At 57.8% G+C, this 111,580-nt stretch carries 113 protein-coding genes and 3 pseudogenes (2 of these 116 running past the window's edge); 65 read left to right on the top strand and 51 right to left on the bottom strand.

Annotated features, from left to right (window positions below):
- The 8 genes in view from ACRAWE_RS09995 to ACRAWE_RS09960 are tightly spaced (at most 5 nt apart) and all read left to right on the top strand, a layout consistent with a single transcriptional unit that may run on beyond the window.
- On the top strand, positions 1-197 hold the 3' portion of the coding sequence (locus ACRAWE_RS09995; protein WP_047730622.1) for a phage baseplate plug family protein. It extends 106 nt beyond the left edge of the window; 197 of the gene's 303 nt are visible here — the last part of the coding sequence; the start codon falls outside the window, past its left edge; it ends in the stop codon at positions 195-197.
- Positions 194-1,039, top strand: a complete 846-nt coding sequence (locus ACRAWE_RS09990) for a baseplate hub protein (protein ID WP_060419438.1) — start codon at positions 194-196, stop codon at positions 1,037-1,039. The genes ACRAWE_RS09995 and ACRAWE_RS09990 overlap by 4 nt, the downstream gene beginning before the upstream one ends.
- A gap of 1 nt (position 1,040) precedes the next feature.
- A complete protein-coding gene (locus ACRAWE_RS09985; RefSeq protein WP_103682103.1) occupies positions 1,041-1,718 on the top strand; it encodes a Gp138 family membrane-puncturing spike protein in 678 nt (225 codons plus the stop codon).
- 5 nt (positions 1,719-1,723) lie between these two features.
- Positions 1,724-2,083 (top strand): hypothetical protein, encoded by a 360-nt coding sequence (locus ACRAWE_RS09980; protein ID WP_432525307.1) that lies wholly within the window; start codon positions 1,724-1,726, stop codon positions 2,081-2,083.
- Entirely contained in the window at positions 2,080-3,327 is a 1,248-nt protein-coding gene (locus ACRAWE_RS09975) for a baseplate J/gp47 family protein (protein WP_103682104.1), read from the top strand. Before ACRAWE_RS09980 ends, ACRAWE_RS09975 begins: the two co-directional genes overlap by 4 nt.
- 1 nt (position 3,328) lies before the next feature.
- Positions 3,329-3,916, top strand: a complete 588-nt coding sequence (locus ACRAWE_RS09970) for a DUF2612 domain-containing protein (protein ID WP_103682105.1) — start codon at positions 3,329-3,331, stop codon at positions 3,914-3,916.
- Position 3,917: 1 nt separating this feature from the next.
- Positions 3,918-5,429 carry a hypothetical protein gene (locus ACRAWE_RS09965; protein WP_103682106.1) on the top strand — a complete coding sequence of 504 codons (1,512 nt, stop codon included), beginning with the start codon at positions 3,918-3,920 and terminating at the stop codon, positions 5,427-5,429.
- A gap of 2 nt (positions 5,430-5,431) precedes the next feature.
- On the top strand, positions 5,432-5,986 hold the full coding sequence (locus ACRAWE_RS09960) for a tail fiber assembly protein (RefSeq protein ID WP_103682107.1): 555 nt from the start codon (positions 5,432-5,434) through the stop codon (positions 5,984-5,986).
- 16 nt (positions 5,987-6,002) lie between these two features.
- On the opposite strand, the gene ACRAWE_RS09955 is transcribed toward ACRAWE_RS09960, so the two are convergent.
- The 3 genes from ACRAWE_RS09955 to ACRAWE_RS09945 are packed head-to-tail and all read right to left on the bottom strand — an operon-like array spanning position 6,003 to position 8,723.
- Entirely contained in the window at positions 6,003-7,457 is a 1,455-nt protein-coding gene (locus tag ACRAWE_RS09955; protein WP_232095734.1) for a glucosyltransferase domain-containing protein, read from the bottom strand.
- 1 nt (position 7,458) lies between these two features.
- Positions 7,459-8,370, bottom strand: a complete 912-nt coding sequence (locus ACRAWE_RS09950) for a glycosyltransferase family 2 protein (RefSeq protein WP_060447306.1) — start codon at positions 8,368-8,370, stop codon at positions 7,459-7,461.
- Positions 8,367-8,723: a GtrA family protein gene (locus ACRAWE_RS09945; RefSeq protein ID WP_072271515.1), complete on the bottom strand. Its 357-nt coding sequence runs from the start codon at positions 8,721-8,723 to the stop codon at positions 8,367-8,369. Before ACRAWE_RS09945 ends, ACRAWE_RS09950 begins: the two co-directional genes overlap by 4 nt.
- Before the next feature lie 448 nt (positions 8,724-9,171).
- Here ACRAWE_RS09945 and umuD point away from each other — a divergent pair, with 448 nt between their 5' ends.
- Positions 9,172-9,594, top strand: coding sequence for a translesion error-prone DNA polymerase V autoproteolytic subunit (umuD, locus tag ACRAWE_RS09940; RefSeq protein ID WP_033637997.1), 423 nt, complete (start codon positions 9,172-9,174; stop codon positions 9,592-9,594).
- Positions 9,594-10,862: a translesion error-prone DNA polymerase V subunit UmuC gene (gene umuC, locus ACRAWE_RS09935; protein WP_432525306.1), complete on the top strand. Its 1,269-nt coding sequence runs from the start codon at positions 9,594-9,596 to the stop codon at positions 10,860-10,862. The genes umuD and umuC overlap by 1 nt, the downstream gene beginning before the upstream one ends.
- 272 nt (positions 10,863-11,134) lie before the next feature.
- Here the strand turns inward: umuC and ACRAWE_RS09930 are convergent.
- Positions 11,135-11,359, bottom strand: a pseudogene (locus tag ACRAWE_RS09930) (tyrosine-type recombinase/integrase); the annotation flags it as partial.
- On the opposite strand from ACRAWE_RS09930, the pseudogene ACRAWE_RS09925 reads away from it, so the two are divergent.
- The 6 genes and pseudogenes from ACRAWE_RS09925 to ACRAWE_RS09900 all read left to right on the top strand — a co-directional run.
- Positions 11,354-11,752 (top strand): annotated as a pseudogene (locus ACRAWE_RS09925) (DNA N-6-adenine-methyltransferase); the annotation flags it as partial. The pseudogenes ACRAWE_RS09930 and ACRAWE_RS09925 sit on opposite strands and share 6 nt — an antisense overlap.
- A gap of 127 nt (positions 11,753-11,879) precedes the next feature.
- Complete coding sequence (locus ACRAWE_RS09920; protein ID WP_432525305.1) at positions 11,880-12,419, top strand: DUF1367 family protein; 540 nt, start codon at positions 11,880-11,882, stop codon at positions 12,417-12,419.
- A 46-nt stretch (positions 12,420-12,465) separates the two neighbouring features.
- A complete protein-coding gene (locus ACRAWE_RS09915) occupies positions 12,466-13,389 on the top strand; it encodes a hypothetical protein (protein ID WP_432525304.1) in 924 nt (307 codons plus the stop codon).
- Positions 13,390-13,442: 53 nt separating this feature from the next.
- Complete coding sequence (locus tag ACRAWE_RS09910) at positions 13,443-14,603, top strand: hypothetical protein (RefSeq protein ID WP_432525303.1); 1,161 nt, start codon at positions 13,443-13,445, stop codon at positions 14,601-14,603.
- A 181-nt stretch (positions 14,604-14,784) separates the two neighbouring features.
- Complete coding sequence (locus ACRAWE_RS09905) at positions 14,785-14,973, top strand: nuclease domain-containing protein (RefSeq protein ID WP_432525302.1); 189 nt, start codon at positions 14,785-14,787, stop codon at positions 14,971-14,973.
- Positions 14,973-15,563, top strand: a complete 591-nt coding sequence (locus tag ACRAWE_RS09900) for a hypothetical protein (RefSeq protein ID WP_432525301.1) — start codon at positions 14,973-14,975, stop codon at positions 15,561-15,563. Before ACRAWE_RS09905 ends, ACRAWE_RS09900 begins: the two co-directional genes overlap by 1 nt.
- Before the next feature lie 559 nt (positions 15,564-16,122).
- On the opposite strand, the gene ACRAWE_RS09895 is transcribed toward ACRAWE_RS09900, so the two are convergent.
- Positions 16,123-16,731, bottom strand: a complete 609-nt coding sequence (locus tag ACRAWE_RS09895; RefSeq protein WP_049211765.1) for a DUF6338 family protein — start codon at positions 16,729-16,731, stop codon at positions 16,123-16,125.
- Positions 16,732-17,036: 305 nt separating this feature from the next.
- Here ACRAWE_RS09895 and ACRAWE_RS09890 point away from each other — a divergent pair, with 305 nt between their 5' ends.
- On the top strand, positions 17,037-17,201 hold the full coding sequence (locus ACRAWE_RS09890) for a hypothetical protein (protein WP_432525300.1): 165 nt from the start codon (positions 17,037-17,039) through the stop codon (positions 17,199-17,201).
- A 40-nt stretch (positions 17,202-17,241) separates the two neighbouring features.
- On the opposite strand, the gene ACRAWE_RS09885 is transcribed toward ACRAWE_RS09890, so the two are convergent.
- The gene (locus tag ACRAWE_RS09885; protein ID WP_432525299.1) at positions 17,242-18,228 is read right to left on the bottom strand and encodes a DUF4062 domain-containing protein; all 987 of its coding nucleotides are present in this window, start codon (positions 18,226-18,228) and stop codon (positions 17,242-17,244) included.
- 349 nt (positions 18,229-18,577) lie between these two features.
- On the opposite strand from ACRAWE_RS09885, the pseudogene ACRAWE_RS09880 reads away from it, so the two are divergent.
- A pseudogene (locus ACRAWE_RS09880) lies at positions 18,578-18,873 on the top strand (transposase); the annotation flags it as partial.
- Positions 18,874-19,164: 291 nt separating this feature from the next.
- On the opposite strand, the gene ACRAWE_RS09875 reads toward ACRAWE_RS09880, so the two are convergent.
- A complete protein-coding gene (locus ACRAWE_RS09875) occupies positions 19,165-19,818 on the bottom strand; it encodes a hypothetical protein (RefSeq protein ID WP_432525298.1) in 654 nt (217 codons plus the stop codon).
- Positions 19,819-20,101: 283 nt separating this feature from the next.
- Here ACRAWE_RS09875 and ACRAWE_RS09870 point away from each other — a divergent pair, with 283 nt between their 5' ends.
- Positions 20,102-20,506, top strand: a complete 405-nt coding sequence (locus ACRAWE_RS09870; RefSeq protein WP_049278662.1) for a hypothetical protein — start codon at positions 20,102-20,104, stop codon at positions 20,504-20,506.
- Here ACRAWE_RS09870 and ACRAWE_RS09865 read toward each other — a convergent pair.
- Both ACRAWE_RS09865 and ACRAWE_RS09860 read right to left on the bottom strand, forming a co-directional pair.
- The gene (locus tag ACRAWE_RS09865; RefSeq protein WP_004940942.1) at positions 20,503-20,721 is read right to left on the bottom strand and encodes a hypothetical protein; all 219 of its coding nucleotides are present in this window, start codon (positions 20,719-20,721) and stop codon (positions 20,503-20,505) included. The genes ACRAWE_RS09870 and ACRAWE_RS09865 overlap by 4 nt on opposite strands.
- A gap of 74 nt (positions 20,722-20,795) precedes the next feature.
- Entirely contained in the window at positions 20,796-21,140 is a 345-nt protein-coding gene (locus tag ACRAWE_RS09860) for a hypothetical protein (protein WP_171453797.1), read from the bottom strand.
- A 248-nt stretch (positions 21,141-21,388) separates the two neighbouring features.
- Here ACRAWE_RS09860 and ACRAWE_RS09855 point away from each other — a divergent pair, with 248 nt between their 5' ends.
- On the top strand, positions 21,389-21,739 hold the full coding sequence (locus ACRAWE_RS09855) for a DUF4377 domain-containing protein (protein ID WP_033638116.1): 351 nt from the start codon (positions 21,389-21,391) through the stop codon (positions 21,737-21,739).
- 39 nt (positions 21,740-21,778) lie between these two features.
- Here the strand turns inward: ACRAWE_RS09855 and ACRAWE_RS09850 are convergent, their stop codons facing one another.
- Positions 21,779-22,615 carry an aminoglycoside phosphotransferase family protein gene (locus ACRAWE_RS09850; protein ID WP_432525297.1) on the bottom strand — a complete coding sequence of 279 codons (837 nt, stop codon included), beginning with the start codon at positions 22,613-22,615 and terminating at the stop codon, positions 21,779-21,781.
- A gap of 201 nt (positions 22,616-22,816) precedes the next feature.
- Here ACRAWE_RS09850 and fabV point away from each other — a divergent pair, with 201 nt between their 5' ends.
- The 6 genes from fabV (at position 22,817) to ACRAWE_RS09820 (ending at position 26,709) form a co-directional block, all read left to right on the top strand.
- A complete protein-coding gene (gene fabV, locus ACRAWE_RS09845; RefSeq protein ID WP_063919222.1) occupies positions 22,817-24,016 on the top strand; it encodes an enoyl-ACP reductase FabV in 1,200 nt (399 codons plus the stop codon).
- Positions 24,017-24,171: 155 nt separating this feature from the next.
- Entirely contained in the window at positions 24,172-24,735 is a 564-nt protein-coding gene (locus ACRAWE_RS09840) for a DUF2975 domain-containing protein (protein ID WP_063919223.1), read from the top strand.
- A 7-nt stretch (positions 24,736-24,742) separates the two neighbouring features.
- Positions 24,743-24,958, top strand: a complete 216-nt coding sequence (locus tag ACRAWE_RS09835) for a helix-turn-helix domain-containing protein (RefSeq protein ID WP_025160282.1) — start codon at positions 24,743-24,745, stop codon at positions 24,956-24,958.
- A gap of 610 nt (positions 24,959-25,568) precedes the next feature.
- Complete coding sequence (locus tag ACRAWE_RS09830) at positions 25,569-25,868, top strand: hypothetical protein (RefSeq protein ID WP_211129506.1); 300 nt, start codon at positions 25,569-25,571, stop codon at positions 25,866-25,868.
- A gap of 47 nt (positions 25,869-25,915) precedes the next feature.
- On the top strand, positions 25,916-26,341 hold the full coding sequence (locus tag ACRAWE_RS09825) for a hypothetical protein (protein WP_154746979.1): 426 nt from the start codon (positions 25,916-25,918) through the stop codon (positions 26,339-26,341).
- 32 nt (positions 26,342-26,373) lie between these two features.
- On the top strand, positions 26,374-26,709 hold the full coding sequence (locus ACRAWE_RS09820) for a hypothetical protein (RefSeq protein ID WP_432525296.1): 336 nt from the start codon (positions 26,374-26,376) through the stop codon (positions 26,707-26,709).
- 37 nt (positions 26,710-26,746) lie between these two features.
- Here the strand turns inward: ACRAWE_RS09820 and dcuR are convergent, their stop codons facing one another.
- The 3 genes from dcuR to ACRAWE_RS09805 all read right to left on the bottom strand — a co-directional run bounded on the left by dcuR (position 26,747) and on the right by ACRAWE_RS09805 (position 30,040).
- A complete protein-coding gene (dcuR, locus tag ACRAWE_RS09815; protein ID WP_432525295.1) occupies positions 26,747-27,466 on the bottom strand; it encodes a two-component system response regulator DcuR in 720 nt (239 codons plus the stop codon).
- Positions 27,459-29,072: a sensor histidine kinase gene (locus ACRAWE_RS09810; RefSeq protein ID WP_198636540.1), complete on the bottom strand. Its 1,614-nt coding sequence runs from the start codon at positions 29,070-29,072 to the stop codon at positions 27,459-27,461. The genes dcuR and ACRAWE_RS09810 overlap by 8 nt, the downstream gene beginning before the upstream one ends.
- Before the next feature lie 125 nt (positions 29,073-29,197).
- Entirely contained in the window at positions 29,198-30,040 is an 843-nt protein-coding gene (locus tag ACRAWE_RS09805; protein WP_063919227.1) for a class I fructose-bisphosphate aldolase, read from the bottom strand.
- 496 nt (positions 30,041-30,536) lie between these two features.
- On the opposite strand from ACRAWE_RS09805, the gene ACRAWE_RS09800 reads away from it, so the two are divergent.
- The 5 genes from ACRAWE_RS09800 (at position 30,537) to ACRAWE_RS09780 (ending at position 35,972) form a co-directional block, all read left to right on the top strand.
- Positions 30,537-31,466: a sugar ABC transporter substrate-binding protein gene (locus ACRAWE_RS09800; protein WP_019454743.1), complete on the top strand. Its 930-nt coding sequence runs from the start codon at positions 30,537-30,539 to the stop codon at positions 31,464-31,466.
- 78 nt (positions 31,467-31,544) lie between these two features.
- On the top strand, positions 31,545-33,029 hold the full coding sequence (locus tag ACRAWE_RS09795; RefSeq protein WP_019454744.1) for a sugar ABC transporter ATP-binding protein: 1,485 nt from the start codon (positions 31,545-31,547) through the stop codon (positions 33,027-33,029).
- Positions 33,030-33,044: 15 nt separating this feature from the next.
- Entirely contained in the window at positions 33,045-34,085 is a 1,041-nt protein-coding gene (locus ACRAWE_RS09790) for an ABC transporter permease (RefSeq protein WP_197822258.1), read from the top strand.
- A 62-nt stretch (positions 34,086-34,147) separates the two neighbouring features.
- Positions 34,148-35,068: a sugar ABC transporter substrate-binding protein gene (locus tag ACRAWE_RS09785; protein WP_197667494.1), complete on the top strand. Its 921-nt coding sequence runs from the start codon at positions 34,148-34,150 to the stop codon at positions 35,066-35,068.
- Between the two features lie 139 nt (positions 35,069-35,207).
- Positions 35,208-35,972 (top strand): SDR family oxidoreductase, encoded by a 765-nt coding sequence (locus tag ACRAWE_RS09780; protein WP_432525294.1) that lies wholly within the window; start codon positions 35,208-35,210, stop codon positions 35,970-35,972.
- A 46-nt stretch (positions 35,973-36,018) separates the two neighbouring features.
- On the opposite strand, the gene metQ is transcribed toward ACRAWE_RS09780, so the two are convergent.
- Complete coding sequence (gene metQ / locus ACRAWE_RS09775; protein WP_019454748.1) at positions 36,019-36,834, bottom strand: methionine ABC transporter substrate-binding lipoprotein MetQ; 816 nt, start codon at positions 36,832-36,834, stop codon at positions 36,019-36,021.
- Between the two features lie 237 nt (positions 36,835-37,071).
- On the opposite strand from metQ, the gene ACRAWE_RS09770 reads away from it, so the two are divergent.
- The gene (locus ACRAWE_RS09770) at positions 37,072-37,590 is read left to right on the top strand and encodes a hypothetical protein (protein WP_154746984.1); all 519 of its coding nucleotides are present in this window, start codon (positions 37,072-37,074) and stop codon (positions 37,588-37,590) included.
- Between the two features lie 147 nt (positions 37,591-37,737).
- Entirely contained in the window at positions 37,738-38,163 is a 426-nt protein-coding gene (locus tag ACRAWE_RS09765) for a universal stress protein (protein WP_019454750.1), read from the top strand.
- A 43-nt stretch (positions 38,164-38,206) separates the two neighbouring features.
- On the opposite strand, the gene ygjK is transcribed toward ACRAWE_RS09765, so the two are convergent.
- Entirely contained in the window at positions 38,207-40,576 is a 2,370-nt protein-coding gene (gene ygjK / locus ACRAWE_RS09760; protein WP_432525293.1) for an alpha-glucosidase, read from the bottom strand.
- A gap of 17 nt (positions 40,577-40,593) precedes the next feature.
- Positions 40,594-41,664 (bottom strand): protein YgjJ, encoded by a 1,071-nt coding sequence (gene ygjJ / locus ACRAWE_RS09755; protein ID WP_432525292.1) that lies wholly within the window; start codon positions 41,662-41,664, stop codon positions 40,594-40,596.
- A 337-nt stretch (positions 41,665-42,001) separates the two neighbouring features.
- Here ygjJ and ebgR point away from each other — a divergent pair, with 337 nt between their 5' ends.
- From ebgR to ACRAWE_RS09720, 7 genes are all read left to right on the top strand, one after another.
- A complete protein-coding gene (ebgR, locus tag ACRAWE_RS09750) occupies positions 42,002-42,982 on the top strand; it encodes a transcriptional regulator EbgR (protein ID WP_074054476.1) in 981 nt (326 codons plus the stop codon).
- A gap of 167 nt (positions 42,983-43,149) precedes the next feature.
- Positions 43,150-46,239, top strand: coding sequence for a beta-galactosidase subunit alpha (gene ebgA, locus ACRAWE_RS09745; RefSeq protein ID WP_432525291.1), 3,090 nt, complete (start codon positions 43,150-43,152; stop codon positions 46,237-46,239).
- Positions 46,236-46,688 (top strand): beta-galactosidase subunit beta, encoded by a 453-nt coding sequence (locus ACRAWE_RS09740; RefSeq protein WP_019454755.1) that lies wholly within the window; start codon positions 46,236-46,238, stop codon positions 46,686-46,688. Before ebgA ends, ACRAWE_RS09740 begins: the two co-directional genes overlap by 4 nt.
- A gap of 58 nt (positions 46,689-46,746) precedes the next feature.
- Entirely contained in the window at positions 46,747-48,249 is a 1,503-nt protein-coding gene (locus tag ACRAWE_RS09735) for an amino acid permease (RefSeq protein WP_019454756.1), read from the top strand.
- A 103-nt stretch (positions 48,250-48,352) separates the two neighbouring features.
- Positions 48,353-48,667 carry an ArsR/SmtB family transcription factor gene (locus ACRAWE_RS09730; protein WP_063919232.1) on the top strand — a complete coding sequence of 105 codons (315 nt, stop codon included), beginning with the start codon at positions 48,353-48,355 and terminating at the stop codon, positions 48,665-48,667.
- Entirely contained in the window at positions 48,664-48,993 is a 330-nt protein-coding gene (locus ACRAWE_RS09725; protein WP_019454758.1) for an SRPBCC family protein, read from the top strand. Before ACRAWE_RS09730 ends, ACRAWE_RS09725 begins: the two co-directional genes overlap by 4 nt.
- Before the next feature lie 45 nt (positions 48,994-49,038).
- Positions 49,039-49,632, top strand: a complete 594-nt coding sequence (locus ACRAWE_RS09720; protein ID WP_019454759.1) for an ATP-dependent Clp protease proteolytic subunit — start codon at positions 49,039-49,041, stop codon at positions 49,630-49,632.
- Positions 49,633-49,638: 6 nt separating this feature from the next.
- On the opposite strand, the gene ACRAWE_RS09715 is transcribed toward ACRAWE_RS09720, so the two are convergent.
- From ACRAWE_RS09715 to ACRAWE_RS09690, 6 genes are all read right to left on the bottom strand, one after another.
- Positions 49,639-50,505 carry a hypothetical protein gene (locus tag ACRAWE_RS09715; protein WP_063919235.1) on the bottom strand — a complete coding sequence of 289 codons (867 nt, stop codon included), beginning with the start codon at positions 50,503-50,505 and terminating at the stop codon, positions 49,639-49,641.
- 44 nt (positions 50,506-50,549) lie between these two features.
- Positions 50,550-51,299, bottom strand: coding sequence for a fimbrial biogenesis chaperone (locus ACRAWE_RS09710; protein WP_211129514.1), 750 nt, complete (start codon positions 51,297-51,299; stop codon positions 50,550-50,552).
- Positions 51,299-52,639 carry a fimbrial protein gene (locus ACRAWE_RS09705; protein ID WP_211129515.1) on the bottom strand — a complete coding sequence of 447 codons (1,341 nt, stop codon included), beginning with the start codon at positions 52,637-52,639 and terminating at the stop codon, positions 51,299-51,301. Before ACRAWE_RS09705 ends, ACRAWE_RS09710 begins: the two co-directional genes overlap by 1 nt.
- A gap of 28 nt (positions 52,640-52,667) precedes the next feature.
- Positions 52,668-55,199 carry a fimbria/pilus outer membrane usher protein gene (locus tag ACRAWE_RS09700; RefSeq protein ID WP_432525290.1) on the bottom strand — a complete coding sequence of 844 codons (2,532 nt, stop codon included), beginning with the start codon at positions 55,197-55,199 and terminating at the stop codon, positions 52,668-52,670.
- Positions 55,200-55,219: 20 nt separating this feature from the next.
- Positions 55,220-55,942 carry a fimbrial biogenesis chaperone gene (locus tag ACRAWE_RS09695; protein WP_019454764.1) on the bottom strand — a complete coding sequence of 241 codons (723 nt, stop codon included), beginning with the start codon at positions 55,940-55,942 and terminating at the stop codon, positions 55,220-55,222.
- Between the two features lie 89 nt (positions 55,943-56,031).
- Positions 56,032-56,565, bottom strand: a complete 534-nt coding sequence (locus ACRAWE_RS09690; RefSeq protein ID WP_019454765.1) for a fimbrial protein — start codon at positions 56,563-56,565, stop codon at positions 56,032-56,034.
- A 657-nt stretch (positions 56,566-57,222) separates the two neighbouring features.
- Between ACRAWE_RS09690 and ACRAWE_RS09685 the strand changes: the two genes are divergently transcribed.
- Entirely contained in the window at positions 57,223-57,624 is a 402-nt protein-coding gene (locus ACRAWE_RS09685) for a helix-turn-helix transcriptional regulator (protein WP_244889067.1), read from the top strand.
- A 5-nt stretch (positions 57,625-57,629) separates the two neighbouring features.
- Here the strand turns inward: ACRAWE_RS09685 and ACRAWE_RS09680 are convergent, their stop codons facing one another.
- Positions 57,630-58,124 carry a winged helix-turn-helix transcriptional regulator gene (locus ACRAWE_RS09680; RefSeq protein ID WP_063919239.1) on the bottom strand — a complete coding sequence of 165 codons (495 nt, stop codon included), beginning with the start codon at positions 58,122-58,124 and terminating at the stop codon, positions 57,630-57,632.
- Positions 58,125-58,290: 166 nt separating this feature from the next.
- Between ACRAWE_RS09680 and ACRAWE_RS09675 the strand changes: the two genes are divergently transcribed.
- Entirely contained in the window at positions 58,291-58,743 is a 453-nt protein-coding gene (locus tag ACRAWE_RS09675) for a tautomerase family protein (RefSeq protein ID WP_432525289.1), read from the top strand.
- 85 nt (positions 58,744-58,828) lie between these two features.
- Here ACRAWE_RS09675 and ACRAWE_RS09670 read toward each other — a convergent pair whose 3' ends face one another.
- On the bottom strand, positions 58,829-59,710 hold the full coding sequence (locus tag ACRAWE_RS09670) for a LysR family transcriptional regulator (protein WP_432525288.1): 882 nt from the start codon (positions 59,708-59,710) through the stop codon (positions 58,829-58,831).
- Positions 59,711-59,890: 180 nt separating this feature from the next.
- On the opposite strand from ACRAWE_RS09670, the gene ACRAWE_RS09665 reads away from it, so the two are divergent.
- Entirely contained in the window at positions 59,891-60,835 is a 945-nt protein-coding gene (locus ACRAWE_RS09665; RefSeq protein WP_154746994.1) for an amidohydrolase family protein, read from the top strand.
- A 128-nt stretch (positions 60,836-60,963) separates the two neighbouring features.
- On the opposite strand, the gene ychF is transcribed toward ACRAWE_RS09665, so the two are convergent.
- Positions 60,964-62,055 carry a redox-regulated ATPase YchF gene (gene ychF / locus ACRAWE_RS09660; RefSeq protein WP_004941048.1) on the bottom strand — a complete coding sequence of 364 codons (1,092 nt, stop codon included), beginning with the start codon at positions 62,053-62,055 and terminating at the stop codon, positions 60,964-60,966.
- A 334-nt stretch (positions 62,056-62,389) separates the two neighbouring features.
- On the opposite strand from ychF, the gene ACRAWE_RS09655 reads away from it, so the two are divergent.
- Positions 62,390-63,919 carry a SulP family inorganic anion transporter gene (locus tag ACRAWE_RS09655; protein WP_019454771.1) on the top strand — a complete coding sequence of 510 codons (1,530 nt, stop codon included), beginning with the start codon at positions 62,390-62,392 and terminating at the stop codon, positions 63,917-63,919.
- A 37-nt stretch (positions 63,920-63,956) separates the two neighbouring features.
- Here ACRAWE_RS09655 and pth read toward each other — a convergent pair whose 3' ends face one another.
- Entirely contained in the window at positions 63,957-64,547 is a 591-nt protein-coding gene (gene pth / locus ACRAWE_RS09650; protein WP_004941053.1) for an aminoacyl-tRNA hydrolase, read from the bottom strand.
- Positions 64,548-64,848: 301 nt separating this feature from the next.
- Between pth and ychH the strand changes: the two genes are divergently transcribed.
- Positions 64,849-65,127, top strand: coding sequence for a stress-induced protein YchH (ychH, locus tag ACRAWE_RS09645; RefSeq protein WP_432525287.1), 279 nt, complete (start codon positions 64,849-64,851; stop codon positions 65,125-65,127).
- A gap of 185 nt (positions 65,128-65,312) precedes the next feature.
- On the opposite strand, the gene prs is transcribed toward ychH, so the two are convergent.
- The 4 genes from prs to ACRAWE_RS09625 all read right to left on the bottom strand — a co-directional run bounded on the left by prs (position 65,313) and on the right by ACRAWE_RS09625 (position 68,310).
- The gene (prs, locus tag ACRAWE_RS09640) at positions 65,313-66,260 is read right to left on the bottom strand and encodes a ribose-phosphate diphosphokinase (protein WP_004941061.1); all 948 of its coding nucleotides are present in this window, start codon (positions 66,258-66,260) and stop codon (positions 65,313-65,315) included.
- A 174-nt stretch (positions 66,261-66,434) separates the two neighbouring features.
- Entirely contained in the window at positions 66,435-67,301 is an 867-nt protein-coding gene (gene ispE, locus ACRAWE_RS09635; protein WP_432525286.1) for a 4-(cytidine 5'-diphospho)-2-C-methyl-D-erythritol kinase, read from the bottom strand.
- Positions 67,298-67,921: a lipoprotein insertase outer membrane protein LolB gene (lolB, locus tag ACRAWE_RS09630; protein WP_432525285.1), complete on the bottom strand. Its 624-nt coding sequence runs from the start codon at positions 67,919-67,921 to the stop codon at positions 67,298-67,300. Before lolB ends, ispE begins: the two co-directional genes overlap by 4 nt.
- Positions 67,922-68,043: 122 nt before the next feature.
- Positions 68,044-68,310 (bottom strand): hypothetical protein, encoded by a 267-nt coding sequence (locus ACRAWE_RS09625; protein ID WP_156785406.1) that lies wholly within the window; start codon positions 68,308-68,310, stop codon positions 68,044-68,046.
- Between the two features lie 308 nt (positions 68,311-68,618).
- Between ACRAWE_RS09625 and hemA the strand changes: the two genes are divergently transcribed.
- From hemA to kdsA, 6 genes are read left to right on the top strand one after another with little or no spacing between them, the layout of a single operon-like run.
- Complete coding sequence (hemA, locus tag ACRAWE_RS09620) at positions 68,619-69,881, top strand: glutamyl-tRNA reductase (protein ID WP_432525284.1); 1,263 nt, start codon at positions 68,619-68,621, stop codon at positions 69,879-69,881.
- Between the two features lie 31 nt (positions 69,882-69,912).
- On the top strand, positions 69,913-70,998 hold the full coding sequence (gene prfA, locus ACRAWE_RS09615) for a peptide chain release factor 1 (protein WP_019454779.1): 1,086 nt from the start codon (positions 69,913-69,915) through the stop codon (positions 70,996-70,998).
- Positions 70,998-71,831, top strand: a complete 834-nt coding sequence (gene prmC / locus ACRAWE_RS09610; RefSeq protein WP_432525283.1) for a peptide chain release factor N(5)-glutamine methyltransferase — start codon at positions 70,998-71,000, stop codon at positions 71,829-71,831. Before prfA ends, prmC begins: the two co-directional genes overlap by 1 nt.
- Before the next feature lie 41 nt (positions 71,832-71,872).
- The gene (locus tag ACRAWE_RS09605; RefSeq protein ID WP_171455054.1) at positions 71,873-72,274 is read left to right on the top strand and encodes a SirB2 family protein; all 402 of its coding nucleotides are present in this window, start codon (positions 71,873-71,875) and stop codon (positions 72,272-72,274) included.
- Positions 72,271-73,080 carry an invasion regulator SirB1 gene (gene sirB1 / locus ACRAWE_RS09600; protein WP_432525282.1) on the top strand — a complete coding sequence of 270 codons (810 nt, stop codon included), beginning with the start codon at positions 72,271-72,273 and terminating at the stop codon, positions 73,078-73,080. Before ACRAWE_RS09605 ends, sirB1 begins: the two co-directional genes overlap by 4 nt.
- Positions 73,081-73,138: 58 nt before the next feature.
- Positions 73,139-73,993: a 3-deoxy-8-phosphooctulonate synthase gene (gene kdsA, locus ACRAWE_RS09595; RefSeq protein WP_432525281.1), complete on the top strand. Its 855-nt coding sequence runs from the start codon at positions 73,139-73,141 to the stop codon at positions 73,991-73,993.
- 49 nt (positions 73,994-74,042) lie between these two features.
- On the opposite strand, the gene dauA is transcribed toward kdsA, so the two are convergent.
- Together dauA and ACRAWE_RS09585 are read right to left on the bottom strand one after the other, a co-directional pair.
- On the bottom strand, positions 74,043-75,731 hold the full coding sequence (dauA, locus tag ACRAWE_RS09590; RefSeq protein ID WP_432525280.1) for a C4-dicarboxylic acid transporter DauA: 1,689 nt from the start codon (positions 75,729-75,731) through the stop codon (positions 74,043-74,045).
- Positions 75,732-75,963: 232 nt separating this feature from the next.
- Positions 75,964-76,449, bottom strand: coding sequence for a heme-degrading domain-containing protein (locus ACRAWE_RS09585; RefSeq protein ID WP_432525279.1), 486 nt, complete (start codon positions 76,447-76,449; stop codon positions 75,964-75,966).
- A gap of 201 nt (positions 76,450-76,650) precedes the next feature.
- On the opposite strand from ACRAWE_RS09585, the gene ACRAWE_RS09580 reads away from it, so the two are divergent.
- Complete coding sequence (locus tag ACRAWE_RS09580) at positions 76,651-77,751, top strand: GGDEF domain-containing protein (protein ID WP_154746998.1); 1,101 nt, start codon at positions 76,651-76,653, stop codon at positions 77,749-77,751.
- A 32-nt stretch (positions 77,752-77,783) separates the two neighbouring features.
- On the opposite strand, the gene mfd is transcribed toward ACRAWE_RS09580, so the two are convergent.
- Together mfd and ACRAWE_RS09570 are read right to left on the bottom strand one after the other, a co-directional pair.
- The gene (gene mfd, locus ACRAWE_RS09575; RefSeq protein ID WP_019454784.1) at positions 77,784-81,257 is read right to left on the bottom strand and encodes a transcription-repair coupling factor; all 3,474 of its coding nucleotides are present in this window, start codon (positions 81,255-81,257) and stop codon (positions 77,784-77,786) included.
- A gap of 10 nt (positions 81,258-81,267) precedes the next feature.
- Complete coding sequence (locus ACRAWE_RS09570) at positions 81,268-81,528, bottom strand: hypothetical protein (protein ID WP_019454785.1); 261 nt, start codon at positions 81,526-81,528, stop codon at positions 81,268-81,270.
- A gap of 38 nt (positions 81,529-81,566) precedes the next feature.
- Here ACRAWE_RS09570 and lolC point away from each other — a divergent pair, with 38 nt between their 5' ends.
- The 5 genes from lolC (at position 81,567) to cobB (ending at position 86,612) form a co-directional block, all read left to right on the top strand.
- Positions 81,567-82,769, top strand: a complete 1,203-nt coding sequence (gene lolC / locus ACRAWE_RS09565; RefSeq protein WP_063919246.1) for a lipoprotein-releasing ABC transporter permease subunit LolC — start codon at positions 81,567-81,569, stop codon at positions 82,767-82,769.
- The gene (gene lolD / locus ACRAWE_RS09560) at positions 82,762-83,466 is read left to right on the top strand and encodes a lipoprotein-releasing ABC transporter ATP-binding protein LolD (protein ID WP_004941120.1); all 705 of its coding nucleotides are present in this window, start codon (positions 82,762-82,764) and stop codon (positions 83,464-83,466) included. The genes lolC and lolD overlap by 8 nt, the downstream gene beginning before the upstream one ends.
- A complete protein-coding gene (gene lolE / locus ACRAWE_RS09555; RefSeq protein ID WP_211129523.1) occupies positions 83,466-84,713 on the top strand; it encodes a lipoprotein-releasing ABC transporter permease subunit LolE in 1,248 nt (415 codons plus the stop codon). Before lolD ends, lolE begins: the two co-directional genes overlap by 1 nt.
- 53 nt (positions 84,714-84,766) lie before the next feature.
- A complete protein-coding gene (gene nagK / locus ACRAWE_RS09550; protein ID WP_063919248.1) occupies positions 84,767-85,684 on the top strand; it encodes an N-acetylglucosamine kinase in 918 nt (305 codons plus the stop codon).
- Positions 85,685-85,775: 91 nt separating this feature from the next.
- Complete coding sequence (gene cobB / locus ACRAWE_RS09545; RefSeq protein WP_019454789.1) at positions 85,776-86,612, top strand: Sir2 family NAD+-dependent deacetylase; 837 nt, start codon at positions 85,776-85,778, stop codon at positions 86,610-86,612.
- Positions 86,613-86,660: 48 nt separating this feature from the next.
- Here the strand turns inward: cobB and potD are convergent, their stop codons facing one another.
- From potD to ACRAWE_RS09520, 5 genes are all read right to left on the bottom strand, one after another.
- Positions 86,661-87,704 carry a spermidine/putrescine ABC transporter substrate-binding protein PotD gene (gene potD, locus ACRAWE_RS09540; RefSeq protein WP_019454790.1) on the bottom strand — a complete coding sequence of 348 codons (1,044 nt, stop codon included), beginning with the start codon at positions 87,702-87,704 and terminating at the stop codon, positions 86,661-86,663.
- A gap of 227 nt (positions 87,705-87,931) precedes the next feature.
- A complete protein-coding gene (potC, locus tag ACRAWE_RS09535) occupies positions 87,932-88,714 on the bottom strand; it encodes a spermidine/putrescine ABC transporter permease PotC (protein ID WP_019454791.1) in 783 nt (260 codons plus the stop codon).
- On the bottom strand, positions 88,711-89,571 hold the full coding sequence (gene potB / locus ACRAWE_RS09530) for a spermidine/putrescine ABC transporter permease PotB (RefSeq protein ID WP_432525278.1): 861 nt from the start codon (positions 89,569-89,571) through the stop codon (positions 88,711-88,713). Before potB ends, potC begins: the two co-directional genes overlap by 4 nt.
- A complete protein-coding gene (gene potA, locus ACRAWE_RS09525) occupies positions 89,555-90,670 on the bottom strand; it encodes a spermidine/putrescine ABC transporter ATP-binding protein PotA (protein ID WP_019454793.1) in 1,116 nt (371 codons plus the stop codon). Before potA ends, potB begins: the two co-directional genes overlap by 17 nt.
- Positions 90,671-90,678: 8 nt before the next feature.
- Complete coding sequence (locus tag ACRAWE_RS09520; protein ID WP_139285533.1) at positions 90,679-90,969, bottom strand: hypothetical protein; 291 nt, start codon at positions 90,967-90,969, stop codon at positions 90,679-90,681.
- A gap of 57 nt (positions 90,970-91,026) precedes the next feature.
- Between ACRAWE_RS09520 and pepT the strand changes: the two genes are divergently transcribed.
- Complete coding sequence (pepT, locus tag ACRAWE_RS09515; protein WP_019454794.1) at positions 91,027-92,256, top strand: peptidase T; 1,230 nt, start codon at positions 91,027-91,029, stop codon at positions 92,254-92,256.
- 87 nt (positions 92,257-92,343) lie between these two features.
- A complete protein-coding gene (locus tag ACRAWE_RS09510) occupies positions 92,344-93,432 on the top strand; it encodes a malate/lactate/ureidoglycolate dehydrogenase (protein WP_432525578.1) in 1,089 nt (362 codons plus the stop codon).
- Positions 93,433-93,472: 40 nt separating this feature from the next.
- Here the strand turns inward: ACRAWE_RS09510 and ACRAWE_RS09505 are convergent, their stop codons facing one another.
- The 3 genes from ACRAWE_RS09505 to phoP form a co-directional block, all read right to left on the bottom strand.
- Entirely contained in the window at positions 93,473-94,594 is a 1,122-nt protein-coding gene (locus ACRAWE_RS09505) for a JmjC domain-containing protein (RefSeq protein ID WP_432525277.1), read from the bottom strand.
- Between the two features lie 84 nt (positions 94,595-94,678).
- On the bottom strand, positions 94,679-96,136 hold the full coding sequence (gene phoQ / locus ACRAWE_RS09500) for a two-component system sensor histidine kinase PhoQ (RefSeq protein WP_025160271.1): 1,458 nt from the start codon (positions 96,134-96,136) through the stop codon (positions 94,679-94,681).
- Between the two features lie 5 nt (positions 96,137-96,141).
- Entirely contained in the window at positions 96,142-96,813 is a 672-nt protein-coding gene (phoP, locus tag ACRAWE_RS09495) for a two-component system response regulator PhoP (protein WP_004941169.1), read from the bottom strand.
- Between the two features lie 379 nt (positions 96,814-97,192).
- On the opposite strand from phoP, the gene ACRAWE_RS09490 reads away from it, so the two are divergent.
- Positions 97,193-98,221, top strand: coding sequence for an ADP-ribosylglycohydrolase family protein (locus ACRAWE_RS09490; protein WP_063919252.1), 1,029 nt, complete (start codon positions 97,193-97,195; stop codon positions 98,219-98,221).
- On the opposite strand, the gene ACRAWE_RS09485 is transcribed toward ACRAWE_RS09490, so the two are convergent.
- A complete protein-coding gene (locus ACRAWE_RS09485) occupies positions 98,218-98,982 on the bottom strand; it encodes a GntR family transcriptional regulator (RefSeq protein WP_063919253.1) in 765 nt (254 codons plus the stop codon). The genes ACRAWE_RS09490 and ACRAWE_RS09485 overlap by 4 nt on opposite strands.
- A 132-nt stretch (positions 98,983-99,114) precedes the next feature.
- Here ACRAWE_RS09485 and ACRAWE_RS09480 point away from each other — a divergent pair, with 132 nt between their 5' ends.
- The 3 genes from ACRAWE_RS09480 (at position 99,115) to ACRAWE_RS09470 (ending at position 101,918) form a co-directional block, all read left to right on the top strand.
- Positions 99,115-100,629, top strand: coding sequence for a PLP-dependent aminotransferase family protein (locus ACRAWE_RS09480; protein WP_432525276.1), 1,515 nt, complete (start codon positions 99,115-99,117; stop codon positions 100,627-100,629).
- 116 nt (positions 100,630-100,745) lie between these two features.
- Positions 100,746-101,198: a GNAT family N-acetyltransferase gene (locus tag ACRAWE_RS09475; protein WP_154747009.1), complete on the top strand. Its 453-nt coding sequence runs from the start codon at positions 100,746-100,748 to the stop codon at positions 101,196-101,198.
- Between the two features lie 15 nt (positions 101,199-101,213).
- The gene (locus ACRAWE_RS09470; protein WP_063919256.1) at positions 101,214-101,918 is read left to right on the top strand and encodes a GNAT family N-acetyltransferase; all 705 of its coding nucleotides are present in this window, start codon (positions 101,214-101,216) and stop codon (positions 101,916-101,918) included.
- Between the two features lie 48 nt (positions 101,919-101,966).
- Here ACRAWE_RS09470 and purB read toward each other — a convergent pair whose 3' ends face one another.
- Together purB and hflD are read right to left on the bottom strand one after the other, a co-directional pair.
- Complete coding sequence (gene purB, locus ACRAWE_RS09465; protein ID WP_019454805.1) at positions 101,967-103,337, bottom strand: adenylosuccinate lyase; 1,371 nt, start codon at positions 103,335-103,337, stop codon at positions 101,967-101,969.
- Positions 103,338-103,359: 22 nt separating this feature from the next.
- On the bottom strand, positions 103,360-103,986 hold the full coding sequence (hflD, locus tag ACRAWE_RS09460) for a high frequency lysogenization protein HflD (protein WP_198636509.1): 627 nt from the start codon (positions 103,984-103,986) through the stop codon (positions 103,360-103,362).
- A 331-nt stretch (positions 103,987-104,317) separates the two neighbouring features.
- Here hflD and kup point away from each other — a divergent pair, with 331 nt between their 5' ends.
- A complete protein-coding gene (gene kup / locus ACRAWE_RS09455; protein WP_432525275.1) occupies positions 104,318-106,186 on the top strand; it encodes a low affinity potassium transporter Kup in 1,869 nt (622 codons plus the stop codon).
- Between the two features lie 46 nt (positions 106,187-106,232).
- Here the strand turns inward: kup and mnmA are convergent, their stop codons facing one another.
- The 4 genes from mnmA to rluE form a co-directional block, all read right to left on the bottom strand.
- On the bottom strand, positions 106,233-107,333 hold the full coding sequence (gene mnmA / locus ACRAWE_RS09450) for a tRNA 2-thiouridine(34) synthase MnmA (protein WP_019454808.1): 1,101 nt from the start codon (positions 107,331-107,333) through the stop codon (positions 106,233-106,235).
- Between the two features lie 106 nt (positions 107,334-107,439).
- Positions 107,440-107,886: an NUDIX hydrolase gene (locus ACRAWE_RS09445; protein WP_019454809.1), complete on the bottom strand. Its 447-nt coding sequence runs from the start codon at positions 107,884-107,886 to the stop codon at positions 107,440-107,442.
- A gap of 9 nt (positions 107,887-107,895) precedes the next feature.
- On the bottom strand, positions 107,896-108,234 hold the full coding sequence (locus ACRAWE_RS09440) for a lysozyme inhibitor LprI family protein (RefSeq protein ID WP_019454810.1): 339 nt from the start codon (positions 108,232-108,234) through the stop codon (positions 107,896-107,898).
- Positions 108,235-108,256: 22 nt separating this feature from the next.
- Positions 108,257-108,883, bottom strand: coding sequence for a 23S rRNA pseudouridine(2457) synthase RluE (gene rluE / locus ACRAWE_RS09435; RefSeq protein ID WP_432525274.1), 627 nt, complete (start codon positions 108,881-108,883; stop codon positions 108,257-108,259).
- Positions 108,884-109,015: 132 nt separating this feature from the next.
- Between rluE and icd the strand changes: the two genes are divergently transcribed.
- Positions 109,016-110,269, top strand: a complete 1,254-nt coding sequence (gene icd / locus ACRAWE_RS09430) for an NADP-dependent isocitrate dehydrogenase (protein ID WP_015377612.1) — start codon at positions 109,016-109,018, stop codon at positions 110,267-110,269.
- An 84-nt stretch (positions 110,270-110,353) separates the two neighbouring features.
- Here icd and uspF read toward each other — a convergent pair whose 3' ends face one another.
- Positions 110,354-110,809 (bottom strand): universal stress protein UspF, encoded by a 456-nt coding sequence (gene uspF, locus ACRAWE_RS09425; protein WP_063919260.1) that lies wholly within the window; start codon positions 110,807-110,809, stop codon positions 110,354-110,356.
- A gap of 557 nt (positions 110,810-111,366) precedes the next feature.
- On the bottom strand, positions 111,367-111,580 hold the 3' end of the coding sequence (locus ACRAWE_RS09420; protein WP_432525273.1) for a DUF4062 domain-containing protein. The gene runs 797 nt beyond the window's last position; the window shows 214 of its 1,011 coding nt (coding positions 798-1,011); the start codon falls outside the window, past its right edge; it ends in the stop codon at positions 111,367-111,369.

The following is a 111,580-nucleotide window of genomic DNA, read 5'->3' as shown; positions in this document are numbered from 1 at the left end:
TCGATCTGACCGTTAACGGCACTCCCTGCCTGCAGGGGGTGTTGTGCCTGAACGGCAACAAGATCGTGCGTTACGGCTATCTGCCATTCGCCGGCGAATTATTTTTCGCTGACCTGGCGGGAAACGCGGATCCTGAATGGTCCGGCCTGGGTGAGCGTTTCAAACTTTACTACCTTGCGCCGGAGGAAATGCCGTGAGCTATCAACAACGGGATATCAGGGTGGAGTTTACCCTGGCAGAGGGGCGAACGTTTGACGATCGGGGTAACGTGCTTACCGTCAAAAATGCGCGCTGTTATATAAGCCTGGCGGCGTATGGCGGGATTGCCGGCACGCAAATTACGCTTTATCTGTGGGGGCTCGTGGCCCAGCAGATGGCGGCGCTGAGCTACAAAGGGATTTGGATCGATGGAGCCAAGCCTAATCGGATCCGCGTATGGGCTGCTGACCGCCTGATTTTCGAAGGGTTTATCAGTGATGCATATGCGGATTACAACCAGGCGCCGGATGTGCCGCTGATTATTACGGCGAACATGATGTTTTATCTGCGGGCGAAAAAGGTGTCGCCATTCAGCGCGAAAGGCCCCGTCTCGATCGATGACATTTTGATGCCAATGGCATCATCAGTGGGGCTGAAATATGAGAATCAGGGCGTTAAACGCACGCTGCCCGATCCGTATTTCCAGGGAGATATCACGCAGCAGATGATCGAGGCGGCACGGGCTGTTGATGCCGAGATCGATATCAACGTGGAGAAGGTGACGATCTGGCCAAAGGGAGTATCCCGAAAAGAGCCGGCATTGCTCGTTTCTCCCGACCACGGATTAATCGGATATCCCATTTTTACCAATGTTGGGCTGAGCATTTCGTGTCTGTTCTGTCCTGATATTTTTATTGGTCGCAAATTGTCGTTGGTGACCTCGCTTCCGAACGCCAGCGGCCGCTATGCAGTGCTCGGTGCAATGCACACGTTAACCTCATGGATTGAGGGCGGCCAATGTTCAACATCCTGCGAATTGTTGCGGCAACCCGGGGGCTGATATGGAAAATTTTCATGTAAACGGCTCCGATCTGAATGGTGATATCAACGCGCAGGACTTCGTTATGCGCCAGTTTCTGGGGCGTCATGCGTTTATCACGTTGGGTAGGGTGATCAATGCCAACGGGGAGCACGTGGACATTCGCCCTATGGTGATGGCCGTCGCTGGCGACGGCTCACCTATCCCGCATGAGGTAATTTACAACGTGCCGGTGTGGCGTCTACAGGGTGGTCAAAGTGCGGTGATCATGCCACCGAAAGCCGGTGATATTGGGTTCATAGCGATTTGCGATCGGGATATCAGCGGGGTTAAAGCCACGCGCCAGCCCGCGATGCCGGGATCAAGGCGCACGCACAGCCTGTCAGATGCGATCTATCTGGGTGGTGTGCTGAATGGCGCTCCGGTGCAATTTGTCGAGTTTGCCGATCAGCAGATCAATGTAACTTCACCCTGGAAAATCACGCTGAATGCGCCGGATGTTGAAACCAATGCATCGAAGCGCTTTGCCGTTAACTCGCCGGAAATCGCACTGAACGGCGCGACCGAGGTGAGCCAGAAGTTTACAGCCAAAGGCAAAGCGGAACTGTCCGCCGGCGCCACGATTAGTGGCATCGAGTTTGGTGACCACGTGCATGGTGGCGTGCAATCAGGCAGCGCGCAGACGAATAAACCGCAATAGGGGGCATGATGCAAACTCGCTCACTTCTTCTCGATACGAATACCTGGGATCTGATGCTGAACGACAAAGGCAACCTGGCGGTCACGGACAATCCTTATGCGGTGGCGCAGGATGTGGCGTGCGCCTGCAGCACTTTTCTTGGCGAGTGTTGGTATGACAACACGCTCGGAATTCCTTATTACCCGCGGATCCTCGGCCATTGGCCCGGCACGCAGCTAATTAACACCAAAATGCAGCAGGAGGCGATGAAACTGCCGACGGTCTCCAGCGCGCTGTGTACGGCAGTCTCTGATGGCGATCGCCGTATTGGTGGCGTAATGACGATCACTGATACCAATTTCAACGATTACACGGTGCTGTTATGACGGATGAAAACACCAATTACACAACTGCGGTACCGGCGGTTACGTTTTCAAAAACGGGGCTGCTGGTGCCGGATGAGGTGGACATACTAAACGGCCGGTTAACCGATTTCTCCACCGCGCTGGGGAGCTCGATGGGGACCAGCCTTACGAGCCCACAGGGACAGCTGGCGATGAGCGATTCGGCCATCATCGCCGATAAGAACGATCAGTTGCTGGCGATCGCGAACCAGGTGAACGCGGACTACAGCAGCGGCAGGTTTCAGGATGCGATTGGCCGGGTTTATTTCCTCGACCGCATCGGTGCCACCGGCACGACAGTAACCGGGACGTGCTCAGGGCTGGTGGATACGCTGATCCCTGCTGGAAGCCTGGCACAGGATGAAGCAGGGTATCTCTACGCCAGCCTGTCCGACGCCACGATCGGCGCCGCCGGTAGCGTTGATGTGGTTTTCCAGAACCTCACGACAGGCCCGATCGGTTGCCCCATTGGTGCGCTCAGCAAGGTCTACAAAGCGATCCCTGGCTGGTCTGGTGTGACGAACCGCGCCGCCGGGGTGCCGGGCAACAATGAGGAGAGCAGAGCCGACTTTGAGCACCGCCGACGCAATTCCGTTGCCAACAATGCCCGGAATACATTGAACGCGATCCGCGGCGAGATCCTCGCAAAAGTTCCCAACGTAGTGGATGTATACGTTACGCATAACCCGACCCAGGTAGACAGACAAGTCGGCTCATCCAAATATACATTGAAGAAAAATTCGTTCTACGTTGGCGTGTATGGTGGAAAGGCAGAGGATATCGCGGATGCTATCTGGCGCAAGGCGCCGCCCGGTGTCGACATGAATGGTGATTCTTCATACACGATTGCAGATACCGACGGCTATGAGCCGCCATATCCGGAGTATGTGATCACCTGGCAGGGGTTGAAGCCGGTGAGCGTGTCAGTGAGGGTTATCCTGAGAAAAAGCGAATATTTACCATCGGACATTACCGATCAGGTAAATAGTAAAGTGATTGCGGCATTCAATGGCGCTGATGGGGGCAATCGCGCGCGTGCAGCGGCTGCGCTGGCCGCCGGGCGATTCTATGCGGGCATTTACAGCATTGACCCTTCAAACATCGATATTCTCAGCCTGGCGCTGAGCAGGGATGGTAACGCCTTTTCCTCATCCCTCCAGTTTGGAATCGACGAAATTCCGACGCTGGATCCGAACAATATCAGCGTAGAGCTGCAGGAGGTCTAAATTGCAGAATGTGGCCGCCACTGTGCTCGCACAGTACGCCGCCAGCCCCCGCCTTAACGCCCTGATCGGCAGCTTCAACGAAGCCGTTTCCCCCGACAAGTTCGTCGATGATTTTTACGATCTGATCTGGAACATCGAAACCGCAGAGACCTATGGCCTCGATGTGTGGGGAAAAATTGTGGACGTAAGCCGGCGGCTAACGGTCGACGATGACTTTAATTACTTGGGGTTCAGTGAGGCGCGGCTGGATACGCCAACGCGGACAGATCCCCGCCCATTTGACCAGGCGCCGTTCTATAGCGGTGAGAGCACAACGCAGACCATTGAACTTGCGGACCCGATGTATCGCCGTCTGATCATGATGAAAGCCATGAGCAATATCACCGATTGCTCAATACCGAATATCAATCGGATGTTGCGTTACATGTTCGGTGATCGGGGGCGCGCCTATATCCAGAACGATGGCGGAATGAAGATGAGCTATGTGTTCGAGTTTGAACTGTCGACCGCAGAGCTTGCTATCGTCCAGTCCTCCGGCGCGCTGCCGGCGCCGCCAGGTATTAACGTTTCAATAATTCAGAAGGCATAAAATGAAACTGACAGATAAACCGCGTCAGATTGCAGTGCCGTTCGCCAGCGGTACAGCTGACAAAAACACGATCCCCAATAATGCCACGCAGGAAACCAAGGAGAAGGGCAATGCTGCCTATGATTCAGGTTTTCCGCCGCTCACCATGACGGCCATCGCCGCCGGCGGCATACCGCCACACGGTAAGGATTTTAACGGACTGCTGAACGATATCACCGTGGCGATCCGCTTTTCTCAGGCCGGCGGCCAGTACACCTTTGATTCGGCATTTACCTCGGCGATCGGCGGCTATCCCCGTGGCGCGATGGTGTTGAGTTCCGATGGTTCGAAAATCTGGTGGAATACGGTTGATTCAAACACCACTGATCCGGATGGCGCCAGTGCCGCAGGTTGGAAAAATCTGCTGGCGGATCCCAATGGGCTGTTTCTTCAAAAGTCGCAAAACCTGGCGGATTTGCAAAATAAAGCGGAAGGGCGAAAAAACCTTGAGCTAGGCACTGCTGCGACGAAAAACGTCGGTACTGGCAGTGGTAATGTGATGGAAATGGGCACGGCGGGTTTGGGTGTCGGGCCAATAGCCAAAAACGACGCTTACAGTAACATCGCGCAGTTTTACCGCGTAAATGCTTCGGCAGCTAATAAGCCCCCAGCGGTGTCCGGGAACGTATCAGCTGGCGTTGTATGCTTGCCTATGGATGCCGCACCGTCCTCAGGCTACGTTGCTGTTGTTGGCGGTAATATGGCTGCGTATGTTGGTGTTTCTCAAGCAGAGGCTGGTGGGATTACCTGGGCGAGAATTTATACCGATAAGTTTAAACCTACTGCTGCTGATATTAATGCTGTTGCTAAGACTGGCGACACTATGACGGGACAATTGTTTTCCCCCGCTATTTCCACAACGCCAGGAGCAATTCCGTGGGGAGCTGGGCCATTTTCCGAACAGTTGAACAATCAGGCGCCATTCTTTCAGCCTAATTGGCAATGGCCTGTAACATCAGGCGGTGTTTATGTGCCAATAGTTAAAGGGGTGTCAACTCGACAAGGACAAGGCTATCCAACTGCAGTGAGTTTTGGATATTTGCTCAGTGGTACGCCAAGCTTTGCACAAGCCTGCATCCATGCAAAGGGCGATAATACAGATGTAAATTGGCGATTTGACGCAAATGGCGGGAACTTTTATTGTCCAGGCGGAGTTTATGCAAATAATGCTATTTTTCATGTCGACGGGAATATTACCGGTAATATCTGGGGTGGGTATCTCAGTAACTGGCTGAATCAAAATATATCAAATGCGCAAAATAACGCTCAAAACTGGGCTTATCAAAATCTTGTCCAAAACGTCAGGCTTACTGGACGAATTAACCAGCCTGATACTGGCGGGCAAGTTAGAGCTCCTGACGGTTGCGTGTTTACTGGTATGTCTGGGGCCAACTATAACCCATCTATTTGGGCTTCTTATTCATATGTCCAAGTTTTAATTAATGGTTCTTGGCGAAATATAGGGACTTCTTAATCATGGTTAAATTTGAAAACTTTGCTATTTACAAGCCTGATTTTAAATCCACCGAAGAGAATGAGCCAGCATATAGACCTGATATTCTTTACGCCAGAGATAAAAATGGGCGAGACTGGTACGCCTGTCAGGCGGATTTTAGTCCAGACACGCTGAAGGTCATGTATGACGAGAATGGTATTATCGTCTGTATATCAAAAGACGTCACAGCAATTTTCCCTCCTGGTTTCTCAGTAGCAGAGGTGGCGATTAGCGAAACCCCACCTGAAGCGTGCAACGATATGACGTGGGTATATCGTGACGGAAGGGTGATTAAGCGCACCTACAGCTCTGCTGAAAAGCGCAAGATGTTACAGGGGGAGAAAGAGCGTCGTATCGCACGTGTTAACCAGGTTACGCAAACCCTCAATAGCAAGTTGCTATTGGGTATGGCTACCGATGAAGAGAAAGCCAAATTGCGGGTATGGATGGACTACGTTAACGAGATCGAGAAGATCAGCGATGACGCAGATCCTGAAAAAATCGTGTGGCCGGAACCGAAAATAAAGCCCTCATGATAGAGGGCTGAATAGGTCAATTATTATCCGTTCCCAATGATACAATGGCTGTATTACCTGAAATGAACAGAGAATATTCCTTATTAGTTGAGATTGGCTTAATCCCACTGCTAATCATACGAGAAAGCACATTTTTATTGTTTTGTTCATCTCCATAACCATGCAGAGTCTGCGGAAACCCTTTGTTAATTAGTTGAAAAGAGGCTAAAAACTCAGATGCAGGGCTAAGGAAATAGCCTATTAATGGTTTGTTGTCCACTAACAATTTAGCTCTTTCATTTATATTGACCTGGCCAACTGTTCCGATGGTGGTAATTTCATTATGAGTGAGCAAGTCACGACTGATCATGTTAAAAATAAAATCTTCATACTCGCGCTGTGATTTAATGGCACTGCCTAATTGTGCGCTGAATGCAATTGCTGTAATAACAGGAATTAGTGATAAATATTTCATTTTTGGTAAAAAATAAACAATGGGAATCGAAATTAAAACAAGACACGCTGAGAAGGAAACCAAAGTCCTGGGGAATACCGGAGCATCTTTAAGAAATATGGTTGGCCCCATCAGTGAAACTAAAAATATAAATAGAGAAATAACCCAATAAAGACTGAATGATAATATAGATTTTTTCTTATGGCGATTTGCAAACAACATGAAAATCAAGCCAGCAACAACTGGAATCAAAAAATAAATATAAACTGGGCCATGGAAATAAGATAGAGCCATGTTTTTTAATGAACTAAGCGTAGAGGCTAAATGCTCTAGCCCTTCAGTATTAGCAGATATGATCTCTGCGCGTGAATTACTTTTTGCAGCAAAGAATAACATGTAAACCATGTAAAAAGAGACGAATAAAGCCGTTTTGTTAAGTATTCTTTTTATAATGTCAGTGGCTTTACAGTCATTTTTTACTGCTGCGATCATTACGTCTACAGCAAGTAAACCAATAAATACATTTGCACATGGTTGGTATATGGTTAAAGATAGTACGCCAGCGAACAGTTTTACTAAAGTTTGTCTGGTAGGATTACTGGCTGTATAGGTATAAGCCATAACCGCTAGGAAAAAAGCGATGGACATGCCTAAAGAGTCATATCTGTAAGCGATATTTTGCAGCATGAATGGATTAAAAATTAGAAGAGCCGAAACTAATTTGTGTGAAGGAACTTCTAACCTCGATAAATGATCGCTAAGTAAAAGCGATGCCCCACCGATAAACAAGCAGGAAGCAATCATAGTATAGGGGTATAGATCAAGGTTATAGTGGCCACTGGCGGATAAAACTTTCATGAGAATATCTGCAACAGGCCGACCTAATCCTCTCCATCCATACTGACCAGTTATGGCTCTATCTAGATCATCCCTATAAAAAATACCAGATTGGATTAATGGATAAATAAAAAGAAGAGCAATCCCTGAGTAAAGGAGCAGTGCTTTTTTGTCGATTTTACAAAACATTTTAATTCTCATCTCACTTCTTTATTATATAGCGTGGGCGACGTTTGGTTTCAATGTATATTCTACCAATATATTCCCCAAGCACTCCGATTCCTATAAGCTGTACACCGCCAAGGAAAAGAATGGAAACAATAATTGAAGGGTAGCCAGCTACCGGGTTGCCCCAAATAACCTTATCTATGATCATCCATGCGCCATACATGAAGGAAATTGCAGCAACAAAAAATCCAATGTAAGCCCAAACACGAAGAGGGAAGGTGGAAAAACTTGTAATTCCCTCTATTGCCAAATTCCAAAGCTTCCAGCCATTAAATTTGCTGGTTCCTGCGACTCGCTCGGCTCTAGAGTATTCAACAATTTCAACATTTCCGCCAACCCAGCTAAGGATACCTTTCATAAATAGGTTTCTCTCTGGAAGTAATTTAATGCTTTCTACCACTTCCCTGGTCATCAGCCTAAAATCACCTACATTCTCTTCTATGGCCGGTTTACTTATTTTATTGTGTACTCGATAAAACCATTCTGCTGTTTTTCTCTTCATTCGGCCATCGCATTGCCTATCCATACGTTTAGCCAACACCACGTCTGCACCATCTTGCCACTTATTCAATAATAGTGGGATAACATCAATTGGATCTTGAAGGTCAACGTCAATTGGGATAATAGCATCGCCGGTAGCGGCTTCCAAACCAGCAAATAATGCAGGTTCTTTCCCGAAATTCCTGGAAAAATTTATTGATTTAACATTTTGATCATCATTAGATAAGGAAGACAGTATTTCTTCCGTTCTATCTGAGCTACCATCGTTGACGAAAACGATCTCTACATCTATATGCTGAAAAGGTTTAAACTGACGCACAGATTGGTAGAATAGAGGAATTGCTTCTTCCTCGTTGAATACGGGAACTACAAGTGAAATTTTCATTTATCTTCCCTGAAGACAACTAACTTAGAATAAATGAAGCCACAGATTAGGCTGATCACTGAAAAAGTAACGAGAGTTACAATTGGGTTTGCATGTAGCGTATCTGCTGCCCAACCGACAGAGAATGCCATACCTCCCATAAACAACACATACACCATATAGCGGTAAGTTGTAGCTTGTGCCTTGAACGTCCACTTGGCGTTAGCAAAGAACGAAACGGTTACAGCGATGCCAAAAGCGACAACATTTGAAACTGATTGTGAGAAACCGCTAAAGAGCATGAGCCCAAAAACAGCCCAGTGCGCCAGGGTATTCATTACCCCTACAGATGCATAACGTATAAAAGTATTCAATGCGTAAAATTCTTAAATGTTGGTTTGCCATATTCTGCCATCGCATGATATTGATGGCAAAATTTTCTAGCCCATCAAGATGATAAGTAAGCACAATCACTATCGTTGGGGCATGGTGACGTACTGTAGTAACAACGTATGACTCCCAGCACGCCGTCCGTCAGCGTTGCCTCACGCCACCTGATAGTTGGGTTCTGGCGCTCCTCTCAGACTGATATCTCAAGGATAATGTCGCGATAAACATCAGCACAGTGTTCTACTTGTGGACGCGAAAACGCGCTGGAGGTCGAACTTCGATCGTGAGTTGTAGCCTGGAGGGAACTCGGCCATTCATCGAAACTATCTTTCTTTACCGATCAATATCCTACCTTTCTAACAAAAATCCGAACTTTCCCCCGTCAAAATCTTGCGCATATACTGTATAAAAACACAGTAACAAGGCAACATTATGACTTTCTTTTATCCAACACCAAACCCAACCAAGCTCAAAATCCCGCTTTTCGCCGACAAGGTGCCGGCGGGGTTTCCCAGTCCTGCAGCAGATTACGTCAGTTCGCGCATCGATCTGAACGAGTACTGCATCAGCCATCCCAATGCGACCTATTTTCTCTATGCGACAGGTGATTCCATGCTTGAGGCCGGGATCACTGAGGGCTCTATGCTTGTTGTTGACCGCAGCATCAGCCCAGCCCATGGAGATATTGTTATTGCCAGCATAGCCGGCGAGTTCACCGTGAAGCGTCTCTGTTTGCATCCTCGCGCGCAATTGGAACCCATGAACCCGAAGTATGAGCCGATCCTGCTTCATGATGGCGGTGACGATCTGGAGGTGATGGGCGTTGTTGTGTCTTCGATAACGAGGCTCAAGTGATGTACGCGCTTGCTGATGTGAACAGCTTCTACGCGAGCTGCGAAACGTTGTGGCGCCCAGATCTGCGAGGGCGTCCTGTCGTCGTTCTGTCGAATAATGACGGATGCGTCGTAGCCAGGAGCAAGGAAGCGAAGGCGTTAGGGTTAAAGATGGGAGAACCCTATTTCAAAATTAAGCGGGAATTTGAGCGCGCAGGGGGCATCGCGTTCAGCAGCAACTATGAGCTATACGCCGACATGTCTCAGCGTGTGATGGCTGTTTTAGAAGAGATGGCGCCACGCGTAGAAGTGTATTCAATTGACGAAAGTTTTCTTGATCTGACTGGAGTTCGTAACTGCATTGATCTGGATACTTTCGGCCGCCAGGTGAGGGCCAAGGTACTGCGCAACACTGGGCTAACTGTAGGCGTTGGCATTGCCCAAACCAAGACGTTAGCCAAGCTGGCAAACTTCGCGGCGAAGAAGTGGGACAAGACTGGCGGAGTAGTGGATCTGTCCAATGAAGGGCGCCAGCGCAAATTGATGGGCCTCGTGCCTGTCGATGAGGTCTGGGGTATCGGACGCCGGATATCGAAAAAGCTCAACATGATGGGGATAGAAACGGCACTACAACTGGCCGATGCAAGCACTGTGATGATCCGCAAGCATTTCAGCGTTGTGATAGAGCGAACCGTCCGCGAGCTACGTGGTCAGCCTTGTCTCGAGCTGGAGGAGTTTGCGCCGACAAAACAACAGATCATCTGCAGCCGCAGCTTCGGAGATCGGATCACCGATTATGACCAGATGCATCAGGCTATTTGCATGTACGCGACGCGTGCAGCGGAGAAGTTGAGGGAGGAGCATCAGTATTGCCGGCATGTCAGCGCGTGGCTCAAAACCAGCCCATTTGCCATCAATGAGGAATACTATGGCAACACCGCAAGCATAAAACTGAGCACGCCAACGCAGGATACTCGGGACATTATCGCTGCGGCTATGTGTTGCTTGGATGCGGTTTGGCAACCTGGCCATCGATATCAGAAAGGCGGGGTGATGCTGCAGGATTTTTGCAGTCAAGGCGTGGCTCAGTTGGGGTTGTTCGATGAGTACAAGCCACGGCATAACAGCGAGCAACTGATGGGGGTGCTTGATCGGATCAATAACTCGGGGAGGGCAAAACTGTGGTTTGCAGGACAAGGGGCGCATCAGGTATGGTCAATGAAGCGTGAGCTACTGTCGCCGGCATACACGACACGGCTGAGTGATCTGCCGCGTGCGCGAGTATATTAGCGTTTGTGATTGAGAGTTTTAGTACCTAAATTATTCCGAATTGCTCCGAGGGTTCTGGTAACTATCTGAAATTAAAAGCATGGAATGCAAGGTATAGCAAGGGATTGCAAAGACTGAAAGGTTGATAAGGCGTTGTTAAAAAAGGATATTTCCATTCTTTTTCGTATAAAGGAATCGTATTCGGTCTTTTTTTGTGTGATTGATTTATAAGGAAAAAATTCGTAATCCACGAAAATACACGAAATTTCCACGAAATCCTATATCCGGTCTTTTTAGACAAGTACGTATTCTTTGCCTCTGAGATCGAGATATTTCTTCGTCATGAGAGCTGATTTGTGGCCCAGTAGGCGCTGTGCAAACTCTTCCCCTTTTTCCATGCTGTATAGCCGCGACGCGAGACTGCGGATCTCGTGAAATGTTGGTGGATTGTCACCAAGATCCAGCGTTGAGGCATTCCTGGCTTTCACAAATGCTTTGGTTAAAGCGTCAGGGTAAACGGTGCCGCTTTTGCCAACTCTCCGTACAGCACGGCGAAGCAGCATGAAGGTGAATATATCACCGGCATGCGCCACATCATGCGCCATACCCATGAGATGCGTGAGCTCGGCGGACGCTATGTTTTCCTCATCAAGTCGGCGACCTCAGAAGTGTGGTGGCCGGAGGATGCGGATCATATTGCGTTCATTCGTGGCCGCATTGGATTTGATGTGCCGTCCTGGTACCGGCCGGCAGATGCAAGGCAAGAAGCGACCAGCGCGGGCTTCGGCGCTGCAATCGCCATATTTGATAAGGCTTGGCGTGGTCCAGTACATAGCTATGTTAGCCGGGACCAGTTGATGGCGCATGGTGAAATGTTCTTGGCGCAGATCCGTAGGGAAGCTGAGCGCCTGGCTGAAAGGAGTGTCGCATGACAGCCGCGCTGCGAACTAAGTCCTCGAGAAAGCATAAGACGGAGGCGTTGGGTGTTCGCTACCTGGTGGCGGCATCAAATACGCGACCGATCACGACAGGGACACGATGAAAGGGGTGCCAACGGGCACTCCTATCGCCATGCGACCGATCGGCGACCGCCGGAACCTGAAGCATCACCGCAAATTCTGGAAGCTGCTGGAGTTGGGCTTCTCGTACTGGGAGCCGGATTGGACGTTCGTTAGCGATCCGGAGAAGTGGATCGCGCATGAGGTAGCGAAGACGCTGGCGGCACAGGCTGGCGATCCGCTGCTTTATGACAATATCACCAAGCTGATTGCCGACAGTGTTCTACAGCGCGTAGCGGCTCAGCGCCAGCGCCGCTTTGACGCCGAAGCTGTGAAAACGACGGAGGCTTATCTCAATCACGTCATGGTTAAAGCCGGCTTCTACGATCTGGCCGCCAATCCGGACGGCGGAACGTTAAAACAGCGCTGGAGCATAGCCTTCGTCAACATGAGCCAGGAGACGTTCGACAAGGTTTATAGCGGGGTCGCCGGAGTAATCTGGAACGAAACACTGCAACAACACTTTGCTGATGAGTATGAGATGGAGCATACAGTAGAGGAATTGATGAAATTTTATTGATAGAATATTAAGGAAATAAATTCTCTAATAAAGATTGGGTGTCATTATGGTTGATAACTTTTTAGTGTTTTTCAATGAGTTTAAGGCATTGTTTTTGTCTTTCATAATAGCAATTATTTCATTTTCAATAATTAGCAGGTACAACTTAATTTTCAAGCAAAGTGAAAGTAAATCTGCATCAAGAATAAGAGAGCTGGAATCTCAACTCCAAGATTTAATTGTGACAGTTAAAGGTAATGATGAAATTGTGGGAGTGGTTGACTCATTAAGTAGCATGCGTGGAAAAATGTCATCATTAAACTCTTTGGAACTAAGTGATGAGGCTAAAGAAAATATTGAAAAAGAAGTTAATGATATTGTAATGAAAACCATTAAGGAAAAAGTACATTCTGCTGAAATTAAAAAACCTGAAAATACCGAGAAATTAACTGAATCTCACAAAGGTTTTCGCAATGTGAACTTTGAACCTTTAAGTGAATATAGTTACTTATTAGATGATGAATATAGAAACTCAATAGGGTTTAAAGCTATACTAATTAATCTTTTTGTGGTTCTTAATGTAGTTCTACTAGTTACCATATCACTTTTGGCATTCTTTTATCCTGAAAGATTTCAAGGGGGAAGTTCTCCATTCCCATATCAAATATCTCTGACTATTTCTGGTGTTTATATAAGTTTCTCGGCATTTATCATATATGTAGTAAGATTTTCGAATGCAAGATCACTTACAATATTAGCACTGAGGGAGGATTTCTCAAGGAGAGATATTTTGGATAGCGCAGCAATGCAATTAGTGAAAAAAGAGGATCTTAATGAAAGTGATGTGGCATTAATGAAAGCGCTTATGTTGAATCGGGCGCATAGAGAGCAGAATTCATCACACCCTTATGAGATATTGTTACAGGGAATATCAGGGTCAAATATACAATTTCAGGGAGGCAAGCTTAATGTTGGTAAAAGCAAAGATTAAATAATGACTAGATGTCGATGAAGTCTTTTAATTTTATAGCCATGGATAAGTGAATGGAATACTCTATATTAGATGCGGAATACGCAAATACAATTAAAGAATGTAATAGTTATTTGGAAGGTCATTTTAAAAATGTTCTCAAGTCTGAATATGATGAGTCAGATATTTCAGAGAAAATAGGCACTGAGTATATGTCTACCGATATGGTGAATTTCCATCGCTATTCACTATACTGCTGGCGTATGTTTTATTATCTTTTTGAACGGTATCCAACAAATTTAAATGATACGATTAAATACAAACTTCATGAAATGGCAGGCGAAAATGTTTTCATAAACAAGCAGCTTGCCGAAAACGAGTTGCCAAGATTTACTTTTTTCATTGCTAGGTTTCTAATAATACATCGATCTTTAGGTGGGGTGATAGCCTATTCCACTAACGCTAACTGTGCCAGGTATATCGAAAACTTCTATAAAGTCAAAGATTGCGCTGCGTATATAGGTAATATCTTAAAAGAGAATGGAAGTAAAGTTGATTTTCATGCGCTTTCGTATGTGGATGTATGGTCAATAAAAGATCTTATTCGTGAGGTTAAATTTAAGGAGGCAGTAGAAAATTTAAACAAAATAAATACAAATGAAGTTAATTTGTCTGAATTAATAGGGAAGCAGGAAACATTAAAAAATGAAGTCAATGAGATTGAGAAAAGGCTTGATGGTTATAAGGGGGAATATAATTTTGTTCTGTTAAGTAAAGCCTTCAAAAGAATGAAAGATGACAAAATAAATGAGTTAAAAACCTCTCGCTGGTGGATGAATTTATATACATTGGTGCTAGTTTCCATACCTATGTTGACGTTAATAGCTTTATTTAAAGAGTGGGTGACTTTTGACTCAAACATTAAACATTTGATGTATGCGGTACCAGTGTTGACTTTGGAGATTTTGATTTTTTATTTTATGCGACTATATTATAGTGAAGTTAGATCAATTCGGGCGCAACTATTACAAATAGACCTCAGGTTGAGTTTGTGTGAATTCATTCATGATTTTATAGAAAAGAAAAATGAATCAAGAGATCACAGTGACTCATGGGGTAATTTTGAAAGTCTAATATTCAGTCCAATTCAGATGTCTGCAGATAACATACCTTCTGTTTTAGATGGGGCGAATGCTGTAGCGGATGTTTTAGGTAAGGTCATGCCGAAAAAATAGAGTTTAATAATAAATATGGTGACGTAAAAAGAGGTCGTCATGAGAAAATCACCTGCATTTAGAAGTAAAACCCTGCGCGATTCAGCGCGGGGCCGCTGCTGCACATTGCAGATCCCAGGAATCTGTGAATGGGAACCCAGAAACGACGGTTCTTTGCCACCTCCCTAGCAGCACTCACGGTATGGGTTACAAGAGCGATGATTATTGGGCTGTGTTTGGTTGTTCCAGTTGTCACGATGTTATTGACAGACGAGTGCCTTACGACTGGCGGCCTGGTGAAAAAGAGGAAAACATTTTGTTGGCATTTCATGAAACTCTAAAAATATGGTTTGATGCTTGTTTGATTCTCATTCATGGAAAGGATAAATAGTGAGTATTTTAACTACTGTCGCTATAAGTTTCTTTACTGCTTGGTTAACAATGCGACTTGCCTTACATCGTTTTTATCGCGAAAAGTGGTGGGATAAAAGAGCAACTGCTTATCTTGATTTAATCGATGTACTGTATGATTTTAAAGAAGACTATGGTGTTATGGAAATTCATGAGCAAGCTAAGTATGGTTATGATCAAAACGGAAAGCATCAATTTCCTGAGGATATTCTCAGCAAAGATGATGAGTCTAAACTTTGGGTCAGGATGTCAATTACGCATGATAAACTAAAGAAAATAAAAGGACTTGGACCACTAGTATTCACTGATGTAGCGTTGGAAAAAGTTTCAAAATTTATAAAAAGAGATGATGAAGTGAGGCGAATGGCTTTAGGTGATGAGATTGACAATATAGATGCATATGGCGAGATGAAGACAAGTGCCGATGAGTTATACAATGAATTTAAAGGAATTGCTATTGTAGAACTAAAATTAAAGTCCACGTTTAAGGAAAAATTATATAGAATCCCACAATGGATATTTACTCAATATATCCGAGCTGAGCATGAATACCGCAAGAATCTTCAATAGCATTGATGTCATTTCAGCTGTAGGGACAAAGTCAAAACAGGAAGTGCTTAGCGGGAAGGTTAAGAAAGACAGATTAAGGCTAAAGATAGTATTTCTAAACTTATGGACAAATGAAAGCCCAGCACCTGCTGGGCTCAATTCTATTTGTTTTTAGATGTTGGCGGCGGTGATGGCGTGGGTGACGGTTTTGTATAGTTAGCAGGTGGTGGAGGATTGCGGCTATCTTGCGCTAATCCATTGTATTGATTGCCATTTTTATTGTTTTCCGACATAAATAACCTCTCAATTACTTCTGTTTAGGTGGCGGTGGGGTCGGCGATGGTTTTACATAAGTCGGTGGCGGAGGTGGATTCCGGCTATTGTTTTGTCCTGTGCGACCGTTAGTTGTTGTGCTAGGTGGATTTTTGTTGGTCATTTTTGCCTCTAATTAAAGTTAAATTATTTGTCATTTTTAGTCGGGGGCGGCGGTGGCGTAGGGGCCGGTTTTGTATAATTTGCAGGTGGTGGTGGGTTTCTCCCTCCCTTTTCAATTGGAACTTGTTTGGCATTACTTGGTTTATCACTCATCTTTTATCTCCGGCTCTTTTTTGAGAAATTCCACATACTCAATGTCGGTCGCGCTAATTACAAGATACTCAGTATTTGCAAGGCGAATGTATTGCTTACCTTCAATCCATTCGGGATCTTGTAGGACAAGATGCCCCTTGGAAGGGTCTTCCGGCCACACCAGCGGCCATCCATAGACCCTTCTTCCATTTTTCAAGTCAACAATTACGAACCACGTAACATTATTGAAAATATCTGACCATTCACAAAAATAAGAAGTTTGCTTTGTTATGTTTTTCTCTGATAAGAAGTTATGAAATTTGTTGCTATTGGTGTAGTAAACAAGGATAAAACCAAATGATATAGCAAAAATCGATGACCAAAATAACTGGGCTGTGTCATCCCAATGACCAATTGAATGCCATTTTCCTATTAAAATAAGAATGTACTTAGTCATACTGGTTGCACATTGAATAAATAGCGTGAAAATTAATGCCTGGATGATTCTCTCAAATTGATTCTGCTTTGGGTGAGCAGTTAAAGCATGGAAGATCCAAGCAGTAACAAACCCAGGAAGCAAGTACTTTAGTATGTCGAATATTTCTTTGCTAACTGATTCCATTTAGCAATCCTTGAGTAATGTAGTTCGTAGGAAGTCTTTTGTCTCAGTTATGTCAACACAGCCAGCAGTGTTGCGTTTGATGCAACGAACTATACAATCGGCAGTGCATTATAATATCAGGACTGACCAATGACCAACGCAAAAGAACAACTCATAAAAATGCATGATCCGCGCTGTGTAAGTGCGGAATCAATGAATGTAGGCCGTGGGCGCGCGTAAGCATCTCGGTAAAATGTACAGTACGTACATACAGTAAAAATTAGAAAATTGAATTAATTCAATGCGTTTCACATGCAGGAGGTGCTATGACACTGGGCGATGAGGATATTTTAGCCAGCGTGGTGGCGCTGCTGGAGTTGCTGACACACTGCGATGAGGATACGAAGATCGAGACGGTGCAAACGACTGCTCTGCTGGGTTGGAGTTTGCTCAAGGAGATTAAAATGAATACTCAGCACAGAGTTCAATGAACAATAGGTAAGCAGGATAGGGGATATCCTGCTTTTATTTTCATGCTTTTACTGCCATTGATTCTATCATTTTTTTTTGACCTGTTGCTGTAAGTGTCCAAAAATCAGCAGTTCCACCTTTTATGGTATTAAACTCTCGTATGTCAACAAGATTATAAGCCATCATTTGAACTTTGATAACATCAAATATATCGTCATTAAGAACGCAGTTATATTTAGACTCCCCCTTCTCTTTTTTTACTGAGTAATTGGCAATTAATTTATTAACCTCATAATTATTTTTTGGAGATAATAAGGAAGGGGCAAACATGGAAAATATTTCAGACCACGAGCATGAGTATTCCCATTCTGCGGTGCGTGATTTGCCATTGGAATACCAAACATATGTACCATTTAAGGTGAAAATACTTGTGAAATCAACCAGGTTCTCAATCACTGGAGCTTGAGAGGATAGTTTTTCTTTAAGCTCATTATTTTCTTTTCGTAATTTATTGATATCGATAAGCATTTCTTCCGAGGTGGCATTCCTCGCTCTCACCCACCCTTCAGCCGGGAACATAGTCATAGTTTGGCTAAGACTAATTGCGACATAACCCGGTAGTTCAGAGAGACTTGACCAAAAGTTAACAAGCCGTCCAGTAGATATTTTCTGACGGAACGCTTCCAGTTTTGCAGCAACTTCGGGATCTGTCTCTGTTTTGTCTCGTGTTAATTGATTAATGTCTCGGTAAATGAGGGCTATTATTTTAAGCCCTCTTTCAACTGCATAGTCATACTCCATCTCGGTGTAGCTTAAACCTGTATCAGGGGAAATAGTCCCATATTTACCTGCTACCATGATGAAGTAGTAATCGCTATCGTCGATGACCTTCTTTATGAAATCGAACTGTTCAAGGTCTATGGCTGGGAATAACTCCATGCCTGCCGGTATACAGTCCATTTTCATAAGTGCGGTTGTGACTTGCTGGCGCTCTTCAATCAGATCTCTGTACGTCGAGCTCAAAAAAACCTGATATCTTTTCTTCATTATATTTTCCATTAGAAATTATTGTTTGTGTTTATATATTTCATTTGACTATCCAGTATATCAGAGTTTTTCACGATGCTTGTTCTCGATCATGATGCGCGCATCATTGCCCAATGATGCCAAGCCTCGTTCTAACCAGCGGGGCTTTTTTATGCCTAAATTCTGGAGCCCCAAATGGCCTACGATCCGCAACAACAGCGACCTGAAGAACAGACTATGAACGGCAATCGCGAGATGTGAACATCTGGCAGCCAGGTAAAGCAGTGTCTCTGTAAGTATCCCGGTAAAACGAACCATTCACTTTTAGAGCTCTTCCGACATACTGATTATGTCCCCTGAGGAGATCTCCATGTGCAAAGCCCGATTTACCGAACACCAGACCATTGCCGTTCTGAAGTCTGTCGAAGCCGGACGTACCGTCAGGGGGTCTGCCGCGAAGCGGGAATATCTGAAACTTCCTATTACAACTGGAAAGCAAAGTACGGTGAGATGGAAGCTTCAGATATCAAAAAGATGAAGGATCTTGAGGACAAAAACCGGCGACTCAAACAGATGTTTGCCGATCTCACCTTGAATGTCGGGCTCTGAAAGACATTATCGAAAAAAGCTTTAAAGCCAGCGATGAAGCGGGAGTTCATCAGTTATGCATTTGGCGATCCGCTGGTGTTCTCTACATGGAAGGCTTATTGATGAATCATGGCCGGCACTCGTCGGCCTGATAGCATCAATAACCTCGTAGCTTTTTGATGAGTCTGTCGCCGAGCCAACAAATGATACAAAATATGGCTATTGTCGATAAAATGGAAACGACGCGCTGAGTTATCGTGTCGAAGCTAAAGAAAAAATAGATACACAATAAAAATCCAATCCCCCCGATTAACTGATAGAAAAATTCAAAGAAAAAAGAGAGTATGCGGATATGGATGCTATCTTTTCTCATTTCATTTTTTCCTCAATTTTCTGCAGCAATCTATTAAACTCAGCATCACCTTGGTTTTTACGTACAGCCAAAGCTTCTATGAATGGATCAACATAGGGTTGAACTAAAAAATATATAAAGTCCAAATTTCCGGCATTTCTAAGCTTGTAGTAAACCGCACTATGCATACGTTCGAGACTGATTGATTTGTATATGCTTCGTTCTATCATTCCGCCTGCCATCAGCGTGAAGCTTGTAGCTACGCCTGCACCTCGAGTAATCATGGCTGCACCGCCTGTTGATATGATGCTATTCACTATTCTGGATGAAATCAGAGAGGTGGTAAGCATTCTGCCGGAGGATGCGGAGCCTACGGCTCTAAATATTTTGTCTTGCGTCTCTTGTGGGATGTGCGCGGTGAATGCATCGATGATGATTTTAGTCGTCCTGATAACTTGATGATAGTTCAATAAACCGGACTTTATTGCCCGCATCATGCGAATGCGTTCGTCTTCCATCTTGCGACGATTGCTTGTGTCAAAAATGCCCAGAGCTAGATAGCCAAAATCGACAGGCACAGACATTGCGCCGTCAAGCAGCCCCACAACTGTTTCTGGGGAGACAATGACTTTTACTATCCGTTCCACTATCTCTGTGTTGTTCACTTCCATCCCTCGAAATTTTTATGGTTGTAACATAACGGACGTGGGGAGATGTTTCAATGCTTGGCCAGTGTGGCCGCCAGAGCGAAAATCACACTTTTGATCTGGCGATTACATCCCAACCCGATCTCCATTCCCCCCCAACCGCACCTATCGCTAATTTAGCCGCACCAAAAGTCATTACGTCATCTATGGCGCTGATAAGCTTCGGCCATTGCTTCAATCAACGGTTTAACGAGAGTGTCATTATGGGAAATATCCCGGCATCAGGCGCTATAAAAGGTAACCCGCAGTGAACGAGCAACTGAGTCAATTAAAGATGATGTTGCCCGGCTATCTCAATGCGTGGCGTGAGGGGGCCTTACCCTCTGACTGGGGGCTGGTGGCTAACCCTGAAGTGGTTGCCGCCCTGTTGGCGGAGTGGGAGGCGCTAAGCGAGTTGGCGTCTCGGTTCGAAACCGCCACTGAAGCCCCCTCCGAACCGGCCGCGTTTTGGCAGGCGCGCGCCGAGCTGATGGCGCAGCGCAATCGTGAACTTATGGCCCAACTGGCGACGCCAGTCCGTTTGCCCGGCGCACGGGTGGCCTTTTTTGGCTATGTGAAAACGGCCGTGATGGACGCCAGGCAGGTTAAGGCGGCGATTCGCGATGCCGGTTTTATCGTTGCGGGCGGCGCCCCCAACGAGAACACGGCTTAACGCGGTTTCTTCTCAAATTTCTCGGCAAAAAAGAACCGCAGCAATTTATGGGTCCACAGCAGGATGGCGCCAACCACCACCAGCGAGACGACGAAATGCGACAGATTTTTAGGCGCGGCGTAGCCGTGGGTAAAGGAGACCCCCGCGCCGCTGAGCAGCAGGGTGGCGATCCAGAAGCCGAGCAGCAGGCATAAGGTACGAAACAGTTTAAACATGGTTATCACCAAAAATACGGAAAGCGCCGACCGAACGGAGAGGCTCAGCCGGAGCTTTGATTAATTAAAACCGCTTAGCGCGAACAGGTATTGCCGCCTTTATTGCTATTGCAGTTGCTGCCGCTGTTTTTGTTGCCGCCTTTCCCCATGCCGACGTTGCCGCCACCTTTGCTGCCCTCCTTGAAACAGCCGCCGTTGAGCGCGCCCACCGCCAGGCCGCCAAGGCCGCCCAGAGAACCGGTGATCACGCCGTTAACGCAATCCGGCGAGGTGTGCTTGCCGTAGAATCCCTGATTGGATGACCCGCCCCCGTTCTTGTTGCCGCCGTTGTTGTTGACGCGGCCATTGCTGCCGCGGTTGTCGCCAAAGTTACCGGCGCCGGCGATCAGGTGAAAGTGTTTGGCATCGATCTCTTGCATAAAATTCCCTCTTTATCGATTCAGTTAGATTCAGTAAAGCTTGCGCAAGCCAGCTGTTTTTAACAGAAAAAATAGCGGGGGTAATTACCGGTTCGAATAAGAACAGGGGGTTTATTTTGCGATATTTTCCAGACTGATAGAGCACAGAGGAATGATATTTGGGGCGTGTGGAACCGTAGCGCTATCTGTTCTCTTGGGCCGGTTAATTTGTTAGCATGGCGCCCCTGGATGACTATTGGTGCAGTACATTGAAAATTAAAGCGTTGTTATTTGTTGCGTTGGCCGCGCTGGCCGGCTGCAGCCAGGAGGGAACCTCGATGAATCAGCCCGCAAACGAGAAAGGCGGCCAAACGGAAGTGTTGCTGGTGAACAGCGCGCTGGTGGACTGCGTGGGCGTTGCCCCGATGAAGTGCATGCAGGTGCGCCGCTCCGCGCAGCAGCCGTGGGAGTTGTTCTATACCGGCATCGAGGGCTTCACCTTCGAACCTGGCTATCAGTATCGATTGAAAGTGCGCGTCACCCCGGTTGAGAACGTACCGGCCGATGCCTCATCGCTGCGTTACACGCTGATTGAGCAGCTGGAAAAGAACAAGGCGTAATGATTATCAGGCCGGGCGAAGTGAGCCCGTCCTGCTGTTTTATAGCGTCAACCCCATCTCCGCCGCGACCTGCTCCAGCTGGTAGCGTGATGTGCGCGTGAGTAAAGGCTCCTTATCGACATAGTAGGCGTAAGCGATAACGCCAATCGACAGCGCCCAGGCGCGGCCGCGCCGCCAGGTCTCATCGTCCACTTTCACCGCCTGGCGGAAATGTTCGCGGGCTTCCGCTCCCATCAGGTTCCAGGCAACTATCATATCGACCGCAGGATCGCCGATGGCGATACCGCCCCAGTCGATCACCGCCGCCAGCTCACCGTTGTCGATCAGCAGATTGCCGGGTTGAATGTCCGTGTGCAGCCAGCATGCGCCGCCGGTGTTTTCACTCACCTGGCTCACGCTGTCCCATGCTTGCAGTAGGGCGGCAGCGTCGAGGTGAGGGGCGCACTGGGCAATAGATTCGCGAGTGAGGGCGTCTCTGGCGCTGACCGGGCCGCCGCGATAAGCGCTGATCGCGTGGCCTGCGGTTGGGATGGCGTGGAGTGCGCGCACGAACTCACCCAATTGCGTCGCCAGCAGCGGGCTGCACTCGCCGCAGGCGGGCGTGCGGCCGGTGATCCAGCGGCCGATGCTCCAGGCGAAAGGATAGTGGACGTTCGGCTTACCCTGGGCCAAGGGCGCGGAAATCGTCACTGGCAGATGAGGTGCCAGCAACGCGGGGTAGCGATTCTCGCGCGCCAGCGTTTCGGCCGCCGAGGCGGTACGCGGCAGGCGAATGAACAGCTCGTCGCCGAGCCGCAGCATCACGTTGTCGGTACCGCCGGTGGTGACGAGTTCGATGGGCAACGCCGCCCAGGCCGGGAACTGTTCGGTGAGCATAGCTCGGACATGGGGGAGGGAAATCTCGGCCTCATCGGCATGTATTTTGGGAATGGCATTCACCCGGTACGGCTCTTTCACTGGCGCAGGGTGGCGGCCCCGACTGGTCTGGTCACTGTGCTTGTTTGCGCACTTTCTTAAGTATATCGAGAAAATCAGGTATATTGTCCTTCGGTTTTTAGCTACCAAGAAAAAATTACTATGATTATCAAACCTAAAATTCGTGGTTTTATCTGCACCACCGCTCACCCGGCAGGCTGTGAAGCCAACGTCCGTGAGCAAATCGCCTACGTTAAGTCGCGCGGCGAACTGAAAAACGGGCCTAAAAAGGTGCTGGTCATTGGTGCATCCACCGGTTACGGGCTGGCCTCGCGCATCAATGCCGCTTTCGGCAGCGGTGCGGCCACCATCGGCGTATTTTTCGAGAAGCCTGGCAGCGAAGGCAAAACCGGTTCCGCCGGTTGGTATAACTCCGCCGGTTTCGACAAGGCAGCTAAAGAAGAAGGCCTGTACGCGAAAAGCATCAACGGCGACGCATTCTCCAACGAGTGCCGTCAGACCGTGATCGATCTGATCAAAAAAGACCTGGGCCAGGTTGACCTGGTGGTTTACTCGCTGGCTTCGCCGGTGCGTAAAATGCCGGAAACCGGCGAAGTGGTGCGTTCCGCGCTGAAGCCAATCGGCGAGCCGTACAAGTCCGTCGCGCTGGACACCAACAAAGACGTGCTGGTTGAAGCCGTGGTCGAGCCGGCCAACGAGCAAGAAATTGCCGACACCGTGAAGGTGATGGGCGGCCAGGACTGGCAGCTGTGGATGGACGCGCTGGACGAAGCGGGCGTGCTGGCGGATAACGCGCAGTCTGTCGCTTACTCCTACATCGGTACCGATCTGACCTGGCCAATCTACTGGCACGGTACGCTGGGCAAGGCGAAAGAAGATCTGGATCGCGCGGCGCACGCCATCAACCAGAAGCTGCAGGCCAAAGGCGGCGCGGCTTACGTTGCGGTGCTCAAGTCGGTGGTGACCCAGGCTTCCTCCGCCATTCCTGTCATGCCGCTGTATATCTCCATCGTGTTCAAAATCATGAAGGAGCAGGGCATTCACGAAGGCTGCATCGAGCAGATCCAGCGTCTGTTCGCCACCAAGCTGTACAGCGGTGCGGCGCCGGATACCGACGAGAAACACCGTCTGCGTCTGGATGACTGGGAACTGCGCGACGCCGTGCAGGAAACCTGCCGTGAAATCTGGCAGCAGCTGAACGACAGCAACATCAACGAGCTGACCGATTACCAGGGCTACAAGGCGGAGTTCCTGCGCCTGTTCGGTTTCGGTCTGCAGGGCGTTGACTACGACGCCGATCTGAGCGGCGAAGCCAACTTCGAAGTGATCGAACTGGTCTAAGCACGTCGAGCGGTCAAACAAGGTCGGGCTTGCCCGGCCTTTTTTTTTCCGTAACCAGACGATGTTGACCTAACTCATCAGTCCACTTGATCATTGACAGTAATAAGTTATCGTTTTACGATAATTTATTGCTGTTGATTAAGGGATAGAAAACTATGAGCACTGCGCCAAGGATCCATCTGCCGCTGTATGTGCGTTGTCTGTGCTTATTGATTATGGCGATGCTGATTATCAGCACCTGCGTCGAAATGTTCATGATCGTGCGTGGCTGGCTGCACGGTGAGGCTTATGCCGAGATCATCGCCTCTTACCGGGAGTATTACCCCGAGCTGGTTGGCTACGCCATTCCTCAACAACGCTGGGCGCTGGGTGCCACGCTGGCGATCGATATGCTCGGTTATTTGCCTTATTACAGCGCGCTGCTGTGCGGCGCCGGGCTGTTTTATCAATTCTTCCGCGGCAACGTATGGCACCGCAACAACATGGTGTTGCTGCAGGTCATCGGGATTTTGCTGATTGTCGATGTGCTGTTCCCTTCGTTAGCCGACCTGTTGCAGGTTATGGTTCTGACCGCCGATGAAAAAATGCTGTTTATCCTTTATTATGGCGTCAATAGCGAGTCGGTGCGCTCGCTGATCGTCGGCTGCGCAATCCTGGTGTTTAGCCGGGTATTTCTGGAAGCGCTGCGGCTGAATGAAGAACAGCTTTCTTTCGTGTGAGAATAGAGTGGCAATAATCGTAAGTCTTGACGTCATGTTGGCCAAAAGGAAGATGCGTTCAAAAGAGCTGGCGGAGCAGGTGGGGATCACCGAACAAAACCTGTCCCTGTTGAAGAACGGCAAGGTCAAGGGCGTCAGGCTGGAAACGCTGGACAAGATTTGCCGTATCCTTGAGTGCCAGCCCGGCGACTTGCTGGCCTGGCAGCCGGACGGCGAAGAGTAGGAGCCCGGCGCACTCGGATGTGCGCTGAGTCCACTGGCAAATTTCTTCGCGATTAGCATTGCCTTATTGAGTCTATTTGTTTTTCTTTCGTTAATTAAAATAACGCCTAATTAACACCAGGCCGTGTTGTTTTTATTGCTATTGCATATGGCAGGGTTATTAAACTAAATAAAGCCGTTTTTATTTTTTACAATCACCAGAATCAGTTATTTTAAGGAACATCACATGAGATTTCGTCATTGCCTCCCTGCACTATGCTTTGTATTAAGCGGATGCGGTGCCATTTATTCAACGTCTTCGTCTCCCGATTGGGTTATGCCTCAGCCGGCTACGCGGGAACAGAAGCAGCGCATTATCGCCGGAGAGTCAGCCACGTCAGTGTTGAGTGGGGATCGCGTTGGCGTAAGCGGCACGTTGGACTGGTCAAAATTATGGGACCGCTAGCCGTTTAAATATTTCGGTGGGTATTTGTCATTATCTTAAGGGTATTGTTGTTCGGTTTACTATTATTTCGCTACTCTGCTTTGATGCGTTATTTCATTGCCGAGTGGCGCCTTTCTGCTTGCCGAAGATATATCGGTATGCCCGAATATCATTACAGGAGTTCTCAATGGCAAAGATTATTTTCGCCATGTTGGTACTGCTAATGCCTTTATTGAGCCAGCCGGCAAATGCCGTCCGCTATGATCGGCAGTGCGACGGAATGTCGCCCGTGTTGTTTCAAAAGAAACTGAAAGACCTGGCGCACGATCTGCGGCAAGAGATGGCGACGGAGTCCCCGCCGGTGAATGACGAGGCGCTGGCGCGGCGGGCGGAATGCGATGTCGAAACCGGGAAAGCGCCGGCGACGGGAGGACAGCCAGCGCCGGCTCCCGAAGAGCAGAACGCAACGTCAATCAGCGGTTGTTGACCCATTACGTTGCGTGGTCGAGCCCGTTTATTCATGGAGTCTGTGTATTGAAACTACCCTCGTTAATCGCAGTGGCTCTGGCGATGCTGGCCTCGTTTTATAGCCAGGCGTTCGTCGATCGCCACTCGCCAGTTACCGTTCCGGTGGAAAACGCCCCCCAGGCAGGATGCCCGGCCAGCATGGCCGGATTATTGCAGCATCTTTGGTTGGTTGAGCAGATCCAGGCGGAACGAGTCGAGCTGGCGCGCCTGCGTGCGGAGCGTAACGCAGTGAAAACCTGGCTGAAAACGCAGAAAAACGCCAAACGTACTGCGGTGGCGCATTTACCCAGCCCGTCGACATGCGCACAGCACACCGGCATCGTCCGCTGCCTGTCTTTACGGCTGCGGCGTGCGTCCGCACTGGGGCCACACCGGCCTTTTGTCGGTGCCTATTGTCACGCCTGGCTTAATGGGCGGCCGCAGAATTGCTGAAAATGAGAAACAGGTTTGTTAGGAGTTTATCGATGAAAAGGACAGTGTTGGCCGGCGTGGCCTTGTGTTGCGCCTGCTTCGCGCAGGCGCGGGTAGATTTGGAATACCATGCGGCGGCGCCGAAGGACAGTAAGATCACCGAGGAGTACCGGAAAAAGCGCGACGCCTTGCGCCACAAGGTGTGGAACGTCGATAACCTGACGCAGGCCAACGAACAGGCGATCGCCCGCGAGCAACAGCGCGAGGCCGCAGAGAGCGCCAAGCGGCAGCAGCGTCACCTGGATCAGCAGCAGAAAAAGCAGCGCTGCCTGCGGAAATACTCGAAAGATCCTCACCCCGAGGCGAAGTGTTACATGTACAACTTCTAACTTTTAACCGCCGGGCGCTTTCTGCGCCCGGCGTCGTTTAGGCCGGGCGGCAATGCTCTTTCAGCATGGCGATCGCATCCGGTTTCAGCTGATACAGATAGACCGGCCGGCCGGTGGCGCCGTACAGAATACGGGTGCCGAGAATGCCGCTCTCCGCCAGGTAGATGAGGTACTTGCGGCAGGAGACCCGCGAAATGCCGATGGCGTTGGCCAGGTTGTCGGTGGAGAATTCGCTGTCGTGCTGCTGTTCGATCCACTCGCACACCGTGCTCAGGGTGATGCTGGTCAGGCCTTTCGGCAGCTTCTTGCTCTCCTGGCCGCCGGGCTGGCGGCGCAGCAGGCTGTCGACGTCGGCCTGCGAAAACTCGCGCTGCGCCAACAGATGCGACTGTTGCCGGTAGTGGCTCAGCGCCTCCTTGAAGCGGCTGAACTGGAACGGCTTGATCAGGTAATCCACCACGCCGTAGTGCAGCGCCTTTTGCACCGTATTCACGTCGCTGGCGGAGGAGATGATGATCACATCGGTCTTCTCGCCGAGCTCGCGCAGGCCGGGCAGCAGATCCAGCCCATTCTCCTGCTGCATGTAGATATCCAGCAGCACTAGATCGATGCTGACGCTGGCGTCGGCCAGCAGGGCGCGCGCCTGGCTCAGGGTGGCGACCGTCGCCTGGCAGTGAAAACCGCCGATCTGGCTCAGGTAGTATTTGTTCAGCTCCGCCACCATCGGGTCGTCGTCGACAATCAGTACATTAATCATGGGTTCTGCTCTTGGCCTGATAGGGAAGGTGCACGAAAAATTGGGTCAGCTCGCCCGGCTCGGATTCGAAATCGATGCTGCCGCCCAGTTTCTCCAGATGGCTGCGGATCAGCGCCAGGCCGATGCCGCGTCCCGTCCCCTTGGTGGAAAATCCGTGTTCGAAGATGCGCGCGCCGATCGCCGGATCGATGCCGGGGCCGTCGTCGCTGACGATACAGTGTAATTGATCGTCGTGGTGATGGAAGCTCAGGCCGATCTCGTGGCCCTCAACGCCGTCGATGGCGTCGATGGCGTTTTCGATCAGGTTGCCGAGCACGCTGATCAGCACGTGGGTGGTTTCCGCGTCGTCGGTTTCCGGCAGCAGGCTGGTTTCCTCGATGGTCAGCTCGATGCCGGCCTCGTGGGCGCGGCTGATCTTGCCGATGAAGAAGCCCGCCACTTCCGGCGAGTGGATCTTGCGCAGCAGCGCGCCGATCTCTTCCTGATAGTTGCTGGCGGTATTGATGATGTAGTTTTCCAACTGCTGATAAGCCTTCATGTGCAGCATGCCGAGTATCACGTGCAGCTTGTTCATAAATTCGTGCGACTGCACCCGCAGCGCATCGGCGTAGTGCGCCATGCCGCTCAGGCGTTGCAGCAGGCGGCTGACCTCGGTCTTGTCGCGGAAGGTGGCGATGGCGCCTGTCACCCGGCCGTTGACGATCACCGGCACGGTATTGGTCAGCAGTTCGCTGCCGTTGAAGCTGATCTGCCGATCGCGCAGCGGCTTGCCGCTGGCCAGCACCTCCGCCAGATGCAATTGCGCCGGCCAATGCTTGCTGGCGGCTTCCAACAGCAGGTTCTCCAGCGGGCCGCTCTGGCGCAGCAGGCGCTTGGCCTCGTCGTTGACGATGGTGATGCGGGAATCATTATCGACCGCGATCACGCCTTCTTTAATCGATTGCAGCATGGCGTTGCGCTGCTCGAACAGGTTGGAGATTTCGTAAGGCTCAAAACCCAGCATGATGCGTTTGAGCGCAGAGACCAGGAAGAAGGTGCCCAGGCTGCCGACCAGCGCGGCGAAGGCGATGGTCCAATAGATGATCCAGCGGCTTTCCGCCACCACCCGCTGCACGGTGTCCAGCGCGATGCCGAGCGCCACCACGCCGATTTGCCGCCGTTGTTCGTCATACACCGGCACGAACACCCGCAGCGCCGGGGCCAGCGTGCCGCGGTTGATGGCGCTGTTGACGTTGCCTTGCAGCGCCGGCGCCAGATCGTCGCCGATAAAATGTTTGCCGATCAGCCAGGGTTTGGGGTGCGAGTAGCGGATGCCCTGCATATCCACCACCACCACGAACAGCAGCTCGTTCTGATGGCGCACCTGCTCGGCGAAGCGCTGAATGGCGCCGCTTTGATCGCGCCGCTGCAGGCCGTCGACCACGGTGCTGGAGAGTGCCAGCGTGTTGGCGACGGCGATGGCTTTTTGCTGCAGCTGCTCTTGCCCTTCGCGGCTCATTTGCACGAAAAACAGCGCGAACACCACCAGCAGCACCGAAGCGATGATGGCGGACACCATCAGCGTGATGGAGGTGCTCAGCTTGAGCGGCACCCGTTGTTTTGGCATGGAGGTTCTCCGAATGGCGATATCACGGCGTATTCTAGCGAGGAATGCGGCAGGCTGCAGTTACCGGCAGCAGGTTATAGCATGCTGCCGGGGTGCGGAGGGGTTATTTTAGTTACAAAAGCGGGTCACTGCTGGTGGTAGATCTCCAGCGCCTGTTGGCCGCTGGCGCCCTGGTGGATGATCGCCATCAGGGCGCGCACCACCTGCGACGGATTGCTGTGTTGATAGACGTTGCGGCCGTAGACCATGCCGGAGGCGCCCTGGGCCATCAGCGCGGCGGATTTCTCCAGCACCGGCCCCAGCTCTCCCTTGCCGCCGCCGCGCACCAGCGTCGGGCAGCGCGCCGCTTCCACCACGCGGTGGAAATCTTCCACCCGGTCGGTCGGGTCGGCCTTGATGATGTCGGCGCCCAGTTCGCGCGCCAGCCGCACCAGCGGCACGATCTTCTCCACGTCGCCCAGCGAACCGTAGGCGGCGCCCTGGCCGGCCGGCGCCATTACCAGCGGCTCGATCATCAGCGGCATGGCGTACTGGTCGCAGGCGTGGCGCAGGCGGCCGATGTTCTCCACGCACTGGCGGAAAATGCCGGGCTCATCCGGGATCATATACAGATTGACCACCACCGCGGCGGCGTCCATTTGCAGCGCCGCGAGGATCGGCGCCTCCGGGTTGTGCAGCACCGCCCACATTTCGCGGTGGCGCGCGGCGTTATAGGCGTTGCCGACGTCGGTGCGCATCACCAGTGCCGGTTTTTCGCGCTGCGGCGCGCGCTGCAGCAGATCCGCCTGGCCGTAGTTGACCTGAATCGCGTCAGGGCGCGCGGCGATCAGGTTGCCCATCACCCGTTCGATATCTTCCAGGCCGATCAAGAAATCCGGTTCGTTGGCGATGCCGTGATCGATCGCCACATCCAGGCACTTGCCGTTGTTGAACAGGCGGTTCATCCGCACCTTACTGCTGAGCTGCATGTCAGGTCCTCCTGAGATAGGGATATGTCCATTATTGCCGAGTAAGGATGGTCGGGAAACGCGGAAACCGCAAACTGCGCGCCCGCTCGCAGTTTTTGCCGGCGCTCGGTGCGGCGCACGAAAGGGGGGCGTTCGCCGACGGCTTTCACTTCATTTGTTAGATCCGTGTCATGTTTTTGTTAATAAGCCATTCCAAAACGCATGTTTCGCTTGTTTGGGTTAAAAAGTTTCAATAATCTCAATTATGAAATAAACATTTAAAAATGCGATGCCAGCGTCGCTTGCTGTGCCAGGGGTTTATTTCAATTAATTGTTTTTAATGTATTTTGAGATATCGATCACCATTTTGTTCACGGCCTTTATGCGGCGATGACGCGGTAAATTCGCCGTATCAAAGGGATAATACCGACCGTATTGTTGTTTGAATGTAAAAAATATTTTTCATTAGCTGTCAACCAACAGACCTCTTCATTCTAACGATTAAAGGGTAACGAACATGAAGCTGAAGAAACTGATCGCCGCCTCGGTACTGATGTGCATGCTGCCGGCCAGCGTGTTGGCGAAAGACATCAAGATCGGCGTTTCCATGGCTTACTTCGATGACAACTTCCTCACCATTCTGCGCCAGTCGATGCAAAACAAAATGAAAGCCGACGGCAACGTCAGCGGTCAGTTCGAAGACGCCAAGGGCGACATCGCGCAGCAAATTCAACAAATCGAGAACTTCGTCAGCCAGGGCGTCGACGCCATCATCCTCAACCCGGTGGATACTCAGGGCGTCAAGCCGATGATCAAGCTGGCCGAGAAGGCCAAGATCCCGTTGGTATTCGTCAACCGCAAGCCGGAAGTGGCGCTGCCGGCCGGCATGGCCTACGTCGGCTCCGACTCCAAGCTGGCCGGCAAGCTGCAGATGGAAGCGTTGGCCAAGCTGATGAACGGCAAGGGCAACGTGATGATCCTGATGGGCGAGCTGTCGAGTGAAGCCACGCGCGACCGCACCCGCGGCGTGGAAGAGGTGGCGGCCAATTACCCCGGCATCAAGATAATCGATAAGCAAACCGCCAAGTTCTTCCGCAAAGAGGCGGTGGACGTCACCACCGATTGGATTTTGTCCGGCCAGCAGATTGACGCCATCGCTGCCAACAACGACGAAATGGCCATCGGCGCTATTTTGGCGCTGAAGCAAGCCAAGAAATCCGGTGTGCTGGTGGCCGGCGTTGACGGCACGCCGGACGCGCTGGAGTTCATCAAGAAGGGCGATCTGGCGCTGAGCGTGTTCCAGGACGCCAAAGGCCAGGGCGAAGGCGCGGTGCAGACCGCCATGCAACTGGTGAAAGGTGAGAAAGTGGAGAGCAACGTGCTGATCCCTTACCAGCTGATCACCCAGGCCAATTACCAGCAATTCGCCGATAAAAACAAGAAATAAGCCTTGAAGCCTGTCGCAGGCGCCGCCGGTGTGGGGCGCCTGCGGCGGAAAACGTGGGTCAGTGCGGAGGTAAGCGGTATGTACCCTTATGTTCTTGAGGCCGAAGGCATCAGCAAGCAGTTCCCCGGCGTCAAAGCGCTGGATAAGGTCTCGATTAAAATCAAACCCGGCAGCGTGCACGCGCTGATGGGGGAAAACGGCGCGGGCAAATCGACGCTGATGAAATGCCTGATCGGCATCTACCACCCGGACGAAGGCTCGATCAAAATCAAAGGCCGGCCGGTCACCTTCAGCGACACGCTGCAGGCGCTGCATTCGGGCATTTCCATGATCCACCAGGAGCTGAACCTGGTGCCCTACATGACGGTGGCGGAAAACATCTGGCTGGGGCGCGAGCCGGCGCGGCTGGGGTTCGTCAACCACGAGCAGCTGAACGAGCAGACCCGCGAGCTGCTGGCGCGGCTGAACATCAAGCTGCAGCCGGAAACGCTGGTGGGCGAGCTGAGCATCGCCAACCAGCAGATGGTGGAGATCGCCAAGGCGGTGTCCTACAACGCCGACGTGCTGATCATGGACGAACCGACCTCGGCGCTGACCGAAGGCGAAGTGGTGCATCTGTTCGCCATCATTCGCGAACTGCGCGAGCAGGGGAAAGGCATCATCTATATCAGCCACAAGATGGACGAGATCTTCGCCATAACCGATGAAGTGAGCATCTTCCGCGACGGCACCTTCATCGCCTGCGACAAGACCGAGAACCTGACCAAACAGTCGCTGATCGCCATGATGGTGGGGCGCGAACTGACGCAGATGTTCCCCAAATTCAACAACAACATCGGCGAGGAAGTGCTGCGGGTGGCGGGGCTGCGCCGCAGCGGCTGGTTTCATGACGTGTCGTTCAGCGTCAAACGCGGCGAGATCCTCGGCGTCGCCGGGCTGGTGGGCGCCGGGCGCAGCGAAGTGATGGAAAGCCTGTTTGGCATGCACCCGGCGGACGGCGGCGAGATCTTTATCGAAGGCCAGGCGGTAAAGGTGGACTCCCCGGCCAAAGCGATCGAGAGCGGGCTGGCGTTCCTCACCGAAGACCGCAAAAAATCCGGCCTGTTTCTGGTGCTGTCGGTGGTCGAGAACATGAGCATCGTCAACCTGTCGGAATACATCGGCAAGAACGGTTTCGTCAGCCACGTGCAGATGGCCAAAGACTGCATGGCGCAGATCAAGAAGCTCAACATCAAAACGCCGACCATGGATCAGATCATCAATAACCTCAGCGGCGGCAACCAGCAAAAGGTGCTGATTGCGCGCTGGCTGCTGGCGCAGCCGAAAATCCTGATCCTCGACGAACCGACGCGCGGCATCGACGTGGGGGCGAAAGCGGAGATCTACCGCCTGATCAGCGAGCTGGCCAACCGCGGCGTCGCCATCATTCTGGTTTCCTCCGAACTGCCGGAGATCCTCGGCATGAGCGACCGGGTGATGGTGATGCACGGCGGCCGCATCACCGGCATTTTGGATAAAGACGACGCGGATCAGGAGAAGATCCTGGCGCTGGCCTCAGAATAACGAAGGGTGAACATCATGAGTAACGTAAAGATTGAGAAGCCGCTCTCCGCCGATTCAACGAGCAAGGGAGGGCTGTTCTCCGGGCTGAGCGGCAAAATGCCGAAGGATACCGGCATCTTCATCGTGATGATCGGCATCGCGCTGATCTTCGAAATCCTCGGCTGGTACATGCGCGATCAGTCGTTCCTGCTGAACCCGAACCGCCTGCTGCTGATCGTGCTGCAGGTAGCGATCATCGGCATCATCGCGGTGGGCGTCACCCAGGTGATCATCACCACCGGCATCGATCTCTCCTCCGGCTCGCTGATTGCGTTGACCGCCGTGGTGGCGGCCAGCCTGGCGCAGACCTCGGACAGCATCTCGCCGATGTACCCGGGGCTGCTCGATCTGCCGGCGGCAATTCCGATCGGCGCGGGGATTGGGGTGGGCATTGTCTGCGGCTTTATCAACGGCTTCCTGATCACCCGCACCGGCATTCCTCCGTTCATCGCCACGCTGGGGATGATGGTGTCGGCGCGCGGCCTGGCGCAGTACTACACCAAGGGCAACCCGGTCAGCTTCCTGTCGGACGGCTTCACGTCAATCGGCCAGGGCGCGATGCCGGTGATCATCTTCCTGGTGATTGCGGTGATCTTCCATATCGCACTCAAGCACACCCGCTACGGCAAATACATCTACGCCATCGGCGGCAACATGACCTCGGCGCGGGTCTCCGGCATCAACGTCAATAAGTATCTGGTGACGGTTTACACCATCGCCGGTGGCCTGGCGGGGTTGGCGGGGGTGGTGCTGGCGGCGCGCGTCAGCAGCGGCCAGTCGAGCATGGGGATGTCTTATGAACTGGACGCCATCGCTGCGGCGGTGATCGGCGGCAGCAGCCTGATGGGCGGCGTCGGGCGCATCACCGGCACGCTGATCGGCGCGGTGATCCTCGGCCTTATCAAAAGCGGCTTCACCTTTATCGGCGTCGACTCTTACATTCAGGACATCATCAAAGGCGTGATTATCGTCGCCGCCGTGTCGATCGACATGCGGCGCAACCGCAAAAAACACTGATTGCCGTGAATTGCCGCCGGCGCCAGGTTGGCCGGCGGTCTTTTTTTACCGGGGGACGCATCATGAACTACCTGAAAGGGCTGTGGCTGGCGGTGGCGCTGTGTGCGTCCACCCCGGCATGGGCGCAAACCATCGGCGTATCGATGGCCTATTTCGACCAGAACTTCCTCACCATCATCCGCCAGGCGATCGACAAGGAGGCCAAGGCGCGTGGCATCACCGCGCAGTTCGAGGATGCGCGCGGCGACGTCGGCCGCCAGACCGATCAGGTGCAGAGCTTTATCAGCGCCGGGGTGGACGCGATTATCGTCGATCCGGTCAACTCGGCCAGCACGCCGGTGATGACCAAAATGGCACAGGCCGCCGGCGTGCCGCTGGTGTACGTGAACCGCACGCCGGGCGACGCCAAACTGCCGCCGGGCGTGGTGTTCGTCGGCTCCGACGAGCGGGAATCCGGCACGCTGCAGATGGAAGAACTGGCGCGGCTGGCCAACTATCAGGGCAACGTGGCGGTGATGATCGGTAACCTGACCGACGCCGGCGCCTTGCAGCGCACCAAAGACGTGGAGCAGGTGGTGGCCAAATACCCGAAGATGAAGGTGGTGCAGAAGCAGAGCGCCAACTATTCACGCAGTGAGGGGATGGATCTGATGATGAACTGGCTGACCAATGGCGAAGCGATCGACATCGTCGCCGCCAACAACGATGAGATGGCGATCGGCGCGATCATGGCGCTGCGGCAGGCGGGCAAGGCGGACAAAAAGGTGCTGATCGGCGGCATCGACGCCACGCCGGACGGCCTCAAGGCGCTGGCTTCCGGCAAGATGCAGGTCACGGTGTTCCAGGACGCGATCGGTCAGGGCAAAGCGTCGGTCGAGGTGGCGCAGCGCATGATCAACGGCGAAAATCTCGAGCCGTATTACTGGATCCCGTTCGAGCTGGTGACGCCGGCCAATCAGGAGCAATACGCGGCCAAACCCTGAGTTCGCCGTGAGATTCGCTTTGTCGGGGCGCTGCTTGCAGCGCCTTTCTTATTGGCGTCAGTTACATGTCCGCTTGTGGCCAGCGCGGCGCCGAATCTTGCCTCACACTGGAGGTCTTTAAACCGCGTGAGGATGAGCGATGAACGCATTGAACGGTAAGGTGGCGGTGATCGGCGGCGCCAGTTCGGGGATCGGCAAAGCGGCGGCGTTGTTGTTCGCCCGGCAGGGGGCGGCGCTGGTGTTGGGCGCCCGACGCGAGCCGCTGTTGGCCGAGCTGGTGGAGGAGATTCGGCGCGAGGGGGGCCGGGCGCTCGCGGTGGCGGGCGACGTGCGCGACGAAGCCTTCGCCGAACGGCTGGCGGCGACAGCGGTCGGCGAGTTCGGCGGGCTGGATATCGCTTTTAACAACGCCGGCACCTTGGGGCCGCTGGGGCCTTCGTTGGCGCTCACCGCCTCAGAGTGGCGCGAGGTGCTGGAAACCAATCTCTCTAGCGCCTACTACGGCGCCAAATATCAAATCCCCGCCATGCTGGCGCGCGGCGCGGGCTCGCTGATCTTCACCTCTACCTTCGTCGGCCACACTGCGGCGTTTCCCGGCACGGCGGCCTATGCGGCCAGCAAATCGGGGCTGATTGGCCTGACGCAGGCGCTGGCGGTGGAGTTCGGCGGGCGCGGCATTCGGGTGAACGCGCTGCTGCCGGGGGGCACCGATACCGCGATGGGGCGGCAGATGAGCGCTACCCCGGAGGCCTTGGCGCAGGTGGCCGATCTGCACGCGCTCAAGCGGCTGGCGATGCCGGAGGAGGTCGCGCAGGCGGCGCTGTATCTGGCGTCTGACGCTTCTTCATTCGTCACCGGCACCGCGATGCTGGTGGACGGCGGGGTGTCCATCCAGCGCGGCTGAGGTTGCCATCGCCCGTGGCCTGGCGCCACGGGCATGCGGGAGAGCGTTACCAGCCTTTGACGGCGTCGCCTTTGTAGATTTCGGCGGCGCTGGCCGCCACTTCGTCGGTCTGATAGGCCTTGACCAGATCTTTCACTTTCTCACTGTCTTTGTTGTCGATGCGGCTGGCGAAAATGTTGACGTACGGGGAGTTTTTGTCTTCGACAAACAGCCCGTCCTTGGCCGGCGACAGGCCAATCTGGCTGGAGTAGTTGGTGTTGATGATCGCCAGCGTTACCTTCTGGTCGTCCAGCGCGCGCGGCAGCTGCGGCGCTTCAATCTCGACGATCTTCAGCTTTTTCGGGTTGCTGACGATATCCAGCGCGGTAGGCAGCAGGCCGACGCCGTCTTTCAGGGTAATCAGCCCCTGTTTTTGCAACAGCAACAGCGAGCGGCCCAGGTTGGTCGGATCGTTCGGTACCGCCACCTGCGCGCCGTCCGGCAGCTGACTGAGCGCGGTGATCTTCTTCGAGTAGCCGGCGATCGGGTAGACGAAGGTGTTGCCCACCGCCGCCAGCTTGTAGCCGCGCTCCTGCATCTGCTTGTCCAGATACGGCTTGTGCTGGAAGGCGTTAACGTCCAGATCGCCGTTGTTCAGCGCTTCGTTCGGCAGCACGTAGTCGTTGAAGGTCACCACCTCCACGTCCAGATCGTATTTCTGCTTGGCAACCTTTTGTACCACCGCCCACAGCGACTGATCGATGCCGGCGCTGATGCCGACCTTGATGTGGTGATCGTCCTGCGCGGTGGGGCCGCAGGCGGTCAGCAGCAGCGTGCCGGCGGCGGCGAGCGCCAGGGTGAGGTTTTTCAGCGTAAATGTCATTTTCCCAGGGTCCTTGTCAACATTGCCTGCTAATTTTGGCGGGCAGAATAGTGGCAGTGACTGTAGGTAATCGCTGGGCTAAAACAAAATACTGATTCACTATGACTCATAGCGATTAGCTATGAGCGCCCGCCGCCTGGTGCGGTGCGGATTGTTTTGACGGCGAATCGGCGGGCTTATTATGATAGCCGTTGGCCCACAAGGGGCAGACTGGGTACTGAAACGAAGGAATAGACAATGCGATTGAACACTTGGAGCAAGGCGCTGCTGCCGCTGGTGGTGTTGGCCTGCGTCTCGGCGACTCAGGTTCGGGCGGCGGAGAGCGATACCGGGCCGATCCCCAAACAGCTGCTGGGCAACTGGCGCGTCAGCAAGATCGTGCCGACCCAAACCACCGGCTGCTGGGATCAGCAGCAGGCGCAGAGCCTGATCGGCGGCAAAATCAGTTATAAAGCGGACGCCTTCAGCTGGAACGGCACGGCGCTGAAAAGCGAAGGGGCCACGGTCAGCACCGTAGAAGCGCAGGAGTTCGTCGAGGACAACGCCGGCAGCAGCTCCTACATCGATTTCCCGATGCTGGGCATCAGCACGCCGTCGGTCGAGCGCGTGGCCATTCAGCACGCGGATACCCCCATTAAAGGCATCACCGATCAGGGTAGCGACGGGGTGCCCGGCGATAACGTGCTGGTGAAAGACGCCAACACGCTGATCCTGTCGCTGTGCAACGTCTGGTTTGAGGCGCAGCGCGAGAAGTAATTTCTGCTTTCAGCCCCGGCGACGGGGCTTTCCCACCGCATCGCCATCCGCCCGGCGCGCCATTTCTGAACTAAAATTAACCATAACGATATGACCCCGACGTGATATCGGAGCCTCGTCTCTACCGAGTCCATGACAGGAGGCGCTATGTGTTACAGACATATTGTCATCGCCACCGATCTGAGCGATGACGGCAAACGGCTGGTCGAAAAGGGAGCGCTGCTGGCGGAGGCGCTGCAGGCCAAACTCTCGCTGATCTATGTGGACGTCCACTACGACACCTACCACGCGGCGATCGGCTTTTCGGAGCGCAGCTATGACGGTGTACCGTTCGAAGAGAAGATCCGCAAAGAGCTGGAGCCTACCACGCAAAACGTCAATTACCCGATCGCGGAAGTGATTATCGGGCGTGGCGGCTTCGTTGACGAACTGCGCACGGCGGTCGTGGACAAGAACATCGATCTGCTGGTGTTCGGCCATCACCACGATCTGTGGAGCAATCTGTTTTCCTCCACCCGCAACGCCATCAACCAGCTGAATATCGACGTGCTGGTGATCCCGATCCGATCATAAACGCGGGCCACCGCCGGGCAACAATGACGGTGGCCGCCGCGGCTTATTGCGTGAAGAAGTCGTTATACAACATGTACAGATGCGCCGCGCTCCAGGAGAAGTTCGGCGCGCCTTGCTGTTTGCCGGTGAGCGGGTTGTAGTTCTCGCGGATCGGCCCGTCGGCGACCAGGCCGTCGGCGTGGCGGAAGAAGGCCTGCGCCATCGCCACCGCGTCGTCGCGATAGCCGTAGCGTTCCATGCCCTTGAGGCCGAAATACAACTGATCGACCCACACGCGGCCACGCCAGTAGATGTCCGCGCCGAATGCCGGGTTGGTCAGCGCCGCGGTGCCGAGCGGCACATAGGTATTGAACTCGCGCGGATCCTTCATCACCCTGACCACCGCATCGGCGTGCGGCTGGCTGGCGGCGCCGTTGAACAGCGGTGACCAGCCTTCCGGCCCTTTGCCGCGTTCGACGATCGGTTTGCCGGCGCAGCCGTTGGCCAACGGCCGGCTTTCGATGCGAATGTCGTAGAAGAAACCGCTCTGCTTATCGAACATGCAGGTGTTGATATAGGCCGCCAGCTTATCGGCTTTGGCGCGGAAGGCCTCGGCCTCGGCGCCATGGCCCAGAATATCGGCCATCTCCGCCAGGTAGCGGTTGTCGCTGTACATATAGCTGGCCTGATCCACCGATTCCTGCAGCAGCGAGTAGCCGAGCAGCGTGCCGTCGGGCGCGCGGTTTTCGGCGAATTTCACCTGCCAGTCTTGGCGTTTGCCGCCCTGTGCCACGTAGCGCGCCAATTGATCCGGATCGATAAAGCCGAATACTGCCGCATCGTCGCGGCCCGACTCCCAGGAGGCGGCGGTTTGCGCCGGGATCGCGATGCTGTCGTAATGCCCCTCGCGCACGATGCGATCGTAGTTGTCGAGGCCGGCCAGCGTTTGCTCACGTTGCCCGCGTTTGACGGTAAACAGCATGCGCCCGTCGGGAGTATTGTGCGCTTTGTCGCGGGTGGCGCCGTACTCCGGCACGCCGTTGCCGTTGTGATCGCGGTTGCGCAGCCACCAGTCATGGTAAGCCACCAGCTTCGGGTACATCTCCGCCAGCCAGCCCTTATCGCCGGTGACGCGATACACCTCCATCACCGCCCAGGCCGCCAGGCTCGGCTTGGTGTTGCGTTCGTTCCAGTTGCCACCGTCCCCGCCGCGCTCCGGGCTGGGGTTGTAGGCGATAAGGTCGGGCAGGAAACCGGCGTCCCACGGCCGCAAAGCGTCGCCCGGCCGAATCTGGAAGGCGAACACCGCGCGAATGTTGTCCTTGGCCACGTCCGGGTTGAAGTGCGCCAGGGCGTAGGCCTGTTTCCAGGTGTCCCACGGCCAGGTTTGGTTGCCGGAGAACCAGCGCCCGGTGACCGACGGGGTGACCGAGTCGAACTTCATCGCCCCGGCGGCGCCGCGCCAGTTGCCGTTCAGCGTTTCTATCGCTTTGACCGCCACGCGGGTTTGTTCCGCCGTGGCGTGCGGGTTGCGGAGCCCGGCGGCGAGATAGCGTTCCCAACGCTGGGCCGACGCGGCCATATAGCGCTGCGGGTGAGCGAGGATGTCGGCGATAGCGCGCTGTTCGCGCTGCGCCTCGTCGGCGGTGAGCAGATGCGAATAGGTGGTGTACAGCGTGGTGGTGCCGGCGATGAGCGCCGTGGCGCGGAAGCGGTGGCCGTCGACCGTGGTGCGCTGCGGCAGCGATTTATGGATCTGATACTCGGACTGGCCGGAAGTCATCAGCTGCGACGGCGCACGCACCTTGCCGAAGGTGACGCGCAGGCCGTCCGCCGTCGGCACAATGCGGCGCTTGTAGTCCGGAAACGCCTGTTCGATGGTCGCCGGCGGCTGCGGTTTTTGCTCTTTGGCCGCGTAGCGCTCCAGCAATTCGCCGTCCCACACCAGCTCCAGCGGCGTATCGGTGATAATTTGCGTCTCCAGCAGCGAGGTGCGCGCACTGGCGAAGCGCAGCGTCAGGTTGACGGTCACCCCCGGCGCGTTGAGCCGTTGCACCAGGGCGCCGGGCAGGCTGTAGGCCGTCATGGTGAAAGACACCGGCTTGCCGTTGCGATATACGCTGAGCCGATCGAAATTGTTGGCCATAAAGTTGATGTATTCTTCGGTCAGCAGTGCCGGGCCGGGGAAGCCGCCCATGCCTTCCGGGCCGCTCGGCAACAGGTGGCCGTGCCAGGCGCCGAGATCGAAGAACGGGTTGAAGCGTTGATGATCGTCGAAGTCATAGTCGAGCATAAAATGCGGCGCGCCGTGGCGATCGATAACGTTTGGGTAGCGTTCGGCCAGCGGGGCGTCGGGCGTTTTCGGCGCGCAGCCCGCCAGCGTCAGCGCGAGGGTGAGGGCGGTGGTCAGCGGCGTCAGGGGAGTCATGTTCATCGTAGGGGCCTCAACGGTTACCAATAGAAATATTGCATCAGAAACACCGAGTTGCTGGCGCCGGTGCTGTCGTTGCGCATAAAGAATTTGCTGTCCAGCGCGGTGGCCAGCTTACCGCCGGCATATTCGTACCAGACGCCGAACTGGGCGTAGGAGGTGGCGGTATCTGCCGCGTGATCAAACCGGTGGCGGGCGTAGCTGTAGGCGGTGGAGAGGTACAGCCCTTTGGCGGTTTCCGTCATCGCGCTGAGCATCAGGCCCGACTCGCTGCCGGTGTGGCCGCCGCTGTCGCCTTTGCCGGTGTGGTGCCAGACGCGGCCGGCCAGGTGTTTGCCGCGCAGCCCCAGCAGAAACAGCTGCCCCAGGCCGTCGGTCACTTCCAGGCCGTTCAGCAGCGTCAGATTGTCCTGCAGATCGTACTGGGTGTAGCCGTTGATCATCGCCCGGTAGGTGTATTTGTCGGAGTAGCGGTCGTATTTGCCGAAGTGCAGCAGCGCCTTGCTCTCGTCGATGCGGCTTTCCGGCGCCGCCGTCACGCTGTAGCGAAAGCGCCCGGTCAGGTTTTGCAGCTTGGCGGCGTAGCTGAGATCGCGGGTGTTGGGGATCACGTAGCCGTACTCCGGCGTGAAGTCGCCCCACCATTGCAGATCGTCGAGCGACGAGTCGTTGCGTACGCTAAGCATCATCTCGGTGCCGTCATCGGTACGGTAACCGCCGTAGAAACGGTTCAGGCCACCCTCGAAGCCGCCCCAGCTGTGGCCGGGCGTCCAGGCGTGGCCCTGGCTGTCGGCCTGGACGGTCCAGCCCTCGCCGTAAATCAGGCCGAACCAGTGGCCCTGTTTGATCTCGAGGCCGCCTTCGATGTAGGTGCCGTCGCTGTATTTATGCTGATGTTCGCCGTTCAAATAGACGCTGCCGCCGATGCCGAGCTCGCCGTAAAAGCGCAGGGCGGTCGCGGCGCTATCGGACAACGGCGGCGGCGGCAGCTGATTGCGCTCCGCCGGGGTAACGGGGTCCTGCGCCGCCCAGACCGGCGCGCTGAGTATCAGTAATAAGGGCAACAGGGCGTGATGATTTATTGATGTCATGGGGCATGTGCCTGGTGTTGGATGGATCGGCGCGTCAGTCGAACGGCGGCTCACGCAAGGTCGCTCCCGGCTCCCTGGGAGAAGAGATAAAGTCCGCCCGATCGCGAGCGGTAAACGGCAGGTATATTAGTAAAGTATTTAGTAAAAAATACGCTTTAATCAGTAAATCGTTAACTTGATCACAACGGGTGAAATGGGTATCTTTCGATGCAGGCGCCTGGCAACGATTTGCATGAGCGAGTGCCGGCCCGGTCTGGGAAGAGAGGGGGCGGGCGGCGCTGTACGTCGCGCCGCTATCCGATTAAGCTACCGTTTTTCGTCTGTGCATTGGGACTCTATGGCCACACTGAAGGAAATTGCTGAAGCCGCTAATGTGTCCGTCGCCACCGTTTCGCGCGTGTTGAATGACGACCCCACCCTGAGCGTGAAGGCGCAAACGCGCCAGAAGATCCTGGAAGCGGCGGAGCGCCTCGAATACAAGGTGGCACCCTCCAAACGGCAAAGCGGGCATCGCCTGCATTTTGCTGCGCTGTTCACCTATACGCAGGGCGTGGAGATCAACGATCCCTATTACCTGGCGATGCGCTACGGTATCGAAACGCAGTGTGAAAAACTGGGCGTGACGCTGAGCGCCGGTTACGACTTTACCGGTGACAAGGCGCTGCCGGCGGCCGACGGCCTGCTGGTGATCGGCCGGCCACAGCCCGCGCTGTATGAGCAGCTTAAGCTGCAGGACGCGCCGGTGGTGTTTATCGACGGCGTGGTGGACGACGAGCGTTTCGACTGCGTCAATGTCGACCTGTACAAGATCAGCCGCAAGGTGATCGATTACTTTATCGGCCGCGGCTATCAGCGCATCGGCTTTATCGGCGGGCGCGACCATCCGGCGGGCATCGACCAGCGCGAGCAGGCGTTCGTCGAGTATGGTCGGCAGCAAAACGTGGTGCGCCCGCAGGATATTTACCACGGCGATTTCAGCAGCCAGTCGGGCTACCAGTGCGCCAAAGCGATGTTGCAAAGCCAGAATGGCTATCCGCCGGCGTTGCTGGTGGCGACCGATTCGATCGCCATCGGCGTGCTGCGCGCGCTGCACGAACACGGCGTCCAGGTGCCGGGGCAGATTGCGCTGATCAGCGTCAACGACATTCCCACCGCCCGCTTTATTTTCCCCGCCTTGTCCACGGTGCGCATCCCTTCGGAAACCATGGGCGCACAGGCCGTCAACCTGCTGGTGGAGCGGCTGCGCGATGAACGCGCCGTCCCGCTGTCGATCTTCGTTCCCAGCTCGCTGCAGCTGCGCGACACCACCGTCGCCTGACCGGCCCCCGCCTCGGCGGGGGGCGTTGGCGCTCAAAATTAACGTCATGATAAAAAAAGGCATTTGAGATTTATTGTGATCCTGTCGTCATTTGGTAAATATCGGCTGTAGTTTTTACTAAATATTTACTATCGTTTCCGCATTGCACAGGTGTCGGGAGACGTGACGTGAATAATTGGGAAAACATTGAAAAACAGTCGGAGCACCGGTTGGCGCCGCGCGCGAGCTTCTTCAGCTACGCGGACGCCGAGCAGGCGCTGAGCTTCGATCGCAACGCCAGCCGGTGTTTCCAGCTGCTGAGCGGCCGTTGGCGCTTTCGGTTCTTCGATCACCCGGCGCAGGTGCCGGCGGCGTTTTACCGTGAGCCGATGAGCGACTGGGGCGATATGGCGGTGCCGGGCATGTGGCAGTTGGAAGGGCACGGCCACCTGCAGTACACCGACGAGGGCTTCCCGTTCCCGATCGACGTGCCTTACGTGCCGACCAACAACCCGACCGGCGCCTATCAGCGCCACTTTACGCTCGACGCCGGCTGGCGGGATCAGCAAGTGCTGATCAAATTCGACGGCGTGGAAACCTACTTCGAGGTGTACGTCAACGGCCATTATGTCGGCTTTAGCAAGGGCAGCCGACTGTGCGCCGAGTTCGACATCAGCCCCTATGTGCGGCAGGGCGAGAACCTGCTGTCGGTGCGGGTGATGCAGTGGGCCGATTCCACCTACATCGAAGATCAGGACATGTGGTGGATGGCCGGCATCTTCCGCGACGTCTATCTGATCGGCCAGAGCGCCACTCACCTTCACGACCTGACGCTGGTTACCACCTTCGATGAGCGCTACTGCGACGCGCAGTTGGCGATCGACGCCGAGCTGCGTCATCTCGGATCGCCGGCCGCCGAGGGCTGCCGCCTGCAGGCGCAGCTGTTCGACGGCGATCGCTGCGTGGCGGAGCAGTGGCGCGACGATCTGCGCATTGAGCGGGCGCTGAGCTGCCGTTTCGAGCTGCCGGTCAGCCGTCCGCAGCAGTGGAACGCGGAAAATCCCTATCTGTATCAGCTGTTGCTCAGCCTGTATGACGGCACCGGCAACCTGCTGAGCGTGGTGCCGCAGCGGGTGGGCTTCCGCGAGATCGCGGTGCGCGACGGGCTGATGTACGTCAACGGGCGCTACCTCAAGCTGCACGGCGTCAACCGCCACGATCACGATCACCGTAAAGGGCGCGCCGTAGATATGGCGCGGGTGGAACGCGACATCGTGCTGATGAAACAGCACAACATCAACTCGGTACGCACCGCCCACTACCCCAACGATCCGCGTTTTTACGAGCTGTGCGATCTCTATGGCCTGTTTGTGATGGCGGAGACCGATCTGGAGAGTCATGGCTTCGCCAACGTTGGCGATCTGAGCCGCATCACCGACGATCCGCGTTGGGAGCAAGCCTACGTCGAGCGCATCGAGCGCCACGTGGCGGCGCAGAAAAACCACCCGTCGATCATCATCTGGTCGCTCGGCAACGAATCCGGTTACGGCTGCAACATTCGCGCCATGGCCCGGCGCTGCAAGGCGCTCGATCCGACCCGCCTTATCCACTACGAGGAAGACCGCGACGCCGAAGTGACCGACGTGATCAGCACCATGTATTCCCGCGTGGCGATGATGAACGCCTTCGGTGAATACCCGCACCCCAAACCGCGCATTCTGTGCGAATACGCCCACGCCATGGGCAACGGCCCCGGCGGGCTGTTCGAATACCAGTCGGTGTTCAACCGCCACGCCAGCTTGCAGGGGCACTACATCTGGGAATGGTGCGATCACGGTCTGCTGAGCCACGACGAGCAGGGGCGCGAGTGCTACCAGTACGGCGGCGATTACGGCGACTACCCGAACAACTACAACTTCTGCATGGACGGCCTGATCTACCCGGATCAGCGCCCTGGCCCCGGCCTGCGTGAATATCAGCAGGTGCTGTGCCCGGTGGAAGTGACGGCGGAAGAAGGCGCAGGCGACGTGCTGCGGGTGAAAAACCGCTACTGGTTCAGCTCGCTGGCGGACATCACGCTGAAGGTCAGCGTCAAGACCGACGGCCGCCAGGTGGCGAGTTACGAATTCAAGCTGCCGCATCTGCAGCCGGGCGAGAGCGAAGACATGCACCTGCCGGTGCTGGCGCTGGGGCCGGGGGAAACGCTGATCGACGTGGCGGTGCATAAGGACAGCGCCACCCGCTACAGCGAGAGCGGCCAGCGGCTGGGGCATTACCAGCATCTGCGCCAGGCGGCGAAGCGGCTACCGGCTCCACCGGTGGTCGATGCGCCGGCGCTGCAATGCCGCGAGGAAAATCATCAGCTGCTCGTCAGCGGCGGCCGGTTCCAGCTGGTGTTCTCGCTGCTGAGCGGCGAACTGCTGTCGTGGCGGGTAGACGATGAAGAAATAGTGGGACGCGCGCCGCGCATCACCTTCTTCAAACCGGTGATCGATAACCATAAACAGGAATATGAGGGGATTTGGTTGCCGTATCACTTCCCCATCATGCAACAGCATTTCCGCCGCCTTAGCCGACAATGGCAGGGAGACGATTTGCTGATCGAGGTGTACAGCCTGATCGCGCCGCCGGTGTTCGACTTCGGCATGCGCTGCACCTATCGCTGGCGCATCTCTCCGCAGGGCTGCGTCAGCCTGGATCTGGCCGGGGAGCCTTACGGCGATTTCCGGCAGGTGATCCCGAAAATCGGTCTCGATTTCGGCATCAGCCGCCGCTTCGAGCAGGTGGAATACTACGGCCGCGGGCCGGGTGAGAACTACCGCGACAGCTGCCGGGCCAACCTTATCGGCCGCTACCGGCAGCACGCCGATGCGCTGTTCGAACACTATCCGTTCCCGCAGGACAACGGCAATCGGCAGGACGTGCGCTGGCTGAGCCTGCAGGACGCAGCGGGCAAGGAGATCTTCATCCAACCGCGGCGGCCGATCAACTTCAGCCTGTGGCCGTACAGCGCCGAGATGCTGCATCAGGCCCAGCACATCAACGAGCTGGAGCCTGACGATTGCCTAACGCTGAACCTGGACGATCAGGTGCTCGGCCTCGGCTCCAACTCCTGGGGTTCCGAGGTGCTGGACACCCACCGGGTCTATCTGGCGCCGTTCAGCTACGGCTTCACGCTGGTGCCGTTCGACGGCCGGCAAACGGACGGCGCCGCGCTCGCCGGTTATGACTTCGCGCCGGCCCCTCATCACCCGCAGTCTGCGGAGGAAAACGCATGATCATTCTCGAATCCCTGACGGAGTTTCAGCGCATTTATCACAGCGGCAAGAAATGGCTGCGCTGCATGGAGGCGATCGCCAATGTCGATCGCATCAGCCCGAACGTGTGCCATTCGATCGGCGACTCGCTGACGTATCGGCTGAGCGTCGGCGCCGGCCGGCAGCACGGCTGGCTGGAGGGCAACCGCCGCTACTTCGACGTGCACTACTACCTCGAGGGAGAAGAGATCGTCGAAGTCGCCGACAAACGGACGCTGGCGACGGTGGCGCCCTATCAGGACGAAACCGACCGCGAGTTTTTCAGCGGCGAAGGCGAGAGGCGCCGGGTTGGTAAAGGCAACGTGGTGATCTTCGAAAACCACCAGGCTCACCGCTTCAAAGAAAGCGGCAAGGTAAAAAAAGTCATTTTAAAAGTGACGGTGGAAGACAGCTATTTCATCAACAAATAGCGCGACCGCCGATCGATAACAACAAACCGAAGTCCCCTACACCATTCGGAGAATCTCTATGGCTGCGTCGAACAGAAACACCATCGGCAAGTTTGGTCTGCTGTCGATGACGTTTGCGGCAGTGTTCAGTTTCAACAACGTGATCAACAACAATATTCAGCTCGGCATCGCCTCGTCGCCGGTATTCCTGGTGGCGACGATCATTTACTTCATTCCCTTTTGCCTGATCATCGCCGAGTTCGTCTCGCTCAACCGCAACTCCGAGGCTGGCGTCTATGCCTGGGTCAAAAGCGCGCTCGGCGGGCGCTGGGCGTTTATCACCGCCTACACCTACTGGTTCGTGAATCTGTTTTTCTTCACCGCGCTGCTGCCGCGCGTCATCGCCTACGCCTCGTACGCGTTCTTGGGCTATGACTATGTGTTTACCCCGCTGACCACGGCGATCATCAGTATCTTCCTGTTCGCCTTCTCGACCTACATCTCCAACAGCGGCGCGAAACTGCTGGGGCCGATGACCTCCGTCACCTCGTCGCTGATGCTGTTGCTGACGTTTTCCTACATCATCCTGGCGGGCGCGGCGGTGCTGGGCGGCATCGAACCGGCCGATCCGATCAACGTGCAGGCGATGACGCCGAACTTCAACTGGGCGTTCCTCGGCATTACCGCCTGGATCTTCCAGGCGGCGGGCGGGGCGGAATCCGTGGCGGTGTACGTGAACGATGTGAAAGGCGGCAGCCGCGCCTTCGTGAAGGTGATCATCGTTTCCGGGCTGTTCATCGGCGTGCTGTATTCGGTGTCTTCGCTGCTGATCAACGTGTTCGTGCATCGCACCGACCTGCACTTTACCGGCGGCACGGTGCAGGTGTTCGAAGGCCTGTCGGCGCATTTCGGCCTGCCGACGGTGTTGATGAACCGCTTTGTCGGCATCGTCTCCTTCACCGCCATGTTCGGCTCGCTGCTGATGTGGACGGCGGCGCCGGTGAAGATTTTCTTCACCGAGATCCCGAAGGGCATTTTCGGCGAGAAAACCATCCGCCTGAACCGGCACGGCGTGCCGACGCGCGCCGCCTGGATCCAGTTCTTCATCGTCATCCCGCTGATGCTGATCCCGACGTTGGGTTCCAGCAGCGTGCAGGATTTGATGAATACGCTGATCAACATGACCGCCGCTGCTTCGATGCTGCCGCCGTTGTTCATCATGCTGGCCTACCTGAATCTGCGGCTGAAGTACGACCGGGTGGCGCGCGATTTCAAAATGGGCTCGCGCCTGCAGGGCATCGCCATCGTCAGCGTGCTGATCGCCATCTTCACCGTCGGCTTCTTCGCCTCGACGTTCCCGACCGGCGCCAGCATCATGACCATCGTGTTCTATAACGTCGGCGGGCTGGTGGTGTTCCTCGGCTACGCCTGGTGGAAGTACAACCGCTACTCGAAGAGCCTGAACGCCGAAGCGCGCTACCACGAAGACATGCCGCTGGCGCGTCTCGCGCTGGAAGCGCAGGAGGGGGCGCCTGCCGGTCAACCCGCGCTGACCACGCCCGCATGCAATAAACCGCTGTAATTGCTCACCTATCGACTCCGCGCCCCGGCGCGGAGTCTCGCCTTGCGTAAATAATCCTGCCTCTGCGTTTGCATAATACATAAGTGAGTACTAATGTGTTTGTATGAACGAAAATGACATCTTCAAGGCGCTGGCCGATCCGACCCGCCGCAGCATCTTCGACAAACTCGCCGCCGGTAGCATGAACGCCAGCGCGCTGCGCGAAGGGCTGCCCATCAGCCAATCGGCGATGTCGCAACACCTGGCGGTGCTGCGCAACGCCGGGCTGGTGTGCGAGGCGAAGCAGGGGCGCTGCGTCAATTACCAGGTCGACCCGGACGGGCTGGCGCAGATCGCGCAGTGGCTGGCGAAGTACCGCGCTTATTGGCCGGCGCGCATCGAGGCGCTGCAAACCTTGCTGAAGGACATGGATCAATGAACAAACGGGCTGAGCCGCCGCCGCACGACCGGCTGGTGTTGGAATATTCGCTTGATGCGCCGCCGGAAAAAGTGTGGCGGGCGCTCAGCATTCCCGAGCTGCGCGAGCAATGGCTGCCGACCGGCGACCTGGCGCAGGCTGAACCGTTGGCCGCCACGCCGGGCGAGGCGGTGAGCTACCGTCTGCGCGACGACCAACCGCCGTTTCTCGAAAGCGTCGTGACCCTGCAGATTGTGCCGAACGCCGACGGCGGCAGTGTGCTGCGGATTATCCACCAGCCAGACGCCGCCAACGACGGCCCGACAACGGTGATGCGCGCCGCCTGACGCGTTAAACACACTTCCCTTTGTTGCCAACCCAGGAGTTCACCGATGCGTGAGAAGATGATGCTCGTCCCAATGGTGGTGGAACAGACCAGCCGGGGAGAACGTTCCTTTGACATATACTCGCGCCTGCTGCGCGACCGAATCGTGTTTCTCAATGGCGAAGTCAACGACGACGTGGCCGAAATGCTGTGCGCCCAGCTGCTGTTTCTGGAGGCGGAAAATCCGGAAAAACCGATCCACCTGTACATCAACTCGCCGGGCGGGGCGATCACCAGCGGGCTGGCGATTTACGACACCATGCAGTACATCCGCGCGCCGGTGCATACGCTGTGCATGGGCACCGCACGCTCGATGGGCTCGTTCCTGCTGATGGCCGGCGAGCCGGGGCACCGCATGGCGCTGCCTAACGCCAGCCTGCATGTGCACCAGCCGTTGGGCGGCTTTCAGGGGCAGGCGTCCGATATCCTGATCCACGCCGAAGAGATGAAGCGCACCAAAGCTCGGGTGATCCGGCTGTACGCCCAACATTGCGGCCTGAGCGATGAAGCGGTGGAGCAGGCGTTGGATCGCGATCGCTTTATGACCGCCGACGAAGCGGCGGCCTGGGGGCTGATCGATAAGGTGCTGCATGAACGGTGAAGCGACTCAGGGGCTTTCGGCGGGCTGCGGCGTGTGCCAAACCCGTTCAAGCCCGCATTCGACCATCGCGAAATAGAGGCTGAAATAGCGCTCCGCCATGATAAAGAACGAGCTGTTGAGTTCGATCACCACGTTATTGGTGGTGGTCAGCAGGCCGGATTTTTCCGCCGCCTGCAGGATGCGATTCACGTGCGCGCGGGAGACGGAACACGACTTGGCGATTTTCGCCGAGGAGAGCAGCAGAAAGGGGGAGTTCTGCCGGATGCTTTCGATATGCAGCATCAGCAGCACCATGTGGCCGGCGTCTTTGCTGATAAACAGCGCGGATTGCGGCACCAGATCGATCAGGTAGATCTCCTTGAGCATCAGCTGCCCGTAGGCGGCGAAAAAGGCGGGCAGAAAGTCGGGCTCCGCCAGCAGCGCCGCGATGGGCATCTGCGGTGCCAGCGCCTGATAGGGCCGCGCCATCGAGGCGATCAGCGCCTGGGTTTCCGCCAGTGCGTTCGGCGTCGGCCTATAGCGCAGCTGGCGTTTGTCATATTCGCAGGGTTTGACCTCCAGCCGACGGCCGACCCGCAAGAAGAACAGAAAGGAATCCAGAGAATTCTCGCTGATCATATTCTTCCCTTTAAAAAAGGCCTTGATGTCTTTCAACCCGGCGGCGGGCTGGTGGTAATAAATGGACAGGATGGTGGAACAAATAATGAACCGGCTGTTCCTGAAGATGATTTTGTAAAACAGCGGATGTTTTTTGTAGGTCTCTTTCAATAACTCCCCGTGCTTGACGATGGCGGCGTGGAACGCCGGTGACTGTCTGATGATGTTGGCCTGTTTCTCCAGATGAAACTGTAGCTGGAATCTGCTTAGACTCATTTTCCCTATTTCCTGTACTTAAAAAAATGTGCTGCTTTTTATCGTTATGGGTTTGCTGTGTATGGCTTGACGATCTGTTGGCCCTGGTCGTTGATGAGAGTGGCCTGAACGGTGACCTGAGAAGGGAGTGTCGGCGCTGCAACGCCGTCGAGGTGATAATCCCGTATGCTGAACGGCGCGGTCATCATGTCGCTTTCTTGCCGCACCGGGTAATCACGTTTTCCTATGTGTGCGCTTATGCGGGCGAAGGAGAGATAGAACGCAGACCGGTTTTTGCAGCGCAGCAGATAGCCGCCCGGTGATTTTTGCAGCGTGAACGAAACTGCCTCGGCTGCGTTCTCGGCTTTCCCCTGCAGCGCTCTGGGCCGGTAGAAGATCTTCATCTGCGTGTTCATCGCCAGCGTCACGCGCGACGCCAGCGGCGGCGTGGTCGGCGGGTTAGGCGGGATCTCATACAGGTTGAGCCAGAATACCGACTCCCGGTCGGCGGGCAGGTTAGCGCCGGCAAACAGGATGCGCAGCCCTTTCAGCGCCGAAGGCGGCAGGGCGAAAACGCTGGGCAGGGTGACAAACGGCGCGCGGGACAGTTCGGGGGCGGCGTTGACGTCGCCGTTATCGACCCAGGTTTGCGCCACGATCGGATAGCCGTTGGTGTTGAGCAACATCAGGGTTTTTTCCGTGTCGCCTTCGCGGAAAATCACCCGCGTGGCGGAGGCGATGATGCCCGCCTGCGCACCCATGGCCGCCAGCGCCAGCAGCAGGGCGCATCCCATCGTCAGATATTTCTTTCTCATCATTGCACCTTAACCCAAACGTAGGCCCTGGCGTCCACTTTGCCGGCGGTGACGGTTTGTCCGGGCAGCCGGGCGAGCGTGGCGGTGAGCTGGGTGGTGTAGTGGGTAAAGCCCGCCGCGGTGCTGCCGCCGCCGCTGGCGCCGTTGAGCACCGGGTACCAGCCGGCGTCGTTGCCCTGCGGGCATTGCCCGGCGCTGCAGCGCGCCCAGCCGACGAAATTCATCGGCGCGCCGTTGCCGGCGTTGGCGAGCGCGATGCCCACGCCGGTGGCGACGCTGCTGTCGGTGCCGTAGCCGCTGGAGAGCAGGTAGCTCACGCCGCCGTTGGCGCTGACCAGCCCGAGCTGCTGCGCCGCGACATAGCTTTCATACGGCACCTGTAGGCCGAGGGCGGTATTGTTGCTGCTGACGCCGGACACGGCGGCGTTGTCGCATTCGATATTGATAGTGAGCTGCGCCTGTGAGGTTTGCCCGGCGGTCAACTGGCTGACGGAGATGGTCGGCAGGATCACCAGCGGCGTGACGTTGCGCGCCACGCAGGTGGCGGTATAGGTCAATGAGGAGATCGGTGCGGTGCCCATGCCCATCGCGTTCCAGCGCCCGGTGCCCCAGGTGGCGTAGTTGGTGGCGGAATCGCTGCCGATAGGATCCGAAGCGATACCTGGCCCCTGAAAGGTGACATAGCCGTTCGGCTGCGTGCAGGTATAGTTCGAATTGCCGGTGGTCGAGGCCATGCCCACCAGCGGGTTGCCGGCGCTGTAGCCGCAATAGTTGCTGGCGCCCGCGCCCGGCAGCGAGCTGATGCGGATCAGATCGGCGCGGATGGCGCTGAAGTCTTTCACCCGGATCTGAATTTTGCTGCCGACGGTGGCGTAGCGGGTAATCGGCGCCGACTGCCAGTAGCGGGTAAAAACCTTGCCGGAATCCAGATGGGTCAGGCGGATGCCGACGTAAGGGAAGTAGGTGGCGTAGTAGTTGGGGTTGCCGTCCTGGGCGCCCAGATCGTAATAGCCGCCGACGCGATCGTCGCCGTTGGTGGCGAAGACTTCATAGATCTGCCCCGCATCGCTGGCGTCGCATTCATACAGCACTTTGTTGGGATCGGGGTAGCGTGTGCCGGACGTAAGATCGAACACGCTGGTGCCGAGCGGCGTGCCGATGGGCTGCAGGTAAGTGCTGGTCAGGTTGACCCGGCCCAGCGCCGTGCCCACCCCGCAGGGATCGCAACCGGAATCGATCGCGGGAGAAACCCGGGTGCATTGGGCCAGCGCGGCGGGCGCGCCGAACAGCGACAGGGCGAGCAACGCCAGGGCGGCGAGCGGGTAAGCAATGCGTTTCATCGTCTCTCCTGAGAATAAGTTTTACGGGCTAGCGGCACGGGGCGCTGAGCCGCTGAATCGGGCTGTCTTCCCCGGCGGGCAGGCGGTAATGCAGCGTGCATTGCTGGCCGGGCGCGTCGCCCCAGTTCAGCGTCAGTTCGCCGGCGCTCCGATCGCTGCGCAGATACACCTGATTGGCCTGGCCGACCATGCCCACGCTGTTGCCCGCTGGGTCCAACACGTTGGCGCCCATCGGGATCGGCGCGTTATCGGGCCGCTGCGCGGTGATCAGCAGCGCCTGGCCGCGCACGGTGTTGAAGCGCAGGCGCACCGTGGCGCCGGCGTACGGTGCCACGCGCCGCTGGCCGTCTTCCAGCTCCGCTTTGTCGTTCATGCCCTCGGGGTTCAGCGCGACGGTGTTGTAGTGATAGGGCACCAGTGACGGCGCCAGGGCGTAGCCGAAGCGATCGACGCGCGCGCCCTGGCCGTCCATCACCCGTGCGCCGCTGGCGCCGGGCGCTTCGATCAGGGCGAAGGTGTCGCCGACATACGGCCCTAATGTCACGCCGCCGCGGTGCGCCACCACGGCGCCCTGCAGCGACAGGGAACCTTGTCGATACTGGCGCGCGGTGGAGAACGAGCCGGTGACGTTGGCGTAAGGCAGACGGGTTTGCAGGTTGCCGCCCCAGATGCTTTGCTGGCGATCGTCGTCGGTGGTGAAGTTCAGGCCGTAGCTGACCGGCTGTTCGTCGCCGACGCTGCCCGAGAGCGCAGCCTGATAATTGCCGCCCTGACCCTGGCTATGATTGGCCAGCAGCGAGACGCTGGGGGCGGATGATGAGCGCCCGAGCGGGAAGCTCAGCGACAGGGCGGTGACGGTCTGCGCGTTCTGCGCCAGCGGCGCGCTGTAGACGTTATCCAGCGGCCCGTAGCCGCGGTAGTCGCCGTTGCTGTAGCCCAGGCTGCGAGTGCGGGTGACGGAGAGGTTAAGCGCCACGCCGTTGCCGAAGGTTTTTCCCCAGCCCAGTTGGAGCTGATTGTCGCGGCCGCGCTGGTCGCGGTAGTCCTGAGTCGAACCGGACATCGTCAGGCTGCCGAACGCGCCCATGCCCTGATTGACGGCGACCTCGAAACGCGAACGCTGGCGGTAGGAGTCGGACTGCCAGTTTTGACCGGTAACGGCGGCGCGCCGCACGCCGAGCACGTCGCTGAGATCGCGAAAGCCTTCGGTAGAGTAGCGGTAGCCGGCGATGGATAGCGTGGTGTCCGTCGGGCTGAAGGTTCGGCTGTAAGAGAGGTGCAGCATCCAGCCGGAGGCGCCGCCGTCCGGCAGGCTGGCGTGGGAATAGGTGGTATCCATGCCGAAGGCGCCCAGCCAGCTGCTGTACACGCCACCCAGCATTACCGCCTGATAGCCGTCCGCCAGCTGGTTGCCGAGGTTGAAGGTCAGAGCGTTGGTCAGGCCGTGCTGCCAGGTCACTTCGCTGAACAGATCGTTGTCGCCGACGTAGCGGGAACGGCCGACGATCGCGGAGTAGCGCGACTGGCCGGGGCGAATGGATTCCGGCACCGCGGCGAACGGCACGGTGAAGGTGCTGACGCTGCCGTCGGCTTCGGTCACCACCACGGTGAGATCGCCGGCGTAGTTGGTGGCGTACAGATCGTTGATGGCGAACGGCCCCGGCGCCACCGTGGTTTCATACAGCGTGCTTTTGCCCTGCAGCACCGTCACGCGCGCGTTGCTTTTCGCCACGCCGCGCACCACCGGCGCATAGCCGCGCTGGGAATCCGGCAGCATGCGATCGTCCGAGCTGAGCTGAATGCCGCGAAAGCCCAGGCCGGAGAAGAAGTGCCCGTCGGTAAAGCCTTCGCCCAACAGCATTTCGCTGCGCCAGGGCAGGATTGCGCGCTGCACGTAGCGGCGGCTGGTGTCCAGGTGACCGCCGAACTCCCGATCGTAGCGGTAGCTGGACTGCTGGCGGTAGCGCCATAGCCCGAGGTTGAACCCGCCGTTCAGGTTGGCGTAGGTCGAGTCGAGATCGCGGGTTTGCCCCTGCCGGTAGCTGACGTGGTACTGGTTGAGGTTGTAATTGACGAAGGCCATCGATTCGCCGCTGTCCAGGCTGGCGGGGTTGACGCTGCCGCGCGGCCGGCCGTTCAACAGCGCCTGCGGAACGCTGAGATCCAGCCGTAGCCGCGAGATATCGGCGTTCACCGTGATGTCTTTGAGATCCCGGCCGGGCAGCAGGCATTCCGCCTCGGCCGCCGGCGGGTTCTTCAGCCCGAAGCGCGTCAGCTGCGGCCGATCGAAACAGGGCAGCACCTGCTGGCCTGCGCGCACGAAGCGAATTTGGTCGCGCTCGAGAAACTGGCCGTTGAGGTACAGATCGATCTGATAGCTGCCGGGGGCGACGGCGTCCTGCTGGTTGAACTGGCTCAGGGCGCTGTTGCTCAGCACGCTGCCGCGCAGCAGCGCGGGATCGAAGGTATAGCCGTCGGCGGCGGCGCAGCCCAGCGGCAGCGCCAGCAGCGCGCAGCACCAGCGTGCGGGCAGCGGCGTCGCCTTGCGGACATCGAACATGGGAACCTCCCTGTCTGGTTTCAGCGCGCGACGTTCAGGGTGCGCGTGATTTCCACCCCATAGTCATTGATGACGCGCAGTGCGACCTGCCGTACCTCCCCGTTCACCGGCCAATTGGCCTGTGAAAACGGCGGTATCAGATCCGCCTGCGGAATGGCGCTGCGCTTCGCGCCGCTCAGGATGACCGCTTGGCTGACGTTGGCGTAGTAGCCGGTTGGGTTGTCGACGCGCAGCGCGTTGCCGACCTGGCGCAGGCTAAGGCGATCGATGACGTGGTTGGCGTCGCCGGCCAGCCCGGCGGGGCGATAAAACACCTTCAGCCGATTGGTGACCACCAGCAGCAGTTTGTTCTTGTCGTTGTCCGTCTGCCGTACGGCGGGCACCTGCAGGAAGTTAAGGTAGAACAGCGATTCGCGATCGCGCGCCAGCGGCTGACCGACGAACGACAACCGCACCATTTGCCCGCTGTGCGGATTCATGCGGAAGATTTGCGGCGAGGCGACAAAGGGCGCATCGGCGTTTTCCGGCGTGGACTGCGGGTTGTTGATGTCGAGCCAGATCTGCATCAGCGCCGGGACGCCGTCATCGTTGGTGAACTGCAGCGTTTTCTCCCGCGCCTCGGCGGGGTAGATCACGCGGTTGCCGAGCAGCGTTACGCTGGCCAAGGCGTGGGTGGCGGCAAAACTCATCAGGCAAAGCGACAGGGCGGCCCATCGGCGGGCGGAACGGGATATCTGCGGCATAAACGTGAACCGATAAAGGGAGCGAGTCATTCAGCGCCGTCCACTAAGGAACGGCGCTGGCATCAACAGGTATGGCGCCTGACGCCGGCTTATTTGTAGCTAATGGCGAACTGGGCGGTGGCGATCACCGAACCGGCCGCTACGCCGGTGTCTTCCGCGTAGTAGCGGGCCACCAGGTTCTGCGAGGTGGAGGTGGCGTCTTTCGCCAGCGTCATCGCCGACGTGGTGACGGTCGAACCGCTGGCGAACGACAGCGGCGTGGTGGCGTCGCTGTCCAGCAGTTGAATGGACACCTTGGCGGCATCGCCCGCGTTGCCCAGGTTGCCGTTGGTGGTCGGGTTGTTGCCCGCCAGCACGGTTTTGATCGCCGTATCGCTGGTCGCCGCCGCGCAGCCCGTCACGTTAACGGTAAAGGTGGTGTCGCCGGCGGTGGCGCCTTTGGTGGCGAGTTTGCTGGCGGCGACGGTCGGCAGCAGCACTACCGGGTTGGATTGGTTGCCGTTAATATTCACCGAACAGGTTTGCGTGCTGACTTCGCCTTTGAATTGCACCGTATTGGACGAGGCGGCCGCACAGGCGCCGGAGAGAGCCAGCAGGGATAATGCGACTAATTTAACATTCATGTGAAATGCCCTTTAATTAACTTTAGATAAAAGCTTTCCTGACAGTAATAAATTACTGACGTGCGGTTGTGGGTTAATCATGTTGCGCAATTGTTTTTTAAACGCGTCGGCAAACATGGATTTTCATCCTAACAAACTAAGAATTTTCCCTATAGGTGTTTTCCGCATGGTAATAAGGCGGTGGTGTGGGTTGTTACATTTATTTTCATTTTTGCTTATATCATACAAAATGGAAAATAGATCTATATCATTGCGTTGCGTTTTTATTGGATCGCCGGATTTTGTGATGGAAATAATTTGAAACATTCATGCCTTTTTTGCGGATTAATCAACGTACTGGCGGTTGCGTGATTATTTGAAAAACATGTTATCAAGATGTTTTTTATTGGTGTGCTTTGCCGGCGAATTACCCCAAAAAAGAACGGCGACAAGTCGCCTGAGGTGTGGAAGCATGCTGCCATGCTGATAAGGAGAATTAAAGTGAGAGTGATTTATATCGACGGCTCGCCGCTGTGCCGGCTGGGAATGAAGGCATTATTGGGCGGCGGGGTGATAACCTTATCCTCGCCAGATATTAACATCGTTAAAAATATAAGCCCGGCGCCTGATTTAATTATCATGGACTTTCCCCATGAGATTTACCGGTTCGAAGCCTATTTGAAATTCATTAATTATACCCGCCGTGAATATAACGGCGTGAGATTACTGTTCTTCGTCGATAAGACTTCGCCGCTGATTCTGGCGTTTATCGCTGCGGCGCAGCCGGATGCGATTTTGCACAAACGGGAAGCGTTGCAGATGGTGCGAGAGACTTGCACGGCGCTGGTCCGCCGTGAGGAGGAAGGTGAGCGGCGCGTGATGAACCGGCATCGGGCGGCGGCGATCACGCCTGGCGAGGCGGCGGTGCTGTGTGAAACCGCCCGTACGGAAGATATCCGCCTGACCGCGCGGCGGCTAAACCTGCATCCGAAAACCGTTTATTCGCACCTCAATAACGCCGGCAAAAAGTTCGGCATTCGCAATCGGGTGGAACTGTTGAAGATGATTGCGCTGCTGTAGCGCCGTTATCGGGCCTGGCCGACGGCCAGCCGCCATCGCGTGATCTCATCGGCGCCGGGCCCGGCCGCCAGCGCCAGGCTTTGCGGCGGCAGCGATTCGCCGGTCACGGCATCCACTACGCGCAGGGTGGCGGGGTGGCCGGTCATGCGGTCGACCACGCGCAGCGGCGGCCCGGCCAGCTCGGACAGATTCCACTTGTCGCCAATCTGAATCATCGCCATCACCAGCAGCCCGAGATCTTTTCCCTTCTCCGTCGGCAGATACTCATAGCGATCGGGGCGGGTCTGGTATTGCCGCTTTTCGATAAGGCCTTCGCTTTCCAGCGCTTTGAGCCGATTGGCCAGCGTACTGTTGGTGATGCCGGTCGACTGGCGCAGATCGTCATAACGCGAGAGCCCCAGCAGCAGATCGCGCATGAGGATAGCGCCCCAGCGATCGCCCAACGCCGACAGCACGTGGGCCACCGAACACGTCATGCCTTCAAAATCTTTTGCCTTCATCCTGTTGTGCCTCTGCTTGCCACCGGAATGCCGATAATTTTATCGCCTTCGCTTGATAACTTCAATAATTGGAGTTATTACTCTAATTATTGGAGTTAATGTTTTAAACCGGCTACCGATCAAAGCGGTTGCTGATAGCCCACGCCCACACCGAGGAGATAACGCGATGCCACTGTGGCAGATCTACCACCCCGAACCGGCCTTCAGCGCTGCCGATAAACGCGCGATTGCGCAGCAGGTCACCGCCCTGTACCAGGACTTTTTGCCGCGTTTCTACGTCAACGTCTTCTTCCATGCGTTGCCGACAGGTTCGGCCTATCTCGGCGGCGAACCGGCCGATGACTTCGTGCGGGTGACCATCGACCATATCGCGCGCGCCATGGACAACGACGCGGAGCAGCAGCAATTTCTGGCGGCCTGCACCCGCATCCTGCAACCCTACATCGCCGCACGCGGGCTGCGCTGGGAGCTGCATGTGGACGAAACGCCGTTCTCGCTGTGGACTATCGAAGGTTTAAAACCGCCGGTACCGGGGACGGCGGCGGGAGAGCGGTGGCGCAAGGAGAACCGGCCTTCGGTGTGGGAGGGTAGCGGCGCTGGCGGAATATCCGATGCTTAAAGGCGACAATGAGTGCCGGGTTATTATCTCGCTTAAACAGAAGCGGCATCACCGCGTGGGGGCTGTGAGAGTAACCCGGCAGGCCTCATAGGTTATGTTGTACATCGGCTATGAATGCATTAACGATGGCGGATTTTTCATTCTTGCGATAGATGAAAAAAACCTCAGTTGCGTTATCGACGGCGGGGATCGGCCTGTAGGTGATGTTAGGCAGTTTGATTGAGGATAGCGTTGAGGGAACGATGGCGATGCCCAGGCCGGAGGCCACCATGGCGAGCACGCTTAAGGTGCTGTCCAACCGATAGGCCACCTTGATGTCTTCTTCAATAATGGCGTTCAGGATACGAAGCTGGCCATCGTCTCCGCTGTTTTCCGAGTAGATGATAAAGTCTCGTCCAGAGAGGTCTTCCTTGTTCAAGGCCTCTTTTTTCGCCAGATCGGAGTCTTCCTGAATCACGACAACCCAGTCAAATTTTTTTATGGCTATAAAGCCGAGCTCCGGTGGGATGTTGAGATCCAGATTGGGGCAGTAGCTGACGTCGATATTTCCGTTGACGATCTCATCGATTTGTTTCCAGTAAGACATCTCTTTGGCGCGGAAGTTTACGCCGGGATGCTCTGCTTTAAATCGATGAATATCGGCGGTGACTAATCCTGCCGCCACGGCATTGCCGACAAATCCGATGCGCACATTGCCATTCTCACCTTTCGCCGCCGCTTTGGTTTCGTCAAGCGTGCTTTTTATTTTTTCATAAATATCCGGCGCATTCTTTAAAAATATCTCTCCCACTTCGGTGAGTTCTACATTGCGGTTGTTACGAATAAAAAGTGGTGCGCCAATCTCTTCTTCCAGCGCTTTTATCTGCATGCTGAAAGCCGACTGCGTAATATGAATGCGTTTGGCCGCTTTGCCAAAGTGTTTTTCTTCAACGAGGGCCAGGAATGCCTGGATATGGCGAAAATTCATGGATTAGATTCCTGTATCAGTCGTTCAAAAAAATGAATTGGATATATAGTGCCCATGAAAATACCCTCTAATAGAACTCGCGTTAAAGTGTAGGTTATTTCTGAAATGCGGGCTAGTCAACAACACTCAGCGTGTTGCTATATGTTTCCAACGAACAAATATATATAGTGGAGGCGCTAAATGAATTCATTAGCCAGAATCGATGTTCATACTCACCTGGTTCCGCCCTTTTGGGGCAGTGCGCTGCCGAGCCACGGCGGCGATCCGTCCGGATGGACCTTGCCCAAATGGACGGCGGACGACCATCTGCGCTATATGGACAGACAGCAAATAGCGACCAGCGTCTTGTCGTTAACCGCGCCAAGCGTGGTTGGCTGGGAAGGCCAGGCGCGCCGCGATATGGCCAGGAAAGTCAATGAATATACGGCGGATCTGGTGGCGAAATACCCCACGAGGTTTGGCAACTTCGCGACTGTGCCGTTGCCGGACGTTGAGGGGGCGGTGCGTGAAGTTGAGTATGCACTGGATGTGCTGAAAGCCGATGGCGTGGTGTTATTAACCAACTATGAAGGGGTTTATTTAGGGGATAAAAAGTGGGCTCCGCTTTGGGCGGCGCTTAACCAACGCTCTGCCGTTGTTTTCATTCACCCTGGTCATCCCATCATGGATTTGCTGGATGGCGTTCCTGGCCCCTTGGTTGATTATCCGTTTGATACTACCCGCAATGCCGTCCATATGGTGCTGAACGGCGTTATGGACAATTATCCTGACGTGAAAATTATTCTTTCGCATGCCGGCGGCTTCCTGCCTTATGCCGCTTTGCGTTTTACATTGCTGGCGGAGTCGCTTAATCCAAATGGGCCGTCAGCTCAGGAATTGAACGATAAGTTTAAGCGTTTTTATTTTGATACCGCATTGTCTTCCGGCCCGAATGCATTCTCCAGCCTGCTGACCTTTGCGAATCATAATAATATTCTGTTCGGCAGCGATTATCCTTATGCACCGGAGTCCGTCGCCGCTAAGTTTAATCATATTCTCGACGCCGAAACAAACCTGACTGATGCGCAAAAAGCAAGCTTCAACCGAAATAACGGTCTGGCGCTTTTCGCGCGGTTAAATAAATAAGGGTTTCTGCTGGGACGATGCCGCACTGCTTTAAGCGCTGGCGGGTTCCTTGCCGAGAATAAAAAATCCACGCCGAAGCGTGGATTTTTCCGTTTCCGGCAGCGGAGAGAAACGCTGCGGGGAAGGGCTTAGACGTTGAACAGGAAGTTCATCACGTCGCCGTCTTTGACGATGTAGTCTTTACCTTCGGAGCGCATTTTGCCGGCTTCTTTGGCGCCTTGCTCACCCTTGTAGGTGATGAAGTCGTCAAAAGCGATGGTTTGCGCGCGGATAAAGCCTTTCTCGAAGTCGGTGTGGATCTTGCCGGCCGCCTGCGGGGCGGTGGCGCCGACCGGGATGGTCCAGGCGCGCACTTCTTTCACGCCGGCGGTGAAGTAGGTCTGCAGGTTCAGCAGCTCGTAACCGGCGCGGATCACGCGGTTCAGGCCCGGCTCTTCCAGGCCCAGCTCGGCCATGAACTCGTCGCGCTCTTCGTCTTCCAGCTCGGCGATGTCGGATTCCACGGCGGCGCACACGGCAACTACCACGGAGCCTTCGGCGTCGGCGATTTTACGCACGGTGTCCAGGTACGGGTTGTTCTCGAAGCCGTCTTCGTTGACGTTGGCGATGTACATGGTCGGCTTCAGCGTCAGGAAGCTCAGGTATTTGATCGCCGCCTTGTCTTCTGCGGTCAGGTCCAGCGCGCGCAGCATGCCGGCGTTTTCCAGGTGCGGCAGGCATTTCTCCAGCGCCGCCAGCTCGGCCTTGGCGTCTTTGTCGCCGCCTTTGGCTTTCTTCTGCACGCGGTGGATGGCGCGCTCGCAGGTGTCCAGGTCAGACAGTGCCAGCTCGGTGTTGATCACGTCGATATCTTCGGCCGGATCGACCTTGTTGTTGACGTGGATGATGTTGTCGTTCTCGAAGCAGCGCACCACGTGGCCGATGGCTTCGGTTTCGCGGATGTTGGTCAGGAACTGGTTGCCCAGGCCTTCACCTTTAGACGCGCCTTTCACCAGGCCGGCGATGTCGACGAATTCCATGGTAGTTGGCAGAATGCGCTGCGGCTTGACGATCTCGGCCAGCTTATCCAGACGCGGATCGGGCATCGGCACCACACCGGTGTTCGGTTCAATGGTGCAGAACGGGAAGTTGGCTGCTTCAATGCCCGCTTTGGTCAACGCGTTGAACAGGGTGGATTTGCCTACGTTAGGCAGGCCGACGATACCGCATTTGAATCCCATGTTGTAATCACCTTAAATATCTTAACTATTAGTCGGTTAGGTTTAATCGACTGCATAAAGGGCAAAATAATGCCGCCATTATACACGTAATGGGCGTTTATCTCGATCAGACTTGCTTGGCCGGGGCGAACGCAGCGCGGGCGGCCGGTTTTTATTTGAGATTTGGATCACATTTACCCATACTGGCCATTCCGATTAACCGACAGGAAACGCGCCGGATGTATTTCTTGCCTACGCCACCCTGAGTTGTGCCCGCCTGCAGTCTGCCGCCCCTTGCGGCTCCCCATACCCGCTACGCGGGGAGATGATGTCATCTGTCATAAGTGAATAATGCATGTTTAATCTGAGTAACGTCAGGATCGCGGACGTTAAAAATGAAGTCCTGGCGGGCTTTGTGGTGGCGGTTTCGATGATCCCCGAGGCGGTCGGCTTTTCGCTGGTCGCCGGTCTTTCGCCGATCGTCGGTTTGCACACCGCGTTTATTATCGGCCTGGTCACGGCGCTGTTCGGCGGCAAGCCGGGCATGGTCTCCGGTGCCGCCGGCTCCATTGTGGTGGTGCTGATGAGTCTGGCGGCGCAGTACGGCATGGGTTACGTGCTGTGGGCCACGCTGTTCGCCGGGGCGATTCAAATCCTGATCGGCGCCTTCCGGCTGGGCAAGTTCATTCGTCTGGTGCCGCTGCCGGCGATCCACGGCTTCGTCAACGGTCTGGCGATCGTCATCATGTTGGCGCAGCTGAAGATGATCGCCGGGCAGGGGCCGCTGATGTACGGCCTGGTGGCGCTGGCAATTGCGGTGGTGGTGCTGTTCCCGCGCCTGACCAAAGCCATTCCGTCTTCGCTGGCGGCGCTGCTGGTGGTCTCGGCGTTGGCAATCGGTCTCAATCTGCACACGCTGCGGGTGGGCGATCTGGCGGACATTTCCGGCGCGCTGCCGCACTTCAGCCTGCCGACGGCGCCGTTCACCCTGGAGATGGTGCGGGTAGTGCTGCCCTACGCGGTGGTGATCGCCCTGGTCGGTTTGATTGAATCGCTGCTGACCATGACGGTGCTGGATGAAATGGGCGGCAAGAAGGGGAACGGCAACCGCGAGAGCATCGCACAGGGTGCCGGTAACGCGGTATGCGGCCTGTTCGGCTGCTTCGCCGGCTGCGCGATGATCGGCCAGTCGATCATCAACTTCACCTCGGGCGGGCGCGGGCGCATTTCCGGCACGGTGGGCGCCATTCTGTTGATTCTGTTCGTGGTCAGCCTGTCGCGCTATATCGGCCTGTTGCCGGTGGCGGCGCTGGCGGGGGTGATGCTGGTGGTGTGTTACAACACCTTCGAGTGGAGCTCGCTGCGCCGTTTGCGCCGCATGCCGAAAGCCGATGCGCTGGTAATGATCATCGTCACGCTGATCACCATCTTTACCGATCTGGCGGTGGCGGTGATCAGCGGGGTGATTATCTCGGCGCTGGTGTTCGCCTGGCAGCAAGCGCGCATCCGCGTGCGCCAGCGGCAGGTGGCGGGCGACGTGGCGGTGTATCAACTGGATGGCCCGCTGTTCTTCGGCTCCGCCGCCGCTTTCGCCGAGCTGTTCGATCCGCAGAGCGATGCGCAGAATGTGGTGCTGGATTTTGCCGGCACCCGGGTGATGGATTCCAGCGGCGTAGAGGCTATCGATAAGCTGACGGCGCGTTATCTGGCGGCGGGAAAAAGCATCCGCCTGCGCCACCTGAGCGGTGACTGCGTGCGCTTGCTTAAGCGCGCCGGGCCGTTCTGCAGCCATGAGCTGGACGATCCGCAGTATTACGTGGCGGAAGAGGGTTTCACCGCCGACGATCGCCGGGTGGGAGAGGAAACCTTCAACCCGCGCGGCTAAAAGCAGGCAGCGGGCAGGGCGCCCGCTGCGGCAAGGTTCAGGCCTGCGCCTTGAAGCTGTGCAGGCGCTGAACGGTTTTTTCCAGCCCGTCCTTCATCAGCATTTCGGTGCAGCGCAGCGACTCGTCGATCGCTTCGTCAATCATCTTCTGCTCGCTGGCCGGCGGCTTGCCGAGCACGAAGCCCACCACCTTGTTCTTGTCACCCGGATGGCCGATACCGATGCGCAGGCGATAGAAGTTCGGGTTGTTGCCGAACTTGTTCTGGATGTCCTTCAGACCGTTGTGGCCGCCGTTGCCACCGCCGAGCTTGATTTTGGCCACGCCGGGCGGCAGATCCAGTTCGTCGTGCGCCACCAGGATCTCGTTCGGTTCGATGCGATAGAAGTTGGCCATCGCCAGCACCGCTTTGCCGCTCAGGTTCATGAAGGTGGTCGGCACCAGCAGGCGCACGTCGTTGCCTGCCAGGTTCAAGCGGGCGGTGTAGCCGAAGAACTTGCTCTCTTCTTTCAACTGCTGATTGTGGCGCTGGGCCAGCAGATCGACGTACCAGGCGCCGGCGTTGTGGCGCGTCTGGGCGTATTCCGCGCCCGGGTTGGCCAGGCCGACTATCAATTTAATACTGCTCACTGGGAGATTCGCTATGATCAGGGTAATGGAAAGGGCCTTAGTCTACCTGTCGGGGCGGCGAATGACAAAATCCGATCTCCGCCATCGTCTTAGGTAAGAAAGACGAATGATTCATTAGCTGAATAATTCAATTTGTCCGCTAATTTTCAGCGCCGTGTTAAGAAGTGTCAATAATTCTTTACCATTTGTGATCGCCTCCGCAATCCCCTTGCCGCAACAAGGACTATACTTAACTTATCAAAGTGGGTTAACAAGTTGCAGCGTTATCCCGGTTGGCACATGGCAATCATGGAGGTGGCATATGAAACGTAGACACGCGGACAGAATGGGCAACTTTTTTATGGGACTGGGGCTGGTCGTGATGATCGGCGGCGTCGGATACTCCATTATTGCTGAAGTATCCCAGTTCGATTTACCGCAATTTTTCGCCCACGGTGCCATCATGAGCATCTTCGTCGGCGCGCTGTTGTGGCTGGTGGGCGCGCGTATCGGCGGCCGCGAGCAGGTGGCGGATCGCTACTGGTGGGTAAAACACTTTGATAAACGGTGCCGCAACGACCAACATCGTTCGTCGCATTGATTAAAAAATCAGAAGGGAAGCGAGAGCAGGGCAAGGGAATATCTGCCGTGCATTAAGGTCTGAGGTCATGTTGGACTACGAGTAGAAAACCCGTTGTTGCGCACGCACCAACGGGTTTTTCTTTTTCTGCTGTCGGGCACGTTATCTTTCCGGCACGGTGGGTGCCGCACCGGAAAGACGACGCATCAATGCTCGAACATCGCAGAGATCGACTCTTCGTTGCTGATGCGGCGGATGGCTTCAGCCAGCATGCCGGACAGGGTCAGAGTGCGAACGTTTTTCAGTGCCTTGATTTCCGGCGACAGCGGAATGGTGTCGCAGACGATCACTTCATCAATCACCGAGTTCTTGATGTTGTCCACGGCGTTGCCGGAGAAGATCGGGTGCGTCGCGTAGGCGAATACGCGCTTGGCACCGCGTTCTTTCAACGCTTCAGCCGCTTTACACAAGGTGCCGCCGGTGTCGATCATGTCGTCGACCAGCACGCAGTCGCGGCCTGCCACGTCACCGATGATGTGCATCACCTGAGAAACGTTCGCGCGCGGGCGGCGTTTGTCGATGATGGCCATGTCGGTGTCGTTCAGCAGTTTGGCGATGGCGCGGGCGCGCACGACGCCGCCGATGTCCGGAGAAACCACGATCGGGTTTTCCAGGTTCTGCTGCAGCATGTCTTCCAACAGGATCGGGCTGCCGAACACGTTGTCTACCGGTACGTCGAAGAAGCCTTGAATCTGCTCAGCATGCAGATCCACCGTCAGAACGCGGTCAACCCCTACGCTGGAGAGGAAATCGGCGACAACCTTGGCGGTGATTGGCACACGCGCGGAACGCACGCGGCGATCCTGGCGGGCATAGCCGAAGTAAGGGATAACGGCGGTAATACGACCTGCGGAGGCGCGACGCAGGGCGTCGACCATCACAACCAGTTCCATCAGGTTGTCGTTGGTCGGGGCACAGGTGGACTGGATGATGAAAATATCACCGCCGCGTACATTTTCGTTGATTTGCACGCTCACTTCGCCGTCGCTAAAACGACCTACAGCGGCGTCACCAAGACTGGTGTACAAACGGTTGGCAATACGTTGTGCTAGTTCCGGGGTGGCGTTACCAGCAAAAAGCTTCATATCAGGCACGAGAAGAACCTCAGGCTTGCGTCCAGAGAAGATATTGTCATACGACATCGCCAAGGGGCAGTCGGCGACGCCGGCGCAATATACATACGGGTATGTAAAACTAAAATTGAGACCGCAGGCAGCGCAGGGATAACAGGGCCAGGTGTGCATGACCCTGCGCAGCGAAACGTTGAGCTACGACTCAAACCGCCCGGAACGAATGCGATGTAGTGGGGAGACGTTAACGCCGCGCGCTACAAAACCACGCAACCACTCCGGGGCTTGATTTAACACCTGACGGGCGGCGATTTCTGTGTCGAATTCAGCAAACACACAAGCACCTGTGCCAGTCAGGCGTGACGGGGCGTATTCTAACAGCCATGAAAGAAGCTGTTCAACCTCGCGAAAACGTTTTCTTGCGATCGGTTCGCAATCATTTGCGTACGGCGCCTGCAACAGCTCATTTAAGGAGCGAACCGGGGTATCCCTTTTCAATTCGGCGTCGCCGAAGATAACCGGCGTCGGGATGCCGACGCCGGGATGGGCCACCAGATACCATTTTTCCTGCGGTTCGGCCGGCTGCAGGCGCTCGCCGATGCCTTCGGCGAAAGCGGCGTGGCCGCGCACGAACACCGGCACGTCGGCGCCGAGGCTGAGCCCCAGCTCTGCCAGTTGGTCGTCGCCAAGGCCGCAGCGCCACAGTTCGTTGAGCGCCACCAGCACGGTGGCGGCGTTGGAGGAGCCGCCGCCCAAACCGCCGCCCATCGGCAGATGCTTGTCGATGCTGATGTCGGCGCCGCGCGCAGCGGTCTGCAGGCCGCGCTCATCGCAATAGCGCTGCAGCAGGCGGGCGGCGCGCACGATCAGGTTCTGCTCGTCCGGCACGCCGTCGACCGGCGTCAGCAGGTTAATGCGATCGTCCTGGCGCGGGTCAATGGTCAGGGTGTCGCCGTAATCCAAAAACTGGAACAGCGTCTGCAGCAGGTGATAGCCGTCTTCACGACGGCCGGTGATGTACAGAAACAGGTTGAGCTTCGCGGGGGAGGGCCACTGGCGGATCATTTGAGCGTCCAGTTATCCATTTTCAGCTTGATGCGCTGGTCGCCCTGCTGCAGCTCCAGGCGGTTCGGCAGCGTCGGCTGCACCTCGGTGCTGTAGCCCTGGTAATCCACTTTCCACGTCTGGCCGCCCTGCTGGTAGGTCAGCTTGCTCAGACGATATTGGTCATCCAGCGCAAAATCGTTGGCTTCGCCCGGCAGACCGAGCATCCATTGGCGCAGGTTGTTCAGCGGGATCGCCATGCCGGTCAGCTTGCGGATCATCTCTTCCGGGTTATCGCTGACGTAGCGTTTACCCTGGTTATCGGTCAGCTGCACCACGTTTTTCTGCACGTTGAGATCCATTTCCGTGCTGCCCAGCGGGTTGGTCAGCAACAGGCGGTAGCGCTCCGGCGAGAACTGCTGCCAGAAGAAGCGGGCGTAGACTTTTTTCTGATCAGACAAGTAGGCGAAGGAGCCGCGGGTCTGATAGGTGCTGAGCTGCTGCACCGCCTGCTCATGGGCGCGCCACTGCGGTGAGGTCGGGCTGGTGGCCGGGCCGCTCGGCTTGGTGGTGGTACAGGCGGCCAACACCAGGCTGGCCAGCGGGATCAGACGGAGCAAACTAACTTTGCGTATTGGCATAACTTTCTCTTGTCCTTTTGTCCTTGCGGGCATGCGCGACGAAACCCGGATTCAGCGCTCACGCTAACGGGGCGGCGGCGACGCGTCAATTTTTTGCTGCATCGCGTTGAATCTTGCCGCTTTTACCGGCGCAATGCCAACCCGGCGCGCGCGTCGGGGTCGCCATTAAGATTAACACAATCGTTTCGTAGCGCTGCCCGGGCGCAACAATTTTCGTTACGGCAGGGGGCCGCCGTTAGCGTTTGGTTGATGTTTGTCTCGGTATGCTGCCGGGGGTTTTTGTTGCGGGAAATAATCGAATGAAGATAGCGGTGCGAATAATCATTTCGCTTCTGTGCTTTGCCGGTGCGGTATTTTTTTATTTTCAGGCCAAGCAGGTTTTTTGCCAACAGGTCTCTTTTATCTTGGATCCATCCTATCGTTGCGGCACGCTGGGGTGGTAAACGCGCGGATTATAAGCGGATAGCCTGCAGGTTTTACCGAATCCTGCGCGGGATACCGCATCTTGCGCTAAAATTCAGTATGTTATGCCGTCAAATTATAAATCATCTCACTGTATTTATTACTTATTCATTAATTGATGTCGTCTATGACAGCGATTGAACGGAAGATGCGGTTGTTACTTTTATTGATCCCGCGCATCAAGTAGAATGCCGTTCAACGAGAACCCGTACCAACAGAAGTATTACTCGAAGCAATGACCCTGCTGGCGTTAGGTATAAATCACAAAACTGCTCCGGTTTCTCTGCGTGAAAGGGTGACCTTCTCGCCAGAGTCCATCGATGAGGCGCTGACCAGCTTGCTCCAACAACCGTTGGTGCAGGGCGGCGTCGTGTTGTCCACCTGCAACCGCACCGAGCTGTATCTCAGCGTTGAGCAACAGGAGCACATGCTCGAGCAGCTGGTCGCCTGGCTGTGCGCCTACCACAACCTGCGCCCGGAAGAGGTGAAGAAAAGCCTGTACTGGCATCAGGGCAACGACGCGGTCAGCCATCTGATGCGGGTGGCCAGCGGGTTGGACTCGCTGGTGCTGGGCGAACCGCAGATCCTCGGCCAGGTGAAAAAGGCCTTCGCCGAGTCGCAACGCGGCCAGTCGCTGTCCGGCGAGCTGGAGCGCCTGTTCCAGAAATCCTTCTCCGTCGCCAAGCGCGTGCGCACCGAAACCGAAATCGGCGCCAGCGCAGTTTCCGTTGCTTTCGCCGCCTGTACGCTGGCGCGGCAGATTTTCGAATCGCTGGCCGATCTCAACGTCTTGCTGGTGGGCGCCGGTGAAACCATCGAGCTGGTGGCGCGCCACCTGCGCGAACACAAAGTGCGGCACATGATCATCGCCAACCGCACCCGCGAGCGCGCGCAGCTGCTGGCGGACGAAGTTGGCGCGGAAGTGATCACCTTGCCGGAGATCGACGAACGCCTGGCGGACGCCGACATCATTATCAGTTCCACCGCCAGCCCGCTGCCGATCATCGGCAAGGGGATGGTGGAGCGGGCGCTGAAAGCGCGCCGCAACCAGCCGATGCTGCTGGTGGATATCGCCGTACCGCGCGATATCGAACCGGAAGTCGGCAAGCTGGCCAACGCTTATCTGTACAGCGTGGACGATCTGCACGCCATCATTCAAAGCAACCTGGCGCAGCGCAAAGCGGCGGCGGTGCAGGCGGAGTCGATCGTGCAGCAGGAAAGCACCAACTTTATGGCTTGGCTGCGTTCGCAGGGTGCGGTGGAAACCATTCGCGACTACCGCTCGCAGGCCGACCAGATCCGCGCAGAAATGGAGGCCAAAGCGCTGGCCGCCATCGCGCAGGGTGCCAACGTGGAGCAGGTTATTCACGAGCTGGCCCATAAACTGACCAACCGCCTTATTCATGCCCCCACCAAATCCCTCCAGCAGGCCGCCGGCGACGGCGACGTGGAGCGGTTGCAGTTATTACGCGACAGCCTCGGGCTGGATCAGCATTAGTTTTCTCTATTAACAGGGTTTATTACCACGCATGAAGCCTTCTATTGTTGCCAAACTGGAAGCGTTACAAGAGCGCCATGAAGAAGTGCAGGCGCTGCTCGGCGATGCCGGCGTTATCGCCGACCAAGACCGGTTCCGCGCGCTGTCGCGAGAATACGCGCAGCTGACCGACGTCAGCCGCTGCTTCCTGGAATGGCGTCAGGTGCAGGAGGATCTGGAGACGGCGGAAATGATGCTGGACGATCCGGAAATGCGCGAGATGGCGCAGGAAGAGCTGAAACAGGCGCGGGCGACCAGCGAAGAGCTGGAACAACAGCTGCAGGTGTTGCTGCTGCCGAAAGATCCGGACGATGAGCGCAGCTGCTTCCTCGAAGTGCGTGCCGGCACCGGCGGCGATGAGGCGGCGATCTTCGCCGGCGATCTGTTCCGCATGTACAGCCGCTACGCCGAAAGCCGCCGCTGGCGCGTCGAGGTGATGAGCGCCAACGAAGGCGAGCACGGCGGCTTCAAGGAAGTGATCGCCAAAGTTTCCGGCGACGGCGTGTACGGCCAGCTGAAGTTTGAATCCGGCGGCCACCGCGTGCAGCGCGTGCCGGAAACCGAATCCCAGGGGCGCATCCACACCTCCGCCTGCACCGTGGCGGTGATGCCGGAAGTGCCGGAGGCCGAATTGCCGGACATCAACCCGGGCGATCTGAAAATCGACACCTTCCGCTCCTCCGGCGCCGGCGGCCAGCACGTTAACACCACCGATTCGGCGATCCGCATCACCCACCTGCCGACCGGCATCGTGGTGGAGTGCCAGGACGAACGTTCTCAGCACAAAAACAAAGCCAAGGCGATGTCGGTGCTGGGCGCGCGCATTCGCGCCGCCGAGATGGCCAAGCGCCAGCAGGCCGAGGCGTCCACGCGCCGCAACCTGCTGGGCAGCGGCGATCGCTCCGATCGCAACCGCACCTATAACTTCCCGCAGGGGCGGGTGACCGACCACCGCATCAACCTGACGCTCTACCGTCTGGACGAGGTGATGGAAGGCAAACTGGACATGCTGATCCAGCCGATCGTGCAGGAGTATCAGGCCGATCAGCTGGCGGCGCTGTCCGCCGAGCAAGAGTGATGGATTATCAACACTGGCTGCAAGCCGCCGCCGCGCGTTTGACCCACAGCGACAGCGCCCGGCGCGACGCGGAAATCCTGTTGGGTTTCGTGACCGGCAAGGCCAGAACCTTCCTGATGGCGTTCGGTGAAACCTTGTTGACGCCGCCGCAGCAACAGCAGTTGGAAACGCTGCTGGCGCGCCGCGAACGCGGTGAGCCGGTGGCCTATCTGGTGGGCGAGCGCGAGTTTTGGTCGCTGCCGCTGTCGGTCTCGCCCGCAACGTTGATCCCGCGCCCGGATACCGAATGCCTGGTGGAGCTGGCGCTGGCGCGCCTGCCGCCGCAACCCTGTCATTTCCTCGATCTCGGCACCGGCACCGGCGCCATCGCGCTGGCGCTGGCCAGCGAGCGCCCGGATTGTTCGGCAGTCGGCGTCGATGTGCAGCCGGATGCGGTCGCGCTGGCGCAGCACAACGCGCACAAGCTGAAGATCGACAACGTCCGATTCTTGCAGGGCAGCTGGTTTACGCCCGTCTCGGGGCAGCGCTTCGCGCTGATCGCCAGCAATCCGCCCTATATCGACGCCGCCGATCCGCATTTGTCGCAGGGCGACGTGCGCTTCGAGCCGGGCAGTGCGCTGGTCGCCGCCGAGCATGGCTTGGCGGATCTGGCCGCCATCGTGCGCCAGGCGCCGCACTATCTGCAGCCGCAGGGCTGGCTGCTGTTGGAACATGGCTGGCAGCAGGGTGAGAGCGTGCGCACGCTGCTGCAGACCGCCGGATTTTCCGCTGTCGCTACCCACCGTGATTACGGCGACAACGACCGCGTGACGCTCGGCCAATGGCCGGGATAAGCGCCTCTGATAATAACGACGCCCGAGCTATTTAAGGGAGCATCATGACTGCATACACCGCGTTGAAACATTTCCATTTGCTGACGGTCGCCATCAGTATTACCTTGTTTGTGCTGCGTTTCTTTTGGCAGTGGCGCCGCTCGCCGATCATGGGCCGCCGCTGGGTCAAGATAGCGCCGCACCTGAACGACACGCTGCTGTTCGTCAGCGGCATCGCGCTGGTGGTGACGTTCGGGTTTTATCCGCTGCTGGGTATGGACTCATGGCTGACCGAGAAGCTGTTTGGCGTTATTATCTATATCCTGCTTGGCTACGTCGCATTGGGCAAGAAGACCAAAAGTCAGCGGCTGCGAACCGTGGCGTTCGTGCTGGCCTTGGGCTGTCTGTATCTGATAATTAAACTTGCCACGACGAAAATACCGTTTCTGATGGGATACCTATGAGTAGCATTGCTGATTTTGAATTTAACACCTCGCCGCTGAGCGAAGGGGTGATCCTGGTGTCGCAGTCGGTGCGGCGCGATTTTCCCGCTGCTGACGTGGAGCGCAAGCTGCAACAGCTGGTGGACGAAGCACGTGCGGTGGTGCCGGCCGATATCACTCAGGAGCAGCAACTGGATGCGCTCATTGAACTGTTCTACAAGACCTGGGGATTCGGCGGCGCCAGCGGCGTGTACCGCCTGTCGGACGCCATCTGGCTGGACAAGGTGCTGGAAGGGCGGCAGGGCACGCCGGTCTCGCTGGGCACCATTTTCCTGCACATCGCCAACGCGCTGGATCTGCCGCTGCTGCCGGTGATTTTCCCCACTCAGCTGATCCTGCGTGCCGACTGGCTGGACGAAGAGCTGTGGCTGATCAACCCGCTGAACGGCGAAACCCTGAGCGAGCACCAGCTGGAAGTGTGGATCAAAGGCAACCTGGGGCTGGGTGCCGAACTGGAAGACGACGACCTCGATGAGTCGGAGAACATCCTGGTGGTGCGCAAGATGCTGGATACGCTGAAGGCCGCCCTGATGGAAGAAAAACAGCTGGAAATGGCGCTGCGCACCAGCGAAACGGTGTTGTGCTTCGATCCGGAAGATCCCTACGAAATCCGCGACCGTGGGCTGATTTACGCCCAGCTGGAGTGCAACCACATCGCGATTTCCGATCTCAACTATTTTGTCGAGCAGTGTCCTGAAGACCCGGTCAGCGAAGTGATCAAAGTACAGATCCATTCGATTGAGCCGAAACAGGTGACGCTGCATTAATTCAATGGCTCCGTGTAGTTTGCAAGGCGATGGTTATAACCTCAACAAAGGCGAAAGCATGAAACAGAAATTAGTTAGCATTGGCGACATCGACGTAGCAAACGATCTGCCGTTTGTGCTGTTTGGCGGTATGAACGTACTGGAATCGCGCGATCTGGCGATGAGCATCTGCGAGCACTACGTCACCGTGACGCAAAAACTGGGCATTCCTTACGTATTCAAAGCCTCTTTCGACAAGGCCAACCGTTCTTCCATTCACTCGTACCGCGGTCCGGGCCTGGAAGAAGGAATGAAGATCTTCGAAGAGCTGAAAAAAACCTTCGGCGTGAAAATCATCACCGACGTGCACGAAGCGGCGCAGGCGCAGCCGGTTTCCGAAGTGGTTGACGTGATCCAGCTGCCGGCCTTCCTGGCGCGTCAGACCGATCTGGTGGAAGCGATGGCGAAAACCGGCGCGGTGATCAACGTCAAGAAGCCGCAGTTCGTCAGCCCGGGGCAGATGGGCAACATCGTCGACAAGTTCAAAGAAGGCGGTAACGATCAGGTGATCCTGTGCGATCGCGGCAGCAACTTTGGCTATGACAACCTGGTGGTCGACATGCTCGGCATCAACGTGATGAAGAACGTCACCGGCGGTCATCCGGTGATCTTCGACGTGACCCACGCGCTGCAGACCCGCGATCCGTTCGGCGCCGCGTCCGGCGGCCGTCGCGCCCAAGTGGCCGAGCTGGCGCGCGCCGGTATGGCGGTTGGCCTGGCAGGGCTGTTCCTCGAAGCGCACCCGGATCCGAAAAACGCCAAGTGCGACGGCCCGTCCGCGCTGCCGTTGGACAAGCTGGAACCGTTCCTGGCGCAGATGAAAGCCATCGACGACCTGGTGAAGAGCTTCCCGGAGCTGGATACCAGCAACTAAGCGCTCCGCGCCATAAAAAAAAAGCCCGACTCGTCGGGCTTTTTTACGTTTAGGCCTCGGTGACCGCCAGCGCTTCCGGCAGCGTCGGGTAGAACTGCAGGCGGCCCTCGATCGGCTGCACCCGCGCGCGCGCCAGGGTTTTCAGCGGCTGGAACGGCACATCGGTGATCACCAGTTTTTTGTCCGCCGGCAGCACGTCGATAAAGCGCCGCAGGGCGCTCAGCCCGCCGGCGTCGAGCACCGGCACCGCATCCCACTGCAGCACGATCGTCCGGTAGCCCTCACTGCGCGCCAGCAGTTCGGTGAAGATGCGCTCGGCGGCGGCGAAGAACAGCGGGCCGTTCACCCGCAGCACCAGGCGGCCGTCACCGGCGCTCAGCTCGCTCAGCCGCGTCATGCGGGCGATGCGGCGCATGAACAGCAGCGACGCCAGCACGATACCGACGGTAATGGCGATCACCATGTCGAACAGCACCGTCAGCGACATGCACAGCAGCAGCACCAAAATGTCGTCCTTCGGCGCCCGGCGCAGCAGATAAACCACCTTGTGCGCCTCGCTCATGTTCCAGGCGACCATCAGCAGCAACGCCGCCATCGCCGCCAGCGGCAGATACGAGAGCCACGGCGCCAACACCAGCAGCGCCAACAGCACCAGCAGCGCGTGGATGATGGCGGACACCGGCGAGGTGGCACCGGCGCGCACGTTGGCCGCCGAACGGGCAATCGCGGCGGTTGCGGTGATGCCGCCGAAGAACGGCGCAATGATGTTGCCCGCGCCCTGGCCGATCAGTTCACTGTTGGAGTTATGCTTCTTGCCGGTCATGCCGTCGAGCACCACCGCGCACAGCAGCGATTCAATCGCGCCGAGCATCGCCATTGAAAATGCCGCCGGCAGCAGCGCGGAAACGGTTTGCCAGCTCAGGTTGAACGGTTGCCCGCCGCCGCCCGGCAGATGCCAGGGCAGCAGCAGCTGCGGCAGAATTGGCGGAATGCCCTGACCGCTGCTGCCGTCGGCCAGCAGGTAGCTGAAGCGGGAGCCGATGGTCGCCACCGGGTGGTCAAACAGGGTCAGCAACCCCATCAGCGCAGTGCCCGCCAGCAGCGCCGGCAGATGGCCGGGCACGCGCAGGCCGAGTTTGGGCCAAAATATCAGGATCAGCAGCGTCACCGCACCGATCAGCGTATCGCCGAGATCCAACGTTGGCAGCGCTTGCAGCAAGGCGTACAGCTTGCCGACGTAATTTTCCGGTGTGTGCGCCAGCTGCAGGCCAAAGAAGTCCTTGATCTGCATGGTAGCGATGGTGATGGCGATGCCGGAGGTAAAGCCGAGCGTCACCGGCAGCGGAATGTACTCGATCAGCCGGCCAAAACGCGCCAGCCCCATCAGCAGCAGAAATATGCCGGAGATCAGCGTGGCGACCAGCAGACCGGCCAGGCCGAACTGCTGCGAGACCGGATAGAGGATCACCACGAAGGCGGCGGTGGGGCCGGAGACGCTGTAGCGCGAACCGCCGCTGACGGCGATGACGATGCCGGCGATGGCGGCGGTATACAGGCCGTACTGCGGCGGTACGCCGCTGGCGATCGCCAGTGCCATCGCCAGCGGGATGGCGATAATGCCGACCGTCACCCCGGCGATGGCGTCTTTCAGCAACCGCGCCAGGCTATAAGGTTCCCGCCAACAGGCGTCTATCAGCGCGCTGAAGGGGCGAATTCTGTTTATTTCATGCGTTTTCATCTACGGTGCGTACCAAATCTTCAAAAGTGAAAGGAATGGCGGGCCCGATGAGGTCCGTCTTGTCACGTGACAGATACCATACGCCTTTTGTTCAGCGGATTACCAGACCTGTGTCAATTTGGGGCAGGAAATCAGAGAGTCGCCGTTTTATCCGGCGCTAAATACCGTTGTCGGGTAAGTCAGCCGCAGATTCTGCGGCTGTACAGCAGAGGAATACGCGAGGTTTTAACGGTTAGTGAAGGGCGGGTAAGGGTAAGCCGAGAAAATCGGCTAAAGTGCTCACCAGCAGCTGGTGGTCTTCTTTCTGCGGCGCGCCGGAAATGCTGATGCTGCCGACGCAGCCGAGGCCGGCGAGATTGAGCGGGAAGGCGCCGCCGTGTACCGAATAGTCGCGCACGCTCAGCCCGTAACGCTCCTCCAGCGACGTTTGCCGCTGCTGCAGGCGCAGGCCGATGGCGTAAGAGCTTTTGTGAAAATGGTTCACCAGATTGCGTTTGCGCCGCACCCAGTCGGCGATGTCCGGCGTTGCGCCCGGCATGGCGTAATAAAACAGCGTCTGCCCGGCAAGTTGGATCTCGATGGCGATGCTCAGGCCGCGCCGTTTGGCGGCGGTTTTCAGCGCGGCGCCCAGCTCCCAGGCGGTAGCGGCGTCAAAATGCGTAAAGGCCAGCGTCGCTTCCTGTTCGCTGAGCGCGTGCAGTTCATCGTCGATATTCATGTGGTTCTCCCCCGATAACACAACGCACAGAGTAGCCCGAAGCGTTCGCCGTGAGATAGACGGCTTGGTGATAAGATAGAACTGCTACTCTATTACTAGACTGTGTAAAATACCCGCCGCCGAAGCGGAGACGACAGGGATGCGTTATTCAACGTCTGTACATTACACCCCTGGCGATCCCGAGGAGCGCGCTGATTCTTTATGACTTACATTGTGTCTATTCCCGCCATTTACAGCGACGCTTGCATTACCTACGCCACGTTGTCGATAAGCTATTTCGTCCTCAGTAAAAACGCCCCTTTCTCCTACCGTTCCGCACTGTGGAAACGCATCGTTTTCGGCCTGCTGGCCGGGGTGGCGGTGCTCTATTTAAGCCAGGATCGGCTGCTGCTGAACGATAAGGTGCACTACAGCTTTGCGATGATCCCGATGGTGCTGGTGACCTTCTTCGGCGGCGGCGTCAGCGGGTTGGTGAGCTTTCTGTTCGCCATGGCGCTGACCGGCGGCTTCACCGTCGATAATCTGTTTATCGCCTCGATTCTGGTGCCGCTGCTGCTGTCGCGGGTGTGGCTGAAGAAATCCCACTGGACGTTTTATCTGACGATCGGTGCCATTGCACTGTATCGTATTGCCGTGGTGTGGTTATTGATGGATATGAGCGGGCTGTGGCTGGACGTGCTGCTGTATCAGGCGATGTCCGCGCTCTGTCTGGCGATTTGTTACCATGCGCTGAATTTCAAAGAGCGTCATATTTACGCCTATTTCGCGATGCGCGCACGCGCCACCACCGACAGCCTGACCCATATCAACAACCGCGCCAGCGTCGATTACCAGCTGATGCTGCAGCGCGTCGAGCGCCGCCCGTGCGGGCTGATGATCCTCGATCTGGATGACTTTAAAAAGGTTAACGATACCTACGGCCACCCGGCAGGCGACGTGCTGCTGGCCAGCGTCGGCCGGCTGCTGCAAAACAGCGTGCGCAACGAGGATTTCGTCGGGCGCTACGGTGGCGAGGAATTTATGGTGATCACCGCCAGCTACGATCCGCAGGTCATCGGCGGGGTGGCGGAGCGCATTCGCAGCGCGGTGGAAAGTTCGACGTTCTTGCTGAATGCGCACGACGAGGCGCACATCACGATATCCATCGGCGTGTCGCTGTATTTGCCCGGCATGACGGTGGACAAAGCGATCGCCATGACCGATGAAGCCTTGTATGAGGCGAAACGCGGCGGTAAAAACCGGGTGGTGACCAGTCGCGTGATGCAGCTGGCCCCGCTGGGCGCCGGTTTCCCGCGCGAATAGGCCGCCCCCACCGTGATGGCGGGGGCGTTGCCTCAGGCCGCCAGCGTGTGTTCGCGGAAGGCGTTCAGCAGCTCTTCGGTGAACGTCAGGCGCTTCTGACGGTCGGCCAGATCGAGCGTGAACTTCAGCTTGCTTGGGCCGTCCAGGCGGTAAACCTGCGGATTGCCCTGCAGCAGACCGATCAGATAGCCGGGATCGACGCGGTTGTTATCGCCGAACTCGATAAAGCCGCCGCGCTCGTTGCTCTCGATGCGCTTGATCCCCAGCTTCTGCGCATGCAGGCGCAGCGCCGCGCACTGCAACAGGTTGCGCGCTGCATCCGGCAACTGACCGAAGCGGTCGATCAGCTCGACCTTCAGCTCATCCAGTTCACCCTCGTTCTTCGCGCTGGCGATGCGCTTGTACAGCGACAGGCGGGTATTGACGTCGGGAATGAAGTCTTCCGGCAGCAACGCCGGCATGCGCAGCTCCACTTCGGTCTGGTTGCTGGTGAGATCTTCCAGCGACGGTTCGCGGCCGTTTTTCAACGCATCGACGGCGCTTTCCAGCAATTCCATGTAAAGCGAGAAGCCGACGGTGGTCATCTGGCCGCTCTGGTCTTCGCCCAGCAGTTCGCCGGCGCCGCGGATCTCCAGATCGTGAGTCGCCAGCGCAAAACCGGCGCCGAGATCTTCCAGCGACGCGATGGCTTCGAGTCGTTTATGGGCGTCGGTGCCCATGGCTTTCGGGTTTGGCGTCAACAGATAGGCATAAGCCTGGTGGTGCGAACGCCCGACGCGGCCGCGCAGCTGATGCAGCTGCGCCAGGCCGAAGCGATCGGCCCGCTCGATGATGATGGTGTTGGCGCTGGGGATGTCGATGCCGGTTTCGATGATGGTGGTGCACACCAGCACGTTGAACCGCTGGTGGTGGAAATCGTTCATCACCCGTTCCAGATCGCGCTCGCGCATCTGGCCGTGGCCGATGGCGATGCGCGCCTCCGGCACCAGCTCCGCCAGGCGCTGCGCCGCTTTTTCGATGTTCTCCACGTCGTTGTAGAGGTAGTAAACCTGGCCGCCGCGCAGCACTTCGCGCAGGATCGCTTCGCGCACCACCAGGCTGTCGTATTCGCGCACGAAGGTCTTCACCGCCAGCCGGCGCGCCGGCGGAGTGGCGATGATCGACAGATCGCGCATGCCGCTCATCGCCATGTTCAGCGTACGCGGGATCGGCGTGGCGGTCAGCGTCAGGATATCGACGTCGGCGCGCATCGCCTTGATGCGCTCCTTGTGGCGCACGCCAAAGCGGTGCTCTTCATCGACGATCAGCAGCCCCAAATCTTTCCAGCGCAGATCGCTCTGCAGCAGTTTGTGGGTGCCGATAATGATGTCTACCTTGCCTTCGGCCGCGTCGTCCAGCACCTGCTGCTGCTCTTTGGCGCTGCGGAAGCGCGACATCATCTCGATGCGGATCGGCCAGGTGGCGAAGCGATCGCGGAAGTTGTCGAAGTGCTGCTGCGCCAGCAGGGTGGTCGGCACCAGCACCGCCACCTGTTTGCCGTTTTCCACCGCCAGGAAGGCGGCGCGCATCGCCACTTCGGTTTTGCCGAAGCCGACGTCGCCGCACACCAGGCGGTCCATCGCCAGCGGTTGGCACATGTCGCTCAGCACCGCGTTGATCGCCTGTTCCTGGTCCGGCGTGGTTTCGAACGGGAAGGTCTGGCAGAACAGCTGGTACTGTTCGCGGTTATGCTTGAAGGCGAAACCGGCCTTGGCGGCGCGCTGGGCGTAAATATCCAGCAGCTCCGCCGCCACGTCGCGCACCCGTTCGGCCGCTTTCTGCCGCGCGCGCGTCCAGGCGTCGCCGCCCAGCTTGTGCAGCGGGGCGTTTTCGTCTGCGCCGCCGGCGTAACGGCTGATCAGGTGCAGCGATGAGACCGGCACGTACAGCTTGTCCTCGCCGGCGTAGGAGAGGATCAGGTACTCGGCCTTGATGCCGCCGGCTTCCAGCGTGGTCAGGCCGACGTAGCGGCCGACGCCGTGCTCCAGGTGCACCACCGGCTGGCCGGGATGCAGCTCCGCCAGGTTGCGGATCAGGGTATCGGTGTTGATGGTGCGCCGGTTGTCCTGTCGGCGGCGGCTGACGCGTTCGCCGAGCAGATCGCTTTCGCAGATCAGCGCCCGCTGGCGAAGGCCGTCGAGGAAACCGTGTTCGGCGGCGCCGACCATCATGTAACGGCCCGCAGTTTCCGCCTGATCGAGACGCTGGATCAGCGCCGGCGCCAGCTTGATGCGGCCGAGCAGATCCTGCAGCGTTTCACGCCGCCCCTCGCTTTCGACGGAGAAGATCACGCTGCCGTCGAAGCCTTCGATAAAGCGGCGCAGGTTATCCAGCGGGGATTTATGTTGCGCCTGCACCGCCAGATCGGGCAGGGCATGGTAATCCAGATTGGTGTTGCCGGCCTTGGCCGGCAGCTCATCGGTTTTCAGCGCGATGCGCGGCCAGGCCTTCAGCTCGCCGAACAGCGCATCGACGCGCAGCCACAGCGTATCCGGCGCCAGCAGCGGGCGCATCGGATCGACGCGGCGGCTTTCGTAACGCTGGTTGACGTCCTGCCAGAAGCGCTCGGCGGCGCTCTCCAGATCGCCGGTGTTGACGATCAGCGTATTGGCCGGTAGGTAGCTGAACAGCGAGGGCAGCGGCTGGCTGAAGAACAGCGGCTGCCAGTATTCGATACCGGCGGGCCAGGCGCTTTTGCTGACCTGCTGATAGATATGTTCGGCGTCGCGGCGTACCTCAAACTGTTCGCGCCACTGGCTGCGGAACAGCTCGATGGCGTTCTTGTCGGTGGGGAACTCGTGGGCCGGCAACAGATTGATGGCTTCGACTTCGCTCAGCGTGCGCTGGGTGTCGACGTCGAAGATGCGCAGGCTGTCGATTTCGTCATCGAAAAAGTCGATGCGGTAAGGCTCGTCGCTGCCCATCGGGTAGAGATCGAGCAGCGCGCCGCGGGTGGCGAATTCGCCGTGCTCCATCACCTGATCGACGCTGCGGTATCCGGCCTGTTCCAGCTGCGCGCGCAGCTTGTCGCGCGACAGGCGCTGGCCTTTCTTCATCACCAGCGCATGGCCGTGCAGGAACTCGTGCGGACAGACGCGCTGCATCAGGGTGTTGACCGGCAGAATGATCACGCCGCGCGCCATGGTCGGCAGATGATACAGGCTCGACAAACGGTCGGAGATGATCTCCTGGTGCGGCGAGAAGCTGTCGTACGGCAGGGTCTCCCAGTCGGACAGGGTGGTCACCATCTGGTCGGTGAACTGCTGGATCTCGTCGCGCAGCCGCAGGGCGTTTTGCATGTCCGGCGCGATCAGCATCACCGGGCCATTGTGGCGTTCGACGATCTCGGCGCACTCCACGGCGCAGGCCGCGCCGGTCAGTTGCCCCAGCTGGCGCAGATCGCCCGCGCGATCGGGCAGAGAATAACGGGGGGATGAGGAACGGTTACGGCTATCGGAAGTGCTCATTCAGGTATCTTTAATCAATGTGTTGGATGGCGTCCCGGCACGGATAACCCAGCGCCTTTATGCTGTTTATAGTAGCCCAGCGGCCGGCAAACTGACACAGCAAAAAGCGCTGCCCATCAATTTTCTGCCTGTTATTTAACCGGTTAATGCCACCGGTTTTTTGCGGCTGAGGATAAAGAACGCGCGAAGCTGCCGCCGTCTCCCTCTTCGCCGCCACGCAATAAAAGGCCGTCGGGTGTTCCCTAAACGAGGGAGAGCCTTTATTATCCATGATCACTTTGCTTAAGCCACGGCTATCAAACGGATTTCATGTATCAACCTGTCGCGTTATTCATTGGCCTGCGCTACATGCGCGGGCGAGCCTCAGACCGCTTTGGGCGGTTTGTATCCTGGCTTTCCACCATCGGCATTACGCTGGGGGTGATGGCGTTGGTCACCGTGCTGTCGGTGATGAACGGTTTCGAAAAGGATCTGGAGAACAACATCCTCGGCCTGATGCCGCAGGCGCTGGTCACCAGTCCGCAAGGATCGGTCAACCCGCAGCAGCTGCCGGCCTCCGAGGTGCAGAAGCTGCAGGGCGTCACGCGCGTCGCGCCGCTGACCACCGGTGACGTGGTGCTGCAAAGCGCCCGCAGCGTGGCGGTCGGCGTGATGCTCGGCGTCAATCCCGACGAAACCGATCCGCTGACGCCGTATCTGGTCAACGTCAAGCAGCAGCAGCTGCAGCCGGGCCAATACAACATCATCATCGGCGAACAGCTGGCGGGGCAACTCGGCGTCAAGCGCGGCGACTCGCTGCGCGTGATGGTGCCGAGCGCCAGTCAGTTCACGCCGATGGGCCGCATTCCCAGCCAGCGTCTGTTCACCCTTATCGGCACCTTCCACGCCAATAGCGAAGTGGACGGCTATCAGATGCTGGTCAACCAACAGGACGCTTCGCGCCTGATGCGCTACCCGGCCGGCAATATCACCGGCTGGCGCCTGTTCCTGCAACAGCCGTTGACGGTCGATACGCTCAGCCAACAGGCGCTGCCGCCGGGCACGGTCTGGAAAGACTGGCGCGATCGCAAGGGCGAGCTGTTCCAGGCGGTGCGCATGGAGAAGAACATGATGGGGCTGCTGCTCAGCCTGATCGTGGCGGTGGCGGCGTTTAACATCATTACCTCGCTCGGCCTGCTGGTGATGGAGAAGCAGGGCGAAGTCGCCATTCTGCAGACTCAGGGGCTGACTCGCCGCCAGATCATGTCGGTATTTATGGTGCAAGGCGCCAGCGCCGGCATCATCGGTTCGCTGCTCGGCACGCTGCTCGGCGTGCTGCTGGCCACCAACCTGAACAATCTGATGCCGATCCTCGGCGCCTTGATCGACGGCGCTTCGCTGCCGGTGGCGGTCGATCCGCTGCAGGTGACGATCATCGCCGTGGTGGCGATGGCGGTTTCCCTGTTGTCCACGCTTTATCCTTCATGGCGCGCTGCCGCCGTACAACCCGCTGAGGCTTTACGTTATGAGTAACCATCTTTTGCTGCAGTGTGACAACCTGTGCAAGACCTATCAGGAAGGCAATCTGCACACCGATGTGCTGCGCAATGTCAGCTTTGCCATGCAGCAGGGCGAGATGATGGCGATCGTCGGCAGCTCGGGTTCCGGCAAGAGCACCCTGTTGCACCTGCTGGGCGGGCTGGACTCGCCGACCTCCGGCGAGGTGATTTTCAAGGGCGAATCGCTGAACGCCATGTCTTCGGCGGCCAAGGCCGAGCTGCGCAACCGCCAGCTGGGCTTCATCTATCAGTTCCACCATCTGTTGCCGGATTTCACCGCGCTGGAAAACGCCGCCATGCCGCTGCTGATCGGTGGGGCCAAACCGGCGCAGGCGCAGGAGAAGGCGCGGGAGATGCTGGCGGCGGTCGGGTTGGAAAAACGCAGCAAACACCGCCCGTCAGAGCTCTCCGGCGGCGAGCGTCAGCGCGTGGCGATCGCGCGTGCGCTGGTCAACAACCCGGCGCTGGTGCTGGCGGACGAACCGACCGGTAACCTGGACAAACGCACCGCGGACAGCATCTTCGATCTGCTGGGCGAGCTGAACGTGCGTCAGGGCACCGCTTTTCTGGTGGTGACACACGATCTGCAGCTGGCCAAACGCCTGAGCCGCCAGTTGGAAATGGCCGACGGCCACCTGCAGGCGCAACTGACCCTGATGGGGGCCGAGTAATGGCGGGAGCCTCACTGTCCTTCCTGACGGCCCTGCGTTTCAGCCGCGGCCGTAAACGCGGCGGCATGGTGTCGCTGATCTCGGTTATCTCCACCATCGGCATTGCGCTGGGGGTGGCGGTGCTGATCGTCGGGCTGAGCGCGATGAACGGTTTTGAGCGCGAGCTGAAGAACCGCATTCTGGCGGTGGTGCCGCACGGCGAGCTGGAGCCGGTCAATCAGCCGTTCAGCGGCTGGCCGTCGATTCTGCAGCGGGTGGAAAAGGTGCCGGGCATTTTGGCCGCCGCGCCTTACATCAATTTCACCGGCCTGATGGAAAACGGCGCGCAACTGCGCGCAGTGGAAGTCAAAGGCGTTGATCCGCAGCAGGAGAGCCGGCTGAGCGCGCTGCCGCAGTATGTGCAGGGCGACGCCTGGGCCAACTTCAAGCCCGGCGAGCAGCAGGTGATCCTCGGCAAAGGCGTGGCCGACGCGCTGGGCGTCAAGCAGGGCGCTTATGTGACGGTCATGATTCCCAACAGCGACCCGGAGATGAAGCTGCTGCAGCCGAAGCGCATTCGCCTGCACGTGACCGGCATTCTGCAGCTCAGCGGCCAGCTCGATCACAGCCTGGCGCTGGTGCCGCTGGCCGACGCGCAGCAGTATCTCGACATGGGTGACAGCGTCACGGGTATCGCCATCAAGGTGAACGACGTGTTCGCCGCCAACAAACTGGTGCGCGACGCCGGCGAAGTGACCAATTCGTATATCTACATCAAAAGTTGGATCGGCAAATACGGCTACATGTACCGCGACATCCAGATGATCCGCGCCATCATGTATCTGGCGATGGTGCTGGTGATCGGCGTGGCCTGCTTCAATATCGTTTCCACGCTGGTGATGGCGGTAAAAGACAAAAGCGCCGACATCGCAGTGCTGCGCACCCTGGGCGCCAAAGACGGCTTTATCCGCGCTATCTTCATCTGGTACGGGCTGTTGGCCGGGCTGCTGGGCAGCCTGAGCGGCGTGGTGATCGGGGTGATCGCTTCGCTGCAGCTGACCAACATTATCCGCGGCATCGAGACGCTGGTCGGCCATTCTTTCCTGTCGGGCGATATCTACTTCATCGACTTCCTGCCTTCGGAGCTGCACTGGCTGGACGTGCTGATCGTGCTGGCGACCGCCATCGTGCTCAGCCTGTTGGCCAGTTGGTATCCGGCCAGGCGCGCCAGCCGCATCGATCCGGCGCGGGTGCTGAGCGGACAATAAAACCCACGGGGAGGCAGCGATGCCGCCCCGTTTTTTTAGCCGGGGGATCGGTTATGTACTACGGTTTCGATATGGGCGGCACCAAGATTGAGCTGGGGGTGTTCGACGATAAGCTGCAGCGCATTTGGCAAAAGCGGGTGCCGACGCCGCGTGAAGATTACCGGCAGCTGCTGGCCACGCTGTGCGATCTGACCCTTGAGGCGGATGCGTTTTGCGGCCGGCGCGGCAGCGTCGGCATCGGCATACCGGGCCTGCCCAACGACGATGACGGCACGCTGTTTACCGCCAACGTGCCGGCGGCGATGGGGCGGCCGCTGCCGCGCGATCTGGCGGCGCTGATCGGGCGCGAGGTGCGGGTCGACAACGACGCCAACTGTTTTGCGCTGTCGGAGGCCTGGGACGAGGAGTTCCGCCGCTACCCGACGGTGTTGGGCATCATCCTCGGAACCGGCGTGGGCGGCGGCCTGATCGTCGACGGCAAGACGGTGCCGGGGCGCAACTATATCGCCGGCGAGTTCGGTCATTTGCGCCTGCCGGTGGACGCGCTTGAGGTACTGGGGCGTGATGTGCCTCGCGTTGCCTGCGGATGCGGCCATCAGGGTTGCATTGAAAACTACATATCGGGCCGCGGTTTCGAATGGATGTACGCTCATTTCTACGGCCGGCGCTTGCCCGCCACCGAGATCATTGCGCATTATCAGGCGGGTGAGCCGCAGGCGGCGGCTCATGTAGACCGCTTTATGGACGTGTTGGCAATCTGCCTGGGTAACCTGCTGACGGTGCTGGATCCGCACCTGGTGGTGATCGGCGGCGGGTTGTCGAACTTCGACGCCATCTACCAGGCGTTGCCGCAGCGGCTGCCGGCGCACCTGCTGCGGGTGGCCCGGCTGCCGCGTATCGAGAAGGCGCGCTATGGCGACGCCGGCGGCGTGCGCGGCGCGGCGTTCCTCAATTTGGCTCGCCCAACGTAATGGGCATTGAGGCCAGGCGTGAATGTATGCAGCCAACAACGCCTCAACGTCCAGTAAGAAGGGTAAACAGGGAAAAGTAAGGAGAGAGTTAATGCACACTCGCCATCGGCTGTGTCAGTTTCGCAAGAGTAAGCATGTGCTGCATCAGCGCTTTCGTTCACGCATTTTTCACCGTGACACCATGGCGGCGGCCGAGCTGAAAAAGCCGTTTGTGGTGGTGTTGACCGGGGCCGGCATTTCGGCCGAATCGGGCATTCGCACCTTCCGCGCCGCGGATGGGCTGTGGGAAGAACACCGGGTGGAGGACGTCGCCACGCCGGAAGGGTTTCAGCGCGATCCGGCGCTGGTGCAGGCGTTTTACAACGAACGCCGCCGCCAGCTGCAGATGGAAGAGATCGCCCCGAACGCCGCGCACCGCGCGCTGGCGGATCTGGAAGAGTGGCTGGGGGACAACTTCCTGCTGGTCACGCAAAACATCGATAACCTGCATGAGCGCGCCGGCAGCAAGCGGGTGCTGCACATGCACGGCGAATTGCTGAAGGTGCGCTGCACCCAGTCGGGCCAGGTGTTCGAATGGCCCGGCGATCTCAGCGTCGACGACCGTTGCCACTGCTGCCAGTTCCCGGCGCCGCTGCGGCCGCACGTGGTGTGGTTTGGCGAGATGCCGCTGGGCATGGACGACATCTACCAGGCGCTGAGCAAGGCCGATTTCTTCGTCGCCATCGGCACCTCTGGCCACGTCTATCCGGCGGCCGGCTTCGTGCATGAGGCGCGGCTGGGCGGCGCTTACGCCATGGAGCTGAACCTGGAACCGAGCCAGGTGGAGAGCCAGTTCGACGAGAAACACTACGGCCTGGCCAGCGAAGTGGTGCCGCGTTTTGTGCACAAGTTCCTGGTGGGCAAGGTGGCGCGGGCCGACCGGCCCTGAGAAAGGCATCAGGGCGCAATGCGCGCCCTGATAGGATGGCGGGGCGTGTTAGCGCCCGGCTTTCAGCTTTTGGAAGTAGCTCTCGTACAGCGTGCTGGCGTCGCCGACGTCGTTTTGCCACTCGCCGTGCTCAATAACCGCTTTATCCGGGTAGAGTGACGGGTCGTTGGCGATCTCCGGCGACAGCAGCTTCTTCGCCGCCAGGTTCGGCGTCGGGTAACCGATGGTTTCCGCTACCTGCACCGCGATTTCCGGCCGCAGCAGGAAGTCGATCAGCTTCAGCGCTCCTTCTACGTTGCGCGCGTTGGCCGGAATGGCCAGGCTATCCATCCAGAAGATGCCGCCTTCCTTCGGCCAGACGATCTCCAGCGGCGTGCCGGCCTGGCGTGCCACGAAGGCAGAACCGTTCCATACCATGCCGACGTTGACTTCCCCTTCCATAAACGGATTACCCGGGTTATCGGAGTTGAAGGCCAGCACGTTCGGCATCAATTTCTGCAGCTCGTGGTAGGCGGCTTCGATCTCTTTCGGATCGGTGGTGTTGCCGGAATAGCCCAGCTTGAGCAGCGCCATCTGGAACACTTCACGCGCGTCGTCGGTCAGCAGCAGGCGGCCTTTGTACTGCGGTTGCCACAGGTCGGCCCAGGCGGTGACGGTGGACGGATCCTGCGCGTCGCTGTTGACGCCGATGGCGGTGGCGCCCCAGATGTAAGGGATGGAGTAGTCGTTGTTGGGATCGAACGGCTTGTTCAGCAGGGTAGGATCGAGATCCTTGAAGTGGCTGAGCTTGCTCTTGTCGATTTTTTGCAGCATGCCTTCCTTGCTCATCTTGGCGATGAAGTAGGTGGAGGGCACCACCAGATCGTACGCGCCGTCCTTGTAGGTCTTCAGCTTGGCGTACATGCTTTCGTTGGATTCATAGGTGGAATAGATCACCTTGATGCCGGTTTCTTTGGTGAACTGCTCCAGCAGCCCCGGCGGGACGTATTCAGTCCAGTTATAGAAGTACAGTGTTTTGCCGTCAGAGGCGTTTGCAGAGCAGATACTCAGCGCCATCATCCCGGCTGCGAGCAGATGTGACCACTTTTTCATGCAGCGTATCCTTCAGCAGTAGTGAGCCGAACCCGTATGAGCCGCCGTTTGTCGGCTGCGCCATACCCCAGAAAGGGGCCATTATAGGGGCCGGGGCGGGGTGGGTAAAGGCGGTTATCCCAGCGGCAAATCAGCGGGTTAACCGAGTCGGGGCGAGCAAAAACGGCCGCTGGCATATCACTGCGGCCAATGAAAGAGACGGGCGCCGCAGCGCCCGACGGGAAGGATTACTCGGCCTTGGGCGAGCGATCGCGCATCACCCACTGGCTGGCGATCACCAGAACCAGCGACAGCAACAGCAAAATGGTGGCCAGCGCATTGACCTCCGGCGAAACGCCGACTTTCACCATCGAATAGATCTTCAGCGGCAAGATCTCGTAGCTCGGTCCGGTGACGAAGGAGGAGACCACCACGTCGTCCATCGACAGGGTGAAGCTCAGCAACCAGCCGGCCGCTACCGCCGGCAATGCCAGCGGCAGGATGATCTTGCGCAGAATGGTGAACTCGCTTGCGCCGAGATCGCGCGCGGCCTCCAGCATCTTCACGTCGAAGCCTTTCAGGCGCGCGTAGACGGTCACCACCACAAACGGCAGGCAGAAGGTGATGTGCGAGAACAGCAGCGACCAGAAGCCGAGCGAAATGCCGAGCAGCATGAACAGCACCAGCAGCGAAATCGCCATCACGATATCCGGCGACATCATCACCACGAACAGCATGCCGCCGACGAATGGTTTGCCGCGAAAGCGGTAGCGGTACAGCGCTACCGCGGTCAGCGAGCCGATCAGCGTGGCGAAGGTGGCGGAGAGCACCGCCATGGTCAGCGAGTGGCCCGCCGCCTGCAGCAGGCTGTCGTTGTTGAGCAGCGTGCTGTACCACTTGGTGGTGAACCCTTGCCAACTGATGCCGAAGCGCGAGGCGTTGAAGGAGTTGACGATCAGAATGACGATCGGGATATACAGATAGGCGTATACCAGCGTCATAAAGCCGCCGCGCAGCAGACGTCCGATCATGCCAGATCCTCCTTCTTGTTCAGCAGGCGTGCGGCCCGGTAATAAACCAGCAGCAACAGCCCCATCACCAGCGTCAGGCAGATGCTGGTGGCCGCGCCGAACGGCCAGTCGCGGATATTGAGGAACTGGCTTTTAATCACGTTGCCGATCAGCAGATTCTTGGCGCCGCCCATCAGATCGGCGACGAAGAACAGCCCCATCGCCGGCAGCATCACCAGCAGGCAGCCGGCGATAATGCCCGGCATGGTCAGCGGCACGATAATGCGGACAAAGGTTTGCAGCTTGCTGGCACCGAGATCGCGCGCCGCCTCCAGGCAGGATTTATCGAGTTTCTCGATGCTGGAGTAGAGCGGCATCACCATAAACGGCAGCAGGATATACACCAGGCCGAGGATCACCGCTTCCGAGGTGTACATGATGCGCAGCGGCTTGTCGATAACACCGATCCACAGCAGCGCGTCGTTGAGATAGCCGCGGGTGCTGAGAAACAGCTTCAGGCCGTAGATGCGGATCAGCGAGTTGGTCCAGAAGGGGACGATCAGCAGAAACAGCAGCAGCGGCCGCATCTTCTGCGGCAACCGCGCCAGGATAAAGGCGAACGGGTAGCCGATCACCAGGCAGCACAGGGTGGCGATCAGCGCCATGTTCAGCGAGTGCAGCAGCACCTGGGCATACAGCGGATCGAACAAGCGGCGGTAGTTGTCCAGCGTGAACACCATTTGCACCAGGTTGGCGTCGTCGCGGGTCAGGAAGCTGGCGCCGATGATCATCAGGTTCGGCATGAAGACGAACAGCAGCAGCCAGGCGACGACGCCGACGATCACCACATTCTGGAAGACTTTACGCGATTTCTTCATCGGCCAGCACCACCTCCCAGCTTTCGACCCAGGTCACCGCCATCTTCTGATTGAGCGAGTGATCGACGTCCGGATCGTCTTCGTTGAAGAACTCGCTGACCATCACCGTCTTGCCGCTCTCCAGCTCGACCACCGATTCCAGCGTCATGCCTTTGTAGTTGCGTTCGCGCACGTAGCCGATCAGCCCGTCGTGTTGCGCGCTGTCGTTCACTTCTTCCACCCGCAGATCCTCCGGACGCAGCAGCACCTTCAGCTTTTGGCCCGGTTCTACCGGCAGATCGGCGTAGATGTCGCATTCGCGGCCCTCGACGTTGGCGCGCACCCGCTGTGGATCGAGGCGTTGCAGGACCACCGCGTCGAAGATGTTGATCTCGCCGATGAAGCTGGCGACGAACAGGTTCTTCGGCTCTTCGTAGATCTCACGCGGCGTGCCGTCTTGCTCGATGCGGCCTTCGCGCATCACCACGATGCGATCCGACATGGTCAGCGCTTCTTCCTGATCGTGGGTGACGAACACGAAGGTGATGCCCAGCTTGCGCTGCAGCGCCTTGAGTTCGTTCTGCATCTGCTTGCGCAGCTTGTAGTCCAGCGCCGACAGCGATTCGTCCAGCAGCAGCACCTTCGGCTTGTTGACCACCGCGCGGGCGATGGCCACGCGCTGCTGTTGGCCGCCGGAGAGCTGGCCCGGCCGCCGTTGGGCGAAGTCGTCCAGCTGCACCATGCGCAGTGCTTCTTCGACGCGCGGCGTCAGTTCGGCCGCCGGCACCTTTTGCATGCGCAGGCCAAAGGCGACGTTATCGAACACCGACATGTGCGGAAACAGGGCATAGCTCTGAAACACGGTGTTGACGTGGCGATGTTCGGCCGGGATTGCGGTGATGTCCTGGCCGTCGAGCACGATGCGGCCCCGATCGGCGTCTTCCAGCCCGGCGATCAGGCGCAGCACCGTGGTTTTGCCACAGCCGGAGGGGCCGAGAATAGTGAGGAATTCGCCGTGGTTAATGGTCAGTCCGAGATCGGCAATGATGGTTTTGCCATCGAACGCTTTGCTCAGGGCATGCAGTTCAACAAGGGGTGCGCGAGAGGATGTCTCAGTCATTTATCGTCTTACTCTATCCCGTGGGCTAATGCAGATAGAACCGCAACTGGAAAAGACTGCCGGAGCTTGCGGGAATGCCCGCTGATCAAATGAAGCTCAAACCAGTTGCGCCAATGGAAATTTTTCGAGCGCGCATGATAGACGCTGAATGCCGGAATTGAAAGCCGATCCGGCCCAGATGCCGCGTTTTTCATCATGATAGCGACAAATGACCCTGTGATGACAGTGTTATTTCCCTCTGAAATCATCACAAAGATTAATGATATTGGCGAATTCTGGTTAAAAATGACCTGACGCAATATTTGATCCTGATCGGTTCCGCATAATGAAACGCGATATTCTGAGGGGCCGCTACCATGGACAAATTACTTGACCGCTTTTTCAACTACGTCTCTTTCGACACCCAGTCCAAAGCGAACGTAAAGCATGTGCCGAGCACCGACGGGCAGTTGAAGCTGGCGCGCGCGTTGCAGCAGGAAATGATCGCGCTCGGTTTCGAGCGGGTGTCGCTCAGCGAACACGGCTGCGTGATGGGCACTTGGCCGGGCAACGTCGCCTGGCCGGTGCCGGCGGTCGGCTTTATCGCCCATCTGGATACCTCGCCGGATTTCAGCGGCAAGCACGTTAATCCGCAGATCGTCGAGAACTATCGCGGCGGCGACATTGCGCTGGGCATCGGCGATGAGGTGTTGTCGCCGGTGATGTTCCCGATCCTGCATCAGATGCTGGGGCAGACGCTGATCACCACCGACGGCAAAACGCTGCTGGGTGCCGATGACAAGGCCGGCATTGCCGAGATCCTCACCGCCATGGCGCGCTTGCGCGCGCGCAAAATCCCGCACGGCGACATTCGCGTGGCCTTCACCCCGGATGAAGAGGTGGGCAAGGGGGCGCAGCTGTTCGACGTCGCGGCCTTCAATGCCGAATGGGCCTATACCGTGGACGGCGGCGGCGTCGGTGAGCTGGAGTGCGAAAACTTCAACGCCGCCTCGGTGACGATCAAAATCCTTGGCAACAGCGTGCACCCCGGCAGTGCCAAGGGCGTGATGGTCAACGCGCTGTCGCTGGCCACCCGCATTCATCAGGCGCTGCCGGCGGACGAAGCGCCGGAAACCACCGAAGGTTACCAGGGCTTTTATCACCTTAGCAGCATCAAGGGCAGCGTAGAGCGCGCAGAAATGCACTACATCCTGCGCGACTTCGAGCGCGAGGGGTTCGAGGCGCGCAAGCGCAAGATGGTGGACATCGCCCGCGAGGTCGGCAAAGGCCTGCCGCGCGATTGTTATATTGAAGTCAGCATCGAAGACAGTTATTACAACATGCGCGAACAGGTGGCGGAGCACCCGCACGTGATCGCGCTGGCGCAGCAGGCGATGCGCGATTGCGACATCGAACCGGTGATGAAACCGATCCGCGGCGGCACCGACGGCGCGCAGCTGTCGTTCCGCGGCCTGCCGTGCCCGAACCTGTTCACCGGCGGCTACAACTACCACGGCAAGCACGAGTTCGTGACGCTGGAGGGCATGGAGCAAGCGGTAGCGGTAATCATGCGCATCGCGGCGCTGGCCGCCGAGCGGGCGCGGTAAACACGCTTGCGATCGGCATAATCGCTTGCCGCAACAAGGTGTTGCTCATAGTGTGGAAGCCTATTCCCCACGCATAAGGACCACATGATGAGCACCGAATACCGCATCGCCAGCCCGCATTTGGCGCAGTTCGTTCAGGCGATTTGGCGCCAGGCCGGTAGCACGGCGCGTGAAGCCGAGCTGGTGGCCGACCATCTGGTGCAGGCCAATCTAGCCGGGCACGACTCGCACGGCGTCGGCATGATCCCCAGCTACATGGCGTCGTTGGCACAGGGGCAATTGCAGCTTAATCAACATGCCGAGGTGGTGCGCGACGCCGGCGCAGTGCTGACGCTCGACGGCGCACGCGGCTTCGGTCAGGTGGTGGCCAGCGAAGCGATGGCGCTGGGCATTGAACGCGCCGGCGAGCTGGGCCTGGCGGCGGTGGCGCTACACAACTCGCACCATATCGGCCGCATCGGCCATTGGGCGGAACAGTGCGCCCGCGCCGGTTTCATCTCGATTCACTTCGTCAACGTGGTGGGCGATCCGATGGTGGCGCCGTTTGGCGGCAGCGATCGCCGCTTCGGCACCAACCCGTTCTGCGCCATTTTCCCGCGGCCGGGCCGCACGCCGCTGCTGTTGGACTTCGCCACCAGCGGCATCGCTTTCGGCAAGACGCGGGTGGCCTATAACAAAGGGTTGTCGGTGGCGCCGGGCTATCTGATCGACGAACACGGTCAGCCGACCACCGAGCCGAAAGTGATGCACGAAGCGCCGTTCGGTTCGCTGCTGCCGTTCGGTTTGCACAAAGGCTACGCGCTGGCGGCGATGTGCGAAATCCTCGGCGGCGCGCTCTCCGGTGGTCGCACCACCCATGACGCTACGCTGAAAGCCGACAGCGACGCCATTTTCAACTGCATGACAACCCTGATCCTCGATCCTCAGGCTTTTGACGCCCCGCAAATGCAGGCCGAGGCCGAAGCGTTTATCGGCTGGGTCAAAGCTTCGCCGCCGAGCGGCGAACAGCCGATTGCGGTGCCGGGAGAGTGGGAGGAGGCCAACCGCGCGGCGCGGCTGGAGCAGGGCATTCCGATCGACGCCACGACCTGGCAGCAGATTTGCGCTGCGGCGGAGCAGGCCGGCATAACGGCGGGGGAGCTGGCGGATTATCGCGCGCAGGCGCGGCAGGCATAAAAAAAGCCACCCGAAGGGTGGCTTGTTCGCGTGACGGCAATCAGTCGTTAAAGTACCAATAGCCGTTGTTGACCAGCGCGGTCAGCAGCGCCAGGAATGACGGATCGTCCACCGCGTCGCCGAGCAGGGCGGCGTCGACGCTGAAGTGCTGGCACAGGGCGTCTGCGGCCTGTAGCTGGTCGGTGTCGATCAGCTCGCCGTTGACGAAGCAGCGATCGCCGATGCGCAGCACGCGCAACCCGCCCAGGCGCTGCAGGGCTTCACCCTGTTGCAGCAGTTCGTAGATTTCCCCGGCCTGATACGGTGGCTCCGGCGGCGCCAGATCCAGCTCGTGGCGCGACTGGGAGATAAACTCGCCGAACCAGTGCTGGAAGTGTTCCGGCTGTTGCACCAGATCCAGCATCATCTGCCGTAAGGCGTCCACTTCCTGCGGCAGGATCTCCGCCGGGTGTTCGCGCAGTGTAACGTCCGGATCGCCGTAGCGCTTGCTGCCCAGCTCGCGTGCCAGCACGTAGTCGGCGAAGCCGCTCACCAGCTCGCGGCCGTTCGGCGCGCGGAAGCCCACCGAGTAGTTGAGCGCGTTTTCCAGCGCGTAGCCTTCATGCGGGAAGCCCGGCGGAATGTAGAGAATGTCGCCCGGCTCCATCTCTTCGTCGATGATGGCGTCGAACGGCTCCACCTGCAGCAGATCCGGGTGCGGGCAGTGCTGTTTCAGCGGTGTTTTTTCCCCAACGCGCCAGCGACGGCGGCCGGTGCCCTGAATGATGAACACGTCGTACTGATCGAGGTGCGGGCCGACGCCGCCGCCCGGCACCGAGAAGGAGATCATCAGGTCATCCATCCGCCAGTCCGGCAGTTGGCGGAACGGGCGCATCAGCGCGGCGGAAGGCTCATGCCAGTGGTCCACCGCCTGCACCAGCAGCGACCAGTTGTTTTCGCTCAGGTGGTCGAAGCTCTCGAAGGGGCCGTGCGCAACCTGCCAACGGCCGTCCTGGTGGCTGACCAGACGGCTGTCCACTTCGTTTTCCATCGCCAGCCCGGCCAGCTCATCCGGGGAGATCGGATCGATAAAGTTTTTGAAGCCGCGCTTCAGAATCACCGGACGCTTTTGCCAATAACGTTGCAAAAAATCGTTCCAGTCCAGATCTAATTGATAATCCATGTTCTATTCCAGGATAGAGGAGTGAGCCTGAGTGCGATTATAACGGAAGTTTGGCCCCGTGGATCGGGGCCGCAGAGGCATAATTTACTCGTTGTGGTGGGTGTCGTGCTGGCGGGCGAAGGTAACCTGCATGCGCGCGCCGCCGAGCGGGCTGTCGCTGATGACGATTTCGCCGTCGTATTGTTCGATGATCTCCGCCGCCACCGACAGGCCAAGGCCCTGACCGGGCCGCAGAGTATCCACCCGCTGGCCGCGCTGGAAGATCAGCTGGCGCTTGCTTTCCGGGATGCCCGGGCCGTCATCGTCGATAACGATGGTGAGGTTTTTCTCGGAGTGCAGCGAGGTGATTTCCACGAACTCCAGGCAGTATTTGCAGGCGTTTTCCAACACGTTGCCCATCACTTCCATAAAGTCGTTCTTCTCGCCCATAAAGGTCACTTCCGGCGAGATGTCCAGCGTGATCACCACCCCTTTGCGCTGATAAACCTTGTTCAGCGCCACCACCAGGCTGTCGAGCAGTGCCGGCACCGAGTGGATCTCGCGCGTCAACACCGTCTGGCCGGAGTTGATGCTGGCCCGGTGCAGGTAGTAACCGATCTGCTGCGAGATGCGCCCGATCTGATCCAGCATGATCGGCTCGGCTTCTTCGATGGTGGTTTGCTTGCCGCTGCGCAGTGAACGCAGGGTGCTTTGCAGCACCGCCAGCGGCGTTTTCAGGCTGTGGGTCAGATCCGACAGGGTGGTGCGATATTTGGTGTAACGCTGGCGTTCGTTGCGCACCAGAATGTTCAGATTGCGCACCAGCCCGCGCAGCTCGCTGGGCGGATTCTCATCCAGCTGATCGCGCTCGCCGTTCTCCAGCTCGCCCACCTGATTGACCAGCGCCTTGATCGGCCGCAGGCTCCAATAGGCCGCCAGCCACAGCAGCGGCACCACCAGCAGCAGGTTGGCCAGCAGCACATAGCTGAACCACTCCCACACCACGTCGGAGCGCTGCAGCTCTTGCGGAATACTGTCGACCACCACGATGGTCAGCGCCGGCAGCCGCGCCGTTGCGGCATAGGTGTTGACCGCCACCGAGTGGGTCAGCGCGTTCTGATCGGTATCATCATAATTCTTCAGCTGATCCTGCGCTTTGGGGTTATCCCCCAGCACTTCGCTACTGATGCGGGTATCGGTGTCAATTTCGTAGAAGCCGGACTCCTCCAGCCACTCTTTGTTGATCAGCTTCTCCAGCTCCGGCACCTTACGCTGGCTCCACAGCAGGTTGCCTTTATCGTCGTAGATAAACACCAGCGTGGGGAAGTTGAGATCGATGTCGGGGGGAATGGCGATGGTGAGTTTGTTGTCTTTCCACTGCGCCAGGCTGAAGAACAGGTTGCTTTCGCCGCGCAGCAGGCGGAAGGCGGTTTTATCGAAGCTGACGATATAGCCGACGACCGCCACCAAACCGTAAGAGAGCGACAGCGCCAGGATCACCCCGGCGGTCGCCATCAGGAAACGGGCGCGTAGCGAAAACGGTTTTTTATTCTTGTTGAACATCATGTTCACTTCGCGTCAAAACGATAGCCCTGGCCACGTACCGTGGTGATCACTTCATGCGGGTATTCCGCCTGCACCTTCTTGCGCAAGCGGCCCATCAGCACGTCGATGGTGTGGCTCTCGCGTAGTTCGGCGTCAGGGTAGAGCTGCAGCATCAACGAATCCTTGCTCACCACCTTGCCGGCGTTGCGGATCAGGGTCTCGATGATGGTGTATTCAAAAGCGGTCAGCTTGATTTGCTGATCGTTGACGCTCAGTTCGCGGCGCGACAGATCGATCTGGAACGGCGGCAGCACGATCACCTGTGAGGCCAGGCCGCTGTTGCGGCGCATCAGCGCCTGCATGCGGGCGATCACTTCTTCCAGGTGGAACGGCTTGGTGACATAGTCGTCGGCGCCGGCTTCCAGCACCGCCACTTTGTCCTGCCAGCTTTCGCGGGCGGTCAGCACCAGGATCGGCAGCTTGGTCTGGTGCGCGCGCCAGCGGCGGATCAGGCTCAGGCCATCTTCACCCGGCAGGCCGAGATCGACGATGGCGATATCCGGCGCATGCTCCTGCAGGAAATAATCGGCTTCTTTGGCGTCTTCCGCCGCGTCAACCTGGTGACCCATCTCGCGCATCTGAACGGAAAGGTGGTGGCGCAGCAAACCATTATCTTCAACAACCAGTACTCGCATGGCGAACTCCTGAGACTATGCGGGTGAACATCCTGTCACCCACGCGATAAAAAGGAACACGCTCTGCGGCGTGTCAGGGGATAGCGCGCGGTCACCTGAACCATTTTGGCAAAAAGTGCTGAGGCTATGGTAGGTATAACCCGCCCGGCCCGCAAGAGAGCCGAAGCAATGTATTAAAATAAGCGCTATCAATTTGTTCGCCGCCATTATCGACAAGTTCTGATAAACGTCGGATAAACAGCGGCGGGGCAACGTTAAACGCAACTTAAACACGTCGGGCATTATCGACAGGAGAAAGTATGAACCGGCGCGCTTGAAAAGCTTTAAAGGTACTAATAAGGTATTATTAATGTGTCGGCACACTTTTCAGGAGCGAAGGATGAAGCAGTTAACCCAGGCAGAACGCGTAGCGGGCGCACTTTACGGACAGATGCTGGGCGACGCGCTCGGCATGCCTTCCGAGCTGTGGCCGCGCGAGCGGGTTAAGCGCCACTTCGGCTGGATAGACGGCTTTCTCGATGGGCCGGCGGAGAACTCGGCCGCCTGTTACTTCAAGGCCGGGCAATATACCGACGATACCGCGATGGCGTTGGCGCTGGCCGATGCGCTGCTGGAAGCGGAAGGTGAGGTCGTGCCGGCGCTGATCGCCCGCAACGTAATCCGCTGGGTAGACAGTTTTGACGCCTTCAATAAGAACATTCTCGGCCCCAGTTCCAAACTGGCGTTGAGCGAGCAGAAAGCGGGAACACCGATCGCCGAGTTGGAAAACAACGGCGTCACCAACGGCGCGGCGATGCGCATTTCGCCGTTGGGCTGCGTGCTGCCGTCCGCACCGCTGGAGGATTTCTGCCGGCAGGTGTGGCTGGCCTCCAGCCCGACGCACAAATCCGACATCGCCGTCGCCGGTGCGGTGGCGATCGCCTGGGCGGTTGCGCGGGCGGTAGAGGGCGCGGATTGGGCCTCGATTCGCCAGGCGTTGCCGGACGTAGCGGAATATGCCCAGCGCCGCGAAGAAACGACCTTCAGCCCCTCGCTGGCGGCACGCATTGAGCTGGCGTTTCAGGTGGTGGATGAGGCAGGCGATCCCGAGCAGGCCTCCGAGCGGGTGTATCAGCTGATCGGCGCCGGGGTGAGCACCATCGAGTCGGTGCCGGCGGCGCTGGCGATGGTGCAGCTGGCGCACACCGATCCTACCCGTTGCGCCGTGCTGTGCGCCAACCTGGGCGGCGATACCGACACCATTGGCGCGATGGCCACGGCGATTTGCGGCGCGCTGCACGGCGCTGAAGCGATGGACCCTGCGCTGCTGGCCGAGTTGCGGCGGGTGAACCCGCTGGACGTCGAGGCTTATGCCCAGGCGTTGGTGCGTTTTCGCCGTCGGCGGCAGGGTGAAGCGTCAACGGGTTAACTTTCGCTGGTAAACTCGTACATGTCGCTGCGGCAGAAGCTCTCGCTGTATTCGATCGGCTTTTTATGGTGGTCGAACAACGTCTGGCGCACGATCAGCAGCGGCATCGGTTCTGACAACAGCAGCGCCTGACGGGTCTCGTCGTCGGCCATCGCCGCGCTGACCTGGCTGCGCAGCGATCCCATCCCCACGTTATTGCGCCGGAAGTAGTCGTACAGCGAGATGCCGATCTCGTCGACGTTGGCAATCGCCGCCGTCACCACGTAGGACACCGCCACCGACATCGGCCGTCGATCGATAAAGTGAATGCGTTTGAGTTGGTAGATCGGCGTTCCGGCCGCCAGTTGGAGCTTTTCCGCCAGTTCGACGCTGGCCGGAACCCGTTCGCGGCTGATCCATTGCGTATCCGGCCGGCGCCCCTGCGATATCACCTCGCCCGAGAATCCTTTGACGTCCGCCAACGAATAGCACAGCTTCGGCTCGGGCCGCTGCGGTTGAATAAAGGTGCCGTAACCGCGCGAACGGCCGATGATGCCGTCCTGCTCCAGACAAGCCAGCGCTTTGCGCACCGTGATGCGCGAGATGCCGAGCTGTTCGGTGAACAGGCGCTCGCTGGGCAGGAAGTCCCCCGCGTTCAGCAATCCTTGCTCGATGGCCTGGCGCACCGAGGCGTTGAAGCGCAGATACAGCGGCATCGCGCCCGCGCTGGCCAGATCTCGCTGCAGTTTGTCCAGCAGGCGCTGGTTGGTCTCCTTGCTCATAGCCGTCCTGTAGCCTCAATGCGATGGCTTATTTAAGGGGATTTCGCCGGGCAGCGCAACCGCCGCCGCCGAGGGTGTGAAATGAGGTAGAGTAGAGTGCCATCGCCCCGAGTTCGGAGAAACAGATTGCCCATGAGCGACAACCCATCCTACATGCACGACGCGGCGATCCTAGCCGCTTTCGCGCAGCAGCGTCAGCAGGGCCTGACCCGGCGTTCGGCGCTGCATCAGGCCCTGCTGCAACTGATCGCCGCCGGGGAGCTGGCCTGGCGAACCCAGTTGCCGCCGAGCCGCGCGCTGGCGGCCCGGCTGGCGGTGGCGCGCGATACGGTGGAGCAGACCTACGCGCGGCTGGAGGCGGAGGGCTACATCAGCCGGTCGGTGGGGCGCGGCAGCTTTGTTCGCTACCGTTGCGACACGCTGCTCGGCCGTGAACTGTTGGCGACGGCGGCGGGGCAAGAGGCGCAGCTGGCGGAGCGCGAGCTGAGCGATCGCGGCCGGGCGCTGCTGGCGGTCAGCCATACGCCGCATACCAACCGTCAGGCGTCGCTGACGCCTTCGCTGGCGGATCTGCGGGCGTTTCCCATCGACGCGTGGCTGCAGTGGGAAAAGCAGGCGCTGCGGCGGCACGGCGAGAGGCTGTTGGGCTATGCCGATCCGCAGGGGCTGCCGGAGCTGCGCGCGGAGATCGCGCTCTATTTGCAGCGGGAGCGGGGCGTCAAGGCGACGGCGGAGCAGGTGATTGTGGTAACCAGCTCGCAGCAGGCGCTGGCGCTGTGCACCCAGGTGCTGTTCGATCCCGGCGATGCGGTGTTCGTCGAAGAACCGGGCTACCAGGGGGCGAAAAAGCTGGTGCAGTCGGCGGGTCTGCAGGCGCGGCCGATCGGCATCGATGAGAAGGGGCTGGATGTCGGGCAATTGACGCGCGCGCCAGGTGGCGGGCGAGGCGTTTACATCACGCCGTCCCATCACTATCCGCTGGGGTATTCGCTGAGCCTCGAGCGGCGTCTGGCGTTGTTGCAGTGGGCGCAGCACCGGCGGGCCTGGATCATCGAAGACGATTACGACGCCGAGTTCAACTACGACCGACAAACCAAGGCGGCGCTGCAGGGGCTGGACAACGGTGGGCGCACGCTGTACATCGGCACCTTCAGCAAGACGTTGTTTCCGGGGCTGCGCATCGGTTTCATGATCGCGCCGCCGCAGCTGGTGCGCCCGCTGGTCGCCGCCAGGCAGTTTCAGGACGGCTACACGTCGGCGCTGGCGCAGATGACGCTATTCCACTTTCTGCATGAGGGCGGTTACGCCGAGCATCTGCGCAATATGCGCACGCTTTACAAGGCGCGGCTGGATGTGCTGTACGACGCGGTGCAACGCCATCTCGCGGCCTGGACGCGCCCGGCGCTGCCGCAGGGCGGCCTGCAGCTGGTTTGCCCGTTGGCGGATGCGGCGACGGAGCGACGGCTGGTGGCGGCCGCTGCCGAACGGGGAATGCGGCTGTACGGCCTGGCGGACTTTTACACCGGTGCGCCGCAGCGCGGGGCGCTGGTGCTCGGTTTCTCGGCCTATACGCCGGATGAGATCGTGCGCTTTATCGCCGCGCTGGCGCAGGTGTTCAACGCGCTGCCGGTGGAAAGCGACGGCTAGCATTGGTCTGCTCTTTGTTTTGAATTGGTCCGTATTGCGCCGCCGTCGCGCGGTGTATTCTGCCGCTATCCGATTGTTTCCCTAATGGAAATAATATCTTAACCCCGTGAGGCGCTATGAATCCATCAAACCCTGAAGTGACTATCCGCAGAATCAATGGCGATGACAAAGCGCAATGGCTGGCGCTGTGGCAGGGCTATCTCGACTTTTACCGCGCCGACGTGGCGCCGCAGGTGACCGATCGCACCTTTGAACGTCTGGGGCAGGATGAACAGGTGTTCGGGCTGGTGGCGGAGGATGCCGAAGGCCGGCTGTTGGGGCTGATGAATCTGGTGTTCCACCCGTCCACCTGGAGCGCGGTCGGCTATTGTTATATCGAAGATCTCTATGTGTCGCCGCAGGCGCGCGGCCATAAGGTGTCGGAAAAACTGTTCGAGCAGGCGTATCGGCTGGCGGAGGCGCGCGGCAGCGATCGGGTGTATTGGATGACCCAGGAGTACAACGCGCCGGCGCGCTCGCTGTACGACAAAATCGGCAGAAGAAGCTCGTTTATCGTGTATACCCGTTAACCGCAGGAGGCGTGTATGGCAATGAATCGTTATGGTCAGCCGGTTGGCGAACCGATGCCGGATTGGCAACCGGCTCGCCGCCCGGGCGGCGCGACGCTCGGCGGGCGTTTCTGCTCGCTGGCGCCGCTCGAGCCGCAGCGGGATTACGCCGCGCTGTTTGAGGCGTTTCAGCTGGCGCCGGACGGCCGCGACTGGACCTATCTGTCTATCGAACGGCCCGACACGCCGGCGGCGATGCTGCAGCATCTGGAGACGCTGCAGGCCAACCCGACGCTGGTCAATCTGACGGTGTTCGACGCCGCCAGCGACGCGCCGGTGGGGACGGTGGCGCTGATGCGCATCGACGAGGCCAACGGCGTGCTGGAGATTGGCCACGTCAGCTGGTCGCCGTTGATGAAACAACGCTCCAGCGCCACCGAGGCCATCGCGCTGCTGCTGCGCTACGCCTTCGACACGCTGGGCTACCGCCGCTGCGAGTGGAAGTGCGACAGCCACAACGCGCCGTCCCGCCAGGCCGCGCTGCGCTTCGGCTTCCGTTATGAGGGCAATTTCCGTTTTGCGGTGATCGTCAAAGGGCGCAGCCGGGATACCGACTGGTTCGCCATCACCGCTGACCGTTGGCCGGCGGTGCGGCAGGCGCTGGCGCGTTGGCTGAGCGCGGACAACTTCGATGCGCAGGGGCGGCAGATCGCCCGGTTGCAGGTGCTGCGCGGCGAATAATAAGCAAAAAGGCGGCCCGCGGGCCGCCTTTTTATCGGGCTGAAGCGCTTACTTCAGCTCGTCGACCATGGTGGTGGCGCGGCCGATGTAGTTGGCCGGGGTCATCGCCTTCAGACGGGTTTTCTCTTCTTCCGGCAGCGCCAGGCCGTCGATGAACGCCTGCATGCCGGCGGCGTCCACGCGCTTGCCGCGGGTCAGCTCTTTCAGCTTCTCGTAAGGCTTCTCGATGCCGTAGCGGCGCATCACGGTCTGGATCGGCTCGGCCAGCACTTCCCAGTTGTGATCCAGTTCGTCCAGCAGGTGCGCCTGGTTCACTTCCAGCTTGCTGATGCCCTTCAGGGTGGACTGATAGGCGATCAGCGCATAGCCCAGGCCCACGCCCAGGTTACGCAGCACGGTGGAGTCGGTCAGGTCGCGCTGCCAGCGGGAAACCGGCAGTTTGCCCGCCAGATGGCCCAGCACGGCGTTGGCCAGGCCCAGGTTGCCTTCGGAGTTTTCGAAGTCGATCGGGTTGACCTTGTGCGGCATGGTGGAGGAACCGATTTCGCCGGCGATGGTCTTCTGCTTGAAGTGGTTCAGGGCGATGTAGCCCCAGATGTCGCGGTCGAAGTCGATCAGGATGGTGTTGAAACGCGCCACGCAGTCGAACAGTTCGGCGATGTAGTCATGCGGCTCGATCTGAGTGGTGTACGGGTTCCAGGTGATGCCGAGCGAGGTGACGAACGCCTCGCTGAACTGGTGCCAGTCCACTTCCGGGTAAGCGACGATGTGGGCGTTGTAGTTGCCGACCGCGCCGTTGATTTTACCCATGATCTCCACGCGCTCCAGCTGGCGGTACTGGCGCTCCATGCGGTAAGCCACGTTGGCGAACTCTTTGCCGACGGTCGACGGGGTCGCCGGTTGGCCGTGGGTGCGCGATAGCAGCGGGATATCGCGATATTCCAGCGCCAGCCCTTTCAGCGCGTCGATGATTTTGCGCCAGTAAGGCAGCACCACGTCCTGACGGGCGCTTTGCAGCATCAGCGCATGCGACAGGTTGTTGATGTCTTCGGAGGTGCAGGCGAAGTGGATGAACTCGGACACCGCGTGCAGCGCAGGCACCGCCGCCACTTTTTCCTTCAGGAAATACTCGACCGCTTTCACGTCGTGGTTGGTGGTGCGCTCGATGGTTTTGATGCGCTGAGCGTCTTCTTCGTTGAATTCCGCGACGATTTTGTCGAGGAAAGCGTTTGCGTCGGCGTCAAAAGCGGGAACTTCCTTGATTTCTGCGCAGGCCGCCAGTTTTTGCAGCCAACGTACTTCAACCTGTACGCGGAATTTCAGCAGACCGTATTCGCTGAAAATGGGGCGCAGTGCGCTGACTTTATCACCGTAGCGTCCATCAACGGGGGAAACGGCGGTCAGTGAGGATAATTCCATCGGTAGCAACTCCTGGGATCGATTAACAATGAGCAACGATATTTTGCGCCTGCTTGAACAGACGATTACGGGAAAACATTAATTGCAGGCGGCTGCCGCCGACCTGTTGCCACAGCACGGCGGCGCGAATGCCGGCCAGCAGTGCGGCGCGAACCTTGGCCTGCACCTGCGGGTTCTGCAGGATGGCCGGTGAGCCGGTCACCTGGATGCGCGGCCCGAGCGGGCTGACCACGTCGACGTAAATGCCAGCCAGCGCGCTGATGATGGTGTCCGACTCCAGATCGAAGTGCGCCAGCTGGCGCTCGAGCTGGCCGAGGCGTTCGCCGAGCGTGTTCATCGCCTGTTTGTTGGCGTTGAGCTTGCGCTCCAGCACCATCAGGCTGATGGTATAGCGGGTCAGTTCCGCGCCCGGCCCTTTGTTGTTGGCGTTAAGCACGCCCATCAGGGTTTCGAGGCCGACCATCAAATTGCGCTCCTCGCCGCCGAACACCGCCAGCGTGGAGGGCGGGTCCATCTGCAGCAGGCTTTTCAGCGAGGTCTGAAACGCTTCGCGGTTGCATTGCCCTTCATGGGCCAGCTGCTGAACCAAGCGCGCCGCCTGGCTAATGCCCGCCATGGCCAGCGTGATGTCATAATAATTCTTCGCCACGATTACTCCTGTAAACGCTGTGAACGGTACATGGCTTACTGCATAAGGTTGTGTGTATCGCCAGGGTAACGGCGGCGGCCGCGAACGGGAACGATCGGGCGTGGCTGTAACAACGATGACAACGAATGCCGCGGATCATGCCATAAAATCGAGGGTAAACCCAGCGTCTAATACGCCTGCGATGAGGCGGATGCGCCATGCGGCGCAGAACTGCGCAAATAGGTGGCGAAAATGGCCGGGGCGGCGGCGCGAACTTATTGTTGCGGCGGCAAATAAAGTGCGGCGGCTGCATCTATACTGCCAACGTGAACCCTCAAATAAAGACCTTTATATGCACGTGAAAAACAAGCAGCCGCTGCCGGCGGTGACGCTGGCGGCTATCGGCGTGGTGTATGGCGATATCGGCACCAGCCCGTTGTATACCCTGCGCGAATGCCTGGCGGCAGAGGAGGGCATCACCATGACGCCGGCCTCGATCTACGGTTTTTTGTCGCTGATTTTCTGGCTGCTGACGCTGGTGGTGTCGATTAAATACATCTGTTTCGTGATGCGCGCCGACAACGACGGCGAAGGGGGCATTCTGACGCTGATGTCGCTGGCGATCCGCAAGCTGGATGCGCGCTGGGTACCGGCAGCGGTGCTGATCGGGCTGGTGGGCGGCAGCTTCTTTTACGGCGATGGGGTCATCACCCCGGCCATTTCGGTGCTCTCGGCCATCGAAGGGCTGCAGATTATCGCCCCCGAGCTGGACAGCTTCATCGTGCCGCTGTCGCTGCTGGTGTTGACCGCGCTGTTCGCGATCCAAAAGCACGGCACCGGCAGCGTCGGCAAACTGTTCGCCCCGGCGATGGTCATCTGGTTCCTGACGCTGGCGCTGCTGGGCATCGGCGGCATTCTGCAGCACCCCGGCGTGCTGCGGGCGCTGAACCCTTACTGGGCGGTGAATTTCTTCCTCGAGTACAAGGCGGTGTCGTTCTTCGCGCTGGGCATGGTGGTGCTGTCGGTCACCGGCGCCGAAGCGCTGTACGCCGACATGGGCCACTTCGGCAAAAAACCGATCCGCCTGGCGTGGTTTACGCTGGTGGCGCCGGCGCTGGTGCTTAACTATTTCGGCCAGGGGGCGCTGCTGCTGGCCAACCCGGCGGCGATCAACAACCCGTTCTTCCTGCTGGCGCCGACCTGGGCGCTGATCCCGCTGTTGGTGATCGCCACGCTGGCGACGGTGATCGCCTCGCAGGCGGTGATCTCCGGCGTCTTCTCGCTGACGCGCCAGGCGGTGCGGCTGGGCTATCTGCCGCCGATGCGCATCATCTATACCTCCGATCAGGAGTCCGGGCAGATCTACATCCCGGTGGTGAACTGGCTGCTGTTCGCGGCGGTGTTGATCGTGATTATCAGCTTCAAACACTCCAGCAACCTGGCCTCGGCTTACGGCATCGTGGTGACCGGCACCATGCTGCTGTCGTCGATTCTGCTGAGCATCGTGGCGGTGAAAAACTGGGGCTGGCCGCGCTATCTGGGCGGGTTGATGCTGCTGGTCATGCTGTGCATCGACGTGCCGCTGTTCGGCGCCAACCTGATCAAGCTGGCGACCGGCGGCTGGCTGCCGGTGGCGCTGGGGTTGACCATTCTGCTGATCATGCTGACCTGGAAGACCGAGCGTTCGCGCCTGATCCGCCGGCTGCGCGACAATCAGGAGGGGTTGACCGCGCTGATCGAATCGCTGGAGAAGGCGCCGCCGAAACGGGTGCCGGGCACCGCCGTATTTATGGAGCGCACGCCGCATGCGGTGCCGCTGGTGCTGTTGCATAACCTGAAGCACAACAAGGTGCTGCATGAGCGCGTGGTGCTGCTGACCATCGTCACCACCGACATGCCGTACGTACACAACGTGCAGCGGGTGACGATCGAACAGCTGTCGGCGAGCTTCTGGCGGGTGGTGGCGAGCTACGGCTGGCGCGAGACGCCCAACGTAACGGACATTCTTTACCGCTGCGGGCTGGAAGGGATGAGTTTCACCATGAACGAGACCTCGTTCTTCATGTCGCGCGATACGCTGGTGCTGGGCAAACGGCCCTGGTATCTGCGCATTCGCGGCAAGGTGTTCCAGCTGTTGCAGCGCAACGCGCTGCGGGCGCCGGATCTGTTCGAAATCCCGCCGAACCGGGTGATCGAACTGGGGGCGCAGGTGGAATTTTGAATAAAAAAAACGCTGCGATAACGCAGCGTTTTTCGTTGCCGGCCAATTACGCCAGGCGCTGTTCGATGATGCCGCCACCGAGGCAGATTTCGCCCTGATAGAACACCGCCGATTGGCCCGGAGTGACGGCGGAAACCGGCTCGTCGAAACGCACTTCGATGCGTTCATCGTCGAGCGGGGTCACGGTGCAAGGGATGTCCTGCTGGCGATAGCGGGTCTTCACCGTGCAGCGGAACGGGCCGCTCAGCGGCAGACGATCCACCCAGTGCAGCTGTTGCGCGATAAGGCCGGTGGACATCAGGCGCGGATGATCGTGCCCCTGCGCGACCACCAGCACGTTGTTGGCCACGTCTTTATCCACTACGTACCACGGGTCTTCGCTGCTGTCTTTCAGACCGCCGATGCCCAGCCCTTTGCGCTGGCCCAGGGTGTGATACATCAGGCCCTGGTGTTCGCCGACGGTCTGGCCGTCGACGCTGACGATCGGGCCCGGCTGCGCCGGCAGGTAGCGGCCGAGGAAGTCACGGAACTTGCGCTCGCCGATAAAGCAGATGCCGGTGGAGTCTTTCTTCTTGGCGGTGACCAGCTCCAACTGCTCGGCGATGCGGCGCACCTCCGGCTTCTCCAGCTCGCCGACCGGGAACAGGCTTTGCGCTACCTGCTCGTGGCTCAGGGTGTAGAGGAAGTAGCTCTGGTCTTTGTTGCCGTCGACGCCGCGCAGCAGGCGGCTTTTACCGTCCACGTCCTGGCGGCGCACGTAGTGACCGGTGGCGATGAAATCGGCCCCCAGATCTTCGGCGGCGAACTCCAGGAAGGCTTTGAATTTGATCTCTTTATTGCACAGGATGTCCGGGTTCGGCGTGCGGCCGGCCTTGTACTCTTCCAGGAACAGCTCAAACACGTTGTCCCAGTATTCCGCCGCAAAGTTCACCGTGTGCAGTTCGATGCCCAACTTGTCGCAGACCGCTTGCGCATCGGCCAGATCGGTCGCGGCGGAGCAGTACTCTTCGTCGTCGTCCTCTTCCCAGTTCTTCATGAACAGCCCAGCGACCTGATAGCCCTGTTGCTGTAACAGATAGGCGGTAACGGAAGAGTCGACGCCGCCGGACATACCGACGATTACTTTTTTCTGGCTGTTGTCTGACATGGGGATCTCACGAACTTGAACACGAACCGTGCTGATAAAAACAAGCGCAGGATTTTACCACGTTGGCCGCGCCGGCGCACTGTTCATCTTGTGCTGCCCGGCGCGCTTAATGCGGCCAGGCGAAGCTGCCGACCAGCGACAGCGGGTAGCGCTCCGGCTGCTGGAAGCTGCGAATGCTCTCCGCCACCAGAGCGGAGCGCAGGTTGGGCGCCTGCAAAATCTCTTCGGCGCTCAGCCACAGGCAGCGATCGATGTCGCTGTCGTGCGGCTCGGTCGGCAGCGGTTGTTCCAGCTCGATAACGAAGCAAAAACGCAGAAACGGCGTGCGATCGGGCGCGATCCACTGGTGCAGACGCAGGAACGCCTGCGGCGCGGCGCGGATGCCGGTCTCTTCCCACAGCTCGCGCTCGGCGGCCTGCACCAGCGTCTCGTCGGCCTCCAGGTGGCCGGCCGGCTGATTCCACAGCGCTTTGCCGTTGATGGTTTCTTCGACAATTAAAAATTTGCCGGCGGCGTGCACCACGCAGGCGACGGTGACGTGCGGTTTGAACATGCGGTCTCCTTACAGCGGTTTGTCGATGTGCCGGTAGATCTCGTCCAGCTCGGCGATGCGGGTGCGGTAACTTTGCAGCAGGCAGGCGGTGTCACCGCCGCACCGCTGGCGCTTGGTCAGCCAGGCCTGCTGGCTGTCCTGCATCGCGCCGCGCGCGCCCATGGCGAACAACCCGCGCAGGAACTGGTATTTGGTGGCCATTTGCACGTCCAGATCGTTCAGCGTGCGGTTGGCGCAGATGGCGCGCTCATCGCCGCCGGCCGCCTTGGCGCAGTCGAAGCTGGCGGCCTGGGCGGCGAGCGGGGCTGCCAGAGCGGCGAGCAGCAGCGCGATCGGAGTGTGTTTCATAACGCCTCCATCAACTGTCGGTCTACAGGGAATCGATGGTTTTCCATTCACCGGGCAGCAGTGAACCCAACGAAAGATTACCCATACTGTAGCGAATCAGGCGCAGGGTAGGGAACCCGATATGCGCCGTCATGCGACGCACCTGACGGTTTCGCCCTTCGAACAGAGTGATTTTCAACCAGCTGGTGGGGATGGATTTGCGTTCGCGGATCGGCGGGTTGCGCGGCCACAGCCACTGCGGCTCGGCGACCAACTCCACCCCGGCCGGCAGCGTGGGCCCGTCTTTCAGCGTGACGCCGCTGCGCAGCGGCGCCAAATCGCTCTCCTGCGGCGCGCCCTCGACCTGCACATAGTAGATTTTGCCGGTGCGCTTGCCCGGCTGGGTGAGCTGCGCCTGCAGCTGGCCGTCGTTGGTCAGCACCAGCAGCCCCTCGCTGTCGCGATCCAGGCGCCCGGCGGCATAAACGTCGGGGAAGGGGATGTATTCTTTCAACGTGGCGCGGCCGGCTTCGTCGGTGAACTGCGGCAGCACATCGAAGGGCTTGTTGAATAACACAATTCGACGCGGCCCCTTCGGCGCGGCAGGTTTGGCGGTATTCGGCTTGCTGAATCGTTTAACTTTGTGATTTCTAACAGAGAATTTTTTCATAACAGTTGAGATTACGGATGATAAGCGCATTATAACCGAATCCGTTTCGGATTGGCGCGGACCGAATATTCAAGTAGTATCTACACGCATCTTACAAAGCATTAACAAAAATTGCGCTTGAAGGAGAGGTTGATGGAAAGCAAAGTAGTTGTTCCGGCAGAAGGTAAAAAAATCACGGTTGACGCCCAGGGTAAACTGGTTGTTCCTCATAACCCGATCATCCCGTTCATCGAAGGCGACGGCATCGGCGTTGACGTGACTCCTGCCATGATCCACGTGGTTGATGCGGCCGTTAAAAAGGCTTACCACGGCGAACGTAAAATCTCCTGGATGGAAATCTACACCGGCGAAAAATCTACCCACGTTTACGGTAAAGACGTGTGGCTGCCGGACGAAACTCTGGACCTGATCCGCGACTACCGCGTCGCCATCAAAGGCCCCCTGACCACCCCGGTCGGCGGCGGCATCCGTTCTCTGAACGTGGCCCTGCGCCAGCAGCTGGACCTGTACGTGTGCCTGCGCCCGGTGCGTTACTATCAGGGCACCCCAAGCCCGGTGAAACAGCCTGAGCTGACCGACATGGTGATCTTCCGCGAAAACGCCGAAGACATCTACGCCGGCATCGAGTGGAAAGCCGGTTCCGCCGAAGCGGACAAAGTGATCAAATTCCTGCGCGACGAAATGGGCGTGAAGAAAATCCGCTTCCCAGAGCAGTGCGGTATCGGCGTGAAGCCATGCTCCGAAGAAGGGACCAAGCGTCTGGTGCGTGCGGCGATCGAATACGCCATCACCAACGACCGCGACTCCGTGACCCTGGTTCACAAAGGCAACATCATGAAGTTCACCGAAGGTGCCTTCAAGGATTGGGGCTATGAGCTGGCGCGCGAAGAGTTCGGCGGCGAGCTGATCGACGGTGGCCCATGGCTGAAGATCAAGAACCCGAACACCGGCAAAGAGATCGTGGTTAAAGACGTGATCGCCGACGCCTTCCTGCAGCAGATCCTGCTGCGCCCGGCGGAGTACGACGTGATTGCCTGTATGAACCTGAACGGTGACTACATCTCCGACGCCCTGGCGGCCCAGGTAGGCGGCATCGGTATCGCACCGGGCGCCAACATCGGCTCCGACTGCGCGCTGTTCGAAGCGACTCACGGTACCGCGCCGAAGTACGCCGGCCAGGACAAAGTGAACCCAGGCTCCATCATCCTGTCCGCAGAGATGATGCTGCGTCACATGGGTTGGTTCGAAGCAGCTGACCTGATTGTTAAGGGAATGGAAGGCGCCATCGCCGCCAAGACCGTGACTTATGACTTCGAACGCCTGATGGAAGGCGCTAAGCTGCTGAAATGTTCAGAGTTTGGCGACGCTATCGTTAAGCACATGTAAGGGTGTTTGGCGTTTGAATGAGAGCGGGAGCCTTAGGGCTCCCGTTTTTTTATTGTTTAAATATGAGCGAGGTATTGGGCAGGCTCACTGAGCGGCGTTAGCCGATTCACGCACCACCAGCACCGGGCAATTGGCGTGGCGGACAACGGCGGTGGCATTGGAACCGAGGAGATAAGTGATCGCAGAAGGGCGGTTGGAACCCATCACGATAATCTCCGCGTTAAGCGCATCAGCAAGTTCCAGGATCTGATCTTTAGGATCGCCGACGGCAACATGCGTGGTCACTCTATCTTCAGGCACGCTGAATTGTTTTGCCGCTTTTGCCAGCCCCTCGGTCGCTAGCGCAATGGTTTCATCTTTGGTTTCTATCGCTGCCGTGGCGGCAAAGCCGAAAGCGGCGTAGGTGGCGCGCGACGGGATCACTGCCAGGAAATGGACGTGGGAGTCTTCGAGCTTAGCGAGCGCGTTGACATGTGGGATGACCTGCTGCGTTAATTCCGGCTCGGTAATGTCCACGGGAACCAAGATAGTTTTGTACATACTCCCTCCTTATCGTTTTCAAATAACTCCACTTTTTGGATTATAGCCGCTTGACGCAGAGAAAGGGGAGATCCAGGTGGCAGAACTAAAGAAATTGGCCGCCAACAGGGAAAGTATGCGGAAATCGCTGTCTTGGCTAGAGGAGGAAAGTTGGGTATGTCAATTCAGGCGAAAAACTGAGGTGTCCAAACCTAACATTCAACAGGTTATGAGTAAAGTAAGAACGTCAATGTTAATAGCGTTTTTTTGATAAACTAATTATAAATAAAATGGTTAACTATCTTTGATGTTACTCTAATGCTGCGCCGCCTAAAGGCTGAAATAAGTGAACTAATTGAGAAGGTGCTATCGCCACTAAGACCGTGATTTACGCCTTTAAATGCCTGATAAAATGATCTGACTTATTGAAGTACTAATGGTTTTCAGCTACTGTCGTTAAACAGTGAAGCATATATAATAATGTTGAGTAATTGAGAGTAAAGGGAGCTTTTTGCTCCCGTTAGCATGTTAGATGTATTTATTGCACTAAAATAATAAGAAACGTATAAGGTTATAGTTCAATTGTCTTTGGTCTTTAATGCGTTCTCTTCTAAAAGTAGTTTTCTTATGTGTTTGTGATATTCCTTTCCTATTTTAGACAAAGATAAATATTTTGCTGTGTCTTTTATGGCATGTTTTTTCTTTGATGGTTCTATTAACTCTAGGGAAGACAAGTCAGCGATTATTTCACTGAATTGATTGTCGGGGATAGGATAGTCGACACCTTCTAAA

This window comes from Serratia sp. BFP-2025 (assembly GCF_050880365.1).
GTDB classification, from domain to species: Bacteria; Pseudomonadota; Gammaproteobacteria; order Enterobacterales; family Enterobacteriaceae; genus Serratia; species Serratia surfactantfaciens.
The sequence above is the reverse complement of the archived record's forward strand: the minus strand, read 5'-3'. Positions and strand labels throughout refer to the sequence as shown.

What these genes read in the sequence shown, in the direction of transcription:
- ACRAWE_RS09665 (WP_154746994.1), top strand. Translation starts at nt 59,891, where the DNA reads ATGAATTCATTAGCCAGAATCGATGTTCATACTCACCTGGTTCCGCCC.
- icd (WP_015377612.1), top strand. Translation starts at nt 109,016, where the DNA reads ATGGAAAGCAAAGTAGTTGTTCCGGCAGAAGGTAAAAAAATCACGGTT.
- ACRAWE_RS09735 (WP_019454756.1), top strand. Translation starts at nt 46,747, where the DNA reads ATGGCTGCGTCGAACAGAAACACCATCGGCAAGTTTGGTCTGCTGTCG.
- ACRAWE_RS09965 (WP_103682106.1), top strand. Translation starts at nt 3,918, where the DNA reads ATGAAACTGACAGATAAACCGCGTCAGATTGCAGTGCCGTTCGCCAGC.
- ispE (WP_432525286.1), bottom strand. Translation starts at nt 67,301, where the DNA reads ATGATCCGCCAGTGGCCCTCCCCCGCGAAGCTCAACCTGTTTCTGTAC.
- ACRAWE_RS09980 (WP_432525307.1), top strand. Translation starts at nt 1,724, where the DNA reads ATGATGCAAACTCGCTCACTTCTTCTCGATACGAATACCTGGGATCTG.
- ACRAWE_RS09440 (WP_019454810.1), bottom strand. Translation starts at nt 108,234, where the DNA reads ATGAAACACACTCCGATCGCGCTGCTGCTCGCCGCTCTGGCAGCCCCG.
- lolB (WP_432525285.1), bottom strand. Translation starts at nt 67,921, where the DNA reads ATGCCAATACGCAAAGTTAGTTTGCTCCGTCTGATCCCGCTGGCCAGC.
- cobB (WP_019454789.1), top strand. Translation starts at nt 85,776, where the DNA reads ATGCACACTCGCCATCGGCTGTGTCAGTTTCGCAAGAGTAAGCATGTG.
- ACRAWE_RS09905 (WP_432525302.1), top strand. Translation starts at nt 14,785, where the DNA reads ATGGGTTACAAGAGCGATGATTATTGGGCTGTGTTTGGTTGTTCCAGT.
- ACRAWE_RS09950 (WP_060447306.1), bottom strand. Translation starts at nt 8,370, where the DNA reads ATGAAAATTTCACTTGTAGTTCCCGTATTCAACGAGGAAGAAGCAATT.
- ACRAWE_RS09885 (WP_432525299.1), bottom strand. Translation starts at nt 18,228, where the DNA reads ATGAAGAAAAGATATCAGGTTTTTTTGAGCTCGACGTACAGAGATCTG.
- ACRAWE_RS09860 (WP_171453797.1), bottom strand. Translation starts at nt 21,140, where the DNA reads ATGCAAGAGATCGATGCCAAACACTTTCACCTGATCGCCGGCGCCGGT.
- fabV (WP_063919222.1), top strand. Translation starts at nt 22,817, where the DNA reads ATGATTATCAAACCTAAAATTCGTGGTTTTATCTGCACCACCGCTCAC.
- phoP (WP_004941169.1), bottom strand. Translation starts at nt 96,813, where the DNA reads ATGCGAGTACTGGTTGTTGAAGATAATGGTTTGCTGCGCCACCACCTT.
- ACRAWE_RS09895 (WP_049211765.1), bottom strand. Translation starts at nt 16,731, where the DNA reads ATGGAATCAGTTAGCAAAGAAATATTCGACATACTAAAGTACTTGCTT.
- ACRAWE_RS09920 (WP_432525305.1), top strand. Translation starts at nt 11,880, where the DNA reads ATGAAAGGGGTGCCAACGGGCACTCCTATCGCCATGCGACCGATCGGC.
- pepT (WP_019454794.1), top strand. Translation starts at nt 91,027, where the DNA reads ATGGACAAATTACTTGACCGCTTTTTCAACTACGTCTCTTTCGACACC.
- lolC (WP_063919246.1), top strand. Translation starts at nt 81,567, where the DNA reads ATGTATCAACCTGTCGCGTTATTCATTGGCCTGCGCTACATGCGCGGG.
- ACRAWE_RS09490 (WP_063919252.1), top strand. Translation starts at nt 97,193, where the DNA reads ATGAAGCAGTTAACCCAGGCAGAACGCGTAGCGGGCGCACTTTACGGA.
- ACRAWE_RS09670 (WP_432525288.1), bottom strand. Translation starts at nt 59,710, where the DNA reads ATGAATTTTCGCCATATCCAGGCATTCCTGGCCCTCGTTGAAGAAAAA.
- ACRAWE_RS09680 (WP_063919239.1), bottom strand. Translation starts at nt 58,124, where the DNA reads ATGAAGGCAAAAGATTTTGAAGGCATGACGTGTTCGGTGGCCCACGTG.
- ACRAWE_RS09715 (WP_063919235.1), bottom strand. Translation starts at nt 50,505, where the DNA reads ATGAGTCTAAGCAGATTCCAGCTACAGTTTCATCTGGAGAAACAGGCC.
- potB (WP_432525278.1), bottom strand. Translation starts at nt 89,571, where the DNA reads ATGAAGAAATCGCGTAAAGTCTTCCAGAATGTGGTGATCGTCGGCGTC.
- ychF (WP_004941048.1), bottom strand. Translation starts at nt 62,055, where the DNA reads ATGGGATTCAAATGCGGTATCGTCGGCCTGCCTAACGTAGGCAAATCC.
- kup (WP_432525275.1), top strand. Translation starts at nt 104,318, where the DNA reads ATGCACGTGAAAAACAAGCAGCCGCTGCCGGCGGTGACGCTGGCGGCT.
- ACRAWE_RS09800 (WP_019454743.1), top strand. Translation starts at nt 30,537, where the DNA reads ATGAAGCTGAAGAAACTGATCGCCGCCTCGGTACTGATGTGCATGCTG.
- ygjK (WP_432525293.1), bottom strand. Translation starts at nt 40,576, where the DNA reads ATGAACATGACTCCCCTGACGCCGCTGACCACCGCCCTCACCCTCGCG.
- ACRAWE_RS09475 (WP_154747009.1), top strand. Translation starts at nt 100,746, where the DNA reads ATGAATCCATCAAACCCTGAAGTGACTATCCGCAGAATCAATGGCGAT.
- rluE (WP_432525274.1), bottom strand. Translation starts at nt 108,883, where the DNA reads ATGAAAAAATTCTCTGTTAGAAATCACAAAGTTAAACGATTCAGCAAG.
- mfd (WP_019454784.1), bottom strand. Translation starts at nt 81,257, where the DNA reads ATGAGCACTTCCGATAGCCGTAACCGTTCCTCATCCCCCCGTTATTCT.
- kdsA (WP_432525281.1), top strand. Translation starts at nt 73,139, where the DNA reads ATGAAACAGAAATTAGTTAGCATTGGCGACATCGACGTAGCAAACGAT.
- ACRAWE_RS09720 (WP_019454759.1), top strand. Translation starts at nt 49,039, where the DNA reads ATGCGTGAGAAGATGATGCTCGTCCCAATGGTGGTGGAACAGACCAGC.
- metQ (WP_019454748.1), bottom strand. Translation starts at nt 36,834, where the DNA reads ATGACATTTACGCTGAAAAACCTCACCCTGGCGCTCGCCGCCGCCGGC.
- ACRAWE_RS09820 (WP_432525296.1), top strand. Translation starts at nt 26,374, where the DNA reads ATGAAAAGGACAGTGTTGGCCGGCGTGGCCTTGTGTTGCGCCTGCTTC.
- dcuR (WP_432525295.1), bottom strand. Translation starts at nt 27,466, where the DNA reads ATGATTAATGTACTGATTGTCGACGACGACCCGATGGTGGCGGAGCTG.
- lolE (WP_211129523.1), top strand. Translation starts at nt 83,466, where the DNA reads ATGGCGGGAGCCTCACTGTCCTTCCTGACGGCCCTGCGTTTCAGCCGC.
- umuD (WP_033637997.1), top strand. Translation starts at nt 9,172, where the DNA reads ATGACTTTCTTTTATCCAACACCAAACCCAACCAAGCTCAAAATCCCG.
- ACRAWE_RS09765 (WP_019454750.1), top strand. Translation starts at nt 37,738, where the DNA reads ATGTGTTACAGACATATTGTCATCGCCACCGATCTGAGCGATGACGGC.
- ACRAWE_RS09505 (WP_432525277.1), bottom strand. Translation starts at nt 94,594, where the DNA reads ATGGATTATCAATTAGATCTGGACTGGAACGATTTTTTGCAACGTTAT.
- ACRAWE_RS09510 (WP_432525578.1), top strand. Translation starts at nt 92,344, where the DNA reads ATGAGCACCGAATACCGCATCGCCAGCCCGCATTTGGCGCAGTTCGTT.
- ACRAWE_RS09985 (WP_103682103.1), top strand. Translation starts at nt 1,041, where the DNA reads ATGGAAAATTTTCATGTAAACGGCTCCGATCTGAATGGTGATATCAAC.
- ACRAWE_RS09790 (WP_197822258.1), top strand. Translation starts at nt 33,045, where the DNA reads ATGAGTAACGTAAAGATTGAGAAGCCGCTCTCCGCCGATTCAACGAGC.
- prfA (WP_019454779.1), top strand. Translation starts at nt 69,913, where the DNA reads ATGAAGCCTTCTATTGTTGCCAAACTGGAAGCGTTACAAGAGCGCCAT.
- ebgR (WP_074054476.1), top strand. Translation starts at nt 42,002, where the DNA reads ATGGCCACACTGAAGGAAATTGCTGAAGCCGCTAATGTGTCCGTCGCC.
- ACRAWE_RS09705 (WP_211129515.1), bottom strand. Translation starts at nt 52,639, where the DNA reads ATGAAACGCATTGCTTACCCGCTCGCCGCCCTGGCGTTGCTCGCCCTG.
- ACRAWE_RS09770 (WP_154746984.1), top strand. Translation starts at nt 37,072, where the DNA reads ATGCGATTGAACACTTGGAGCAAGGCGCTGCTGCCGCTGGTGGTGTTG.
- phoQ (WP_025160271.1), bottom strand. Translation starts at nt 96,136, where the DNA reads ATGTTCAACAAGAATAAAAAACCGTTTTCGCTACGCGCCCGTTTCCTG.
- umuC (WP_432525306.1), top strand. Translation starts at nt 9,594, where the DNA reads ATGTACGCGCTTGCTGATGTGAACAGCTTCTACGCGAGCTGCGAAACG.
- ACRAWE_RS09445 (WP_019454809.1), bottom strand. Translation starts at nt 107,886, where the DNA reads ATGTTCAAACCGCACGTCACCGTCGCCTGCGTGGTGCACGCCGCCGGC.
- ACRAWE_RS09690 (WP_019454765.1), bottom strand. Translation starts at nt 56,565, where the DNA reads ATGAATGTTAAATTAGTCGCATTATCCCTGCTGGCTCTCTCCGGCGCC.
- lolD (WP_004941120.1), top strand. Translation starts at nt 82,762, where the DNA reads ATGAGTAACCATCTTTTGCTGCAGTGTGACAACCTGTGCAAGACCTAT.
- ACRAWE_RS09730 (WP_063919232.1), top strand. Translation starts at nt 48,353, where the DNA reads ATGAACGAAAATGACATCTTCAAGGCGCTGGCCGATCCGACCCGCCGC.
- ACRAWE_RS09910 (WP_432525303.1), top strand. Translation starts at nt 13,443, where the DNA reads ATGGAATACTCTATATTAGATGCGGAATACGCAAATACAATTAAAGAA.
- ACRAWE_RS09675 (WP_432525289.1), top strand. Translation starts at nt 58,291, where the DNA reads ATGCCACTGTGGCAGATCTACCACCCCGAACCGGCCTTCAGCGCTGCC.
- ACRAWE_RS09780 (WP_432525294.1), top strand. Translation starts at nt 35,208, where the DNA reads ATGAACGCATTGAACGGTAAGGTGGCGGTGATCGGCGGCGCCAGTTCG.
- ACRAWE_RS09850 (WP_432525297.1), bottom strand. Translation starts at nt 22,615, where the DNA reads ATGCTCACCGAACAGTTCCCGGCCTGGGCGGCGTTGCCCATCGAACTC.
- ACRAWE_RS09695 (WP_019454764.1), bottom strand. Translation starts at nt 55,942, where the DNA reads ATGCCGCAGATATCCCGTTCCGCCCGCCGATGGGCCGCCCTGTCGCTT.
- ACRAWE_RS09865 (WP_004940942.1), bottom strand. Translation starts at nt 20,721, where the DNA reads ATGTTTAAACTGTTTCGTACCTTATGCCTGCTGCTCGGCTTCTGGATC.
- ACRAWE_RS09875 (WP_432525298.1), bottom strand. Translation starts at nt 19,818, where the DNA reads ATGGAAGTGAACAACACAGAGATAGTGGAACGGATAGTAAAAGTCATT.
- ACRAWE_RS09470 (WP_063919256.1), top strand. Translation starts at nt 101,214, where the DNA reads ATGGCAATGAATCGTTATGGTCAGCCGGTTGGCGAACCGATGCCGGAT.
- ygjJ (WP_432525292.1), bottom strand. Translation starts at nt 41,664, where the DNA reads ATGACATCAATAAATCATCACGCCCTGTTGCCCTTATTACTGATACTC.
- ACRAWE_RS09890 (WP_432525300.1), top strand. Translation starts at nt 17,037, where the DNA reads ATGACACTGGGCGATGAGGATATTTTAGCCAGCGTGGTGGCGCTGCTG.
- sirB1 (WP_432525282.1), top strand. Translation starts at nt 72,271, where the DNA reads ATGAGTAGCATTGCTGATTTTGAATTTAACACCTCGCCGCTGAGCGAA.
- ACRAWE_RS09955 (WP_232095734.1), bottom strand. Translation starts at nt 7,457, where the DNA reads ATGAGAATTAAAATGTTTTGTAAAATCGACAAAAAAGCACTGCTCCTT.
- ACRAWE_RS09725 (WP_019454758.1), top strand. Translation starts at nt 48,664, where the DNA reads ATGAACAAACGGGCTGAGCCGCCGCCGCACGACCGGCTGGTGTTGGAA.
- ACRAWE_RS09795 (WP_019454744.1), top strand. Translation starts at nt 31,545, where the DNA reads ATGTACCCTTATGTTCTTGAGGCCGAAGGCATCAGCAAGCAGTTCCCC.
- ACRAWE_RS09960 (WP_103682107.1), top strand. Translation starts at nt 5,432, where the DNA reads ATGGTTAAATTTGAAAACTTTGCTATTTACAAGCCTGATTTTAAATCC.
- hemA (WP_432525284.1), top strand. Translation starts at nt 68,619, where the DNA reads ATGACCCTGCTGGCGTTAGGTATAAATCACAAAACTGCTCCGGTTTCT.
- ACRAWE_RS09480 (WP_432525276.1), top strand. Translation starts at nt 99,115, where the DNA reads ATGAGCGACAACCCATCCTACATGCACGACGCGGCGATCCTAGCCGCT.
- ACRAWE_RS09785 (WP_197667494.1), top strand. Translation starts at nt 34,148, where the DNA reads ATGAACTACCTGAAAGGGCTGTGGCTGGCGGTGGCGCTGTGTGCGTCC.
- ACRAWE_RS09655 (WP_019454771.1), top strand. Translation starts at nt 62,390, where the DNA reads ATGTTTAATCTGAGTAACGTCAGGATCGCGGACGTTAAAAATGAAGTC.
- mnmA (WP_019454808.1), bottom strand. Translation starts at nt 107,333, where the DNA reads ATGTCAGACAACAGCCAGAAAAAAGTAATCGTCGGTATGTCCGGCGGC.
- ACRAWE_RS09580 (WP_154746998.1), top strand. Translation starts at nt 76,651, where the DNA reads ATGACTTACATTGTGTCTATTCCCGCCATTTACAGCGACGCTTGCATT.
- potC (WP_019454791.1), bottom strand. Translation starts at nt 88,714, where the DNA reads ATGATCGGACGTCTGCTGCGCGGCGGCTTTATGACGCTGGTATACGCC.
- nagK (WP_063919248.1), top strand. Translation starts at nt 84,767, where the DNA reads ATGTACTACGGTTTCGATATGGGCGGCACCAAGATTGAGCTGGGGGTG.
- uspF (WP_063919260.1), bottom strand. Translation starts at nt 110,809, where the DNA reads ATGTACAAAACTATCTTGGTTCCCGTGGACATTACCGAGCCGGAATTA.
- prmC (WP_432525283.1), top strand. Translation starts at nt 70,998, where the DNA reads ATGGATTATCAACACTGGCTGCAAGCCGCCGCCGCGCGTTTGACCCAC.
- ACRAWE_RS09840 (WP_063919223.1), top strand. Translation starts at nt 24,172, where the DNA reads ATGAGCACTGCGCCAAGGATCCATCTGCCGCTGTATGTGCGTTGTCTG.
- ACRAWE_RS09485 (WP_063919253.1), bottom strand. Translation starts at nt 98,982, where the DNA reads ATGAGCAAGGAGACCAACCAGCGCCTGCTGGACAAACTGCAGCGAGAT.
- ACRAWE_RS09710 (WP_211129514.1), bottom strand. Translation starts at nt 51,299, where the DNA reads ATGAGAAAGAAATATCTGACGATGGGATGCGCCCTGCTGCTGGCGCTG.
- potD (WP_019454790.1), bottom strand. Translation starts at nt 87,704, where the DNA reads ATGAAAAAGTGGTCACATCTGCTCGCAGCCGGGATGATGGCGCTGAGT.
- ychH (WP_432525287.1), top strand. Translation starts at nt 64,849, where the DNA reads ATGAAACGTAGACACGCGGACAGAATGGGCAACTTTTTTATGGGACTG.
- dauA (WP_432525280.1), bottom strand. Translation starts at nt 75,731, where the DNA reads ATGAAAACGCATGAAATAAACAGAATTCGCCCCTTCAGCGCGCTGATA.
- ACRAWE_RS09570 (WP_019454785.1), bottom strand. Translation starts at nt 81,528, where the DNA reads ATGGATAATAAAGGCTCTCCCTCGTTTAGGGAACACCCGACGGCCTTT.
- purB (WP_019454805.1), bottom strand. Translation starts at nt 103,337, where the DNA reads ATGGAATTATCCTCACTGACCGCCGTTTCCCCCGTTGATGGACGCTAC.
- ACRAWE_RS09810 (WP_198636540.1), bottom strand. Translation starts at nt 29,072, where the DNA reads ATGCCAAAACAACGGGTGCCGCTCAAGCTGAGCACCTCCATCACGCTG.
- ACRAWE_RS09740 (WP_019454755.1), top strand. Translation starts at nt 46,236, where the DNA reads ATGATCATTCTCGAATCCCTGACGGAGTTTCAGCGCATTTATCACAGC.
- ACRAWE_RS09805 (WP_063919227.1), bottom strand. Translation starts at nt 30,040, where the DNA reads ATGCAGCTCAGCAGTAAGGTGCGGATGAACCGCCTGTTCAACAACGGC.
- ACRAWE_RS09915 (WP_432525304.1), top strand. Translation starts at nt 12,466, where the DNA reads ATGGTTGATAACTTTTTAGTGTTTTTCAATGAGTTTAAGGCATTGTTT.
- ACRAWE_RS09975 (WP_103682104.1), top strand. Translation starts at nt 2,080, where the DNA reads ATGACGGATGAAAACACCAATTACACAACTGCGGTACCGGCGGTTACG.
- ACRAWE_RS09700 (WP_432525290.1), bottom strand. Translation starts at nt 55,199, where the DNA reads ATGTTCGATGTCCGCAAGGCGACGCCGCTGCCCGCACGCTGGTGCTGC.
- ACRAWE_RS09585 (WP_432525279.1), bottom strand. Translation starts at nt 76,449, where the DNA reads ATGAATATCGACGATGAACTGCACGCGCTCAGCGAACAGGAAGCGACG.
- ACRAWE_RS09830 (WP_211129506.1), top strand. Translation starts at nt 25,569, where the DNA reads ATGGCAAAGATTATTTTCGCCATGTTGGTACTGCTAATGCCTTTATTG.
- potA (WP_019454793.1), bottom strand. Translation starts at nt 90,670, where the DNA reads ATGACTGAGACATCCTCTCGCGCACCCCTTGTTGAACTGCATGCCCTG.